Genomic DNA, 112389 nt, shown 5'->3' on the forward strand with positions numbered 1-112389 from the left:
CGCTGGCATCTCGACATGCACACGGCGATTCGCGGCTCTTATCATCCTCAGTTCGGCGTGATGCCGCACAACGAGCGCCCCTGGCCACCTGCGTTTCTTGACTGGCTGGCCGCTGCCGGGCTTGAAGCGCTGGTTTTCCATCGCGCGCCGGGCGGCACCTTTACTCACTTCAGCTGCGAACACTTCGGTGCGGCCAGCTGTACCCTCGAGCTGGGCAAAGCGCTGCCGTTTGGCGAGAACGATCTCAGCCAGTTCAGTGCAGCACAGCAGGCGCTGGCATCTTTACTCTATGGTGAAGCCATGCCCGTCACTACCGTTAAGCCGCGCCACTATCGGGTTGCGCAGCAGATCACCCGGCTGAGTGAGCACTTCACGCTCCATATGTCGCCGGAAACGCTGAACTTTACCGCCTTTCCACAGGGGACGTTACTGGCGGAAGATGGCAACACCCGCTATTACGTGCAGCAGGCACGGGAATATGTGCTGTTCCCAAACCCCAACGTAGCAGCCGGGTTGCGTGCCGGGCTGATGCTGATAGAAGAGGGCGAACAGACTCAGGCACTGCCGGTCTGATGGCTGAACTTACCAGCGCTGTTCATGGCGCTAAAAAATCGGCAGGAAAAGCGCGAGAGAGCCTTCCGCTTTCCTGTCGTAACCCTTACACTCCTCCATGATTTCTGCGAAATTCGCTGTAAATTCATAAACGTTTTCAATTCCTCACGCCTTTCTTCTTATTCTCTTCATGATTGCCCGATTTTTATCTTTTATGCTTTCACGGCTTTACTCAGGCTCTGAGTAGTTGACGTTCAGCGTCGTATGCTTGTTTCCGAAGACGCGACAGAGTGCTGTCGTCATTATCATGAATTATAAGGACACGATTATGCGCAAACTGACTTCCCTTTTACTGGCTTCTTCGCTGGCGTTTGGTGCAGCTACCGCCGTCCATGCTGCTGCAGATAACCTGACTCCACCGCCAGCAGGCAGCGAAAAAGCGCTGCATAAACCGCCAATGCGTCATGGCCCGGAGATGATGTTTAAAGGTCTGAACCTGACCGACGCGCAGAAAACGCAGATGCGTGACATCATGAAAGAGAGCCACAAAGATATGCAGCGTCCGTCGCTGGATGAGCGTCGCGCAGCCCACAGCATCATTGCCTCTGACAGCTTCGACCAGAGCAAAGCAGAAGCGCAGGCAGAAAAAATGTCCGCAAATGCGAAAGAGCATGCGCTGAAGATGCTGGAAACTCAGAACAAGCTCTATAACGTGCTGACGCCGGAACAGAAAAAACAGTACAACGCGAACTTTGAAAAGCGTCTGACTGAGAAAGGCCCGCATGATGGAAAAATGGCACCGCCAGCAGAACCGGCTGAATAACCTTAGCTAAGCCACCGGTCTGAGACCGCCGACGCTGTCCACTGAAGTAAGTGGGCAGCATCGGCGGTTTTTTTATAGCGGAAGAATCGGGTAGGCACCCGACAGAATCGGGCGGCAGAGGATTTTGTAGCCGTCGTGGTCAAAACCGCCTTTGGGCCGCTGCAGTTTTCTGGCCTCATCCATGCTGTTCACCGAACCAAGATAGAACCAGTGGTCGATGACGTGAATCTGGGTCATCTCTTTGCCTTCCTCCACCAGACCTACGGCACCCTGCCAGGGCCAGCAAAAGACCCGGACATTCTCCAGCGCTTCCAGCAGACGATCCTGATGATCGCTGACCGGCTCTTTACCGCAGCAGGCACCGGCGCAGCGGCGCAGTGCCGAACGGAAGCAGCCCCGACCCGCACTCAGCGCTTCCAGACCCAGCAGGCCATGACAGAGCTGATACTCATCCGCAAGCTGCTTCAGTCGTTCAAGCGCAGCAAAGCGACTGCGATAGAGGCCAAACAGGTTGGGAGACTGGCTGAAATCGAGATCTTTTGCGTAAACCACATTCGGTTTGCCATCGGTAATCTGTAACGAGCAGAGCTGCCGGTTTTTGCGCAGCCGCTTATTAAACAGCGGTTGCTGGGTTTTGATCATCTGCGCTTCCAGCAGCAGTGCGCCGAGATCACCTGCGGTAGGGATCCAGCTTACTCGCCGCGACTGACGCAGCATTTTCGCCTCATCAGGGGTGCGAAAATGGGACATTACCCGCGAACGCAGATTGACACTTTTACCGATGTAGAGCGGCAGTGACTCACTCTCGCCGTGAAAGGTATAGACACCAGGGTGATTCGGCAGACCTTCCAGCCATTCACGCAGGTGTTCAGGATATTGATAAATTTTATTCGCGTCGGGTTCGGGACGAAGAATGGCAGCACGTCTGGCCAAAATGAACTCCACTTACTGGTTGTCCATACAGCATAACAGGCAGGCGAAATGATCGCCAGCCGTCTGGTTAAAGACGCCGTGTCGCCAGCCAGCAGATCAGCGAACCCAGGGTAATCATCGCGACCCCCTGCCAGAAGACCAGCGGTGGCGTCAGGCTGAGCCATAGCGATCCCAGCAGGGCCGACAGCACGGGCGTGAAATACGAGGCAGTGGCCAGCAGCGTCAGGTTGCCCTGCTGAATCCCGTGGTTCCAGGCGGAGTAGGCGATAGCGGTAGAGAGTCCGACAAACAGCACCTCCAGCAGTGGAACCAGTGCAAAGGTCATCGGCGCGGCACGATCGCTAAAGACATATTTAATCCACAGCGCCATCGCGGTCAGGATAAAAAACAGCGTGACGCCGTTCGAACCCCGGGCGCAGCGGCGGGTAACGTTGTTGTAGATCGCCCAGGTCAGGGCAGCGATAAAGGCGAGTGCATAGGCGACAGGATTACGCAGCATGTTCTGCCATAACAGCGCAGGCGACCCGCTGCCGCTGCTTTTCATTACCCAGACGATCCCCAGCAGCGACAGCAGCAGTCCGGGCCAGAGCCAGACGCGGAAACGTTGCTGATTAAATGGAATAGCCAGCACGATGGTGAGGCAGGGCCAGAGATAGTTAATCATTCCCAGCTCCAGCGACTGACTGCGATCGCTGGCCAGCCCGATCGCCAGCGCCAGAGAGATTTCATAGCCCACGAAGAGGGTCCCGCCCAGCCATAAATAGATCGCAGGCATTGCGCCGGGCTTTGGCAGGCCGCGGGTCAGGCAGAGCAGGAGCGCTGTGGTGGTATAGATCAGCGCCGCGCCGCCAGTGGCACCAAAGGCTTCACTGACGCTGCGCAGCAGGCCAACGGTGGTGCTCCATAGCAGAATGGCAATAAGTCCGATGAAAGTGGCGCGCGAAACGGTGACAGGCATGCAGCGATCAACAAGGTGAGTGAGAGAAGCCTCCCTTGTCGGGGCAAAGGAGGCGTGGAATTACTTCCAGAAGTCGTCAAATACCGTGATCGGCGGGCGACGTTTGTGCTCGGTCTTCAGATACCAGCCTTCGATGATGCGGGCGTTATCAGGATTGATGGTTTTCCCTTCCAGATAATCATCGATCATCTCGTAGGTGACACCCAGCGCCACTTCATCCTGCAGGCCAGGACGATCGTCTTCCAGATCGGCAGTCGGTTTCTTCAGGTAGAGATGCTCCGGGCAGCCAAGATGCTTCAGCAGCTGTTTGCCCTGGCGCTTGTTCAGGCGGAACAGTGGGTTGATATCAGTGCCGCCATCGCCATACTTGGTGAAGAATCCGGTGACCGCTTCTGCCGCGTGGTCGGTGCCGACCACTACCCCTTTGGTCATGCCTGCGATGCTGTATTGCGCTTTCATTCGCTCGCGCGCTTTTTCATTACCGCGCACGAAGTCGGAAAGCGTAATACCGGCTTCTTTCAGCGCGCGCTCACTGGCCAGCACCGACTCTTTGATATTGACCACCAGTGAACGGTCAGGCCCGATAAACGCCAGCGCGTCCTGACAATCCTGCTCATCCGCCTGCACACCATAGGGCAGACGCACGGCAATAAAGGTGTAGTCATTATCGCCACTCTCCTGACGCAGTTCCGTAATCGCCGTTTGCGCCAGCTTGCCTGCCAGGGTTGAATCCTGGCCGCCGCTTATTCCCAGCACCAGCGTTTTCAGTCCGCTGTGACGTTTCAGGTAGGCTTTGAGAAAATCGACGCTGACGCGCACTTCCTGGTCGGCGTCGATAGCGGGTTTCACACCCAGTGCTTCAATAATTTCCTGCTGCAGTGACATGAACTTCTCCTCAGGTCAGTGGCCTGTCGGCTTAATGCGAACGTTTTAATAAAGCTAACGTGCCTTCGCCAAAACAACAAGCTTAAGCGGCAACTGATTAAGGCTTAACATTGCGAAATCAGTGAGTTTTTACCCGCGGCAGCGGTTTTTTGGCCAGCAGGCTGAACATCAGAATTGCCATCATAAAGCAGCCAAAAATGGTGGCGCACATGCTCAGTACCGAGGTACCGCCGATGCCGGTGATCGGCACGGTAACCGCGCCCAGGGTGAACATGGTGACGCCAATCACTGCGGAGGCGCTGCCCGCGCGGTGGCCCTGACTCTGCATCGCCAGTGATGAGGCGGTGGTGGCGATCACGCCATTACTGGCGATGGTAAAGAACAGTGCCACCAGCAGTAGCGCTAACGGGGCATGTAACAGCGCGGCCAGCAGCAGCAGACTGGAGGCGACAAAGGCCAGCGTCAGCCCGCCTTTCAACACCCGATACTCGCCCCAAAGTGGACAGAGGCGGGCGCTGGTTTGCGAGGCAATGATCAGACCAAATCCGTTGGCCGCAAAACAGAAGCTGAAGGCCTGAGGCGACAGGCCATAAAGCTGTTGCAGGACAAACGGTGAGGCACCGATGTAGGCGAACATGCCGGACATCATAAATCCCTGGGTCAGGCAGAAGCCCATAAAGGGGCGATGGGTTATCACCTGACCCAGCGCTGCGTAGGCGGAGAAAATCGATCCTTTACTGCGCCGTTCTTCTGGCAGCGTTTCACGCAGCTTCCAGCGTGCCAGCAGAATCAGGAGAATGGCTATGCCGCCCAACACCATAAAGATGCCGCGCCAGTTGACTATCGTCATCAGCACACCGCCCAGTACCGGTGCGCCAATCGGTGCCAGGCCGTTGACCAGCATCAGCAGCGCGAAGAAACGCGTCAGCTCATGACCGCTGTACATATCTCGCGCAATCGCCCGTGACAATACCGCACCACCTGCACCGGCCAGTCCCTCGAACAGTCGTGCCAGCAGCAGCTGGTTAATATCCTGCGCCAGTGCACAGCCCATCGAGGCGATAAACAGCAGCCCCAGTGACAGGGTCAGCGGACGCAAGCGGCCGAACTTATCGCTCATTGGACCAAACAGCAGCTGTCCAACGCCCAGACCCAACAGACCGGCGGTAAGACTTAGCTGCGCGGTTGCGGTTTCAGTGTGCAGATCCTGCGCCATTTGTGGCAGGGCAGGCAGATAGAGATCGATGCAGAGCGGGCCCAGTGCGGCCAGCAGGCCGAGCGTAATGGCGTAAACCAGGCGGTTGGCGTGTACAGGGGTCATTTATCCTCGGATTCGTCAGCGATGGGGTGAACAGAAAGCAGGTAAGTCAGTAAATTACAGAGACCCGTTACGCAGCTATCACACTGATCAACGCCCTCATAGATGATGGCCGATGAGTCTGAAAACGGGTCGTTACGGCGTGTCTGTTTTGCGGGGAAGTATACGTCTGCGTTGACAGCAAAACAGCCTTCTTTACGATATCCTGACGTTTACCATGCCACGAATTGTTACTCATAAACTTGATAAATCAGCATTTATGTTCCAGGCTTGTTTCCACATGGACAATAAATGAGGAACAACAAGATGAATAAAGTGATGGGATGTATCGCTGCGGCGCTGACGCTGGCTGCACTGTCTGGTTGTACGACTTACGATCGTGCTGAAAGCTACGTGACTAAGCCAGTTGTTAAGGATGTTAAAAAAGGTATGACCCGTGATCAGGTTCGTCAGATCGCCGGTACGCCGTCTACTGAAATCACCATGGTTCACGCGCGCGGCACCTGCCAGACTTACGTACTGGGCCAGCGCGACGGTAAAGCACAGACTTACTTCGTGAGCTACAACGATACTGGCCGTGTGATGAACTACGGCTTCCAGAGCTGTGCGGAATATGACACCGATCCGCAGGTTCAGCAGTAACACGTAGCACTCCTGAATAGCAAACGGCCCGTCGTCATGACGGGCCGTTTTTCGTTGTGGCGCGGATTACAATCCTGCCGGACGTGGCACCTCAACATAATCACCGTCTATCTGCCGCTGGTAGTAGTGGCCATCCTGCACATAAAAACGTTTACCATTAAAGTCGAGTACCCGCATTTCATTGCTGACCCGCGACCCGGCTGGCGGTTCGACCACCACATATTCATCCCCGTGACGCTGATAATAACTGCCGTTCAGCAGGTAGTAGGTCAGTCCGCCAATCAGCACCGCGGTAGCGGCTTCAGGTAAAAAACGCACCGGGCCAGGACCGCCCCAGTGGGGGCCGGGTCCGCCATGTCGACCCCATCCACCCGGGCCCCAGTCGCCAGGGTGGGCGAAAGCCAGCGCGGGCGTCAACAGCGCCAGCGTCAGAAGCGAGGCAATAATTTTTTTCATCGGATGTCCTCCTCATAAGACTGGATGCAGAATTCGCTTTTTGCCGGGCAAAGACAAGCATTAAAGCGGCGATTTTTCGCCTGTTTACCATGCTTAACGCTTTCTTAACGGCGTCGCCATCAATGGGGAGGATTATGGAGAGGCAGGGCGGAAATAACCTGGCGCGGGCGCGCCAGGTTTACAGCAGATTAACGATGCGCCAGCTCGGCGTTGTCGTCACTTTCCAGTACGCGCTTATCGGTCAGACCTAACCAGCGGCTGGTCAGGGAACCGGCGGTCATGGAACCGTTAACGTTCAGTGCCGTACGACCCATATCAATCAGCGGCTCAATGGAGATCAGCAGCGCCACCAGGGTGACAGGCAGGCCCATTGCAGGCAGAACAATCAGGGCGGCAAAGGTGGCACCACCGCCGACACCGGCCACGCCTGCGGAGCTCAGCGTCACTATCCCAACCAGGGTGGCAATCCACAGCGGATCAAACGGGTTGATTCCAACCGTTGGCGCAACCATCACGGCCAGCATGGTTGGATAGAGGCCGGCACAGCCATTCTGTCCAATTGTGGCACCAAAGGAGGCCGCGAAGCTGGCAATCGAATCAGGTACGCCCAGACGACGGGTCTGCGTCTCTACGCTCAGTGGAATGCTCGCTGCGCTGGAGCGGCTGGTGAAGGCGAAGGTGATCACCGGCCACACTTTACGGAAGAAGCGCAGCGGGTTGATGCCATTCACCGACAGCAGCAGGGCGTGAACACCAAACATGATGGCCAGACCCAGGTAAGAGGCGACCACAAAGCTGCCCAGCTTGATGATGTCCTGCAGGTTAGAACCGGCAACCACTTTGGTCATCAGCGCCAGCACACCGTAGGGGGTCAGCTTCATTACCAGACGAACCAGCTTCATAACCCACGACTGCAGCGTATCAATTGCGACCAGCACGCGCTGACCTTTCACTTCATCATCTTTCAGCAACTGCAGGGCAGCGACACCCAGGAAGGCGGCAAAGATGACGACGCTGATAATGGAGGTTGGACTGGCGCCGGTCAGATCGGCAAACGGGTTTTTCGGGATAAAGGAGAGCACCAGCTGTGGCACGCTCAGGTCAGAGACCTTGCCGACATAGTTGCTCTGGATCGCACTCAGACGCGCGGTTTCCTGCACACCCTGTACCAGACCTTCCGCGCTCAGACCAAACAGGCCGGTCACGAACACGCCAACCAGCGCCGAAATTGCGGTGGTAAACAGCAGTACACCAATGGTCAGTACGCTGATTTTCCCCAGTGACGAGGCATTATGCAGACGGGCAACCGCGCTCAGAATTGAAACGAACACCAGCGGCATCACCACCATCTGCAGCAACTGGACATAGCCATTACCGATGATGTTAAACCAGCTGATAGACTCTTTTACCACTGCGCTGTTTTCGCCGTAGATCAACTGCAAAACCAGGCCGAACAGCACGCCGATCACCAGACCGGTCAGCACTTTTTTCGACAGGCTCCAGTTCTGACGGCTGAAGCGGGAGAGTAATACCAGCAGCACCACAAAGGCCACGATATTAAGCGTAAGAGGAAGGTCCATGCTGAAACTCCAGAGTAATGCGGCTTTCCCACCCGGGAAAGCCGCATAATGTTAATCACGAATTAAGACAGCAGGAATGGTAACAGCAGGTGCAGAGGGTGCCTTATATCCAAATGGCATGGTTTATAACTTAATGGTGTTTTGTGCGGATTTATTGCGCAGTATGACTGGAAATTAATCGACTGACGCCATTTTGTAGCGTATCAAACAGCTGAGCCGGCCAGCCGTTTGCACCAAAATATGGCATGCCGACCGGGAACCACAGCGCATAGCCGACCAGTCCCAGACACAATGCCCGCTCAAGCTGGTTTCCTTTCTGACTGCGCAGAATCGGCAGGCGGAAGCGCCAGCGGCAGGGCCATAGCAGCGGAACACCGGCGGGTGTCAGCATATCGGCCACAATATGACTGAGGTAGCCCAGCGTCAGACCCTGTAGTACGTCTGCCGGTATTGGCGACGACTGGGGCAGGTTTATCTGAAAAAGCCATAAACCGGCGGCCACCGCCAGCAGGCTATGGGTAAAGCCCCGATGACCGAACGCGCGCGCAATAGGATGAGAAAGCCAGCGTAGTCGCTGTCCCAGCAAAGATTTGGGGTGGTCGATATCGGGCAACAGACATGTCAGCAGGGCTGAGGGAACAAGATGCCACCAGTCGGCCTGCGCCAGTACGGGTGTCAGCTCAGCACGCTTCGCAAAGATAGCGCTGGCAATGGCAAAAATAATGTGGCCTTCGCCCGTCATGATAGAACCTGGTTGCAAAGAAAGCTGTCGATGCATCCAGTATAGGGATTTATCCAGTAAATGAGAACATGTGACGCTGTAACGAAGCATGAATATTTTTAACAAGGCGGACAGCGATGAAACACTGCCCGCCCGTTCTGCCAGAAAGATTAACGTGCCAGCCAGCCGCCATCTACCGCCAGGGTATAGCCATTCACGTAGTCAGATGCGGAAGAGGCCAGGAAAACTACCGGCCCCATCATGTCATCAGGCACGCCCCAGCGGCCTGCCGGAATACGCCCCAGAATCTCTTCACTACGCGACTCATCATTGCGAAGCTGTTCCGTATTGTTGGTGGCCATGTAACCGGGAGCGATGGCATTGACGTTAATGCCATGTTTTGCCCACTCGTTCGCCATCAGACGGGTCAGACCCATCACGGCACTTTTCGACGCCGTATAAGAGGGCACCCGGATACCGCCCTGGAAGGAGAGCATGGAGGCGATATTGATGATCTTGCCGCCATTACCCTGCGCGATAAACTGACGGGCAACCTGCTGCGACAGGAAAAACAGGCTCTTGCTGTTAAGATTCATCACGTCATCCCAGTCCTGCTCGCTGAAATTCAGTGCGTCCTCACGGCGGATAATGCCGGCATTGTTGACCAGAATGTCAATTTTACCGGCAGCGGCCAGCGCCTGTTCAACCACTGAGGCCACCACGCTGGTCTGCATCAGATCGGCCTGCACCGGCCAGAACCGGCGACCCAGCGCCTCCACTTTACTGTGGGTATCATCCGGGCCATCACGGTTAACGCCGACGATATCACAACCCGCCTGGGCCAGGCCCAGCGCCATACCTTGCCCTAAACCGGTATTACAGCCGGTCACCAGCGCGACTTTACCTTCCAGGTTAAACGTACTCAGTACCATGGTATTTCTCCTCTGCTCAGCGCAGTTCACTGATTTTGACGTGGTCCATGTCATCAAAGACCTGATTCTCACCCACCATGCCCCAGATAAAGGTGTAACGCTGGGTGCCGACACCGGCGTGAATTGACCAGCTGGGTGAGATCACCGCCTGCTCGTTGTGTACCAGCAGATGGCGGGTTTGCTGCGGTTGCCCCATCATGTGGAAGACGGCGCACTCTTCGCTCATATCGAAGTAGAAATAGACTTCCATGCGGCGTTCGTGGGTGTGGCAGGGCATGGTGTTCCACAGGCTGCCTTCATCCAGTCTGGTTAAGCCCATGGTGAGCTGGCAGGTGGGCAACACATCCGGCACGATAAATTTGTTAATGGTGCGGCGATTGGAGGTCGCGGCATCACCCAGCGTCGCGGTTGCTGCGTCCTGCAGCGTGATTTTCTTGTCCGGGAAGGTGCTGTGTGCTGGCGCACTGTTGTAATAGAATTTGGCCGGCTGTGCAGGGTTCAGGCTGCGGAACTGCAGGTTGCGCGCACCTTTGCCGATGTAAAGCGCCTCTTCGTGACCGATCTCCCAGGCTTTACCGTCAACCTCGACCAGACCCGGGCCGCCAATGTTGATCATGCCAAGCTCGCGGCGTTCAAGAAAGTAACTGACGCCCAGCTGTTTTCCCATCTCATCACCGATAATGACTGGCTTATTAACCGGCATCACGCCGCCAATGATGATGCGGTCGATGTGGCTGTAGGTCAGGGTGTAATTGTCAGCGGAAAAAATCGTTTCAATCAGAAACTCGCGGCGCAGCGCGTCAGTGTCGAGTTGTTTAGCGTGATCGCTGTGAATGCTTTGGCGAATGTCCATCTCAGGCCTCTCTGCAGGTCAGGTTATTCATGCCCCGAATGGGGACGCTTCGGGCATCTTAGGCAGAGCGGGAGGGGAATTCAATAAAAATGAAACGTTGTTTTATTTTTTGCGGGGTAGATCAACTGGCAGGCGCAGTGGGCAAAAAAAAGCCCGCTATGCGCGGGCTGTTTATTATCCCTGCAGATGCTGCAGGCTAAGCTGTGTCAGATTGTCCAGCCGGACATCCGCCAGCGCCCAGCGCGGATCGTCACGGTGTTCAGCGGCGGGTACCACAATCGACCGCATGCGGGCCGCTTTGGTCGCGATCATGCCATTAAACGAATCTTCCAGCGTGACGCAGTTGAGCGGATCGATCGCAAGGCTGGCGGCGGCGTTGAGATAGACCTGCGGATGGGGCTTGCTGTAGGGCAGCGCTTCTGCTGAAGACAGCACATCAAAATAAGGGCGCAGATTGAAGGTTTCCAGCACCTGTTCCAGCATCTTTAGCGGCGATGCGGAGGCCAGGCCGATTTTCAGCCCATGTTCCCGGCACAGTTGCAGTGCCGTTTCCACGCCCGGCAGCAGTGGCCGCGTCTGATCCACCAGCGTCATGGCGCGCGTAATAATCCGCTCAGTGACCTCCTGCTGAGAGGGACCATGCCACGGCAGCGTTTCGTACCACATCCGCACAGTCTGATCGATACGCAGGCCAAGGGTATCGGGCATTTCACTGCGGCGTGACAGGTCAACGTCCAGCGTTGAAAAGATATCCAGCTCAGCCTGATCCCATAGCGGTTCAGAATCGATCAGTAAGCCATCCATATCAAACAGGGCAGCAAGGACAGGGCGGTGCCAGGCCATCAGCGGTCTCCTTATAAATAAAGTCGGTTTAACCATAACATCATTCTCTGCTGACGCCTGCTTCATCCTATTGACCACGCTTTATTTGGGAAATTTCTCCGTTGGCAGGTAGACTGACGGCAAATTGGATTCCAGGTTCAGGAGATATTATGACCTATCAACAGGCTGGCCGTATCGCCATCCTTAAGCGCGTGGTGGGCTGGGTGCTCTTTTTAGTGGCACTCCTGTCGACCATTATCTCAGTATTGAGCTTTATGTTTAAGCACAGCGAGAAGCAGCCAGGTATTGACGCCGTTATGCTTGATTTCGTGCATGTCATTGTCGATATGCTGCGCTTCAACACGCCGTTCCTGAACGTTTTCTGGCATAACTCGCCGGTACCGGAATTTAATGGTCAGATGAACCTGGGTTTCTGGCTGATCTACATTCTGATTTTTGTCGGACTGGCGCTGGAGTCATCAGGCGCGCGGATGGGACGGCAGGCACGTCACGTCAAAGAGGGCATTGAAGATCAGATGATTCTGGAGCAGGCAAAGGGCAGTGAAGGACGCAGCCGTCAGCAACTGGAAGAGAAGGTGCGCGTTCCTCGCCACACCATCTTCCTGCAGATTTTCCCGCTTTACGTCCTGCCAGTGGTGATTGCGATAGCCGGATATTTTGCGCTGTCGCTGCTGGGCTTTATCTGACCGTGAACGCCGTCAGGCCGGTCTGGCCTGACGGGTGCCGAGCGCATCTTCATCCAGCAACTGGCCAATGGCGAACTGCGCATCGCCAGGCCAGTGTCCGCCAAACACGTTAGCCCGATTCAGCAGATAGTAGAGCTGGTAGACCGGCAGACGCTGCGAAAAACCATCCGGTAGCGGCCACACCGCCTGATAGCCATCGTAAATCTGGCGGGGCAGGTCAGGGTACCAGCTCAGCATGGCTAAATCGCACTCACGATCACCCCAGTAACAGGCGGGATCGAACAGCCAGGGGCCACTGTCACTGCTGGCGCAGTTAGCGGGCCAGAGATCGCCATGCAGCAGCGATGGCTGCGGATGATGTGACGCAAGCACCCGCTGCACGGAGGCGATGATCAGCTCGGTATCCCCGTACTGAATCCCCTTTTCGGCCGCCAGCTGCAGCTGCCAGCCAATGCGCTGTTCGGCAAAAAAGACCGACCAGCGTCGCAGCCAGCTATTAGGCTGGGGCGTGGTGGTGATGTTGTTGTCGAAATCGAGGCCGAACTGCGTCTGTTCGCTCCACTGGTGCAGGTGCGCCAGCTGCTGACCCAGCTGATATGCACGCTGCTCATCAAGCGGCTGTGGCCTGATGTACTCCAGCAAGAGAAAGCTCTCCTCGCGATGATGACCCACACCATACACTTTTGGCACTCGAACCGTGCCGGTGCGCGCCAGCAAGGCAAGCTGGTCGGCTTCCCAGGTAAAAAGCGACAGCATCTCGCGGCTGTTACTTTTGACGAAGACATCGTGGTCACCGTAGCGAATATGCCAGGTGGGATGGATATCACCACCCGCAAGGGCGTGACGTTGAGTGATTTCGGCGTTGCCTAACTGCTCGCTTAACAGACGACTGATGGCTGACCACATAGGGCTATCCTCGTTGTTCGCTGCGTAAGTCCGATGCTGATGCCTGAATATTCACCAAAACCAGCGTGATTGCACCTTTTATTCTGGCGCGGAGGTGGCGGGGCGATGACTGGCAGTGTCCCGCAGATACTCTTCAAAGGTCATGACAGTCACATCCGGTTTCTGACCCAGTGCGTTTTCACCGGCAGCCGCAACCTGCTGTCGCAGATCCTCAGCGTCCAGCGTACTGACGATGCCATAACTGTTCGTGCCCAGTTCATGGGGATGGCCGTTTTCATCAGCCAGCGTGGTGGTGAAACCGGCGGCGGTCATCGCGCTGGTCAGCTCCAGGATGTCACTTAATCCCGACTCCTGATAATGAAAGGTCACGATATAACGGGTTAAGGCCGTATTGCTCATGAGGCACCTCCGGGAAAGAGAAACTGAACTGAGCGTAGACTATGGTGAAAATTCAGGCGAATTATGAAAGAGATGCTAAATGTCTGTCGTGACGCATAACGTAAATCAGTGTCAGGAGCCCTGCCATTGACGTAAAAATCTTTCTGCCGTTACGTCTGGCTTTTCATCTGGGCAGCACTATAATGCGCGACGTTAATAAGATGAGTCCCAATTAACATGGGTTGTCAGGGTGATTCCAGGCATTTTGTGTAAGTTAATAATTTTTTACAAAACTTACCGTAAATTGCATTGAATGCCGGGCAAAACGCTTCAGACTCTCCGTTTTTTAAACAGTCGCACGGATCACATTTAATGAAAGCCTATAACAAGCTGTCTGCTGTTCTTTTGCTCTCCGCCGGAGCGTTTTGTCACCAGGCACTGGCCGATAACGCCGTATTCACCTCAATGGATGACCCTTCCACGGCTAAGAAGCCATTTGAAGGCTCTGCTGCTGCGGGATACCTGGCGCAAACCGGTAACACCACCAGTTCATCAATGACGGCTCAGACCAATATGACCTGGTATCAGTCATCTATGGCCTACAGCTTGTGGGGTAACGCAGCGAACACCTCGTCAAATGATGAACGCTCTTCAGAGACGTACAACATCGGTGGTCGTTCACGCTATAACCTCAACTCCTATGACTACCTGTTTGGGCAGGCGAGCTGGTTAAGCGATCGTTTCAATGGTTATGATTCACGTGACGTGCTGACTGCCGGTTACGGTCGTCAGATTCTGAATGGTCCGGTGCACTCGCTGCGTGCGGAATTGGGTCCGGGTGTGCGTTATGACGATTACCACGCTGGCGGTCATCAGACCAAGGCGCTGGGCTATGGCGCAGTGAGCTATCAGTGGCAGTTGACCGACACCACCAAATTTATTCAGGGCGTATCCGTGCTGAGCAGCTTTGGTGAAGACACCACAGTGAACTCCGAAACCGGCCTGCAGGTCGCTATCAATAGCCACTTCGCGCTGAAGCTGGCTTACAACGTCACCTGGAACAACAATCCGGCTGAGTCTGCGCCAGATCGTACCGACACCAAAACCTCAATCATGCTCTCTTACGCAATGTAAGCGCATTTTAAACTGCGGCATGCCTGGCGGTCTGACACTGTGGGTCAGGCCGCTTTTTTTTGTTCGCTCCATGGCTTAGCGAAAAGGGGATGGTTTTTCTCGTCGGCGAAAACTGCTATCATCCGCTACGCACTGCAATCCTGGCGACATTCCGACAATGTGGGTCTGATATCACGCCAGGTCACTCATTTTACATTACGTTGCATGTAAGCTTTCGTGTGGCTTACCACTGCAAATAAGGACATGAAATGCCTGTAATTACGCTTCCTGATGGCAGCCAGCGCGTGTTTGACCGCCCTGTCAGTGTCATGGATATTGCGCTGGACATCGGTCCAGGTCTGGCGAAAGCCTGTATCGCTGGCCGCGTTAACGGTGAACTGGTTGATGCTGTTGATCCCATCACCGACGATGCCGCTGTCGCGATCATTACCGCAAAAGATGAAGCGGGTCTGGAAATTATCCGTCACTCCTGTGCGCACCTGTTAGGGCACGCCATTAAACAGCTGTGGCCGGATACCAAAATGGCGATTGGCCCGGTCATTGATAACGGCTTCTATTATGATGTCGACATCGATCGTACCCTGACCCAGGAAGATATCGACCTGCTGGAAAAACGCATGCATCAGTTGGCTGAAACCAACTACGATGTGGTGAAGAAAAAAGTCAGCTGGCAGGAAGCACGCGACGTCTTTGCGGCGCGCGGCGAAATCTACAAGACCACCATTCTTGATGAAAACATCAGCCATGACGATAAGCCTGGCCTGTATCATCACGAAGAATATGTCGACATGTGCCGCGGTCCGCACGTGCCGAACATGCGGTTCTGCCATCATTTTAAACTGCAGAAGATCTCCGGTGCCTACTGGCGCGGCGACAGCAGCAATAAAATGCTGCAGCGTATTTATGGCACCGCATGGGCCGACAAAAAGCAGCTGGCAGCCTATCTGCAGCGTCTGGAAGAGGCGGCGAAGCGTGACCATCGTAAGATTGGTAAGCAGCTGGATCTCTATCACATGCAGGAAGAAGCCCCCGGTATGGTCTTCTGGCATAATGACGGCTGGACCATCTTCCGCGAGCTGGAAGTGTTTGTCCGCAGCAAATTAAAAGAGTACCAGTACCAGGAAGTTAAAGGTCCGTTCATGATGGACCGTGTCCTGTGGGAAAAAACCGGGCACTGGGAAAACTATAAAGAAGCCATGTTCACCACCTCATCTGAGAACCGTGAATACTGCATCAAACCGATGAACTGTCCTGGACACGTTCAGATCTTTAATCAGGGTCTGAAATCCTACCGTGACCTGCCGCTGCGTATGGCAGAGTTTGGTAGCTGTCACCGTAATGAGCCATCAGGTGCGCTGCACGGTCTGATGCGCGTTCGCGGCTTTACCCAGGATGATGCACACGTCTTCTGTACAGAAGAGCAGGTGCGTGACGAAGTGAACAGCTGTATCCGCATGGTCTATGACATGTACAGCACCTTCGGCTTTGAAAAGATTGTGGTGAAGTTATCCACCCGTCCTGAGAAGCGCATCGGTACAGATGAGATGTGGGATCGTGCCGAGGAAGACCTGGCCGCCGCGTTGAACGAAAACAACATTGAGTTTGAGTTCCAGCCCGGCGAAGGCGCGTTCTACGGCCCTAAAATTGAGTTCACTTTGTACGATTGTCTTGATCGCGCCTGGCAGTGCGGAACAGTTCAGCTAGACTTCTCCCTGCCAAAACGCCTTGAAGCAACCTACGTAGGTGAAAACAACGACCGTCAGACGCCAGTGATGATTCACCGTGCGATTCTGGGATCGATGGAGCGCTTCATCGGTATTCTTACCGAAGAGTTCGCCGGTTTCTTCCCAACCTGGCTGGCACCGCTGCAAGTTGTGGTAATGAATATTACCGACGGACAAGCGGAATATGTTGAGTCTTTGACGCGTAAGCTGCAGAATGCTGGCATTCGTGTGAAGGCAGACTTGAGAAATGAGAAGATAGGCTTTAAAATCCGCGAGCACACACTACGTCGCGTCCCTTATATGTTGGTCTGCGGTGATAAAGAGGTGGAATCAGGCAAAGTTGCCGTTCGCACCCGCCGTGGTAAAGACCTGGGAACGATGGATGTCGATCTGTTTGTTGAGAAGTTGCAACAAGAGGTTCGCAGCCGAAATCTTCACCAATTGGAGGAATAAAGTATTAAAGGCGGAAAACGAGTACTACCGACGCGTCCGAACAAAATTAACAGTGAAATCCGCGCAACTGAAGTGCGCTTAACGGGCATGGATGGCGAGCCGATTGGCATTGTCACATTACGCGAAGCTCTGGAAAAAGCCGAGGAAGCGGGCGGCGACTTAGTCGAAATCAGCCCGAATGCCGAACCGCCGGTCTGCCGTATTATGGATTACGGCAAGTTCCTCTATGAAAAAAGCAAATCTTCTAAGGAACAGAAGAAGAAGCAAAAAGTTATTCAGGTTAAGGAAATCAAATTCCGTCCTGGAACCGATGATGGCGACTATCAGGTCAAACTACGCAACCTGATTCGCTTTCTGGAAGATGGCGATAAAGCCAAAATCACGCTCCGCTTCCGCGGTCGTGAGATGGCGCACCAGCAGATCGGTATGGAAGTGCTTAACCGCGTCCGTAAAGACCTGTGTGAAGATCTGGATTTGGCCATTGTCGAATCCTTCCCTTCGAAGATCGAAGGCCGCCAGATGATCATGGTGCTCGCTCCTAAGAAGAAACAGTAGGCTTTCAAGTAGCAATAGCCGCGCAGCGTTCGCGCCGTGCGGTTATCTGTTCGCCTGTCTGGGTCATGTTATTAACAATGCGAAGTGGATATTTTTAAAATGCCAAAGATTAAAACTGTACGTGGCGCGGCTAAGCGCTTCAAGAAGACCGCTTCTGGCGGCTTCAAGCGTAAACACGCAAACCTGCGTCATATTCTGACTAAAAAATCTACTAAGCGTAAACGTCACCTGCGCCCTAAAGGCATGGTGTCAAAAGGCGATCTGGGTCTGGTTATTGCCTGCCTGCCGTACGCATAAGTAAATTTTTTTCATTAATTCAGAATATTAAACAGGAGAGCTAAATGGCTCGTGTAAAACGTGGTGTAGTTGCTCGCGCACGTCACAAAAAAATCTTAAAACAAGCTAAAGGCTATTACGGTGCACGTTCACGTGTTTACCGTGTTGCTTTCCAGGCTGTTATCAAAGCTGGTCAGTATGCTTACCGTGACCGTCGTCAGCGTAAGCGTCAGTTCCGTCAGCTGTGGATCGCGCGTATCAACGCAGCGGCACGTCAGAACGGCATGTCTTACAGCCGTTTCATCAATGGTCTGAAAAAAGCAGCCATTGAGATCGACCGTAAGATCCTGGCCGACATCGCAGTATTCGACAAAGTGGCATTCTCTGCACTGGTCGAAAAAGCGAAATCAGCCCTGGCGTAAGTCAGATGAAAAAGGGAGCTTGCTCCCTTTTTTATTGCCTGTAACCTACGCAAAAGATTGACATTTTCGTCGCAGAGCTTTTCAATAGACCCCCTGTATCGCATGACAAGGTAACCGCAAGCATGAATGCTGCTATTTTCCGTTTCTTTTTTTACTTTAGCGCCTGACATTCGGGGGCTTTTGCGCATAAGAGAAGAAACGAAAAACCGCGCTAAAAGCCTCCCTCGTGGAGGCTTTTTTGTTTCTGGCGCTAGCATATTGGACCGGCAGGTCCCAACGAGAACTGACCAGCCTGACTGGAAAAAGAGGAAATTATGTCCCAACTCGCAGAACTGGTGGCCAGCGCCACGGCGGCCATCGACGGGGCGACGGATATCGCCGCCCTTGACGCGGTGCGCGTCGAATACCTGGGTAAGAAAGGACATCTGACACTGCAGATGACGACGTTACGCGAGCTGCCAGCAGAAGAGCGTCCTGCAGCAGGTGCGGTAATCAACGAAGCGAAGCAGCAGGTCACTGAGCGCCTGAATGCACGCAAAGATGCCCTGGAATCCGCCGTGCTGAATGCCCGTCTTGCGGAAGAGACCATTGATGTCTCGCTGCCGGGTCGCCGTATTGAGAATGGCGGTCTGCATCCGGTCACCCGCACCATGGATCGCATTGAGACTTTCTTTGGCGAGTTAGGCTTTGGCGTGGTAACAGGGCCGGAAATTGAAGATGATTATCATAACTTCGATGCGCTGAATATTCCTGCGCACCACCCGGCACGTGCCGATCACGACACCTTCTGGTTCGACGCCACGCGTCTGCTGCGTACTCAGACCTCTGGCGTGCAGATCCGCACCATGCAGGCTCAGCAGCCGCCTATCCGCATTATTGCGCCAGGCCGCGTCTACCGTAACGATTACGACCAGACTCACACGCCGATGTTCCATCAGATGGAAGGGCTGATCGTTGATAAAAACATCAGCTTTACCAACCTGAAAGGCACGCTGCACGATTTCCTGAACAACTTCTTCGAAGAAGATTTACAGATTCGTTTCCGTCCTTCTTACTTCCCGTTCACTGAGCCATCGGCAGAAGTGGATGTTATGGGTAAAAACGGCAAGTGGCTGGAAGTGCTGGGTTGCGGCATGGTGCACCCTAACGTGCTGCGCAATGTCGGCATCGATCCGGAAGTTTACTCTGGTTTCGCCTTTGGTATGGGCATGGAGCGTCTGACCATGTTGCGCTATGGCGTGACTGACCTGCGTGCTTTCTTCGAAAATGATTTACGTTTCCTCAAACAATTTAAGTAAGGGCAGGATATCCAATGAAATTCAGTGAACTCTGGTTACGCGAATGGGTAAATCCAGCCCTGGACAGCGCTGCGCTGTCTGAACAAATTACTATGGCCGGTCTGGAAGTGGACGGGGTTGAGCCGGTTGCCGGTGCGTTCCACGGCGTTGTGGTCGGTGAAGTAGTCGAGTGCGGCCAGCACCCTAATGCCGACAAGCTGCGTGTCACCAAAATCAACGTGGGCGGCGATCGCCTGCTGGATATCGTCTGTGGCGCGCCGAACTGCCGTCAGGGACTGAAAGTCGCCGTCGCGACCGTAGGCGCTGTGCTGCCAGGTGATTTCAAAATCAAAGCGGCCAAACTGCGTGGCGAGCCCTCTGAAGGAATGCTCTGCTCGTTCTCTGAGCTGGGTATTTCCGACGATCACAACGGCATCATCGAACTGCCTTCGGATGCGCCGGTTGGCACCGATATCCGCGCTTATCTGCAGCTGGACGACAACACTATCGAAATCAGCGTTACGCCTAACCGCGCCGACTGTCTGGGTCTGATCGGTATCGCCCGTGATGTTGCCGTGCTCAACGGCCTGCCGCTGAACGTACCGGAGATGCAGCCGGTCGCGGCGACGCTTAACGACACGTTCCCGATTCAGGTTGACGCGGCAGAAGCCTGCCCGCGCTATCTGGGCCGCGTCGTGAAAGGGATTAACGTTAAGGCTGCTACGCCACTGTGGATGAAAGAGAAGCTGCGTCGCTGCGGCATTCGCTCTATCGATCCGGTCGTCGATATCACCAACTACGTTCTGCTGGAGCTGGGTCAGCCGATGCACGCCTTCGACCTTGACCGTGTTGATGGCGGTATCGTGGTGCGTATGGCGAAAGAGGGCGAAAAGCTGACGCTGCTGGATGGTACGGAAGCCGCCCTGCAGAGTGATACTTTAGTGATCGCCGATCATCATAAAGCGCTGGCGATGGCCGGTATCTTTGGTGGTGAACATTCGGGTGTGAACGGCGAAACGCAGAACATCCTGTTTGAGTGTGCTTATTTCGATCCGCTCTCTATCACTGGTCGCGCTCGTCGTCACGGTCTGCATACCGACGCATCACATCGCTACGAGCGTGGCGTTGACCCGGCACTGCAACACGTTGCGCTGGAGCGTGCCACTCAGCTGCTGCTGTCTGTCTGCGGCGGTGAAGCGGGCCCGATTATCGATCAGACTCATCAGTCAGCGCTGCCTGTACCCGCCACGATCACGCTGCGTCGCGAAAAGCTGGATCGTCTGATTGGTCACGTGATTGCAGATGAGCAGGTTACCGACATTCTGACGCGTCTCGGCTGTGACGTGACTGTAGGTGAAGGGCAGTGGCAGGCCGTCGCACCGAGCTGGCGCTTCGATATGGCCATTGAAGAAGATCTGGTCGAAGAAGTGGCCCGTATTTATGGCTACAACAATATTCCTGATGTGCCGGTACAGGCGGGTCTGGTGATGACCCATCACCGTGAAGCGGATCTGTCGCTGAAACGCGCCAAAAACCTGCTGGTAGATAAAGGTTATCAGGAAGCAATTACTTATAGTTTCGTTGATCCGAAAATCCAGCAGCTGCTGCATCCAGGTGAAGAGGCGCTGCTACTGCCAAGCCCGATCTCCAGCGATATGTCGACAATGCGTCTGTCACTCTGGACCGGTCTGCTCAGTGCGGTGGTTTACAACCAGAACCGTCAGCAGAGCCGTGTACGTCTGTTTGAGAGCGGCTTACGCTTTGTGCCAGATACGCAGGCGGATTTGGGCATTCGTCAGGATCTTATGCTGGCTGGCGTCATCAGCGGCAACCGCGTTGAAGAGCACTGGGATCTGGCGCGTCAGACAGTTGACTTCTATGATTTGAAAGGCGATTTAGAGTCGCTGCTCGATTTAACCGGCAAACTGGATGAGATCAGCTTCCGGGCTGAGGCGAATCCGGGGTTGCATCCAGGACAGAGCGCGGCGATTTATTTACGTGATGAACATATCGGATTTATCGGCGTTGTTCATCCTGAGCTGGAACGTAAGCTTGATCTCAATGGCCGCACCTTAGTCTTTGAACTGCTTTGGAATAAGGTCGCAGACCGCGTCCTGCCTGACGCGCGCGAGATTTCTCGCTTCCCGGCGAACCGCCGTGATATTGCCGTTGTAGTGGCTGAAAACGTCCCTGCAGCAGATATCATTGCGGAGTGTAAGAAAGTTGGCGTAAATCAGGTAGTTGGCGTAAACTTGTTTGACGTGTACCGCGGTAAGGGCGTTTCTGAGGGCTTCAAGAGCCTCGCAATCAGCCTGATTTTGCAGGATACCAGCCGGACACTCGAAGAAGAGGAGATTGCCGCGACCGTTGGCAAATGCGTTGCGGCATTAAAAGAGCGATTCCAGGCAACCTTGAGGGATTGAACCTATGGCGCTTACAAAAGCTGAGATGTCAGAGTACCTGTTTGAGAAACTCGGGCTGAGCAAACGCGATGCCAAAGAGTTAGTAGAGCTGTTTTTCGAAGAGGTACGTCGCGCTTTGGAAAATGGAGAACAGGTCAAACTGTCTGGGTTTGGTAATTTTGATCTGCGTGACAAGAACCAGCGTCCTGGCAGAAACCCGAAAACGGGTGAAGATATTCCGATTACTGCGCGTCGCGTAGTAACGTTCCGCCCAGGACAGAAGCTGAAAAGCCGCGTAGAGAACGCTACACCCAAAGAGACTGACTGAATTTCAGCGTTTCAAAAAGGCCGCGCAAGCGGCCTTTTTTCATGGTTCCGGTAAGCAGCTTTCAGGGTTTCAGTAAGCCAGGATCCCGCTTCCCGCGCCCGTCAATGCCCACAACAGCCTGGCGCAGAGCCCCTTTCAGCCTTTCTTTTTTCACCAATCTCTCTACAATCAAATCACTGTTTTCTCAGCTAATCCCGCTTATGTCTCTGCTCGACACGTTCGCACGCCAGGCCGGTCAACGCGGCCAGAAGTGGCTGATTGCGCTCGCCCTTATGCTCGCTGCACTGCTTTGTCTCAGCCTCTGTGCTGGAGACAGCTGGATCGCGCCCTCTGCGTGGTTCAGCGATAGCGGACAGCTCTTTGTGTGGCAATTGCGGCTGCCCCGCAGTCTGGCTGTCGTCCTGGTGGGCGCGTCACTGGCGGTATGCGGCGTGGTGATGCAGGCGCTGTTTACCAATCCCCTGGCGGAGCCGGGCCTGCTCGGCGTTTCGAATGGTGCCGGTATCGGCCTGGTGCTCGGCATGCTGCTGGGCAGCGGCTCGCTGTGGAGCCTTGGGCTGGCGGCGATGGCCGGCGCGCTGATTATTACGCTAATCCTGCTGCATTTTGCTCATCGTCAGCTCTCGGTCACCCGGCTGTTGCTGACCGGCGTGGCGCTGGGGATTATCTGCAGTGCCATCATGACCTGGGCGGTTTACTTCAGCACCAGCCTCGATCTGCGTCAGCTGATGTACTGGATGATGGGGGGATTCAGCGGCATTGACTGGCGCTATGGCTGGATGATGCTGGCACTGCTGCCGGTGATGCTGGCGCTGGGGGCGACCGGGCCGATTCTCAATCTGCTGGCTCTGGGCGAGACCTCCGCCCGTCAGCTCGGGCTGTCACTCTTCTACTGGCGTAACCTGCTGGTGCTGGCCATGGGCTGGCTGGTCGGCATCAGCGTCGCGATGGCCGGCGCTATCGGCTTTGTCGGGCTGGTCATCCCGCATCTGCTGCGCCTGAGCGGCATCAGCGATCACCGCTATCTGCTGCCGGCATCGGCATTGGCGGGCGCGGCGGTGCTTCTGGCAGCCGATATCGTGGCGCGTCTGGCACTGACGTCAGCGGAGTTGCCGATAGGCGTCGTGACGGCGACACTGGGCGCGCCACTGTTTATTATTTTACTGGTGAAATCTTCGCGCTAGCTTCGGCTGGCTACTCTGTATCCACAACCGCATCCATTACAGGAAAAAGCATGAACATTTATGAGACTGAACTGGTTACGCTCGACGGGGAAAAAACCACGCTGTTAAAGTGGCAGGGCAAAGTCCTGCTGGTCGTCAACGTTGCCTCGAAATGTGGTCTGACGCCGCAATACGAAGAGCTGGAGAACCTGCAGAAAGCCTGGCAGGATCAGGGTTTCAGCGTACTCGGCTTCCCCTGCAATCAGTTTCTGGAGCAGGAACCGGGCAGCAGTGAGGAGATCAAAACCTTCTGCAGTACCACCTATGGCGTGACGTTCCCGATGTTTGCCAAAACCGAGGTTAATGGCCCGGCGCGTCATCCGCTCTATGCACAGCTGATTGCGGCCCGACCTGACGCGGTGCGTCCTGAAGGCAGCGGCTTTTACGCGCGTATGGAAAGTAAAGGACGCGCGCCGAAAGAGCAGGGCGACATCCTGTGGAACTTCGAAAAGTTCCTGATTGGCCGTGACGGCAGTGTGATCCAGCGTTTTGCACCAGACATGACGCCGGAAGATCCCATCATTCTGGAAACGATTAAACAGGCGCTGGCAAAATAGATGCTGTTGCGCCTGCAACAGGCCGCCGTCCCCGGACGGCTGCTGCCCCTGACCGGCGAACTTGCCGCCGGTCAGTTGCTTCACATTGCAGGCCCGAACGGAGCCGGTAAAAGTACCTTACTGAGTGTCATTGCGGGGCTGCAATCCGCCTCTGGCAGGGTGTTGCTGGATGAACAGCTGCTAAGTAACTGGAACGGTGCGGCACTGTCCAGGGTGCGCGGCTGGCTGCCACAGCAGCAGGCACCCCTGAGTCAGATGCCGATCTGGCACTATCTGCGTCTTCATCTTAAATCGGCGGGGCCGCAGGCCGATGCCCGTCTCAGCATGCTGCTGCAGCGGCTTCAGCTGCAGGATAAGTTATCGCGTTCACTGACCCGGCTCTCCGGCGGGGAATGGCAGCGCGTCCGGCTGGCAGCCGTCTGTGCTCAGATTGATCCTCACATCAATCCTCACGGGCGGCTGCTGATCCTTGATGAGCCGTTGACGGCGCTGGATATCGCCCAGCAAAAAGCGGTGGACGATTTGATTGCAGCGCTGTGCGCGTCGGGGATCAGCGTAATCGCCAGCAGTCACGATCTTAACCACAGCCTGCAACAGGCAGACAGGGTCTGGCTGATGGATAGCGGGCAGGTGATCGCGCAGGGCGAACCTTCAAAGGTTCTGACGCCGCAGCGCCTGACACCGCTCTACCAGATTGCATTCCGGCAGATTGAGCTTGAAGGACGCACGCTGCTGACCGTTCTGCCCTGATACTTGCTACCTGGCGGGCTTTACCGCTACATTATGCCGGTTGCAACTTCTGATAAGGACATTTGGCGATGCGCCTGGGTTTGCTGATTTTAGTTCTGCTGCTGACGGGATGCAGTCATCACGCTCCGCCGATTAATGGTCGTCTTTCCGATTCAATCACCGTGATAGCGGAACTGAACGATCAGCTCGGTCACTGGCGCGGTACCCCTTATCGTTATGGCGGCATGAGTCGTAACGGTGTTGACTGCTCCGGCTTTGTCTATCTGACCTTCCGCGATAAATTTGCACTGCAACTGCCGCGCACCACCTCAGCCCAAAGCGATATTGGCACCCGCATCAGCAAAGATGAACTGCTGCCAGGCGATCTGGTCTTTTTCAAAACCGGACGCGGTGAAAATGGCCTGCATGTGGGCATCTATGATACCGATAACGCTTTTATCCACGCCTCGACGAGTCAGGGCGTCATTCGCTCCTCACTCGACAATGTCTACTGGCGAAAAGTGTTCTGGCAGGCTCGCCGTATTTAACAGCAGGTTTGCGAAATCAGACTTAAGTCCAATTTAAAATAGAGTTAAAACAAAGGGTAAAAGTTTTATTTTAAATGAACGTTTAGCGTGAGGATTTAATAAAAAGAATAATGGCTGATTTAATTTCACTAATAACCGGTGTTTTATCACCTTTATTTGGCTTAAGCGTGATCGGCTGTTGTCAAACGGCAATGGAAGCGTAAAGAAGGTCGTCTCTTCAATGATTTGGCACTATTGCCTGCAGCTGACCATTACTATACGATATCAACATCGCCGCATATTCTGGCATTAAAATGAAAATTCATCTCTCGGCCGACTATCAGTCGGAAATCTGGTTTTATCCTGTCTGTGATGTTGACGGACGGTTGACCGCTGTCGAGCTGGTTACGCAGTTTGTGCATGAAAGTGCGCCCATCACCCTGCCACAGGATCTGCTGCTTCCCCAGCTTGACGAGTCGCAGCAGTTGCGCCTGCTGCAAAGCCAGATTGGATTGCTGGAGCAGAATCGCGGATTATTTGAAACGCATTCCGTGTCAGCCTTTATCCGTATTGATGAAGGCATGGCCCGGACGCTGCTTGCCAGTGAATTAGTCATGCGCAAAATAAAACAGCTGCCGTTCATTCTCCTGAATATCACTGAAACGTTTCCGCAACTTAAGCTGGGCAACAATAATCCGCTGCTGGCGAGCCTGCATGCTGAGTTTAATTTAGCACTTTCACATTTTGGCGCGGGCAAAACACCCTCTAATGCGGTCTACGATAATTTATTCAGCTGCATCTGTCTCGACAAAGAGTTTATTCATTCCCTGGCAAAGCGCGCATCATTCGTGCCGTTTATTCAGAGCATTATTGATAATTTCCGCACGCATTGTGACCGCCTTATTATTTGCGGCATTGACGATGAAGTGCTGTTCGAAAAAGTGAGTCAGCTGAATGGCGCTGAGTTTCAGGGTTCACTCTTCCCGGTGGTAAAATCTGATGCGCTGCATTCGCTACTCTGTGCCGACGAGCGCATGCCATCTTCTCAGCATCCTGGCTGACCTGACCTGTTAATCCCCGCCATCAGCGTTACACTAAAGGACTAACCTACGTATCGCTGAGTATCGCATGGGAGAAACAATGTCCTCAGGCAAGGCCTCTTTTGACAACACCTGGTTCCGTGAGCTTTCCGGGTGTTATACCGCGCTGAACCCCACGCCGCTGGCAGGCGGACGTCTGCTGTATCACAACGCACCGCTTGCAACCTCAATGGGGCTGGATAGTGCGCTTTTTGAGGGTCACGGTCACGATGTGTGGCACGGTGCGGCACTGCTGCCCGGCATGCAGCCGCTGGCGCAGGTCTACAGTGGCCATCAGTTTGGTGTCTGGGCGGGTCAGCTCGGTGACGGGCGCGGTATCCTGCTGGGTGAACAGCGTCTTGATGATGGCAGCAAACTTGACTGGCATCTCAAGGGTGCAGGCCTGACGCCTTATTCCCGCATGGGCGATGGTCGTGCCGTCATTCGCTCCAGCGTCCGGGAGTTTCTCGCCTCGGAAGCGCTGCACCATCTGGGCATCCCCACCACGCGCGCACTCACTCTGTCGATAGGCGATGAGCCGGTCTACCGCGAAACCACTGAACGTGGCGCGATGCTGATGCGCATTTCACCGAGCCACCTGCGTTTCGGTCATTTCGAGCATTTCTTTTACAGCCAGCAGCAGGAGAAAGTACAGCAACTGGCCGACTACGCCATTCGCCATCACTGGCCGCATCTGGAAGGAGAAGCGGACCGTTATCAACAGTGGTTTGCCGACATTGTGTTACGCACGGCTCGCCTGATTGCGCTGTGGCAGAGCGTGGGCTTTGCGCATGGCGTCATGAATACTGACAATATGTCGATCCTTGGCCTGACTATCGACTATGGCCCGTATGGTTTTCTGGATGATTATCAGCCTCACTTTATCTGTAATCACAGCGACTATCAGGGGCGCTACAGCTTTGAAAATCAGCCGATGATTGGCATGTGGAATCTTAACCGTCTGGCACATGCGCTGTCGGGGCTGCTGACCACTGAGCAGTTGCGAACGGCGCTGAGCGCCTATGAACCTGAACTGATGCGGGTCTGGGGTGAAAGGATGCGGGCAAAACTCGGCCTGCTGACACAACAGAGCAGCGACAATCAGATTCTGACCGATCTGCTGGCGCTGATGACGCAGGAGCACAGTGATTACACCCTGACGTTCAGACTGCTGAGTGAGACCCGGCAGACTGAACGTCGCTCACCGCTGCGCGACGAGTTCATCGATCGTGAGGCGTTTGATAGCTGGTATCAGCGCTACCGCAGCCGTCTGATGGACGAGCAGGTCAGCGATGCGGAGCGTCAGGCTGTGATGAAGGCGGCCAATCCGGCGGTGATTCTGCGCAACTATCTGGCACAGCAGGTAATTGAAGAGGCGGAGCGGGGCGAGCAGGGTGCGCTGGCTCGTCTGCATCAGGCGTTACAGCAACCCTTTAGCGATGAAACAGCCGCTGAGTATCGTCAGCGGCCGCCAGACTGGGGCAAAACCTTAGAGGTCAGCTGCTCCAGCTAATCGGAACTCAGAGGCGGTGCGAAACCGCCTCGGCCAGCAGGGCGAGCACCTGTTCGCTCTCCTGCCAGCCGAGGCAGGGATCGGTAATCGACTTGCCGTAAACCAGCGGTTCGCCGCTCACCACTTTCTGATTGCCTTCTTCCAGGAAGCTTTCAATCATCACACCGGCAACGGCTCGCGATCCTGATTTAATCTGCTCTGCCACCTCTGCCGCCACATCCATCTGACGACGATGCTGCTTCAGGCAGTTGCCGTGACTGAAATCGATCACCAGCTGCTGCGGCAGATTAAATGCCCCCAGACTCTCCGCGGCGGCGGCGACATCACTGGCATGATAGTTTGGCTGTTTGCCGCCTCGCAGGATCACATGACCATGCGGGTTGCCACTGGTCTGATAGATAGTCATCTGGCCCAGTTTATCCGGCGACAGGAACATGTGGCTCGCGCGTGCGGCGCGAATTGCATCTACCGCGATCTGCACGTTTCCATCAGTGCCGTTTTTAAAGCCGACCGGGCAGGAGAGGGCCGAGGCCATTTCACGATGGATCTGGCTTTCGGTGGTACGTGCGCCAATCGCGCCCCAGCTGATCAGATCGGCAATAAACTGGCCGATCACCATATCCAGAAACTCCGTGGCAGTGGGCAGGCCCAGCGCGTTGATATCAATCAGAAGCTTGCGGGCAATGCCGATGCCCCGGTTCACATCGTAGCTGCCATCCAGGTCCGGATCGGAGATTAAACCTTTCCAGCCGACAACGGTGCGTGGCTTCTCGAAGTAGGCACGCATTACAATCTCCAGCCGATCTTCATAGCGGCTGCGCAACGCGTTCAGACGCGCAGCATACTCCAGGGCCGCTTTCGGGTCGTGCAGCGAGCAGGGGCCAATCACCACTAGCAGGCGGGGATCTTCACCCGTCAATATACGGGCGATACGTTTACGGGCAGCGGTGACGTTGTCGGCAATCGCCGCGGAGACAGGATGTTCAGCCGCCAGGCTGGCGGGGGTAATCAGACTACCAATGCGTGCGGTACGCAGTTCGTCGGTTTTGTTCATGAGTATCTCGAAAAGGGTTCTTCGCAGCGGTGGAATACCGGGAAGTGATGGTGGTCACAATAAACCATTAGTCTGCGAATTCAACCCGTGATTTGATAATGAAATCAAAACCCACGGCAGCGGCGCTTTACATCTTCGATCTGATTTCCCTTCAATACATGCGGCGTGTCAGGCCCATAATGTCGAGAATTTTGGTAGCGATCTCTTCGACCGAGTAGTTGGTGCTGTTGAGATAGCGGATTTGATGGGTGCGGAACAGCGCTTCCACTTCGCCTACTTCCAGCCGGCACTGACGCATTGAGGCGTAACGGGTATTTTCCGCCCGCTCCTGCCGTATTGCTGCCAGGCGTTCCGGATCGATGGTCAGCCCGAAGAGTTTATTCTGGTGGGCGCGCAGCGCGGGCGGCAGTTTAAGATTATCCATATCGTCGGCAATAAACGGGTAGTTGGCGGCACGAATACCAAACTGCATCGCCAGATAGAGGCTGGTGGGTGTTTTGCCACAGCGCGAGACGCCTAACAGAATCACCTGCGCATCCTCCAGCCCGCGCAGCGAGATGCCGTCATCATGTGCCAGGGCGTAATCGATCGCCGCAATACGCGCGTCATATTTCCCCAGATTACTGGCGTCCAGTCCGTGGGTACGATGTGCCACTGGCGCTGGCGATAAGCCCAGTTCCTGCTGAAGAGGAGCCACCAGCGCCTGCACGATATCCTGACAAAAACCCTCACTCTGCACGATAATGTCGCGCACCTCGGGTGTGACAATGGAGAAGAACACCAGCGGCCGTACGCCGCTCTGCTGATAGAGTGCGTTAATCTGGGCTTTAACCGCCAGCGCCCGCTGGACGTTTTCCACAAATGGCAACGTCAGGCTGGTGATATTGACTGGAAACTGCGACAGCACCGCATGGCCCAGGACTTCAGCTGTAATCGCTGTACCATCGGAGATATAAAAAACGCTTCTGTCAGTTGTCATAATGAATTCTGCCTCAGCCAGGAGTGAGCCATCAGCATGCGCGATGCGACTTAATAAATCATCTCTGATTTTAATTTCTGGAATGTCTGCCCGGATTATTTGTCTGCAGTTTCATTACACTAATAAAAATGAAAAGGCGTTTCGATTCGCCGGAATTCTTTTCAACCGTGATCGGGCTACAAATAGCCCTGCGTCTGTTGCGCAACAAAACAGAATGCATAAGTGGCTGAAAATCTTCAATTTCCTGCCACATCAATCAGTTAGAGGAAAATAGCGACTTTGCGCAACAGCAAAATAATCCGCTCACAATTCCGAAACTGCGGCTGAAATTCTGCTTTAACGATTCAACAGATCGTTATTGATGGGGTGATATGCCAGGCTGGAAACAGCTCACTCTCTGTGTCCATTCATTGATAATTGATTAAGGATAAGCGCGATGTCCACTCAAGAACAGCCACTGGTGCTCTGGTATAACCAGCTTGGTATGCATGATGTTGATCGGGTAGGCGGCAAAAACGCCTCCTTAGGTGAAATGATAACGAATCTGTCGTCGCTGGGCGTTTCCGTGCCCAATGGTTTTGCGACCACGTCGTACGCCTTTAACCTGTTCCTCGATCAAAGCGGGCTGAACCAGCGAATTTATGCGCTGCTGGATGAGACAAATATTGATGATGTTGATGCGCTGGCAAAAGCGGGTAAACAGATTCGTCAGTGGGTGGTGGAAACGCCGTTTCTGCCGGAGCTGGAGTCCGCCATTCTGGACGCTTATCAGCAACTGTCTGCCGATGATGCTGACGCGTCGTTTGCCGTCCGCTCCTCTGCCACCGCCGAAGATATGCCCGACGCCTCCTTTGCCGGCCAGCAGGAAACCTTCCTGAATGTGCAGGGCATCGACGCCGTGATGGTGGCGGTCAAGCATGTCTTTGCTTCACTGTTTAACGATCGTGCTATCTCTTACCGTGTGCATCAGGGCTACGACCATCGTGGCGTGGCGCTCTCTGCGGGCATACAGCGCATGGTGCGTTCGGACCTGGCGTCGTCAGGTGTGATGTTCACCATTGATACCGAGTCCGGCTTTGATCAGGTGGTCTTCATTACTGCCGCCCTGGGACTGGGTGAGATGGTGGTGCAGGGCGCTGTTAACCCGGATGAGTTCTATGTTCACAAGCCAACGCTGGCGGCCGATCGTCCGTCTATCGTACGCCGCAACATGGGCTCAAAAAAGGTGCGCATGGTGTATGCCGATTCTCAGGCGCATGGCGAACAGGTACGCATCGAAGATGTGCCTGAGGCCGAACGCGACCGATTCTGCCTGAACGATGAGGAAGTGCAGGCGCTGGCGAAGCAGGCGGTGCTGATTGAACAACACTATCAGCGGCCGATGGATATTGAGTGGGCCAAAGATGGACATACCGGCAAGCTGTTTATTGTTCAGGCGCGTCCTGAAACCGTGCGCTCAAATGGTCAGGTAATGGAGCGTTATACGCTGCAGGGTCAGGGCAGCGTCGTCGTTGAAGGGCGAGCCATCGGTCATCGTATCGGCGCAGGCGTGGTGAAGGTCATCCACGATATCAGCGAAATGAACCGCATTGAAAAAGGCGATGTGCTGGTGACGGACATGACCGACCCGGACTGGGAACCCATCATGAAAAAGGCGTCAGCCATTGTCACTAACCGTGGCGGACGAACCTGTCATGCGGCAATCATCGCGCGTGAGCTGGGTATTCCGGCGGTAGTGGGCTGTGGCGATGCCACCGATCGGCTAAGAGAGGGCCATCAGGTTACCGTTTCCTGCGCTGAGGGCGACACAGGCTACGTTTATGATCAGCTGCTCGACTTCGACGTCACCAGTTCGCAGGTCGATTCACTGCCTGAACTGCCGCTGAAAATCATGATGAACGTGGGCAACCCCGATCGTGCTTTTGATTTTGCCTGTCTGCCGAACGAGGGTGTTGGCCTGGCGCGGCTGGAATTTATTATTAACCGAATGATTGGCGTCCACCCTAAAGCGCTGCTTGAATTTGATCAGCAGACGCCGGAACTGCAGCAGCAGATCCGTAAAATGATGAAAGGATTTGATAATCCGGTGGAGTTTTACATCGCTCGTCTGACCGAGGGAATTGCCACGCTTGGTGCAGCATTTGCACCGAAACGCGTAATTGTCCGACTTTCCGACTTTAAAACCAATGAATATGCCAACCTCGTTGGCGGTGAACGCTATGAGCCGCAGGAGGAAAACCCGATGCTGGGATTCCGTGGTGCAGGTCGCTATGTGGCGGATAACTTCCGCGACTGCTTTGCGCTGGAGTGTGAAGCGGTAAAACGCGTTCGCAACGAGATGGGCCTGACCAACGTCGAAATCATGGTTCCGTTTGTGCGTACTGTGGATCAGGCGCAGGCCGTGGTGGAAGAGCTGGCCCGTCAGGGGCTGAAGCGCGGTGAGAACGGGCTGAAGATCATCATGATGTGCGAGATCCCGTCTAATGCGCTGCTGGCAGAGCAGTTCCTGCAGCACTTTGATGGCTTCTCTATCGGCTCTAATGACATGACGCAGTTGACGCTGGGGCTGGACCGCGATTCCGGTGTCGTCTCCGCGCTGTTTGACGAGCGTAACGAAGCCGTGAAAGCGCTGCTTTCCATGGCCATCAAAGCAGCCAAAAAGCAGGGCAAATATGTTGGAATCTGTGGGCAGGGACCGTCAGACCATCAGGATTTCGCCGCATGGCTGATGGAAGAGGGCATCGATAGTCTGTCGCTGAATCCGGATACCGTAGTGGAAACGTGGGTGAGTCTGGCACAGTTAAACAAAACCGCCTGACACCGCTTGCAGAAATGATGAAAGGCCCGCACTGCGGGCCTTTTTCTGTTATAGCTGGTCAGGTTCAGGCAAAAAAAAAGCCCATCACAGGGGATGGGCAAAGACTACACACAGCAATTCTTTACGCTACTCAGGGGAATCAGGTTGTCTGAAAATCAATAGCTTGACTTCGAACATAGGAAACATGTTATTCATACCGCTGGCTGGCGTCTTTAAGAATCCTCTTATTAGTTTAAAGCCGATAATCTTTTGTCACCTTTACTTCGCCGTTTGACTTAAGAAACAGTGCAGAAAGTAATCTTTTTTAGGCCGCAAAGGTCAAATAAAGGCCAAAGATGGCTTTTTTCTTAAAAATCGCTAATGGAAAACAGAATTTATCTGATTGGTGAGAGTAGGTGCGGTTAATCATCATTAACCGCACTAATCAATGCTCAAAAGGGGGATTGGCGAAACGCGTTACTGCATCGCATCAGACGGCAGGCGGGGTTCCCTCATGATCGGCCAGCGCATCTGCCACGGCCAGCGGGTCATTATCTGGCGCTGGCGCTTCATGAACCCAGACGGAAACGAGACGGTAAGAAACAGCCAGAACTACCGGCCCGATAAACAAACCAATCATGCCGAAGGCAAACAGGCCACCTATTACGCCAGAGAGGATCAGGATCATCGGCAGATCGGCACCCATCCGGATTAACATGGGGCGCAGAACGTTATCCATTGTACCGACCACACAACTCCAGACCAGCAGCACGGTCCCCCAGGTTGTATCGCCGCTCCAGTAGAGATAGATAATGGCCGGGACCAGCACCAGCAGCGGGCCAAGCTGAACCAGACAGCAGAGGATCATCAGCACCGTTAACAGCGTGGCATAAGGAATGCCGGAGATCGCCAGACCAATACCGCCCAGCACGCCCTGCACCAGTGCCGTCACTACCACGCCAAGCGCCACGGCACGAATGGACTGTGCTGCCAGCAGCACGGCGGCATCACCGCGCCGTCCCGCCATGCGGAAAGCAAAGTGACGGATGCCCTGGGCAGCCTGTTCGCCGCGCCAGTAAAGCAGCACACTGAATAGCAACATCACGCCCAGATGGATCATAAAGCGGCCAAAATGACCGGCCTGCGCGACAAAAAAGCCGGTAGTACGGCCAATGTAGGGCTGAATTTTGGCCATGATGCCGGCACCACCGCTCGCTACCAGCGTGTCATAACTGACATAAAGCTTTTTGCCGACCATCGGCACATCCCTGAGCCACAGCAACTGCGGCATTGTATGACCCTGGGTAACCCAGGCGATAACCGGGGCACTGTTATCGATCAGGCTGCTGACCAGCAGTGCGATAGGGATGATAAACAGCAGCAGCAGCAGCATTGTCATCACGATCACCGCCAGCGAACGGCGCCCCCATAACAGTCGCTGGAATTTCAGCATCAATGGCCAGGTCGCAATCACCACCATGCTGGCCCAGGCAAAGCCCAGAATAAACGGCTGCACCACCCATAAGCAGGCGACGATCAGCAGCAGAATGAACATCAGGGTGAAGAGTATTTGCGGTAAATCCATATCCCGGTACTGGCTTTTCATCATTGACTCATAACCTCGTCTTAATCCTTCATTTCAGGGCATTCGGATGCCCGTTTTTATCATGATCTATTTGCCAGGGTTTAAACAGCGTCGCGGAGAAAGGTTTTTGTCTTTTCTGAAAAAAGGGCAGTCGCAGAAAAAATATGATAAAACGAGAAATCGCTCACGTATAAACGCAAACGTTTACAACACCTTCGGTCAGACAATCATGATCCCACAGATTTCGCAGGCACCGGGCCTCGTTCAACTGGTGCTGACGTTCCTTGAGTCGCTGAAAGAGCAGGGTTTTACCGGCGACATTGCAACCAGCTATGCCGATCGTCTTTCACTCTCCACCGATAACAGCATCTATCAATTGCTGCCCGACGCGGCGCTCTTTCCGCGTTCGACGGCGGACGTTGCGCTGCTGGCCCGTGTGGCTGGAGAAGCACGTTTTGCCAGCCTGGTGTTCACCCCGCGCGGCGGCGGCACCGGCACCAACGGTCAGTCGCTGAATCAGGGCATTGTGGTAGACATGTCGCGCTACATGAACCGCATCCTGGAAATCAATACCGATGAGGGCTGGGTACGCGTCGAAGCCGGCGTCATCAAAGATCAGCTGAATGCCTGGCTGAAGCCTTTCGGCTTTTTCTTTTCGCCTGAATTGTCCACCAGTAACCGCGCCACGCTGGGCGGCATGATCAATACCGACGCGTCGGGCCAGGGATCGCTGGTCTATGGCAAAACCTCAGACCATGTACTGGGCCTGCGCGCCGTGCTGCTGGGCGGCGATATTCTTGATACGCGGCCGATGGCCACCGCGCTGGCTGAAACGCTGGCACAGACGGCAACCCTCGAAGGCCGTATTTATCAGCAGGTGCTGACACGCTGCCGCGAGCACCGCGATCTCATTGTGGAAAAGTTTCCCAGGCTGAATCGCTTCCTGACCGGATATGACCTGCGTCATGTCTTCAGCGACGATATGCAAACCTTTGACCTGACACGTCTGCTATGTGGCGCTGAGGGCACACTGGCCTTTGTCACTGAGGCGCGTCTCGATATCACCCCGCTGCCGAAAGTGCGGCGGCTGGTGAACATTAAATATGACTCCTTCGATTCTGCCCTGCGTAACGCGCCCTTTATGGTGGAAGCGCAGGCGCTGTCAGTTGAGACCGTTGATTCCAAAGTGCTGAACCTGGCGCGGGAAGATATCGTATGGCACTCGGTACGTGAATTGATTGCTGACGTACCCGATAAAGAGATGCTGGGTCTGAACATCGTTGAGTTCGCGGGTGACAATGCCGCGCTCATCGATCAGCAGATCGAAAAACTGTGTGCCCGGCTTGATGCGCTGATGCAGCAGCAGCAGGGCGGCGTGATTGGCTATCAGTTCTGTAACGATCTGGCGGGCATTGAGCGCATCTATAACATGCGTAAAAAAGCGGTAGGTCTGCTGGGAAATGCTAAAGGCCGGGCTAAGCCGATTCCGTTTGTCGAAGATACCGCCGTTCCGCCGGAAAAACTGGCGGACTACATTGTCGAGTTTCGCGCGCTGCTCGACAGTCACGGCCTGAGCTACGGCATGTTTGGTCACGTCGATGCAGGCGTCCTGCACGTGCGTCCGGCGCTGGATATGTGCGATCCGCAGCAAGAGATGATGATGAAACAGATCTCTGACGAAGTGGTGGCGCTGACCGCGCGCTATGGCGGCCTGCTGTGGGGCGAACATGGCAAAGGGTTCCGCGCCCAGTACAGTCCGGCATTTTTCGGTGAGACGCTGTTTAATGAGTTACGTCGCATCAAAGCGGCGTTTGACCCGCTTAACCGCCTGAATCCGGGCAAAATCTGTACGCCCTTTAACAGCAACGACGAGATGATGCAGGTTGATGCGGTTAAGCGCGGAACATACGATCGGCAGATTCCGTTAACGGTCCGGGATGAATGGCGTGGATCGATGGAGTGTAACGGCAACGGGTTATGTTTCAATTTTGATGCCCGCAGCCCGATGTGTCCCTCCATGAAGATCACCCGCAACCGTATTCACTCGCCAAAAGGGCGGGCAACGCTGACGCGGGAGTGGCTGCGGCTGCTGGCCGGGCAGGGCGTTGATCCGCTGGTACTCGAAAAACAGCTGCCGGAAAACAGCCTGTCGCTACGCGGGTTGATCGCCCGTACCCGCAACAGCTGGCACGCCAGCAAAGGGGAGTATGACTTTTCACACGAGGTGAAAGAGGCGATGTCCGGCTGTCTGGCCTGTAAAGCCTGTTCCACCCAGTGTCCGATTAAAATTGACGTACCTGCTTTCCGTTCGCGCTTTCTGCAGCTCTATCACACCCGTTATCTGCGCCCGGTCAGCGATCATCTGGTGGCGGCAGTCGAAGGTTATGCGCCTCTGATGGCGAAGGCACCAAAAGTGTTCAACTTCTTCCTGCGCCAGCCGTGGGTGAAAGAGTTAAGTAAAACGCATATCGGCATGGTCGATCTGCCGCTGCTTTCGTCTCCTAACCTGAAACAGCAGCTCAGCGGCCATCCCGCCATGAACATGACGCTGGAACAGCTGGAGGGACTGACAGCCACGGAACGCGCCAGCTGTGTACTGGTGGTACAGGATCCCTTTACCAGCTTCTATGAGGCACAGCTGGTGAACGATTTTGTCAGGCTGATTGAGAAGCTGGGTTACCGCCCGGTGCTACTGCCTTTCTCGCCAAACGGTAAAGCGCAGCACGTGAAAGGCTTCCTGCAACGTTTCGCACGCACGGCAGCCCGTACCGCTGATTTTCTCAATCGGGTTGCAAAACTGGAACTGCCGATGGTCGGCGTCGATCCGGCTACCGTGCTCTGCTATCGCGATGAGTATCGTCACACGCTGGGTGAATCGCGCGGCGACTTCAACGTATTGCTGGTGCATGAATGGTTAGAGCGTGCCCTGGCAGAACGTGAGGTACAGGCCACGGGCGGGGAGTCCTGGTATCTGTTTGCACACTGCACTGAGGTAACAGCGCTGCCTTCAGCGCCCAACCAGTGGCAGGCGATTTTCTCCCGTTTTGGCGCAAAGCTGGAGAACATTAATGTAGGTTGCTGCGGCATGGCGGGCACTTATGGGCACGAAAGTCAGAACCTTGAAAACTCGCTGGGGATCTATGCGCTCTCCTGGCATCCCCAGCTTCAGCGACTGCCGCGCCAGCGCTGTCTGGCCACCGGCTATTCATGCCGCAGCCAGGTCAAGCGTGTGGAAGGCAACGGCATGCGCCATCCGCTACAGGCATTGTTAACGCTAATGTAAAAAAATTGTGCGCGACGTCACGTCGTGACTGGATTAGAATATCCAGCCTGCGTGACGCACGAAGTCACTTTGCAGCACGGCGGCTTTGTTCCACTCTCCGACCATAGCCAGTTGATGGCAGAGACGGGTCAGGGACAATCGCGCCAGTTGATAGGCCTGAAGGCGAAACAGGCGATCGCGATCGTTGTTTCCCATCTCCTGCACCAACCGGTGATGCAGTTTACCCATCGCATGCAGGTAACTCTGATCGTCACCGTTCAACTGGCAGACTTCTGCCATATCCTGGCAGGCATCGTTAAACTGACGTAGCTGATGAATCGTGCAGTCGGCCCGGTCGAGTTTTGCCTGCGCCATATAAAAGTCGACGGTGATATCACGCACCGAAAACTGGTACTCGTCGATTTTATGCTGCAGCCAGGCGGAGACAGAAAGCATTATGGCGTCACCCTCAATGTTAATGATAATAATTATCATATTCATTTGGGGCGCGATTGCAATTGCAGGAGAGAAAAATTTATCGATTTATCCTGCCTGTCGGTATAATCGGAAATAACAATCTGTTTACATCAGAGAAAGGCGTAACCTATCAATAAGCATTTTTATCAAAAATGGTTATTTCAAATAGAGTGATTTATTAATAGGTTATCACTGGCTTATTGAGACTGACTCTGTTCACACAGGATGAACGGAAGCAGCTATGCTTAATAATTGAGCGAATAAAACAGCACAAGATGATTATCCCTGCAAAACAAGAGGTTGAAGTGATTGGTCAGATCACTACCATAGGGGGATAGCCTGAAAAGGTCCGGACTCAAGAGGTATCAACATGGCATCTGTTAATACAGACTCTTTCTCACCCGACGATTTTGTCTGGAAAGGTCTGACGCTGACTGAAACCGCAGCGCAACAAATTCTCAATCTGGCGGCTCAGGACCCTGAAGTCAAGGGGCTGCGTCTGGGCGTAAAACAATCCGGCTGCGCCGGTTTTGGTTACGTCATGGATCTGGTGAAAGAACCCGTCGAAGACGATCTGCAGTTCTCATTCCACGGCGCAACGCTGTTTGTGCCGCTACAGGCGATGCCATTCGTTGATGGCACTGAACTGGATTACGTTCGCGAAGGCCTGAATCAGATTTTTAAATTCAATAACCCTAAAGCTCAGCACGCCTGCGGGTGCGGTGAGAGCTTTGGCGTCGAGTAAGTGAAATATGTCACGACACAGCGAAACATCTGACGATGTACAAATCTGGGAAGGCAAGCTCAACTACAAAGAGGGCTTCTTTACCCAACTGCAGACCGAAGAATTTGCCAACGGCATCAATGAAGATGTGGTGCGGGCGATCTCGGCTAAGCGTAACGAGCCAGAGTGGATGCTGGAGTTTCGTCTTAAAGCGTTTCGTGCCTGGCTTGAAATGGAAGAGCCGCACTGGCTGAAAGCGCACTACGAAAAACTCGACTATCAGGATTACAGCTACTACTCCGCGCCCTCGTGCGGTAACTGCGATGACACCTGCGCCTCAGAGCCGGGTGTGACGCAGGCTTCAGGCAGCGCGCCAGCCAGCGACTACCTGACGCAGGAAGTGGAGAACGCTTTTAATCAGTTGGGTGTGCCGGTGCGTGAAGGGCGGGAAGTGGCGGTTGACGCCATTTTTGACTCCGTCTCTGTGGCAACCACCTATCGCGGCAAGCTGGCGGAGCAGGGGATTATCTTCTGTTCATTCGGCGAAGCGATTCAGGAACACCCGGAGCTGGTGAAGCAATATCTCGGCACGGTAGTTCCGGCTAACGATAACTTCTTTGCCGCACTGAACTCGGCGGTGGCCTCTGACGGCACCTTCGTCTATATCCCGAAAGGGGTGCGTTGCCCGATGGAGCTGTCGACCTATTTCCGCATTAACGCAGCGAAAACCGGTCAGTTCGAGCGCACCATCCTGATTGCCGATGAAGACAGCTACGTCAGCTACATCGAAGGCTGTTCAGCCCCTGTGCGTGACAGCTATCAGCTGCATGCCGCCGTGGTGGAAGTGATCATCCATAAAAATGCTGAAGTGAAATATTCGACCGTTCAGAACTGGTTCCCTGGCGGCGAAGGCGAGGGCGGTATCCTCAACTTCGTGACCAAGCGTGCGCTGTGTGAAGGTGACCACAGCAAGATGTCCTGGACCCAGTCTGAAACCGGTTCAGCGATCACCTGGAAATACCCGAGCTGCATTCTGCGCGGGGATTATTCGGTGGGTGAGTTCTACTCGGTGGCACTGACCAGCGGTCGTCAGCAGGCCGATACCGGCACCAAGATGATCCACATTGGTAAAAACACCAAATCGACCATTATCTCCAAAGGGATTTCGGCCGGTAAAAGTCAGAACACCTATCGCGGCCTGGTAAAAATCATGCCAACTGCCACCAATGCCCGTAACTTTACGCAGTGTGACTCAATGCTGATCGGCCCTGATTGCGGCGCACATACGTTCCCGTATGTCGAAACCCGCAACAATACTGCCCAGCTTGAGCATGAAGCCACGACTTCACGTATCGGCGAAGACCAGATGTTCTACTGTCTGCAGCGCGGTATCAGTGAAGAAGACGCCATCTCGATGATCGTGAACGGCTTCTGTAAAGACGTATTCTCGGAGCTGCCACTGGAATTTGCTGTGGAAGCCCAGAAATTGTTAGCCATCAGCCTTGAGCACAGTGTGGGCTGATGCCGTCACACGCCTTGCCGGAAGCAATGTGAAGGAATAAGAATGTTAAGCATTAAAGATTTGCAGGTCAGTGTTGAAGATAAAGCCATTCTGCGTGGCCTGAATCTCGAAATTAAACCGGGCGAAGTGCATGCCATCATGGGGCCGAACGGCTCAGGTAAAAGCACGCTGTCAGCCACGCTGGCAGGCCGCGAAGATTATGAAGTCACTGGCGGTTCAGTCAGCTTCAAAGGTAAAGATCTGCTGGAGCTGGCCCCTGAAGAGCGTGCCGGTGAAGGCATTTTTATGGCGTTCCAGTATCCGGTAGAGATTCCGGGCGTCAGCAACCAGTTTTTCCTGCAAACCTCGGTTAATGCGGTGCGCAAATATCGTCAGCAGGACGAGCTGGATCGCTTCGATTTCCAGGACTTCATTGAAGAAAAAATTCAGCTGCTGAAGATGCCGGAAGATCTGCTGACCCGTTCAGTGAACGTTGGCTTCTCAGGTGGTGAGAAGAAACGTAACGACATCCTGCAGATGGCGGCGCTTGAACCTGAGCTTTGCATCCTGGATGAGACTGACTCCGGTCTGGATATTGATGCCCTTAAAATCGTGGCTAATGGCGTGAACAGCCTGCGTGACGAGAAGCGTGCCTTTATCATCGTCACTCACTACCAGCGTATTCTGGACTACATTAAGCCAGACTTCGTTCATGTTCTGTATCAGGGCAAAATCGTGAAATCTGGCGACTTCTCGCTGGTGAAACAGCTGGAGGAGCAAGGTTATGGCTGGCTTACCGACGAAGAGTGATTCTGCGCTGCAACAGTGGCATCACCTGTTTGAATCACGTGGCGACGTGCGTTCTCTGCAGGCACAGCAGCACTGGCAGCAACTGATGCGGGTTGGCCTGCCAACCCGCAAGCATGAAAACTGGAAGTACACGCCGCTGGATACGCTACTGTCCCAGCAGTTCGTGCTGCCCGATGCGCCGCAGACCCTGAGTGCTGAACAGGTTGATGCACTGGCCCTGCCGCTGGATGCGATCCGTCTGGTGTATGTCGACGGTCAGTTCCAGCCCGCCTTCAGCAGCCGCGACGTCGAACTGTTTGAGATCCAGCACAGCGTGGCCGCCGAGCGCCGTCCGCTGCCTGCAGCGGTTCAGCCGGAAGTCTTCCTGCACCTGACCGAGAGTCTGGCAGAAGCGGTGACGACACTGCGTCTGGCACGCGGTAAAGCCGCAGCCCGTCCGGTCTACCTGCTGCATATCACCAGCGGCCAGCAGACGGGCATGAACACAGTTCACTATCGTCATCACCTGCAGCTGGAAGAGAGTGCCGAGGCGGAAGTCATTGAGCACTACGTTTCACTGGATGAGCGCGCCCATTTCACCGGCACGCGCTTTACCTTTGCGATTGGTGACAATGCGAAACTGACTCACACCAAGCTGGCCTTTGAAAGCAGCGCCAGCTACCACTTTGCGCATAACGATCTGGTGATTGGTAACGATGGCCAGGTCAGCAGTACCAGCTTCCTGCTGGGTGCGGGCCTGTCGCGTCACAATACCAGTACTCAGCTGAATGGCGAAAATACCACGCTGGCAATTAACAGCCTGGTTCTGCCGGTGAAACAGGAAGTGGCGGATACCCGTACTTACCTGGAGCACAACAAAGGCCACTGTGTCAGCCGCCAGATGCATAAAACCATCGTGCGTGACAAAGGGCGTGCGGTGTTTAACGGTCATATCAAAGTGGCGCAGCATGCTTTGAAGACCGACGGGCAGATGACCAATAATAACCTGTTGCTGGGCAAGCTTTCTGAAGTCGATACCAAACCGCAGCTCGAAATTTACGCGGATGACGTTAAATGCAGCCACGGTGCTACCATTGGTCGTATTGATGATGAGCAGATGTTCTATCTGCGTTCTCGCGGTATTGAGCAGGATGCGGCACAGACCATGATTATTCATGCGTTTGCAGCTGAACTCACCGAAACACTGGAAAATGAGGTGATGCGTCAGGCCGTGCTGCAGCGTATCGCGCAACGTTTTCCCGGAGGCGACATATGATGAACTTCGATCTCGAACGCGTCAGGGCTGATTTTCCTATCCTGAAGCGTGAGGTCAACGGTCATCCGCTGGCCTATCTTGACAGTGCGGCCAGCGCACAGCGTCCACTCTCGGTGATTAACGCCGAGAGTCATTTCTATCAGCACGGCTATGCGGCCGTGCATCGTGGTATCCATACGCTGAGCCAGCAGGCGACCAGTGATATGGAGAACGTGCGCGATCAGGCTGCCCGTTTCATTAACGCCGGCTCACAGGAAGAGATTATCTTCGTTAAAGGCACCACCGAAGGCATCAACCTGGTGGCGAATACCTGGGGCAGCAGTAACCTCAGGTCTGGCGACAACCTCATCATCACGGAGATGGAGCATCACGCCAATATCGTGCCGTGGCAGATGCTGGCACAGCGTACCGGTGCAGAAGTGCGTGTTCTGCCATTAAATGACAACGGTGAGCTGGCGCTGGAGCAGCTGGCGGGGCTGATAGACAGCCGCACGCGCCTGCTGGCGGTCACGCACGTTTCTAACGTGCTCGGCACCGTTAACCCGGTTAAAGCCATCGTGGCCCAGGCAAAAGCCGCTGGCGTGATTACGCTGGTGGATGGCGCGCAGGCCGTGATGCATGACAAAGTGGATGTGCAGGATATCGGCTGCGACTTCTACGTCTTCTCCAGCCATAAACTCTATGGTCCGAATGGCGTCGGTATTCTCTATGGGCGCAAAGCACTGCTGGATGAGATGCCACCGTGGGAAGGCGGCGGTTCGATGATCGGTCAGGTTCTGCTGCCCACCGGCACCACCTGGAACAGTGCGCCGTGGCGTTTTGAAGCAGGTACACCGAACACCGGCGGCATTATCGGCTTTGGCGCGGCGATGGCCTATGTGCAGGCGCTGGGACTGGATACCATTCATCAGCGTGAGACGGCATTGATGAATTACGCGCTCGATAAGCTGGGCACCGTTCCGGATATTCAGATCTATGGCCCGCAGTCTCGTGCCGGTGTTATTGCCTTTAACCTGGGCAAACATCATGCTTTCGATGTCGGCAGTTTCCTGGATCAATACGGTATTGCCATCCGCACCGGACATCACTGTGCGATGCCACTGATGCAGCACTACAATGTCCCGGCGATGTGCCGTGCTTCCTTCACCTTCTATAACAGTGAAGAGGAAGTGGATCGTCTGGCTGCTGGTTTGGCACGCATTCATCGTCTGCTGGGCGGCTGAACAGTTTTAACGGAGTCACTGATGGCAAATTTGCCTGAAAAAGAGAAACTGGTTCGCAACTTCAACCGTTGCGCTAACTGGGAAGAGAAGTACCTCTACATTATCGAACTGGGTTCAAAGCTTCCGGAATCTTCTGAAACGTTACACCAGCCGGAAAACGCGATTTCGGGTTGCCAGAGTCAGGTGTGGATTAGAATGACCCCGCAGGCCGATGGTTCCATCGCATTTGAAGGTGACAGTGACGCTGCTATTGTTAAAGGTTTGATTGCTATTGTATTTAGTCTCTATCAGAACCTGCCACCCGCTGAAATTCTGGCGCTGGATGTGCGCCACTGGTTTGGCGAACTGGCACTGGTGCAGCACCTGACGCCCACCCGATCGCAGGGGCTGGAGGCGATGATTCGGTCTATTCGCCATACCGCTCAGAACCTCAGCTAAGTTACACTCGACAGACGCCATCCGGCGTCTGTTTTTTTATCTGACGAGAAAATTGCATGAAACCTGCTTTACGTTTAGCCGGTGCATTGCTGCTGACCTGCTTTGGGCTCTCTGCACCCGCATTCGCCACCGAATACCCGCTGCCACCGCCTGACAGTCGCCTGATTGGCGAAAACGTTCTGACTCAGGTTCCTGATGATAAACAACCACTGGAAGCCATTGCAGCCCGCTACCAGGTCGGGCTGCTGGGCATGCTGGAGGCGAATCCCGGCACCGATCCCTGGCTGCCCAAAGCGGGTACCCAACTGACGGTACCGCTGCAGATGATCCTGCCCGACACGCCACGCGAAGGGATTGTGGTGAATCTGGCCGAGCTGCGTCTCTACTACTATCCCAAAGGGGAAGATAAGGTTATCGTCTATCCCATCGGCATTGGCCAATTGGGTGCGGCAACGCCGGTCATGGTGACCCAGATCAGCCAGAAAATCCCGAATCCGACCTGGACCCCCACGGCTAACATTCGCAAGCGCTACGCCAGAGAGGGCATTACATTGCCTGGCGTGGTACCAGCCGGACCGGATAATCCAATGGGACAGTTCGCCATGCGTCTGGCACGGGGTACCGGCCAGTATCTGATCCACGGCACCAATGCGAAGTTTGGCATCGGCATGCGGGTCAGTTCAGGCTGTATCCGTCTGCGTTCAGAGGATATAGAAGCGCTGTTCAACGCCGTCCCCAAAGGCACGCGTGTTCAGATCATCAATCAGCCGGTTAAGTACGCGGTGGAGCCGGATGGAAAACGCTACGTGGAAGTGCATCAGCCGCTGTCGCGTAACGATAAAGACGATCCACAGACCATGCCCATTGCGATTGGCAGTGACCTGAAGAAATTCATGAAGAGTGCTAAGAGTGATAGCGCGCTGATTAAAGCCAGCTTAACGCGACGCTCAGGCATGCCTGTACTGGTCAGCAGTGGCGAGCCGGTGCAAAGTGATACCGTGCCGCCTGCGGGGCTGGAGAGTGCATCTGTGGGGGCTGATAGCCCGGTGACACAGGCTGAGGGTAACGCGGTTCAACCCTGACTGGATAAGTGTCTGTGGAGGGCACTGAATTCGGAGCAAAAAAAATGGCGCCATAAAGGCGCCATTTTTAAACCAGAACTCTTACTTACGGTAAGAGTGAGCCTGGTTGTCCAGACGCTGGTTAGCGCGAGCTGCGTCATCTTTAGCAGCCTGAACGTCTGAACGCACTGCGTTCACGTCGTTGCTCAGCTGGTCAACTTTAGCGTTCAGAGTCTGAACGTCTGAAGACAGCTGGTCGATTTTAGCGTTGCTTGAGCAACCAGCCAGCATAGTTGAAGCCAGAACTACCGCGCCCAGTACCAGTTTAGTACGATTCATTATTTATACCCTCTAGATTGAGTTAATCTCCATGTAGCGTTACAAGTATTACACAAAGCTTTTTAAGTTGAGAATAAATTTTTGATGAGAAGATGCTTAAATTTGATCGTTCGCTCAAAGAAGCAGCGAATCCCAGAATATGATAAAAAAATTTAGCGAAAACAGAGAGATTTAATCGGGTTAACCTTAATATTAAGAGTATTTGAATAGTTATTTTCGATTGGAATTTTCCGGGATTTGGTTTAAGTAGAAATAAAAAAAGCGCCTCATTAAGGCGCTTTAAAATAATGGCAAAAAAGAGTTTTACAGTACGTGTACAGAGGCGGTGTTGGTAGTTCCGCTTGGTACTAATGCACCTGACACCAGCACCACAACATCACCTTTCTGTCCATAACCACTTTCCAGCGCGGCTTCTTTACCCAGACGATAGAAATCATCGGTTGAGGCGATTTCAGTGACCAGACGGGTCTCAATCCCTTTGCTCAGGATCAGCTGACGTGCGGTGGTCTGATTGGTGGTCAGTGCCAGAATGGTGGCGTTCGGGAAATATTTACGTACGGCTTTAGCAGACTTACCACCTTCGGTCGCGACCACAATCAGTGGCGCTTCCAGCTTCTCAGCCGTCTCTACCGCACCACGGCAGACTGCTTCAGTGATACGCAGCTTGCGGGTATCGTTCTGGCTGTCGATGCGTGACTTCATGACGCGGTCGGTACGCTCACAGATGGTCGCCATGATGGTGACCGACTCCAGCGGATAACGACCCTTAGCGCTCTCACCGGACAGCATGACTGCATCGGTACCGTCGAGGATGGCGTTCGCTACGTCACCGGCTTCTGCACGGGTAGGGCGCGGGTTCTTGATCATGGAATCAAGCATCTGCGTCGCGGTGATAACAACTTTGCGTGCTTTATTACATTTTTTGATCATCATCTTCTGCGCGAAGATCACTTCTTCGACCGGGATCTCAACACCCAGGTCACCACGCGCAACCATGATGCCGTCTGACGCTTCGAGAATTTCGTCGAAGTTATTCAGGCCTTCCTGGTTTTCGATTTTAGAGATGATCTGGATATGCTCGCCGCCGTGCTGTTTCAGGTGCTCACGAATTTCCAGGACGTCTGAACGCTTGCGGATGAAAGAGGCGGCGACAAAATCTACGCCCTGCTCACAACCAAAAATCAGGTCGCGCTTGTCTTTTTCAGCCAGAGCAGGCAGCTGGATGGAGACGCCCGGCAGGTTAACGCCTTTGTTCTCACCAAGATCGCCATTGTTCAGGACTTTGCACACGACGGTATTTTCAGTGACTTCGGTCACTTCCATGCCAATCAGTCCATCGTCGACCAGCACGGTGTTACCAATTTTCAGGTCGGCTGTGAAACCCGGGTAGGTCACCGCAACGCGTTCGCTGTTGCCGATCACACTCTGGTCGGTAGTGAAGGTAAAGGTCTGGCCAGCTTTTAGCACCGCATCGTTGCCGCCTTCCAGCTTCATGGTGCGGATTTCAGGGCCTTTGGTGTCCAGCAGGATAGCCGCCTGACGACCGGTTTTTTGCATGACGGCACGCATATTAGTTATGCGTTGACCATGCTCAGCGTAGTCGCCGTGAGAGAAGTTAAGACGCATAACATTCATGCCCGCTTCAAGCAGTTGAGTCAGCATCTCTTCGGATTCGGTTTTCGGGCCGATTGTACAAACGATTTTAGTCTTTTTCATGACGGATTTTCTGTAAGTTGTGATGGATGAATAAGGGCGAAATCCGATGGCAGCGCATCGAAGTGAAAATTCTGATTGAGACTGAAATGGGCAGTACTGAGTAAGAATAGGTGACGAAGGCCAGGCGTGCAGGGAAGTTGTGTGGTTACGGTTGGTAACCACCACGCTGTTGTTGCGCAAATCATTTGAGTTATCGCAGTAAGCACGTGATCGCTGAAACCTTTCAAGTAAGCAACGCGGGACAGTATAGACGCTAAGTATGCGAAAACCAATCAAAAAGCAGAGGGGGGAGCGATGCAGATCAATAAAAGGGAGAGTTGCGCAAGCTGAAGAAATTCTGAAAGTGGTGCGCTCTAATGGACTCGAACCATCGACCCCCACCATGTCAAGGTGGTGCTCTAACCAACTGAGCTAAGAGCGCATACTGAATATTGGTGCGTCCGAGTGGACTCGAACCACCGACCCCCACCATGTCAAGGTGGTGCTCTAACCAACTGAGCTACGGACGCACTTGGTGCGCTCTAATGGACTCGAACCATCGACCCCCACCATGTCAAGGTGGTGCTCTAACCAACTGAGCTAAGAGCGCAACATGCTGTCAGGGCGACAGCGGGGACGAATATTAACGGCAGCGCAGAAGCCTGGCAAGGGGAAAATAGTTTTTTCGCCATGACTGAGCAGCAACTGTGCTAACCGTCGTTTTTTTCGTCATCGCGGGCCATAATTAACCCGCTTTTACGGTTATCGCGCCGCGCGCGCCAGAATGATTTCCGCAGGTGACCGCTGTAAGCGTCTGATGCGCCAGATCATCATGACTGCCGCCGAGGTCAGACCGATAATAAAGCCGCACCAGAAGCCTGCTGGCCCCATCCGGGGCACCAGCCAGTCAGTCAGCGCCAGCAGATACCCGGCGGGCAGTCCCAGCAGCCAGTAAGCGATAAAGGTAATAAAGAAAATGGACCTTGTGTCTTTATACCCACGCAGGATCCCGCTGCCAATCACCTGTATCGAGTCCGAGAACTGATAAATCGCTGCCAGCAGCATCAACTGCGCCGCCAGTGTGACCACTTCAGGGTTGTCGTTATAGAGCAGGGCAATCTGGTGACGAAACGTCACGGTAAAAATCGCGGTCAGCGCTGCCATGCTGATGCCCACACCCTGAGCGGTCCAGGCGGCGACTTTTGCCTGCTCGGTAGAACCCTGACCCAGACGATAGCCGACGCGGATGGTGGTTGCGACGCCCAGCGACAGCGGTAATACAAACATCAGTGAACTGAAGTTCAGCGCGATCTGGTGACCGGCCACATTCACGATCCCCAGTGGTGAAACCAGCAGGGCCACAACGGCAAATAGCGTGACCTCAAAGAACAGCGCCAGTGCCACCGGCAATCCCAGCGTCATGAGACGGCTCAGAATCGGACGCGAAGGCGGCGACCAGTGGCTCTCCATACGGATATCGCGCATGCTGCCCATCCGGCGCACCCAGAAGCGCATGCAGATAAACATCACCCAGTAGACCGATGCCGTTGCCACGCCGCAGCCGACACCGCCCAACGCGGGCATGCCGAAGTGGCCGTAGATAAAGACATAGTTCAGCGGGATGTTAAACATCAGGCCCAGAAAGCCCAGCACCATGCCGGGTTTGGTTTTCGACAGCCCCTCGCACTGATTACGCAGCACCTGAAAGAAGAGATAGCCTGGCGCGCCGAACAGCAGGGCATGCAGATAGCCCTCGGCTTTAAGCGCCAGCGCGGGATCGATGTCATGCATCGCCCGGATAAGATAACCGGCGTGCCACAGCAGCACCATAATCAGCAGTGAGACAAAAAAGGCGAGCCAGTAGCCCTGGCGGATCTGTTCGCCGATGCGTTCGCGGCGGCCTGAACCGTTGAGTTGCGCAACGGTGGGCGTCAATGCAAGCAGAAGACCATGACCAAACAGGATGGCCGGAAGCCAGACAGAGGTGCCGACAGCAACGGCGGCCATATCCGTGGCGCTGACTGCGCCGGCCATAATGGTATCCACAAATCCCATTGCGGTTTGGGCCACCTGAGCAAGGATGACCGGAATCGCAAGGGCCAGCAATTGACGCGCTTCTGTTAAATACTTCTGCACGTTAACACCTGACTTATTAAATGAATTAAAAGGGCAGAAAAGCCCTTGGGAATAGCGCGAACCAGTGTAACCGGGGTAACAGAATTCGCCAATCTTTGTCACACAATGCGTTTTGCCACAGATTACAGAGGCGGCGCGGGCTGAATTCTAACAGCCTACCGGAGCTGTGATAAACTAGCGTAAACTTCGCAGAGGCAAAGACTATGTTTACCGGTATTGTGCAGGGCACCGCAGAAATCGTGTCCATTGAAGAAAAAGAACTGTTTCGTACCCACACTGTCCGACTGCCGGAAGAGCTCTTACCGGGCCTGGCGCTGGGCGCATCTGTTGCCCATAACGGTTGCTGTTTAACCGTAACGGCCATTGAAGGCGATTGCGTCAGTTTTGATTTAATTAAAGAGACGCTGCGGGTCACTAACCTTGGCGATTTACGTCAGGGCGATGTGGTTAATATTGAGCGTGCAGCGAAATTCAGCGATGAAATAGGCGGTCATCTGATGTCAGGTCATATTATGACCACCGCTGAAATCTGCAAGATTATCCAGTCAGAACACAATCGCGAAGTCTGGTTTAAAATCCAGGATCCAATGCAGATGAAATATATCCTGCATAAAGGTTTTGTCGGTATCGACGGCATCAGCCTGACGGTAGGCGATGTGACAAAGACTAAATTCTGTGTCTATCTGATCCCGGAAACGCTGGAGCGCACCACTCTGGGCGCGAAGACGTTTGGCGACCGGGTCAATATTGAGATCGATCCGCACACGCAGGCAATCGTAGAGACCGTTGAGCGGGTGTTAGCACAGCGCGATGCCGCGGCGGCAATGAGCATGCTGACCGGCCATCCAGCCTCCGAGAATGAATAAAAGGCGTGTAAGCGCTGCAGGCAGCCAAATCGGTTTTAATCTGTCAGCATTATAAAAGTTCAGGGCGCAGGGAATCAGGTCAGAAGAGGAAAGCGTCTCGCGCTATGGACAAAAACGCCAGGCGTTTTTGAACAACGCAACGTGTTGGCCCGTTAACGGGCGCACCTCAGGGATGAGGTGCATAATCGCGCGGGCCGAACATGTCAGGGATGACGGGTTTTGCGACTTTCCAATCTGACCCCGTTTCGTGCGCAACGCTCCCTGTTAAAGCAAAACAGACCTTTCTTTTCAGGTCTTCGGCCGGGAAAGCGCCTTCGTAATTACCAGCTTTTATACTCCCTATCGCGCCACCCGTAATCCACCCTCAACACCGCGGCTGAACACAATCTGCCACAGCTGAATATCGCGCGCCCGGAAGGCACCGGCACAGGCATTGAGATAATAGGAGAACATTCGCTTAAAGCGTTCGCCATAGTTGTCGGCCAGCGCCGGCCAGGCCTGCAAAAAGCGCTCATGCCAGGCCATCAACGTTTTGTCGTAATCGGCCCCGAAGTTATGCCAGTCTTCCAGAATAAAATGCGGCTCGCTGGCATCCGCCACGTGACGCACTGAAGGCAGGCAGCCGTTAGGGAAGATATATTTGTCAATCCAGGGATCGACGCTCATATCGGTTTTAATCGCGCCAATGGTGTGAAGAAGGAAAATACCGTCAGGTTTTAAATTACGATCAACCACATCAAAATAGGTGGCGTAATTCTTTGGCCCGACATGCTCGAACATGCCTACTGAAACGATGCGATCAAACTGCTCATTCAGATCGCGATAATCCTGCAACAGAATCGTGACATCTAATCCGCTACAGCGCTGCTGCGCCAGTTTCTGTTGTTCGGCGGAAATCGTCACGCCATGCACTTTAACGCCATAATGACATGCGGCAAATTCCGCGAGTCCGCCCCAGCCACAGCCGATATCCAGCAGCGACATTCCCGGTTCCAGCGCTAATTTACGGCAAATCATATCCAGCTTGGCTTCCTGCGCCGTCGCCAGGGTCGTGGCCTCTTTCCAGTAGCCACAGGAATATTGCATATAGGGGTCAAGCATCAGTGAAAAGAGATCGTTACCCAGGTCGTAATGCTCTTTACCGACAATCCAGGCCCGCTTTTTCGACTGCAGATTGGTTAAGCGGGCAGCGGCGATGCGCAGCGTATCTTTAAAGTGATGCGGGAGTTGCTGATCGAGTTTATGTTTAAGCACCTGATGGAAGAAAATATCCAGCCGGTCGCACTCCCACCACCCATCCATGTAGCTCTCACCGAGCCCAAGCGATCCTTCCTGCAGAACGCGCTTAAAAAAGCCGGGATGATTAATATGAATATCCCAGGGACGTGAACCATTAATTTCAATATCCGCTTTTTCCAGCATTTCGTGGACGATGCGATACCAATGGTTTTCTTCAGGGCTCACTGCTTCTGCATAAGATGAACTCATAGCTTTTCCACCACCTGTCCAATCTGAACCTGAACAAAGAGTAGTCAATTTTGTCAGGCATTGAGAAACGGTACGGATGATTCCGCACACCGGTTGACTGTGTGATACAGAGGACTGGAATAGCCTGCAGCAGGTCGGTCAGGCTAAGAATAACGCGCGCGAATACCGTCCCGGCAACAGGGTGCCAATCAGATTATTACGTTAGTATATTATTGATTTATTACAGGTTTGTTGACCCGAATGAGTATATTCTCACGCGGGTCAATATTCAATGACTTATTGTTAGGATGCTAACGAAAAAGTCAATGTGTCACTGGTTATCCTGGCAGGCAGGTTGCGGAGAGGCAACAACAGATTGTGCGCTTGCGGTACGCTGCATGGCGTAACCGAGTAGCGCCAGCAGAATCGTTACCGTCATTATCAGCGTAGTGGTAAACAGCGCCTGGGTTAATCCGGCAGAGACTGCCAGGCTTGCAGCGAAGCAGAGTCCGAGTTGTAAGGTGTTCTGCAATGCGGCCGCTTTACCGGTGGCGTGCGGGAAGGGCGTCAGCGCACTGGAAACCACAATCGGATAAATTGCGCCGTTAGCCAGCGCCATCCCACAGAACGGCACCATCAGGCTCACCAGCGTACTGTTGCCTGCAAGTGCAACAGCAAACAGCGCCAGAATGCTCAGGCTGTAGACGCCTAACAGCCAGGGGAGCAGCTGTGCGCCGTTAAAGCGGTTGAGCAGGGCGCGACAGCCAAATCCACCGATTAAAAAGGCGAGGGTCTGGGGTACATAACTCAGGCCGATATCGGCGGGCGAGAGACCCAGATCCGCCAGAATGAACGGCGATCCGGTCAGCCAGGCAAAGAAGCTGGCAGAACAGGCAGAGTAGATCAGCACGTTGCCGCTGTAGACCCGGGATTTCAGCAGGGTGAGAAAGCCGGGCTGTGCTCCTTTTTCGCGTGCTTCCGGGCGTACTGTGGGCAGACGCAGGGTGGTCAGAATCAACGCCACCGCAATCAGTGTCAGCACCAGAAAAATCGAACGCCAGTGGAAGTGACCGATCAGCCAGGCACCCAGCAACGGGGCCAGCGCCGGGGAGAGCGCAACCAGCGGCATAATCGTTGCAAAGACTTTGTTGGCGCGCGCGGCGGGGTAGCGATCCACCACCAATGCCTGCCAGCTCACGGCGGCAGCACAGACGCCAATGGCCTGCACAAAGCGCAGCGCCAGCATCAGAGTAATATCATTCACCCACAGCATGCCCGCACAGCCGACGCCAAACAGGGTCAGTCCGGCCAGCAGCACCGGCTTACGGCCGATGCGGTCGGAGAGCGGTCCCCAGAAAAGCTGACCCACGGCAAAGCCTCCCAGAAAGAGGCTCATACTGGCGCTAATCAGGCCGGGCGAGGTATTAAAGGTGTGCTGCATCGCACCAAAGGCGGGCAGATACATGTCAGTGGCTAAAAATCCGAGCATGCTCAGCAGGGCAAGATAGGGCATAAATCCTTTATTCGACAGCATCTCATTCTCATTTTTGCAGGATAAACGCGGCAGAGTGTAAAAGGTGCGTTTGCCGCTGTGAAACGGTAATATTTGCCGGTTGCTGTTAAAATTTTTGAAGGCAGATTATGTGGTCAGAATATGCATTAGAGGTCGTTGACGCGGTTGCCCGAGGGGGCAGCTTCAGCGCAGCCGCGCAGGAGCTGCATCGGGTACCTTCTGCCATCAGCTATACAGTGCGTCAGCTGGAAAACTGGCTGGCGGTGCCGCTGTTCGAACGCCAGCATCGTGAAGTGGTGCTGACGCCAGCAGGCGAACATTTTGTCCGGGAAGGGCGCAGCGTCATCAAAAAAATGCTTGCTACACGGCGGCAGTGTCAGCAGCTGGCCAATGGCTGGCGCGGGCAGCTCAGCATTGCCGTTGACCGTATCGCCAAACCTCAGCGCACCCGGCAGCTGGTCAAAGATTTCTATCGCCACTTCCCCGATATGGAGCTGATCATCAGCTATGAAGTTTTTAATGGTGTCTGGGATGCGCTGGCCGATGGCCGGGTAGAAGTTGCGATTGGGGCCACCCAGGCAATTCCGGTGGGCGGACGGTTTGCGTTTCGCGATATGGGTACGCTCAACTGGCGCTGCGTGGTCGCGCCCGATCATCCGCTGACGCAGGCGAGCCAGATAGATGACGACACGCTGCGTAGCTGGCCGTCCCTGGTGCTGGAAGATACATCACGCGCACTGCCGCGTCGTATGACATGGACGCTGGATAACCAGCGCAGGCTGGTGGTGCCGGAGTGGCAAACCGGACTGGAATGCGTGCAGGCGGGCTTGTGCGTGGCGATGGTGCCGGGGCATCTGGCCAGGCCACTGCTCGACAGTGGCGAGCTGGTGGAGCTAACGCTTCCGGTAGCATTTCCGGACAGCCCCTGCTGCGTTAGCTGGGCCGAGGATCGCGCATCACCGGCGACAGGCTGGTTGCTCAGCTATCTGGGTGATGCGCAAACGCTTAATCAGGAGTGGTTAAGCGAGGATTAGCGGCGATAGTCGCGGAACGGACCATCGGTCACTGAACGGCGCTCAATCAGCGTCGGATGGACTTCAATCGTTTGTGACACTTCGCGCTTACTGGTGATGCGGTCGAGCAGCATATCCAGCGCCTTCTCACCCAACTGGGCTTTAGGCTGATGCACCGTGGTCAGGGCAGGGGCGAAATAGCGTGCGTTGCGCACATTGTCATAACCGATTACCGAAATATCCTGCGGCACGCGCAGACCCATCTCGTCGGCGGCGCAAATGGCCCCCATCGCCATGATGTCGCCGCCGCAGAAGACGGCGGTCGGGCGCTGCTTTTGCGACAGGATCTGCTGCATCGCCTGATAACCCGACTCTGGCTCAAAGTCACCCTGCACAATCCATTCCGCGCGCGGCTGAATTCCCGCTTCTTCCAGTGCCTTCAGGAAACCGGCATGGCGTCCGCCGCCGGTATTGCGCTCCATCTGACCCGGAATGGCACCGATATCGCGGTGTCCGCGTTCAATCAGATAGCGTCCCGCCAGATAGCCGCCCTGGAAGGCATTATCGAGAACCGTATCGGTAAAGTCGGCGCGCGATTCGCCCCAGTCCATCACCACCATCGGGATATTGCGGTTCTCTTCCAGCATCTGCAGCAGATCGTCCGGATACTCAGAGCACATCACCAGCAGGCCATCGACACGCTTCTGCGCCATCATGCTGAGGTAGGCGCGCTGTTTTTGCAGGTCGTTATGCGCATTACCCAGAATCAGCGTATAGCCTTTATCAAAACAGTGATTTTCAACCGCCTCAATAATTTCAGCGAAATAGGGCGCTTCGCTGGAGGTGGCAAGCAGACCCAGCGTCTTGGTGTGGTTTACTTTCAGACTGCGTGCTACAGCGCTCGGCGAGTAGTGCAATTCTTTAATTGCCTGCCAGACCGCCTCGCGCGTCTCTTCAGCGACAAAGCGGGTTTTATTGATGACGTGCGAAACGGTGGTCGTTGAGACGCCAGCGCGTTTCGCCACATCTTTAATTGTTGCCATGAAAATCGGACTCCAGTGCTTACCTAACTCTATGATAAGCGTAATGTTAAACGTTTGCGTCTGCTCAGGGTTTTTTCCGCAAAAATGCGGCTTTTCTGGCCGGTAAACAGGCTTCTGGCGGAGAAAAAACGCCTCAAAAGATGCGCAAACGGAATCAGGGTTGCACGCGTTGCGCAACAAAGGCGAGATTCTAACAAGGCTGAACGGATAAAACGAGATTTTTACCGGACCCTGTGGGAAAATGCCATATCCCTACAAAGTGTGTGACTAAGGAGCAAACAATGAGTACCGATCTTAAACTGGCGTTAATGACCACTGTCGGCTGTCTGCTGATGATTGTGGCTTTCAGTTTTACCGCCATTCTGCACTAATAAAAAAAGCCGGGATAATCCCGGCTTTTTTCGGACTGTAGTGCTGCTCAGCGAATGGTTTTCGGCGTCATCACCCGACGGGCACCAATATAGTGGCGCTGCCAGTAATCTTCGCCTAATGCACTGATCTGAATATCTTTGCCGGTACGTGGCGACTGAATAAACTTGCCATCGCCCAGGTAAACGCCGACGTGGTCCGCCGTACCGCGACCGTTAATGCGGAAGAAGACCAGATCGCCTTTCTCCAGCGATTCACGCTTAATCGGTGCTGCGTCACGCAGGTGATACATCTCGTTAGCGGTACGCGGGATCTTAAACTTCACCAGATCTTTATAGGCATACCAGACCAGACCGCTGCAATCGAAACCAGTATGTGGTGAGGTGCCGCCCCACTGATACGGTTTACCCAGCTGTCCCATCAGCTTCGTCATCGCGGTTTCTCGCGCTTTCTGGTAGCGCTGACGGTGTGATTTGCTCATTTTAATCGTGCCAGGTTCGCTGGTGGTGACCTCAGCGGTTTTCAGCAGGCGCTGATGACCATAGCGTTTTTTTTCTTTATTTTTTTCTTTGCTTTTGCTGATACGGGCGGTTTTAAGCGAGGTCTTCTTAGCAGGCGTCTGTTTAGCAGTGAGTTCGACTTTTTTCTGTTTTTTCGTTTTGAGTTTTTGAACAGGGCTGAGGCGAGTTTTTTTGGTCACCGTTTTTACCTGGCGACGCTTGCGGCGCTCATCATCGCGCGCACTCTTTTTTTCTGCTTTATGCGTACTGACGTTCACCGGCGTGTGCGGGGAAGCAGCAGCGACGTTGAAAAACAGTTGCGCAAAGGCCAGCATGAAAAGCGTAATGATTAAACGCATAGTCCGTTGATTAGTTAAGTTGTCAGGGCCACTACGCACCGCGACAAAGTTGAGATTAATCTGATCCAGGATCAGTGCCCAGGCCATTCTAGTCCAGTTCTTTTAAAAACTGTAATGCCTTTTAATATTAATCTTTGCAACCCATGCAATCGCGCTGAAAATGAACATTTTCAGCATCTTATCTCAACGAAATTATTACGAATTATTAAACTGTTACCAGCTGTTAATAATCAGGCATTCAGGCGTCCCGAGGCGGAACTTAACAATGATGGCGATTTAATCGGACAGCGGTAAAATCTCGTTTTCAGTCACGCTGCGAAGTCGCTACAATAAACAAACACGAAGTAACGAATTAAGGAAGGCAATTATGAGTACTGTAGAAAAAATTCAGCGCCAGATCGCAGAAAACCCGATCCTGCTGTACATGAAAGGTTCCCCGAAACTGCCAAGCTGCGGTTTCTCTGCACAGGCGGTGCAGGCGCTGTCAGCCTGCGGTGAGCGTTTTGCTTACGTGGATATTCTGCAGAACCCGGACATTCGTGCCGAGATGCCGAAATTCGCTAACTGGCCGACCTTTCCGCAGCTGTGGGTCGATGGTGAGCTGGTTGGTGGATGCGATATCATCGTTGAGATGTTACAACGTGGTGAGCTGCAGACACTGATCAAAGAGACTGCAGAAAAGTTTAAAGAAGCAGAATAAAAAAAGGCCGACATCATGTCGGCCTTTTTCATTGTGGCATCCCTTATGCGGAGGCGCAGGCGTCTGCGTCGCCCTCGGCGAAGGGCAGTGGCCAGCCGCCTAACCGTTTCCAGCGGTTTACCAGCTCGCAGAACAGTGTCGCTGTCTGCTGAGTGTCATAGAGCGCAGAATGCGCCTGCGTACTGTCAAACTCCATTCCCGCCGCAATACAGGCTTTCGCCAGCACCGTCTGACCCAGCACCAGTCCGCTCAGGGCCGCAGTATCAAAGGTGGCAAACGGGTGAAACGGGTTGCGCTTCAGGCTGGCACGTTCTGCTGCCGCCGACATGAAATTCAGATCAAACGTGGCATTGTGCGCCACCATAATGGCGCGATTGCAGCCGCTGTCTTTAATGCCCTTGCGGACCATTTTGAAAATGGCATGCAGTGCTTCATATTCACTGACTGCGCCGCGCAGCGGATTACTCGGATCGATACCGGTAAAGGCCAGCGCTTCCGGATGCAAAAGCGAGCCGACAAAGGGTTCGACGTTGAAATGCAGCGTCTGATCAATCTGAATCCATCCCTCTTCATCCATTTTCAGCGTGATAGCGGCAATCTCCAGTAACGCATCGGTTTGCGCATTGAAACCCGCGGTTTCAACGTCGATCACCACCGGATAGAAGCCACGGAAACGTTGATTGAGTGCATTAGGGGAATTCGATTCAGACATCAGGATCTCGTTGCAGAAAAAGGGCAGCGCGTATTATGGCAAAAAACAGGGCCGGGTGCAGCAGATGAAGCGCAGAGAAGGGGATTCAGCCCACCTGATCAGGCAGGCTGAGAGGCAGGTTTAGTTGCCCAGGCCGTTACCGGCATCTTTGTTTTCGATCAGTTCGATTTTGTAGCCATCGGGATCTTCAACAAAGGCAATAATGGTGGAGCCGCCTTTGACCGGGCCCGCTTCACGGGTCACATTGCCGCCATCTTTGCGGATACGTTCGCAGGCTGCTGCTGCGTCATCGACGCCCAGCGCGATATGACCATAAGCATTACCGAGGTCATATTTATCAACGCCCCAGTTGTAGGTCAGCTCGATCACCGCACCTTCGCTTTCGTCGGTGTAGCCCACGAATGCCAGGGTATATTTATATTCGGTGTTTTCACTCTGACGCAGCACGCGCATGCCCAGCACACGGGTGTAGAAATCGATTGAACGTTGCAGATCGCCAACGCGCAGCATGGTATGAAGTAAACGCATAACATCCTCTTTTAAATAAAACGCCATCGCCGGATGACCCAGGCGCTAAGTATAGCGACGAAAATCGCCATTGAATAATGGCTGCCGTCATCGTCCCGGACGGCAGCCCAAACAGATTACAGCGTCGGGTAGTCGATATAACCTTCCGCGCCGCCGCCGTAGAAGCTTTCCGGACGCTGTGGGTTGAGTGGGGCATCCTGCTGGAGACGCTCAACCAGATCCGGGTTAGCAATGTAATCACGACCAAACGCAACCGCATCGATTAGACCGCGACCAATCAGATCATCTGCTTTCTCAACGGTGTAGGCACCGGCACCAATGATGGCACCCGGGAAGAGATCACGCACTTTCTGACGGAATGCGTCGGTGTAAGGCTGACCACCGGCCCAGTCTGGCTCTGAGAGATGCAGATAGGCGATGTTGCGTTTTGCCAGCTCGCCGATGTACCACAGCGCCGCTTCTTCTTCGTCCGGACCGTTGTCCAGATTCTGGAAGCTGCCGATAGGCGAGACGCGGATACCAATACGATCGGCTGACCAGTTAGCGATCACCGCATCGACCACTTCCAGCGCAAAGCGACCGCGTTTTTCGATGCTGCCGCCATATTCGTCAGTACGCTGGTTTGAACCCGGCGCCAGGAACTGATGCATCAGATAGCCATGTGCGGAGTGCAGCTCAAGCAGGTCGAAGTCTGCTTCACGTGCGTTCGCCGCAGCCTGACCAAAATCGGCTACGATCTGTTGGATCTCAGGCACGGTCAGTTCGCGCGGTACAGACGTGTCTTCGCGATAGACGCTGCCATCTTCAGCACGCAGTGACGTACGCGTACCCGCAGCAATGGCTGATGGCGCGACCGGTGCTTTGCCTTCCGGCTGCACGCTGTTATGCGAGATACGGCCGGTGTGCCATAACTGTACTGCGGTGTGACCGCCCGCCTGATGGACACCTTCGTTAATCACTTTCCATGCGGCAATCTGTGGCTGAGTATGCAGGCCTGGCGCACCGGCATAGCCTTTTGCCTGGAAAGAAATCTGGGTTGCTTCGGTGATGATCAGACCGGCGCTGGCGCGCTGACGGTAATACTCCGCCATCATCGGGGTAGGGATGTCGCCTGGCTCAATGCTGCGCAGACGGGTCAGCGGTGCCATAAATACGCGGTTTGGGACGGTAATTGCGCCAACTTTCAGCGGATGAAACAGCTGGGTACTCGCCATAATAGCTCCTGATTAGTAGACCAGTCGTCTACAAACACGTTTTTTAAAAATCAGTGGCTTTTAAGCCACTGTTCGATGGTACTCAGTGCCAGACGCAGTGGCTGCGCCTCGCGGGAAATTTTGCTCTGCAGGCTGGCGCCCAGCCACAGCAGCGACAGCAACTCAGCCATCTGCGCGGGGGGCTGCGGCAGGCTCAGCGACTCCTGCTGCTCTGCGGCAATCAGCGTCCGGGCATAAAGCGCGGTAATCTTTGCTGCACCCTGCTGCAGTGCATCACGCATCGGCTCAGAGAGATCGCACACCTCAGCAGAAACTTTCACGCCCAGACAACCAACGATGTGACCCTGCTGCACAAACAGCTCAACGGCAGCACGAAAATGGTTAAGCAGACGTTCACGCGGCGTGCCGTCTGTCTGGTTGAGCTGTAACTCCACATCCTGCAGGTAACGCACAAAGTAGCGTTCCAGTAACGCCACACCAAACGCTTCTTTAGATCGGAAGTAATAGTAGAAGGACCCTTTCGGCACCGCTGCCTGAGTCAGCAGTTCACTAAGGCCCATTCCGGTAAAGCCGCGTTGCAGACAGAGCTGTTCACCTGTCTGGAGCAGGTGTTCGCGGGTTTCATTGCGTTGTAGCGTCTTATTCATGGCAGAGAGAGTAGTAGACCGGTTGGTCTAATGCAACGCGGCACCGGGCATTTGGCACAGAGTGTTCATGCACCCGCTAAAGAAAAGGATAATTCTGACGGGGCATGGCTTAATTCCTGCGCAACCAGGCTACGCTTTTTACTGGACTGTTTATTCTGTGAATCCGGAGTCATGGTGGCCGAGCAGCTTGAGTTTTTCCCGGTTCCCAGCCCCTGTCGCGACATCTGCCAGACGGATGCGCGCGGCTACTGCCTGGGATGTTTACGCAGCCGCGATGAGCGGTTCAACTGGCTGCGCTTCAGCGATGCGCAAAAGCGGGAGGTCATTCGTCTCTGTCAGCAGCGTCGTCTGCGCCTGCAGCGGCAGCAGAAAGGTGAGGAGCCACCTGAGCCACAACAGCCGGAGTTATTCTGACGACTTTCCGCTTTCCGTTATACTCTCTGACACATTAATTACAGCCAACGCGCAACAGGGAGAACGCCATGTTAGAACCGCAGGCCATCGCTTTACAGGGCCCCGATTTTTCACCGCTGGTTATGGGGTACTGGCGTCTGATGGAGTGGGGCATGTCGCCGCAGGAGCGGGTTGCGTTTATTGAGCACCATCTGAGGCTCGGCATTACTACCGTTGATCATGCGGACATTTACGGCGACTACCAATGTGAGGCGGCTTTTGGTGAGGCGCTGAAGCTGGCTCCCGGACTGCGCGATCAGCTTCAGATTGTGACCAAGTGCGGCATCGCTACCCGCGCCCGGCCTGAACATCAGATTGGGCACTACATTACCGACAAAAATCATATCCTGCAGAGTGCTGAAAACTCACTGCGTCATTTCCATACCGATCGTCTTGACCTGCTGCTGATCCATCGCCCCGATCCGCTGATGTCGGCCGATGAAGTGGCCGAAGCCTTTATGGCACTTCATCAAAGCGGCAAAGTGCTGCATTTTGGCGTCTCGAATTTCACGCCATCCCAGTTTTCACTGCTGCAATCCCGTTTGCCGTTCTCGCTGGTCACGAATCAGCTGGAGATTTCACCCGTCCAGCAAAGCGTGCTGCTGGATGGTTCGCTGGATCAGTGCCAGCAACTGCGCATTCGTCCGATGGCCTGGTCCTGTCTCGGCGGCGGACGCCTGTTTAACGATCCTCACTTCCAGCCACTGCGTAATGAACTGGAGGTGGTGCGGCAGGAAACCGGTGCGACCAGTCTGGAACAGGTGGTTTATGCCTGGATACTGATGCTGCCGTCGCAACCGCTGCCCATCATTGGTTCAGGCAAAGCGGCGCGGGTCAGCGAAGCCGCCGGGTCACTGAATTTGTCCCTGTCCCGGCAGCAGTGGTTCCGTATTCGAAAAGCGGCGCTGGGATTTGATGTGCCCTGAAGCGTAAAACTGCGTCAATCTTCGGCAAAATAGTGCAACAGCGGCCAGACTTATCTCAAACCCTGGGATACAAATGGAGTCACCATGAAAATGAAAGCAGTTGCGCTTTTTGCCCTAATTGCCTGCGGCTCAGCACAGGCTGCCAGCGAGCAGGTAACAATCCATCAGGTTACCGCTGAAGGAACAGGAAAATCGCTGGGCACCGTTAAGATTGACGAGACCCAGTATGGTCTGCAGTTTACGCCGGAACTGCAGGGACTGAAGCCGGGCATTCACGGTTTTCATGTCCATGCTAAAGGCAGCTGTGAGCCAGGCGAATCTGAAGGCAAAGTGGTCGCTGCCGGTGCGGCAGGCGGTCACCTTGATCCGGCTAACAGCGGCAAACATCTGGGGCCCTATGCTGAAGGGCATCTGGGCGACCTGCCCGCGATTTATGTCGATGAGAAAGGCAACGCCTCCTATCCGGTACTGGCACCACGGCTGAAGTCGTTGAAAGAGATCAAGGGTAAAGCGCTGATGGTGCATGCTGGCGGGGATAATCATGCCGATCATCCTGCCCCGCTGGGCGGCGGCGGAGCGCGTTATGCCTGCGGCGTTATCTGAATTTCCGGGCGGCAGGCGATAGCCGCCCTTTTTTATCCCGCCTGTTTATGAATTGTTATACCATCCCTGACATTTCCCCCCTATGATATTGATTCAGGTAAGAAAGCGTGATGGGGAAAGGAGCAGGAAAATGAAATTCAAGGGCGCATTACTGCTGTGTCTGCTGCTGGTGGGATGCGATAAACCCAATGATACGCAACTGGTCACTGAAACCGGACGGGAGCTTCAGCGCACCATTGATACCAGTCCGATGCGGGTCACCTGTGAAAAGATTGCTAAAGGTCGTGAATGGCTCAGCCGCCACATGGTGCGCAAGCTGGAAGCGCAGGGATGCGATCAGGTCTTTCGCAGCGCAACTGAAACCAATTTTACTGACACCACGATCTATCGCCGCACCATGACTATGGTGTGCGGTGGCATTCATGGTCAGAGTTTCACCGGCACTGAACTGACACGCCGTTTTATCTTTTCACCTGATGAGAAAGCGCTGGTGATTGAACCGATGACCGAGATGGATAAAACCCGTTTTGAGGGCCATAAAACGCTGCAACAGCTGCAGGATGATTTTAACCGGCAACAGCAGCAGTATTGCCAGTAATCACTCCGGCACAGCCTGCTTCAGCTGTGCCAGTGAACAGCGTAACCGCCAGATAATCCCCGCCAGTTCGCTGGCCTCGTTGTTTTTCAGGGCCAGTAACGCGGTAATCGTCGCTTCCAGTTCCGTCAGCATCTGATCCAGCGAAATGTGCCGTACGCCGCGGCTGCTGATAATCTGCTGCAAATTCTGCAGGCTGTTATCGCGAAACGCCATCAGCGTTGCCGAACCGGCGCGCCATTCACGCAGCTGCCAGACGATATGCGAGCAGTTAAGCAGCACCACTCCCCAGCGCAGTAACCAGACACGCGCCTGCTCATCCCGGCTGTGACTGAGCTGGCTGATGCGATGGTAAATCTGCGATTCAAAGCGGCTCTCGCTGAGCCGTGGCCGTTGCCGCAGTTGATCGAGAAATGCCAGCCGCAGCGCCCGGATATGCCGCCGGCTGCGTCGCGCATCGGAGCTGGGCCGCAAAATCTGAAACGCCAGCCAGGCGAGCAGCACTCCGCAGACTTTGGCGATGTTATCGTTAAAAAAGTCCTGATAATCCCAGGTGGGCGGATTAGTCACCGCGATAAACGAGCCCATAAAGACGATGAACTGTCCCCACATCCCGGCGCGCTGTTTCTGCTGCAGTTTGAAGAGTTGCAGCGTCACCAGCAGCGGAAACAGAAACAGTAAAAACGGCCATAGCTGACCGATCTGCACCATCAGGCCAAACTTCATCACAAAACTAAATGCAAACAGCCACAGCAGCGTTTTCAGCAGCAGCGTGACGCTGCCGCCGGGTGAAGGGGCAGAGGCATAGAGCACGCAGGCAATAGCGGTCAGGGTAAGCGCCGAGGCCCCGGAAGACCATTGCGTATTAATCCAGAAGGCGCAGCCCAGTACAATCGCACAGAAGGTGCGCAGGGCGCTCCAGCCCGCTTCGGCACTGTCACTGTCACGCGCCAGCGCCGGAACCGGCGGCGGCTGAAAGCGGGTATCGGCATCGGCGCGATCCAGCAGGCGGATCCAGCGCAGCACGTTGAGGTACATCCAGCAGAAGTAGCGCAGCCGCTGACAAAAGGCGCGCTGCCGGTAGTCCCCCTCTGCCGCAGGCGTCACGCTACGCAGGATTTGCGCCAGACGATATTTATCACACGCCGGTTTCGCCAGCTCCGCCAGCAGTTGCTGCAGCGCCTCAAACAGCGCCTCTGGCGCGTCGGGCCAGTTCAGCAACATGCGGCGCAGGCTGGAGAGCACGCTGGTGAGTCGCAACTGCTGGTGCAGCACATAGTTCAGGACGTTGTTCTGTCGGCGAAAGCGGTAGTGGCTCCAGAACGCCTGAATCCGCAGCAGGTTCATGGTCAGGATCTGGCTGATGACGTTTTCATGTGCGGTGCGAATGGTGTCGCTGGTCGAGGGCTGCAGCAGTAACACCGCATGTTCCAGCAATCGCGCATGCATCTGTTTCAGGGAGGTAATCAGCGTTTCGCCATCGGAGGTGCTCGGCAGCACCATCATCATCAATCCAGCGCAAAGAATACCGGAGATCACCTCACAAACGCGTGCCTGGGCGATCGTCCATAGTGAGGTGATATCAGTGATATTGACGCTGCTGAAGGCGATAATAGCGGCGGTGTAGCCCGCCAGCGAAAAGGCGTAGGCAACGTTGTTCTGGTAGTGGTTTGCAATGCCAGTGCACAACGCCAGCCAGCCGGCAATCGCAAAGGTAAACAGCCAGGGTTCATTCAGGGTATGTCCGGCAATCAGCAGCGCGGCGCTCGCCCCAAGCAGACTGCCAACGATGCGGCCAAGACTTTTACTGATTGCGCCGCCAACGGTAGGAAAGCTGATTACCGCAGCAGAAGTCATTGCCCAGTAAGGTTCATCAAGATCCAGGCCATAGGCGATGCTCAGCGCCAGACACATCGCGATAGCATTCCGCAACGCATAGCGCCACTGACCGGCATTCGCCTTAATCCAGGGCAGTTGATCCCAGGCCAGCCACTGAACATTCATGGCTGGATGGTGATGGTGCAGCTGGTGCCTGCCACCAGATTGGCATCAACCGGTAGCGTATCGAGACGAATGCGCACCGGCACCCGCTGCGCCAGCCGTACCCAGGGCACATTGGGTTTGATATCGGGCACCAGGCCGCTGTCAGTCTCAATGCTCTGGTCATAGATAGCGCGGCCAATGCTGTCCACCTGGCCCTGCAGCTGCATGCCATTACTGTAAAGCACCACCTGCGCCGCCGCGCCTGTGTGAATATGGCGCAGCTTGGTCTCTTCGAAATAGCCTAAGACGTAGTAAGAGTGGCTGTCGACCAGCGCAAACAGGGGCGATCCCGCTGTCGCATAGTTGCCGGGACGAAGTGTCAGATTCGTGATCCAGCCATCAGTCGGTGCAGTAAGCGTCGTTTGCTGCAGATTCCAGCGCGCCCGCTCCAGCTCCGCCTGCGCGGCTTTGGCACTGGCGGCGGCGGCTTCCGCGCTTAAGCGTGCCGCATCAAGATCCTCGGCGGAGATGATGTTGCGCGGCAGGCTGCTGCGCCGGTGATATTCGTGCTGCGCTTTCGCCAGGTCCGCCTGCGCTTTGCTGAGCTGAGCGGCAGCGTTGTCGAGCGCAATCTGCCATGGCACCGGGTCCAGCGTTAACAGCAGCTGGCCCTGATGCACGAACTGATTGTCTTTGACTTTTAGTTGCGTAATCCGGCCCGACACCTGGGGCGTGATATCCACCAGCTCCGCCCGTACTTTCCCGTCACGCGTCCAGGGCGACTGCATGTAGTAGTTCCACAGCCAGCCAGCAGCCAGCAGCGCCAGCGCAAACACAATCAGCGTTGAGAAATATTTTACCGCGTTAAATTTCATATCGATTATCCGTGACCGATGAGCCAGAGTGCGGCGGTAACGCACAGCACAAACAGAGAGAGATCAAACAGGGTGGGATGCCAGACATCGCCGGAGTAGATCCAGCCGCGCACCAGCGGGTGAATCAGCAGCCAGAAAAAGAAGCCGAGCAGTACCGCTTTAAATATCGGCGGGAAAAAAAGCGAGGCGCCCACGACCAGATCGGTTAGCGGTTTCGCACCTGAAAAAGCAGGAGTGAGCACGTGATAACATCCTTCGTTAACCCAAACGGCAGACTGAACGCGCTGCCGCGTAATCGTAGCCTGGTCCGGGATTTGTAATTTGTCCTGTAAACTCGCAGAATAGTGTAAAATCTGGCTTGATAGCTAGCAAGCTAATTATAAGGAGATGAAATGGATACGCCCCTCGGAACGGATTTATCTCGCCTGGTGCGCATCTGGCGCGCGTTGATTGATCAGCGGCTCAAGCCGCTTGAGCTGACTCAGACTCACTGGGTGACGTTGCATAATATTCATCAACTGCCGCCCGAACAGTCGCAGATTCAGTTAGCCAAGGCGATTGGTATTGAACAGCCTTCTCTGGTGCGGACGCTGGATCAGCTGGAAGAGAAAGGACTGATTACCCGGTCGACCTGCGCCAACGATCGTCGTGCCAAGCGCATTAAGCTCACGCAGCAGGCTGAGCCGATTATCGAACAGGTTGAGAGTGTGATTGATGAGACGCGGGATGACATTCTGTCCGGCATCAGTCGGGAAGAGATCAGTCAGATGGTGACGCTGATCGCCCGGCTTGAGAAAAACATTCTCGAACTTCAGCACAAAGAGAAATAAAAAAACCGACGCCTGCGCGTCGGTTTTTTGTTTTGCAGCCTTAGCGAGGTGAAACCGTCACCTGGCTGCCGTTGGACGCCATCGCTACACGCTGGCCAACGGAGTAACGTGAGGCAGCCTGCTTCTGAACCACCATGATGGTGTTGCCATCATCCTTGCGGATTTCCAGCTCAACGCCATCGGCTTTATTGACTGCGCCCTGTACGCCCTGGCCTGCTACGCCGCCCAGCACCGCACCACCGGCTGTCGCCAGGCTACGTCCGGTACCGCCACCAATGGTGTTACCCAGGAAGCCACCCAGTACCGCACCACCGATTGCACCGATGACGTTGCTCTCATCACCGCCCTGGATTTTCACCGGACGCACAGAGACCAGAGTACCGTACGACACGCTCTGCACCTGCTTCGCTTCACTGGCACTGTAGGTATCACCCGACAGCGTACTGGTATTGCTACAACCTGCCAGCATCGCACCGGCCAGAGCGACCACAATTACACGCTTAATCATTTGAAACTCCTTTAGTCGAGAAGGCGCCACGTTTATCGCTGTATCCTGCACACAGTATAAGACACAAAACTGGCAAATTAATCCCTGTCCGAATAAAACACGGTTGGACGAAGCATAGACTATGTAAGATCAACAATAATTCAATCGTCGTTTAAAAATAGTCCCGTAACGTAACTGGTTAGCACGATCGGATAAAAAGAATTTAATCATAGAATTAGCGATCATTATTTGTCAGGCTAGCCGCAGATGAATCGCACTTCCCGCCGGAAGTAAGGAATGGTTATGAAATCAGGACGCTATATCGGGGTAATGTCAGGCACCAGCCTGGATGGCGTGGATGTGGTGCTGGCCGCCATTGATGGGAATATGGTGGCGCAGCAGGCGAGTTACTGCCATCCGATGCCATCTGCACAGCGTCAGGCCATTCTGGGGATTTGCCAGGGACAATCCCTGACGCTGTCACAGCTCGGTCAGCTTGATACCCGCCTCGGCCAGCTGTTTGCAGAAGCCGTGGTGACATTAATGAAGCGCGAGTCGCTGGATGCCAGCGATATCACGGCGATTGGCTGTCATGGTCAGACCGTCTGGCATGAGCCCCAGAGTGACGCGCCGAATACGCTGCAGATTGGTGACAATAACCAGATTGTCGCGGCAACCGGCGTCACCGTGGTGGGCGATTTCCGCCGTCGTGATATGGCGCTGGGCGGGCAGGGCGCGCCGCTGGTGCCCGCTTTTCATCAGGCGCTGCTGATGGATGCCACGGAACGCCGCATGGTGCTGAATATTGGTGGCATCGCCAATCTCTCGCTGCTGATCCCGGGACAGGCGGTACGCGGCTTCGATACCGGTCCCGGCAATATGCTGCTGGACGCCTGGATCTGGCGGAATCAGGGACAGCCGTATGACAAAGATGCGCAGTGGGCGCGCAGCGGCTCGGTGATCCCGGCACTGCTGGAGGCGCTGTTACGTGAACCCTGGTTTGCGTTGCCGCCGCCGAAGAGTACCGGGCGCGAACACTTCAACCTGGGCTGGCTGGAGCAGCATCTGCGCTATTTCCCGGGTCAGGCACCGCAGGATGTGCAGGCCACGCTGGTGGAGCTGACCGCCATCACCATCACACAGCAGGTGTTACTCAATGATGGCTGCGATCGTCTGCTGGTGTGCGGCGGCGGCAGTCGCAATCCACTGCTGATGGCGCGGCTGGCGGCGCACCTTCCCGGAACGGAAGTGGCGACCACCGATGCGGCGGGTATCAGTGGTGATGACATGGAAGCGCTGGCGTTTGCCTGGCTGGCATTTCGCACGCTCTCCGGCCTGCCGGGCAATCTGCCTGCGGTGACAGGCGCACGGGAGAAAAGCGTAATTGGCGCAATCTATCCGGCTAACGCTCTCTATCGACGCTAAGCAGGAGTACGGGGGCAAGTTCTGCCCCCTGATGTTACAGGCGGCCGTCAGGCGGCGCCGGAGAGATGCGTCAGATTACGAACCCCGGTGATCACCGTGGCAACCATGGTTTCACGTCGGGTAATCACCTCAACCTGATAAAACCGGCTGCGGTAGGCGATGGAATAGATGATGGGATGGTACTTATTACCTTCTCCGTAGCGGGCGTAGTGCGCTTCGAGCGCACGGGTCGCTGCCAGGATATGGGAGGGTTCTTTATCACCGCGGATGATTTGCTTCATTCAGTTCCTCAAATGCTGTCCCTGGAGTCACGTCGCACGTAATGGCGCGTAGCGCTGGCCTAACACTGAACATCTGACTGCTAAACATTTAATCACTGATGGGGGTTATGACTGACTGTGACGCAGGAAGATGACAGAAAGATGATCCTCCGGCGCTGTTAATTATTTAGCAGCAGCCGGATGATCCAGCAAGGCAGGGAAGCGTAAATTCATCCAAATCGCAGGGGTTAAATCAGCTCCGGCCAGGCGACGGCCGCAACGCCATTCAGTTCAGGCCTAGAGAACAGGAAGCCCTGAAACTGGGTCACGCCCGCGGCTTCAAGCCACATCCACTCTTCCGGTTGTTCTATGCCTTCGGCGATAACGCCAATCTCCAGTGAGGCGCAGCATTTCAGAATGGCATGAATGATTGCCTGTTTGGGCCCACTTTTATGCACGTCAGAGATGATGGCGCGGTCGATCTTAATCTTGTCGGGCTGAATGCGGGTCAGCAGCGACAGCCCGGCAAAACCGGCACCGAAATCATCCAGCGCCAGGCTGATGCCGGCTGCTTTCAGCTGCCTGATGGCGGCTTCAAATGCCTCCGGCTGCGAGATGATTTCATTCTCGGTAAACTCAACCATGACCTGCTCTGGCACCAGTCCCTGGGCCGCAATCTCATTCAGCAAAAAGGGGACGGCGTCGGGCACTTCCACCAGGGTCATCGGCAACAGATTAATCGACAGGGTCATCCCCTTAATCTCCAGCTTCTTCGCCTGAGCAAAGGCGATCTTTTTTGACCGAAGATCGACCTGATAAAGCTCTTCGCGTGTCAGTCGGGCAAAATAGTCGAGCGGCGATTCTCCCTGCGGACCGCGCAGCAGTGCTTCCAGCGAAACGATCTCGCAGGCGAAGGGATCAATAATAGGCTGAAACGCAAAGCTGACTTCATTCGTAGCCACCAGCGCCGCATCGCCTTCGCGCTGCTCTGTCTCGTTACGAATAAACGTCCAGCCGCTGGCGGCAGGGATCTCGAAATAGTTCTCTTTTTCGCGCGCTTCAACAAAGGTGCGCAGGAACTGCAGTGCGCGATCGGCATAGGTCATCTGATATTTCGTGGTGCATTTTTCCAGCACTGACTCCAGCACGGTTTCCTGATCGTGGAGCCGCAGATCGAAGAGCTCCATACCAACATGACCAAAACGTCGCGCCGGGGCGTAATCGCGCAGCAGTTCGACCAGATTATGGTGGCGCGGATCCTGGCAAATCCGGCTATAGACCGCCTTTACTGCCGCCTCCGGACCCTCCAGAAGCTGGAAAAAATGCGTGCCATTGAAAAGTAAAATTCCGGTGACATTGGACGATTTGTTGATTTTATTTGCTTTCCGCGCCAAATCATTCAGGGTCTCGAGCTGCACATTTTCAGTGAGGTGGCTGCGATAGATGATTGTCGACAACATAAAGGTTTCCCGACTTTTTTATTTTTTTGTTAAGGCACTTTACCAGAAGCTTCTCCTGGGGAAAACGAGGGCCAGTATGACTTTCTTATTCTTACGCTATTATTTTAATCAACTGGCGGCGTGGTATCGCCGGTTCCCAAAGAACGTTGCATGAAAACGGTATCCAGCCAGCGGCCCTGTTTGAAACCCACCGAACGCAGGATGCCTGTCATCTCAAAACCTGCTGCCTGATGCACGGCAATCGACCCCTGGTTCTCGCTGTCGCCCACGTTGGCGATCATCTGACGAAACCCTGCCTGCTCAGCCCAGGCAATGGCATGCTCTAACAGACGTGAGCCGGCACCACGCTTCTGAAAGCCGGGATCGATATAAATCGAGTCTTCCAGCGTATGCCGGTAGGCGTAGCGCGGGCGATAAGGTGCCAGATAGCAAAATCCACGTACGTCGCCGTCGCTGACAGCAATGAACCACGGCAGCCCTGCCTGTTGAATCTTACGCATTCGCTCGCCCATCTCTGCAGCGTCAGGGGGCACGGTCTCAAATGAGCCGGTGCCGTTAAGGACATGCCAGGCGTAGATCTGCTGAATCGCCGGGATATGGCGTTCATCTGCATCAAAAATTTCCATCATGGGGTTTTGCCCTTATCGTCTGCACCTGTTGGAAAACAACGGTATAGCGGGCGCTCATAGCGCGCAATGTAATTCTCGTGCGCATTAGCAATTTTATTATGGGCGCTTCCTCCAGGACTATTCCTGGCGAAAAAGAGAGACTCATTCCTGCCGGTTGAGTCCCGCTACTGAATGGCGGTTAAGCCTATTCTGAAAACAGCGTTAGCCGGATGATTCATGCCGTGGTTAAGGCTATTATCTGTGCCGTTCCGATAGGGTTAATAATTCACGGGAGGCGCAGCGTGATGCGATTTGTTGATTTTCTGAATAGTAAGCAGGGGCTGCGTGCAGCACGAAATCACTGCTTCGAATTAAATGGGGTTGTGCTGGGCCATTTCACAGCGTTATTCCTGCAGGATAATCAGATTATTTTCACCAAAGATGGTAAGCAGTGTGCGGTGCCATATTATCTGGGGCCCGATGAAGATTTGCTTCAGCAGAAGGTCAATCCACGAATTAAAAATATCCGCGCGATCTGAAAAGCGTCGGTGCTGCCTTTATCCGTTTAATTATAAAGTGACATGGTTATTCCTGATGAACCGTACAGTTCTGTTTTACGCTGTCTGGCAAATAATATAACCAGTTAACTCCCCGGCTTTATGCTGCTTTTAATTATTAACGTCTTATTTATCTGATGCGTTACTATTCTGCGACGGTGTAATAAACAGCAGGAGCAGGGCACTGAGTGCAAACAGCGTTAATGCCGTAATGGCACCCAGCGCGGCGTAAAGCTGACCAAACAGCAGCGATCCTGCGACCTGACCAGCTGCCAGCATAAAAAAAAGGATACCGACGCCTGTCGCGGGCTCTTCAGCTGTGGCCTGTGCTCCCCACACCAGCAACACGCCCGACAGCGTGACGTAACCTGCGCCGCAGCAGGCCACCGCAATCAGTAAACCGGCAGATTCACCGTGACTGAAGGCCAGAACCAGCAGTGGCAATGCCATTCCGCACAATGACAGCCGGTAAACCGCGTTCAGCCCGATACGGGCAGCGACCGGGCCGGTTGCGGCACCCACAATGCCTGCACCTCCGGCAACCAGCCAGAGTAAACGGGCGGTCTCTGCATCAACGCCGACATGCTGGCGCAGCAGCGCCGACCCAAAGCTCCACCAGGCCGCACTGACAAGACCCGACATCAACGCTATGCCCATCAGCCGCCGCATCGCGCGACGGTAAAGACGCTGGTACCAGCGGGTGACGCGGGTGACGCGGGCGGCGCGACCAGCCCCATGAACCGACAGCACGCGCATCACCGGCAGCAGACAGGCCAGTGACAGCAGGGCGAACAGCAGGCAGGCGGCCCGCCATCCGCCAGGCAGCACGCTCAGGATCACCACGGTCAGAATGATACCTGCGCTGGTGCCGGCGTTGATCAGGGTATTGATGCGCGGCTGATCGGCAACCGCAATCCGGTTACTGACTGCCGCGGCCAGAGCGGGCGATGCAAGCCCTGAACTCAATCCTGCAACAAACAGTCCTGTCGCCAGCAGTAGTGGTGAGGAGGCACAGGCGAGCAGCAGCAGCCCTGATGCTGCACTCAGGGCCGCCAGCAGCGCGGTCTGTCGGGCACCATAGCGGTCTGCCAGTGCGGCTGCGGTGAGAATAGTGAGGCAGTAGGCCACAAAGCTGCAGGCTGACAATAATCCCGCCTGCTGCGGGCTGAACGGAATATCTGCTGAAATCGAAGGCAGCATTAACCCCCACGAGAAGCGCGCCATGCCGTAAGTCACAGCAATCAGGCTAAAGCCTGTCAGCGCCAGCGTGGCGGGTGACCTCATCAGACCGCACCACTCTGCAATAACTGGCTGGCGACCTGTTCCGCCTGCCGCACAGCGTCAGGACCGGTAATCAGCGCTGTGGTAATCGCCCCCTCAAAGAGTATCCAGATGGCATCACTCAGCTGCTGATTAACGCCGCCGCGCAGATGCGTCACGCATTGCGTAATGTAAGCACGCATCGTGGCGCGAAAGGTCAGTGCCTGCGATGCCAGCTCACTATCCCGCTCGGCATACTCTCCCCAGGCTTTCAGAAAGAAGCAGCCACGCGCGCCGTTTACTACCGTCCACTCATTCAGCACTGCAAACAGATGCGCGATTGCCTCAGGCTGTTGCGCTGGCAACAGTTCCGCCATAAAGCGCTGCTCGCGGGCGTCAAGCACCGCGGCGGTAAGTGCTTCGCGAGAGGCGAAATGATGATAAAGCGTGCGTGTTGAGACGCCCGCTTCGCGACAGAGTTGATCGGTACTGGTGGCGTGGAAGCCATGGGTATAGAAGAGCCGCTCGGCGGCCTGAAGAATATCGTCTCTCTTTTTCATTCCTTAAAAGTAAACCGATCGTTTTACTTTTTCAAGCCAGTTACGGTTAATTACTCCCGCCGGTATTGATAAACCCCTGACTCTGCCTGTATCAGCGCTTCGCTAAAAGAGAGGCGCTCTGCCGCTTTCACACTTTTTCAGCCTCAGTTTATCAATACTCATAAGTACCCCTGCGGCGAGTAATATCGTTTGTTGTGGCTCTAATCATAACGGCCGTGACATATCAGGCTGGTTATAGTGAAATTTCAAATAAATTACTGTTTTATAACGATTATTAGGGTTGCTGGCTTTTTATTGATGCATTAGAACCCTAAATGAAAGCGGGGCTGTAAAGCGGGGCGGGAAGTTTAAGCGCGCTGAATGACTGAAGCGATAATCGTGGCTGAAAAGGGCATATTCTCAAAGTCGGTTTGAGTGACGCAATAAAGTGGTTTTAGGGATAATTCTCAGTTAGTTTAATAAAGCTTCAGATTACAAATAAAAACTCTTACGAATTTTGGTTCGTTTTTTACGATACATACAGCAACTATCAGGATGACTACCATGCTCAAAGCCAGCTATTATTATCTGTGCCCGCGTCCCATGGGTGGATGGATTTTACACAAAGAAGGTTGCGTAAATCTGTCAAAGAACGATAAACGCGTTTTTATTGGTTCGCTTTATACCCGACAGCAGGCGCTGGCGGTGGCGAAAGTCCATCACGCTAATGCCATATTGTGTAATGCCTGTCTGAGCACCTTTATTTGCCCGACCACAACCAGCACGGCAATTAAACCGGCCCGGGCGGCAACGCCAACCCGCCACACGCCAAAACATTGATTGCTGAAATTAAATGGCAGCAGTAAAAGAGAATAAAAGGAATTAGCAGGGCGGGGCGTTCAGAATAAAAAAGGCAGCGTAATACGCTGCCCTGATACTTATGCCTGCTTAGGCTGGCCATTTGAGGCGGTAATTCCGCCATCAACCGGCAGATTGACGCCGGTAATATAACTGGCTTCATCGCTGGCAATAAAGAGAATCGCACGAGCAATATCATCCGCTTCACCGGCACGGCGCAGCGGAATACGATCGTAAAAACGCTCCAGCAGTTCCTGATCCTGTTTGGCATCTTCGGTGAGATCGGTAAAGGTGAATCCGGGACAGATAGCATTGACCCGCACGCCATCCGCACCGTAATCCATCGCCAGCGCACGGGTGAAGTTGGTAATCGCCCCTTTAGCTGCGTTGTAGATGCTCATACCCCAGTCGCCGCCTAAGCCGGAAACGGAGGAAATGTTGACGACGTTACCTTTGCTCTTCAGCAGCGCTGGCATGAAGTAGTGAACACCGTGGAAAACGCCGTCGAGGTCAGTTTTCATCAGGGTTTTCCATGCGTCGAGGTCGACTTCATGGATGCGACCCTGAACGATAACGCCCGCATTATTTACCAGCACATCTACACGGCCATACTTCTTCAGCACCGTTTCTGACAGCTGTTTAACCTGTTCGGCTTCTGAGACGTCGCAGGCAGCCACCAGATGATCGCCCGCCGTCATTTCGGCCAGCGTCTCTTCCAGTTTCTGTCGGGTGCGTCCTACCAGCACCACGGATGCCCCTTCTTCAGCAAAGCGCTTTGCGCTGGCTTCGCCAATGCCGGATCCGGCACCTGTCACAACCACAACCTTCTGTGTAAATCTGGACATTATGCCTCCTTATCAGCATCAATTCTTACTGTTAACAACCGGTTAAGCCTGGCAACGATCTGCAAAAAAACAAGCGCAGCGCGAAATGCGCTGCGCCTGATGCCTGATTTTTAACCTGTTCAGTGACTAGGGACGTCTGAACAGGGCAAAGCTGCGTCCTTCCAGCTCGAAATCCTTCTCTTTGGTGATCACCAGTCCCCGCTTTGTCACGTCGCTGGTGGTCAGCTCCAGCACCCAGCCGCCTTCGCCAAACTGTGGAATGCGGAAGGGCACATTGCCTTCGAACGGATTAAGCAGCATCAGGACGTCATGCCAGATGCCTTCCTCGGTCTGCAGATCCGGCCGGCCGATATAGACGCCCAGCGTTGAGCCTTCATCCCACTGCTCACTCTGCTGGAAGCCGCCACCGGCGTTAAACCACTTGATATCCATGCCGTCGCGCCAGTTTTCACGGCGCAGCAACGGTTGCTGAGCACGCAATGTCAGGATCTGACGGGTGAACTCGCGCAGCGCCTCGGCAGATTCCGGCAGGTTATCCCAGTGTACCCAGGAGATTTCGCTGTCCTGGCAGTAGCCGTTGTTGTTGCCCATCTGGCTGCGGCCAAACTCGTCGCCTGCCAGCAGCATCGGCGTGCCGTGGGAGAAGATCAGCGTGGCGAGGAAGTTGCGTTTCTGTCGCTCGCGCACCGCGTTAATGCCTTCGTCATCGGTCGGGCCTTCAACGCCATAGTTGTAAGAGCGGTTGTCGTTGTGGCCATCGTTGTTGTCTTCACCATTCTCATCGTTATGTTTGTCGTTGTACGACACCAGATCGTTTAGCGTGAAGCCGTCGTGCGCGGTGATAAAGTTGACGCTGGCCCATGGACGCCGACCATGCTGATCGTAGAGATCGCCGGAACCCAGCAGGCGGGCAGCAAAGTCTGTGGAGACGTTGTTGCCTTTCCAGTAGTCACGCACCGTATCGCGATACTGATCGTTCCATTCTGCCCAGCCTGGCGGGAAGCTGCCCACCTGATAGCCGCCCGGACCGATATCCCAGGGTTCACCAATCAGCTTTTTCTGCGACAGGATCGGGTCCTGCATGATGGCATCGAAGAAGCCGCCGCGCGGGTCAAAACCATCCGGTTCGCGCCCCAGAATCGTACCGAGGTCGAAACGGAAACCGTCGATATGCATCGACTCAGACCAGTAGCGCAGTGAATCGAGCACCATCTGCAGCACACGCGGATGCGAGGTGTTCACGGTGTTGCCGGTGCCGGTGTCGTTGATGTAGTAACGATGCTGGTCGGGCATCGTACGATAATAGGAGAAGTTATCGATGCCTTTAAATGATAGCGTCGGCCCCAGTTCATTGCCCTCGGCGGTGTGGTTGTAGACCACGTCGAGGATGACCTCAATACCGGCATCATGGAAGGCACGCACCATGTCACGGAAGCCCTGAATGCCGCGCGGCCCGAAGTAGCGGGTCGCGGGCGCAAAGAAGCCCAGCGTGTTGTAGCCCCAGAAGTTTTTCAGCCCCTTATCCAGCAGGTGCTGATCGTCCGGGAACCAGTGCACCGGCAGCAGTTCGACCGAGGTAATGCCTAAGCTTTTGATGTAGTCAACGGTCGATTTGTGGCTCATGCCGTCAAAGGTGCCGCGCATTTCAGGTGGCAGTGCGGTGTTGAGCTGCGTAAAGCCTTTCACGTGGGTTTCATAGATGACGGTTTTCGGCCACGGCACATTCGGGCGGTTTTTATCCTGCCAGTCGAATTCATCAGGGTCGATCACCCGGCACTTTGGCGTAAACGGCGCGCTGTCGCGGGTGTCGAACGTCAGATCTTTATCGTCATGGTAGAGATCGTACGCGAAGTGCGCCTCGTTCCAGGCGATGTCGCCCGCCAGTTCACGGGCGTACGGGTCGAGCAGCAACTTGTTCGGGTTAAAGCGGTGACCATTTTCCGGGTCATAAGGGCCATAGACGCGATAGCCATAGAGCGCGCCGGGCTTCAGACCTGGAATGTAGCCGTGCCACACTTCATGGGTATATTCCGGTAGCTCCAGCCGGGCAATTTCCGTTTTGCCGCTGGGATCGTACAGACAGAGTTCAACCCGCTCGGCGTGGGCGCTGAACAGGGCGAAGTTCACGCCCTGGCCATCAAAATTGGCCCCCAGCAAATGGCTGTAACCCGCCGTAATTTCAAAACGCTGACTGTTTGACATTTATGCCTCGTTATTCAATGAACAGATTGACGCGTAATAAACAAATTCTTTCTGACTTCACTGTGCCACCAGCACGGCGCACCACTGTGACGCCAGTGCGGTAAGCGGCAGCGGGTCGCCTGCATTGAGGGTTTTACCGCTCAGCACATCCTGATAGCCGCGCTGACCGAGTGCCGCGGGCAGGGCGATATGCGTATCAGCCCAGCGCGCCTCAGACGGCTGATCGAGATTCTCCGGCAATGCGTTAAAAACCCGGCGTGAGACAATCACGATGACCGCCTGATCCTCATGGGTGCGGGCAAAGGCGAGCACGTTATCCTGCTGCGCGCCCTCTGCGGACAGCGGCAGGTAGTCACCGTGGCGGAACAGCGCAGGCTGCTGCTGACGCAGCGTTAACAGCTTTACAATCGCCTGCTGATTGACCTGACCGCGCAGCCAGTGCGTCTCACTGTCATCGTGCTGTGGCGCGTTAAGCATCGCCGCCAGCGCATCAAAGTCGGGTTCGCGGCGGTTATCGGGATCAACCAGGCTGAAGTCCAGCGCCTCGCTGCCCTGATAAATATCGGGTACGCCAGGTGCGGTCAGTTTTACAACGGTCTGGGTAAGGCTGTTGACCAGTCCGGCGCGCATAAAGGGTTGCAGCGACTGACAGAAATCAGTCAGGAAGGTGCTGTTGCCGGGCGCAAGCAGATGACGGGCATAGCTCAGCACCGCCTCTTCATAGTCATCGTTATTGTCGGCCCAGTCGGTGCGCAGTTTGGCTTCACGCATCGCTTTCTCAACATAGACCACAAAGCGGGCTTCCAGCGCCGCCAGACCTTCCGCATCCTGCGGCTGCAGGGTGGTCGGCCAGACGCCGGCCAGCGCTTCATACAGCATCCACTCAACCGCCGGTTCCGGTGCCGGGCCATCTTTCAGGCGTACGACGTGATCCCTGTTCATCTCCCGCCAGCGGCTCACGCACGCCGCCCAGCGCTGTGGCGCTTCGGTCAGGGTATAGAGCCGCGCACGGGCATCTTCACCGCGCTTGGTGTCGTGCGTTGAGGTGCCCGACAGCGCATCGGGTTGATGTTCGCGCCGCGCCTGCATTTCCGCATGGAATTGATCCAGCGAGAAGTGGCGCGCCAGCGGCTCAGCGCCGACTTCATTCAGCGCCAGCGCCATATGCTGGCGGAAGAAGAGGGTGTCCTCGACGGATTTCGCCATCAGCGGACCAGTCAGCTGCTGGAAGCGGGTGCGGAACTGCGTGGCATCGTCACGAGCCGTGTCGCCCACCTCTGCACGCAGAATGCGGGTCAGGAAGTCGAGCGCCTGTGTGTCGGGCGCGTGTGCACTGGCTTTGACCTGGCTGACCACCTGGTCCAGCAGCGCGGTATCGGCTGGCGTCAGGCCTTCCGGCGTGCCATAGGTGCGGTAAACCGGGAACGCGACCAGCAGCTCACGCAGGGCATTTTTCAGCTCTGCTTCCGGCTGAGTCGTGCCTTCTGCCTCAACAATCTTCAGTGCCAGTTGCAGTAAGCGGTTAAATTCGCCAGCAAAGTTGCGGTTGGCCATCAGCAGCTTAGCGGCACGCAGCTCCGCTTTCATGTCGACGGTTTTGCCAATCACGGCCTGATAGGCTTTACGCAGTCCGCTCAGGCGATCGCTGTCGACCAGCAGATTAGCGAGTGCAGCCATAAACTCATAACCGGTGGTGCCGGAGACCGGCCACTCGTCCGGCAACTGTTCATTGTCACCAAGAATTTTTTCCACGGTGAGATAGCAGTCGGGACCGGCAGCCTGGCGTAACTGCTCCAGATAGCCGCGCGGATCGGCCAGACCATCCACGTGGTCGACGCGCAATCCCTGCACCGCGCCGCTGTGGACCAGTTCGAGGATCAGCTGATGAGCGGCATCAAAGACGGCCTTGTCTTCCACGCGCACGCCGACCAGACCGGTCACTTCAAAGAAGCGACGGTAGGAGAGATCGTTGGGTGCGTCGCGCCATGACATCAGTCGCCACGGCTGCTGGTCGTGCAGCTCGGCGATCTCTGCGGCATCGCGCAGGGCGAGTACCGCCTCTTCACGATCCTGCCAGGTCTCAGGTTTCAGCGGATAGAAATTGTCAAAGTAGGCCAGCGCCGGTTTACCGGTCTGCGGATCGCGCTGCACGCTGATATCACCGTTTTCCAGCACCGCCTCAAACGTGTCACCGAGGAACGGCAGCGTCAGGCGGCGTGACCAGTCGATATCGAAATAAGTGGCATAGCGACTCTGTTGGCCATGCTCAATGACGTCGCGCCACCACGGGTTCTCCAGCGAGGCGGCCATATGGTTAGGCACGATGTCGAGGATCAGCTCCAGCCCGGCCGCTTTCAGCGCGGCCACCATGCGGTCAAAACCTTCCCGGCCGCCAATCGACGGCTCAATCTGGTTAACGTCGGTCACGTCATAGCCGTGGGTTGATTCAGCGGTAGCGCTGAAGATCGGCGAGGCATAAAGATGGCTGATGCCCAGCTGTTTCAGGTAGGGCACCAACGCCGCCGCACGGTCAAAGGTCATGCCATTGCGGAACTGGATGCGGTACGTTGCGGTTGGAATAGTCATTCTGCTTCTCTCTTAGCCAGACGCACCACGATAGCGTTGGGAATCAGTTCGGTTGCGGTCTGCGGCCAGGCAAACAGCGTTTCACCCGGCAAATCCGGGATTGGCTGCGTGCTGTCGCCAACGTTCAGCGCCAGTGATAGCGTGCCCAGCGGGAAGTCCCAGCGCACCGCCAGGAAATCGTCTGCTGTTTTCACTATCTGCCCGGCATCACCACCAGCGGTCTGTAGCAGCGGCACAATATGTTCCTGACGCAGCGCCAGCAGATGACGCGTCAGCGCCAGCCACTGCTGACCTTCAGGCGTTTCTGTACGCGGCCAGTCGAGTTTCGACTGTTCAAAGGTGGTGATATCGTTAGGATCCGGCACGGTTTCGCCGTGACCGGCATGGCCTTCAAACTCGCGGGCGCGACCTTCACGCACCGCTTTAGCCAGATCGCCGTGGAAATCGGTGAAGAACAGGAACGGTCGGGTTTCGCCATACTCTTCGCCCATAAACAGCAGCGGAATGTGTGGCGAGACCAGCAGCATGGCCAGCAGCACCTGCGTCCGCTCTGCACCCGCCAGCGAGACCAGCCTTTCGCCCTGCGCACGGTTGCCCGTCTGGTCATGGTTCTGGATGAAGTCGACAAAGGCGACCGGCGGCTGACTGCTGCTCTTCACGCCGCGCGGCTCACCCGACTGCTTTGAGATTTCGCCCTGATAGACAAAGCCTTCTGCCAGCGCCCGCGCCACCCGCAGTGCCGGCTGTTCAGCGAAATCCTGGTAATAGGCGTGAGTTTCACCGGTTGCCAGCACATGTACGGCGTTGTGGAAGTCATCGTTCCATTCGCCGGTAAACAGCGGAGCGTCTCCGTTTTCGTCGCGCGGATGCAGGAAAGTGACGTTGCGGCAATCTTCCGTGGTGAGATGAATGGGGCGATCGGTGATGGTGGCGCGGATGCGCTCGGCAATCTCAACCAGCACATGCTTTTCGCTCGGGTCATCAATCTGATCGATGGCATCAAAGCGCAGGCCATCCAGATTAAACTCCTGCAGCCAGTAGAGCGGTGCTTCCACGATATAGCGGCGTACTGCATCAACGTCATAGGCGATACCGGCGCCCCACGGCGTCTGCCGCTCTTTATGGAAGAAGTCTGGCGCGAGCAGCGGAAGATAGTTGCCCTCCGGGCCAAAGTGGTTCAGCACGATATCCAGCACCACCGACAGGCCGTGACCGTGCGCCGCATCGATAAAAGCTTTGAAATCATCGGGTGATCCGTAGGCGGCATGCGGTGCATAGAGCAGCACGCCATCGTAGCCCCAGCCGCGATTACCGCCAAACTGCGACACCGGCAGCACTTCAATCATGGTGATGCCGGTCTCAGCCAGCACTGGCAGTTTCTCAATCGCCGCCCGGAAGGTGCCTTCCTGGGTAAAGGTGCCGATGTGCAATTCATAGACCACTGACTCTGTCCATGGACGACCCTTCCAGCCCATGTTCTGCCACTGATACGCGTCAGGATCGATCACCAGTGAGGGACCGTTGACCTCCGCTTTCTGGGCGCGGGCGGCGGGATCGGGCACTGCCGTGCCATCTGCCAGCACAAAATCATATTCGGCATTCGCCGCCACACCGGCGACCTGGGCTTCAAACCAGCCGTCAGCCTGCGGTGTCATCTCAATGTCTTGACCGGCGAGACGCAGCGTCACGCGTTGCTGACCGGTTGCCCAGAGGCGGAAACGCACCTCGTCACTGGCAACCCGTTCAGCGCCCCAACTTTTAGAAAAAGATTTGGATTCCATTCAGTTGCCTCATTTAGCCTGGAATTACGCGATGGTGACCATCGCGCGAATAGGATGTCGATGACGCAAGCGTCAAAAAATCGTAAAGCTATCAGTGAGACCCGGATGCCAGGTGGGCTGGCGCGCCTCTTCAGCCAGGAAGCTGGACTGGTATTCAGCGTGGTGCGTCGGGAAGGGAAAAGTGAGACCGCTTCCACGCGGCATACAGAGAGTAATCATAGACTAAGATGTTGCAGTCGCAGGGCGGCAGGCGGTTCAGGCGCATTAATTTGCGTTAATTGCCTGGAATCGGCCTCTGACAGGGGGAAATCATGGAAGGCAGGTTCAGAAAACCCTGCCGGATGGCGCGGATTCGCTATAAGCTTAAGCGCGAGCGCGCCGGTCACGCTGGAGGACCTGCGACACTGAACATATCAAAAGGATATTACGTGAGGAAACGCGTTCTGTTAGTCACGCTGCTGCTACTGATTTCCGCCTGTTCTAACCGGGTCGGGCACCGGCTGGACAGCCGTAATCTGCAGCAAATTCATGCCGGTCAGACGACTAAAGCCCAGTTGATCGCGCTGTTTGGTCAGCCTGACAGTGAGACGCCTTATCCGGACGGTCAGCGGTTGCTGAAGTGGACCTACAGCGAGGCGCGCACGCTGAACACCACCGAGGGGCAGACGCTGACCGTGCAGATGAAAAATGACAAAGTGCTGAACTATGCGCTGAGTAAGAGCTAATGACCTGAGCCTCAGTGAGCTGCTGTGGCGGTGCGGGACTGCCCCAGCAGGTCACCGGTTACGGCATGCCGTTTGGCTCTGCATCCCCGCTGACGGGACGCGGCTGCGCCAGACGGGCGAAATCAGACCCTGCCGGATGCTGGTAAATCTGTAGCTCAAAGTGGCGGGCCATGGCAAAAATATACTCAAAAATCGCCGCCTGGGTATTTTCATAATCGGCCCAGAAAATGGATGAGGTGAAGCAGTAGATCTCCACCGGCAACCCATCCGGCGACGGTTTCAGTGGCCGTACCACGATATACATCTCTTTCTTAATATCATCACGCTGCGCCAGCCAGGCGGTCAGGAATTTACGGAACACCATCAGGTTAGTGATGCCGTTCTCCATAAACCAGCGGTCGCCAACGGCGCTGATATCCCGTCCATCCAGCAGCTCAGTAATTGATTCGCTGGCGATGCGGATCTGGCTCATCGCCTGCAGCATCTCCTGATTTACAAAAGTGATCGATTTCTGATCAAGATAAAAGCTGCGCATGATGCGGCGTGCGCCCGAGGAGAACATCGCCTGCCAGTTGGTGTAGGTTTCGGTCAGGAAGTTCTTGGTCGGAATGCGCGAAATGGTGTTATCCCAGTTGCGGATGGTGATGGTATGCAGCGCAATATCGATCACCTCGCCGCTGATATTTCTGTCCGGCATCTCAATCCAGTCACCCAGTTGCAGGACATCGTTGGAAGAGAGCTGGATATTCGCCACCAGCGACAGCAGCGTATGCTGGAAGATCAGCATCAGCACCGCGGCGACCGCACCCAGCGAGGAGATGATAATCGCGGGCGACTTGTTGGACATAATCGCCAGAATCATGATCGCGGCAATAATATGCACCAGGATTTTGCCAATCTGGATATAGCCCTTGATCGAGTGATTCTTGCGCTTCGATTTGCGTGAGTAGGAGTTGTTAACAATCTCCAGCACTTCGTTGAAGAAGATCGAGAGATAGACAAAAAACAGGATGCCGCAGATGGTCTGAATCGCCACTTTCAGGTTTTCAGGCAGGCCCGGCATAAATTGCAGGAAATTGTAGACCACAATCACCGGCACAAAATTTGACAGCTTCTGAGAGAGGCGGACATCTTTATCCAGCGGAACGTCTTTTTTATGACCGCTGAAAAAGACCTTCCTGATCACTTTGACGATGAAAAATTTGCAGATCAGGTGAGTGACCATCCCGGCCATAATCAGCAGCAGCAGGCTGAAGCCGATCGACAGCACCCGGTTTCCCTCAATAAAACTCATCAGACTCTGAATGTAATGCATGTTAACCACGTGCGAAAAATGTAAGGGGCGAATTCAACCACAGCATGGGGTTGCTTGTTAAGCGCGGAATGCGTTCAGGCTCCGTCGCCCCCTTTTTTCAGTGCAGTACGACGGGCTGGCTGCATCCGGCGTGTTGCGGAGAGCAAGCTTCTCAGCGACTGTGCTCAGATAAATGCCTCGCTGGCCGATAACAACTTTATCTTCTCTGATATGAGTCTGCGGACATGCTTAAAAATCTTAAAATAACTCACGGTATTCTGGCGGTGCTTGCCGTCTTTATTACGTTACTGACCCTGACCGGATTTCTGTTCTACAACGGCGTATCCAAAGCCGACAAAAACTTTGTGGCGGCCGAGCAGTTGACGCTGCAGCAGCAGCACCTGAGTGATGCCGTAAAAACCCTGATAAAAACCCGCGTCACCATCAACCGCGTGGCGATCCGCTTCCTGAAAAATCAGCAGGACCCAAAATCCCTTGCGGCGATGGCTGCGCTGCTAACACAGGCAGGTCAGTCAGCGGAAAAAGCGGATGCAGACTTTAAAGCGTGGCAGGCGATGCCGCGTAAAGCAGGACAGGGCGAAGCCCAGTCAACGCAGGTTCAGACTGCCTATCAGCAGATGCGTGACACCATGCTGGCCTCCATTACCTTTCTGAAGCAGGGCAACTACCCGGCGTATGGCAATCTCGAAGCACAGGCGGCGCAGGACCAGCTCGACACGGCCTATGAAGCCTGGCGTGCGGTGAACATCCAGCTCATGAAAGATACCTCTCTGCACAACCAGCGCAGCCTGACCGACGCGCTCTGGGCGCTGCTGACTATCGGCCTGATTACGGCTGTGATTGGTGTGGCAGTCTGGATGGGACTGCAGAAGCTGCTGATTAACCCGCTGGCCAGGCTGACCGCGCATATGCGCGCTATCTCGGCCGGTGATTTAACCTCTGATATTCAGCACGAGGGCCGCAACGAGATGGGCCAGCTGATTCAGGAGCTGCAGCAGATGCGCGATGCGCTGGTGGTCACCATTACCTCGGTCGATGACGCCACCCGCTCGATCTTCACGGGTGCAGCGGAGATTTCCGCCGGCAGCACCGATCTCTCCTCGCGTACCGAACAGCAGGCAGCCGCGCTGGAACAGACTGCCGCCAGCATGGAGCAGCTTACCTCGACGGTGAAACTCAACGCAGACAATGCGCAGCAGGCGACCACGGTGTCGAAAGAGGCATCAGCTACGGCTCTGCAGGGCGGTGAGACCGTTGCCCGGGTGATCGCCAACATGGATCAGATCAGCGAAAGCTCGAATCAGATCGCCGGTATTATCGCCATTATCGACAGTATCGCCTTCCAGACCAATATTCTGGCGCTGAACGCCGCCGTTGAAGCCGCGCGTGCCGGTGAGCAGGGTCGTGGATTTGCAGTGGTAGCGGGTGAAGTGCGCTCGCTGGCCGGACGCAGCGCCAGCGCCGCGCAGGAAATTCGCGGACTGATCGACCGCTCAGCTGAGCGCATCAAAACCGGTGCCGGCCATGCTGCGCAGGCGGGCGTCGCGATGGAGAGCATCGTGACGTCGGTGAGTCGCGTCACGCAGCTGATCGAAGAGATCGCCGCCTCCTCGACGGAACAGACCCGTGGCATTGAGCAGGTCTGCAAAGCGGTCTCGGAAATGGATGGCGTGACGCAGCAGAACGCCGCGCTGGTGGAGGAATCCGCCACTGCCGCCGCCTCACTGGAAGAGCAGGCGAGCTACCTGCGTAAAACGGTATCGGTATTCAAAACCGGCACGCTGCATACGGCGTTCTCTGCCGCACCGGTAGCGAAGGCGATTGTTGTGCCAAAACGTCAGCCTGTCGCTGTGATGGATAATGAGAACTGGCAGACCTTCTGATAATGGAACGTCTGACGGATCACCGCACATGCGACAGTGCTCCGGTTTTCAGCATAAAAAAACCGCCCCTGGAGGCGGTTTTTATTCACTCAACGCATCAGGCCGGGACGGACTGTGCCTTCTGGCTGCGCGACCAGACGCGGTGCGCTTTCATCGCCTGCGTGAACTCTGACATCAGCGCGCTCTCCGCCGAGTCGCCCTGCACAATACCTTCTTCCTGATCCGCATCTTCCAGACCGAACTGCGCTTTAAAGCGACGCGCGTTACCCACCAGACCAATCACCTTAAGGTGCTTGTAGGCTTCCAGCAGGAAATAACGGGCATCGCCGCTTAACAGCAGGGCATCGATATTGCCATCCGGTACGATGACCGCATCAAAGGTCAGAGAAGGCAGGCCGGCAAAGGTGGCATCAACCGGCAACACAGAGCCGTCATCCGCGCGCACCTGACCCATATGCGGCGCCAGCAGTTTGGCATGCACACCTTCCGCTTTCAGCGCCTGCAAAATCGCCAGCACATCAGCGGCTTTTACACCATCGCTCAGCAGCAGCGCCACCTGACGACCTTTAATCTCACCATCCGGGATAGCGTAAAGGCTCAGGCTGTCATCTTTGGTCAGGCCGTTCACCGCAGCCGGTGGCTGGAGATTGAGCTGCTCATCAGTCAGGGCAAGTCCGAGGTTATCCGCCACGCCCTGCGCCAGTCTGGTATCAATGCGTGCCAGATGATCGACCACACGCTCACGAATATAGGCGCGCGCCACTTTACTCAGCTCAAACGAGTAAGCACCGATGATGTGCTGCTGCTCGACTTCAGTCTGGCTGTTCCAGAACAGGCGCGGCTGGGAATAATATTCGCCGAATGACGGGCTGCGCTCGCGCACTTTGTGGCCCTCAACCCGCTCCTGATAGCTTTCGAAGCCGCCGCCTGTTGCAGCAGGTGGGGTTTCGCGCGGCCAGTTGTCGTTGATTGAGTTCGGCTCGTAGTTTGCCGGATTGGTGTCGATATCCTGACGATGCATGCCCTGACGCTGGAAGTTATGGTACGGGCAGGTCGGTCGGTTGATCGGGATCTCATGGAAGTTCGGTCCGCCCAGACGACTGATCTGCGTGTCGGTATAGGAGAAGAGGCGACCCTGCAGCAGCGGATCGTTGGAGAAATCCAGACCCGGCACGATATGGCCAGGGTGGAACGCCACCTGCTCGGTTTCGGCAAAGAAGTTGTCCGGGTTACGGTTCAGCACCATCTTGCCGACAATTTCCACCGGCACCAGTGCTTCCGGGATCAGCTTGGTGGCATCCAGAATATCGAAGTCGAATTTGAACTCATCTTCTTCCGGGATCAGCTGCAGGCCCAGCTCATATTCCGGGAAATCACCCGCTTCAATCGCTTCCCACAGATCGCGGCGATGGAAATCGGGATCGCGACCGGTCAGTTTCTGCGACTCGTCCCACAACAGCGAGGCTTTACCCGCCACCGGCTTCCAGTGGAAACGGACAAAGGTCGCTTTGCCTTCGGCGTTAATCAGGCGGAAGGTGTGGATACCGAAGCCTTCCATGGTGCGATAGCTGCGCGGAATGCCGCGGTCAGACATCGCCCAGATGACGTTATGCATGGTTTCCGGCTGCAGAGAGACGTAGTCCCAGAAGGTGTCATGGGCGCTCTGGCCCTGCGGGATTTCGTTGTGTGGCTCTGGCTTCACGGCATGCACAAAGTCAGGGAATTTGTGCGCATCCTGAATGAAGAATACCGGCGTGTTGTTGCCGACCAGGTCAAAGACACCCTCTTCGGTGTAGAACTTGGCGGCGAAACCGCGAATATCACGCACGGTATCAGCCGATCCGGCACCGCCCTGAACCGTAGAGAAACGCACGAAAACCGGCGTGGTCTGCTCGGGATCGCTGAGGAACTGCGCTTTGGTCAGATCTTTCAGGGAGCGGTAAGGCTGAAAATAGCCATGTGCGGCAGAGCCACGGGCGTGCACGATGCGCTCCGGGATACGCTCATGGTCAAAGTGCGTGATCTTCTCACGCATAATAAAGTCTTCCAGCAGCGTCGGACCGCGCGAACCGGCACGCAGTGAGTTTTGATCGTTGGCGATGCGTGTGCCCTGGTTGGTTGTAAGGGCGCGGTCGGTGCCGTTTTTACGGCTGGCTTCAAGCTGGTCAAGTTTGGCGTTGTGCGTCTGTGGTGCTTTCAGGCTGCCTGGGGCGGTAGGCTGCTTGCCTGGCGGGGTCGGTTCGGCTGGGGGCTGATGCGAACCATCTTTCGGTGCCAGCGATCCCAGACCCGGCTCTGATGATTCCGGGCCGGTGGTCGGTGCGCGTTCGCTCAGGGGTTTCTTCTCAGTTTCTTTCGACATTAATTCATGCTCCAGCTGGTATTTTACGTTCGGCGACACTAAATATAGAACAACCTGAACAATGCTGAGGTTAATTCGGCCATTTAACTGTAGTGACAGCGCCTTTTTCATCCGACAGCAAAACCGGGCTTATCGCTGACTGCTGATTATCGCTTCGCTTATTTACACCTTGTGCCGTCTGGCTTAGCGGCCTGCCAGCTCGCGCCTGCTGTGCTGGCAACGCGCTTTACAACCCCGTCAGATTGCTCTGCGACAGGAGAAGGCTATGCACCAGAAGATGACTCTGATCATTAAAAAAATTAATAGGGCGACAGGCAGATTTAGGTTGAATTGTGAAATGTTATATCATAACATTTCATCCTGTTACATGAATCGGGGATCGGGCTTTGAAAAATCATGCAGGTAAATGGATAGGAATCGCAGGCACGCTGTTAATCAGTCAGCAGGCGCTGGCACATGGTACGCATGCCCATGGAAAACCGCTGTCAGCGATGGAGCAGAAGGCGGCTGAAGGCATCTTCGCTGACAGCGATGTAAAAGATCGTCCGCTCTCTGACTGGGACGGAATCTGGCAGTCGGTCTATCCGCTGCTGAAAAGTGGCGAGCTGGACCCGGTCTGGCAGAAGAAAGCCCAGCAGGACAACAGTAAAACGGCAGAACAGTACAAGGCCTATTATCGCAAAGGCTACGCCACCGACGTCGATACCATTGGCATCGAAAATGGCGTGATGGAGTTCCATGTCGGCGATAAGATCAGCGCCTGCCACTATCACTATTCAGGGCACAAAATCCTGACCTACACGTCCGGGAAGAAAGGGGTGCGCTATCTGTTCGAGTGTCAGGACGCCAGCAGCACCGCCCCGAAATATGTGCAGTTCAGCGATCACACCATCGGGCCGCGTAAGTCCGCCCATTTCCATATTTTTATGGGTAACGCCTCTCAGCAGGCCCTGCTGGCGGAGATGGACAACTGGCCAACCTATTACCCTTACCAGATGTCGAACGCACAGGTGCTGGATGAGATGCTGCACCACTGAGTGCCGGGGCGGGGGCTGATGGCGTGCTGGTCAGGGCGGGTTTTCATTATTACCTTTCGCCGCCTTTATCCCACCCACACCGGGCGGCGTGAGGCAGGGATGCCGCGCACCACCCGCTGATATGACTCCTCAACCAGCTGCTGAATCAGGCCTGGCGACAGGCCGTCGCCGGGATAAACCGTAATCCAGTGGCGCTTATTCATATGGTAACCGGCGGTAATCGAGGGATAGATCACCCGGTGCAGCTCCGCCTGTTGCGGTTCGCATTTCAGGGTGATAATCGGCACGCCCCGCAGTTCGGTCAGCAGTAAAAACACTTTCCCACACACTTTAAAAACCTGATGTTCCGGCCCGAACGGATAGCCCGATTCGGCGGCGGGCAGCCGTTCAGCTGCGTCGATAGCGATACGCTGGATCGCGTGACCCTGCATAGTCTCTCTCCCTGTCATTATTCACTCTGCCTCTGTGGCCCGCGACTGGCTGGTCGCCAGAGGCCTGTTACACTTCTGATAAGCATCAATCAGGAGCAGTCATGAAATTAGGCTTTGCATGTAAGTATCTCAATAGCGACGGCAAACAGTTTTTCCCGTTTCGCGCGACTACCCGTAAACGATTTCTGAGTTTACCGCACGCTGAACGTCACCAGCTGGTTCATGAGATCACCGTTACCAATCTCAATAATCTCTACCTGACGCTTGAGCATCTGGCCACGTTACCCGCGCCGCTGCGAATGATGCGTATCGGCAGCGATCTGCTGCCGCTTTATACGGTGCCCGAAGCGACGCCGTTGTTTGCGGAATTCCTGCCTGAACTCTACCCGCTGTTTGCCCGCTGTGGTGAGCTGGCGCGGGCGCATGACATCCGGCTCTCATTCCATCCGGGCCAATATACCGTGCTGGCTTCCGACAATCCCGATGTCGTGGTGCGAGCCCTGGAAGATGTGGAGTATCACACGCTCTGCGCCTGTCTGATGGGCTACGGCAAAACCTTCCAGGATTTTAAAATCAACATTCATATGAATGGTAAGGCGGGATTCGACGGCTTTAAACACTCATTTAATCAGCTCAGCCCGGAAGCGCGACTGATGCTGACGGTGGAGAATGATGAGATTTCCTGCTCGCTGGATGATGTGCTGCAGGCGGCACCCCTCTGTCCGGTCGTGCTGGATATCCACCATCACTGGGTAAAAGAGAGTGAGTTTATTCAGCCGGATGATGCGCGCGTTGCCAGAGTAATCGACTCATGGCGCGGCGTACGGCCGGTGCTGCACTATTCGATTTCGCAGGAGGGGATTATTCCGCAGGCGGGCTGGCCCGATCAGCAGCAGCTGGGCGTAAGCAAAAGCAAACTGCGGGCGCACTCCGACTTCTTTTTCAATCCGACGCTGAATGGCTGGGCGCTGTCGTTCCACGCTTTCGACATCATGTGCGAAGTGAAAATGAAGAATCTGGCGCGGGAGCCGCTTTATCAGTGGGGAATAACGCAGAAGCTGATAGAGAATCCCCTGGCCGAAGCGACCAGGGAATCGGCAAACGTTAAATAATCGCCACGCCGCCTGTGACGGCGATGGTCGCCCCGGAAATGTAGCTGGCTTCATCACTGGCCAGCATCACATAGGTTGGCGCCAGCTCAGCAGGCTGACCGGCACGTTGCAGCGGCACTTCACTGCCAAAGGTCTTCACCTGTTCAACCGGCATGGTCGACGGGATCAGCGGTGTCCAGATGGGGCCGGGCGCAACCGCATTGGCTCGGATGCCTTTTTCCGCCAGCAAGGCGGCCAGGCCACCGGAGAAGTTAACGATGGCGGCTTTGGTGGCGGAGTAGGCGAGCAGTTTCGGTTTCGGCTGGTCAGCATTGATCGAAGCCGTATTAATGATCGACCCGCCTGCAGGCATATGTTTTGTGGCCGCTTTAGTGATGTAAAACATCGCGTACAGGTTAGTCTTCATCGTCCGATCAAACTCGTCGTCGCTGATCGCATCCAGCGAGTCGCGCGTCATCTGATACGCCGCGTTATTCACCACAATGTTAATCTCACCAAAGGCTTCAACGGCTTTATCAACCAGCGCGTTGCAGTGTGACGCATCGGTAATGTCGCCGGGCACCAGGACAGCTTTCTGACCGGCGGCCTCAACCAGTCGGGCGGTATCCTGCGCATCCTCATGCTCATCAAGATAAGAGATCAGCACGTCAGCACCTTCCCGGGCAAAAGCAATCGCCACGGCCCGGCCAATGCCGGAATCGCCGCCGGTAATAATCGCTTTTTTACCCGCCAGACGGCCTGAACCCTGATAACTCTCTTCACCATGATCGGGCTGTGGCTGCATCGCGGCGGTGCTGCCAGGCCACGTCTGCTGCTGCTCTGTGAATGGGGGTTGTGGACGCTGAGTGGATGACATGACTTCTCCTCCGTAAAAAATGGAAAAACCTGTCAGGGCATTGGTCCCTGACAGGCGGGTAATTATGGTTTCGGTGGCGTAACGCCATCAATCTGCTCTGACTGTGCACCGGAGCCGGGACGGGCATTGCCCAGCAGCGGCTCATCACCCAGAATCTCGGGCTGCTGCTTCGCGCTGAACTGCCCATGACCATCGTAAGCCGGGCCACTGCTCCAGCGACCTTCCGGCAGCGGTTTGTCCAGTGAGGTATTCAGGCAGTAGTACGAGTGCTCCTGCGCCTCATGTTCCTGCGGGAAGCTGTTCGGGATCGGCAGCGATGCGTTCAGGCCACCCATCTCTTCGATCACCGCCAGCCACTGCTGCTGGTGCATCGTGTCACGGGCGATCAGGAAGGAGAGGAAGTCCTTCATCCCTTTGTCTTCGGTCATGTTGTAGAGCCGGGTAGCCAGTACGCGGCCGGTGGCTTCTGCAGTGACGTTAGCCAGCATATCTGCCGCCACGTTGCCGGAGGCGTAGATGTGGCTCATGTCGAACGGCATGCCGTTGGCATTCACCGGCATCGCAGCCAGACCGGAAGAGAGGATATGGCGTGGGTTCATGCCACCCAGAATGGCATTAACCACCGGGTCTTTGGCTGACGCTTCCTGGTAAGAGAGCGGTGCGCCTTCAAGGTTCAGCGCCACGGCGTAGCCCAGCATTTCGATATGGCTCAGCTCTTCGGTGGCGGTGGAGATCAGCAGATCCCGAATCCGCACATCACCCCGCGCGCCCATCGCCTGGAAAAAGTATTGCATCGCTACACGAATCTCACCTTCGACGCCGCCGATGGCCTGCTGTAACAGCATGGCAAACTCTGGATCGGGCTTCTCTACACGAACCGGGAATTGAAGTTTTGATGAATGATGAAACATGATTATTTTCCTCGTCTGTGTTTGCAGTAGATGCAGAAAAAGCCTGGACACAGATATCGGATAAATAAAGCGAACCGAGAGCAATTAATCGCAATTTAAGGTGAAATAAGCGGCAAAAACGGTAAATAGTAGAGCTATATCTGGTCCGGCAGGGCAGGCAGTACGGGAGGTGAATATAGAAGCGGGTGATGCAGTGCAGCAGAAATAAAAAAGCCCCTTTAAAAGGGGCCGATTCCGTAGTGGAAAAGCATCCGTGCTAATTCGCGTTCCGTCATGACAGACACAGGTTTTTAGCTTTCGCTGGTGGCCGTTGCACGCTGCAGAACATGTTCAAGAGCCTGACGGTAAATATCCTGCTTAACCATGTCGCGCTCGCTCTCCAGGCGGTGAATCAGACCCAGCACAATGTCTTTATCGGAGACATGGGCTTTGGCTCGCGCAAGTTCAGCATGAACTGCGGCGATCACCTGTTTTTCTGTGGTCAGCGCTGTACCAGAGTTCATGAAGTAATCAGAAATCTGAGACTCTGTATTCATCGTTGTTTGCATGTCAGGCCTCATAAGAAATTGGGAAGGAATGCGTTGATTCAGATCCGGTAACCGGCTGACGCAAAAAAATTGCATCTGAAGGTGGAAATCCACAACACCTTCAGATGCGGTGCAAAGCACGCTCGTTACAAGTGATTTAACATCACGAGGTAAAGTTATACAAAAATGGCAAAGTTGTACAATAAAATTTGACAAAAGATCACTGGTCAGATGTGTTGAGGGAGAGATGGCACACAGGACAAAGCGAGGCTTTCACTCTTTATGTTATATTATTCAGTGAATTAACAGGGATTTCCCATAAGATGATAACGTCTGCTGGTGAGTGCCAGCTATTTTTCTGCCGTCCTGTAAAACGATACAATAGCCGTTCAGGCAGACATTTTTGCAAAAAACCTGTACAGCCCGTACAGGTTTTTTTGCGCAGGAAAAGCGGACAACGCAACACAGCTGCTGCAATCCTGTCCGCCTGACAGGTCATGCCACATAATTCACTTCCCACGCCTGATGCAGAAGGCTAAGGTTGAGCCCTTATTCATCACAAGGAAATGATCATGGTTCACGACTATTTTGCGATTCCGCCTGCGGGCGTGACGCAGGAACAACATAAACGTTCAGTGGCTGTGGCAGCGGCGCTGTCAGTGGCAAAGGAATCCGTCAGCGCTTCAACGTCAGCAACCGGTTCAAAAGCCTCCTGGGACCTGCAGGCCGTGGCGAATGAAATTGGTAATCTGGCCGATGCGATTCAGGATGCGCTGGAGAGTGATAGCCAGGCTTAAAGGCTAATCCGCAGCGTCTCAGACGGCTGCCGGGACGGGGCAGGGGATGGCAGTGTTCAGGAGCCGGTAACGTCCGGTGAGCGGACGCTGCCGGAGAGTCCTATTCCATCGTGGGTGGCTCATATTTAATATACTGACGCAGGGCGTCATGGATTGCCTGATTATTGCCTTCCTCCAGACCACGTTCGGCATATTCTTTCGCCAGCGCGGCCAGCACATCGTCAAATTTCCCTTTGTAGTTGAGATTATTGAGCGCAATTTGCTGACCGAGTATCGCTTTTAATACCGTGGTCTCAACCGTTAACTGCGCAACGGCTTCTTCCAGATGTTTAATTCTATCGTCGTCTGTCATAACCCCTCCATGCCTTAAAAAAGGCAGAATAACCAGCCCGCTCTGAATATTCAAACCTCGGCGAATGCCACAGAGACGTTGTCAGATTTTCCTTAAGTAAAAATAATCAGCGGGTGAATTTATAAGATTAGTTACTGAAAGAAAAAAACGCTGATATTCCCGTGCTGCGGCAAAAGTAACCCGTTTCCGCTTACTCTCACAGCAGTGAGAAAAAAGAGGATTAAAAAAGTGTATTACCATCAACTCCTTTGCTTAAAAATGTTCCGTGTCACTTGATTAAAAGGGGGATTAGCTATTACTGTATTTATATACAGTAATCTGAGCAAGGAGTGAAATTGTGGAATTCATTAAACCTGCGGACATTCGCGCCGTTATGCCTTTACCGCTTTATATCGAACGTGTGCCGTGCGGATTTCCCTCCCCGGCGCAGGATTATGTCGAACAACGTATCGATCTCAATGCGCTGATGGTGCAGCATCCCAGTGCCACCTATTTTGTCCGCGTCAGCGGCGAGTCGATGATTGAGGCGGGCATTAACGATGGTGATATGCTGGTGGTCGACAGCTCGCTCACCGCCTCACACGGCGATATCGTGGTGGCCGCCGTCGATGGTGAATTTACCGTTAAACGTCTTCAGCTTCATCCCTGCCTGCAACTGATGCCGATGAACACCAAATTTAAACCGATCGCTATCCAGACCGAAGATGCGCTGGAAGTGTTTGGTGTTGTGACCTTTGTTATTAAATCGACGCACTGACCATGTTCGCGCTGGTCGATGTGAACTGCTTTTATGCATCGTGCGAAACCGTTTTCCGGCCCGATCTGAAAGGCAAACCGGTGGTGGTGCTGTCGAATAACGACGGCTGTGTGATTGCGCGCAGCGCCGAGGCAAAAAAAGCCGGCATTAAAATGGGTGCACCCTATTTTAAAATGCGTGAAGAGCTGACGCGTCATGCGGTACAGGTCTTCAGCTCAAATTACGCGCTCTATGCCGACATGAGTGAGCGGGTGATGACCATCCTCGAAGAGATGGCTCCCTCGGTGGAGATCTACTCGATCGACGAGGCGTTTATGGATCTTACCGGCGTGCAGAACTGCATGGCGCTGGAGACCTTTGGCCGGCAGGTTAAAGAACGGATCCGCAAAGAGACCCATCTGACCGTCGGCGTCGGCATTGCACAGACCAAAACGCTGGCTAAGCTGGCGAATTTTGCGGCCAAAAAGTGGAGCAAAACCGGCGGCATTGTCGATCTGTCGGACCCCGAACGACAGAAAAAGCTGCTGGCGCTGATTGATGTGGCTGACGTCTGGGGCGTAGGGCACCGGATCGGCAAACGGCTCAACGCCATGGGCGTTATGACGGCGAAAGATCTGGCCGATCAAAGCACCGAATCCATTCGCAAACAGTTCAGCGTGGTGATGGAGCGTACCGTCAGAGAACTGCGTGGCGAATCCTGCCTGGAACTGGAGTCAGTGACACCGGATAAGCAGCAAATCATGTGTTCCCGTTCGTTTGGCAGCCGCATCTCCGATTATGACCAGATGCGTGAAGCCGTCTGTGCCTATGCTGAGCGTGCGGCAGAGAAGCTACGCCGCGGTAACCAGTATTGCCGTCAGGTGGGGGTCTTTGTGCGTACCAGCCCGCATGCTACGGATGAACCCTTTTATGGTAATCAGTCTACCGGCCAGTTGGTCATCCCGACACAGGACACGCGCGATATTGTCGGCGTTGCGATGGCGTGTCTGGATAACATCTGGATTGAGGGGCATCGCTATATCAAGGCGGGCATCGTGCTGGGGGATTTTTTCAGTCAGGGCGTGGCCCAGCTTGATCTGTTTGACGAGCATCAGCCGCGCCGCAACAGCCAGGAGCTGATGCAGCTGATTGATAAAATTAATAAAATCGGCAGCGGAAAACTCTGGTTTGCCGGGCAGGGGATCAACAAGGCCTGGGCAATGAAGCGCGAGATGCTGTCACCTGCCTATACCACGCGGGTAACGGATTTGCCGGTGGCGGCGGTTAAGTAGGCGCGGGTCCGGCTTCCTCTGTTGCTGACGTAGCAGCTGTTATACGCTTTTTTATCACGCGATTAAAGTGACAGGAAGTGATGCTTTGCCTGGCCCGATGAGTAGTTTTTCATCGGGCATTTTAAAAAAATAACCACGTAAATATAGTGGGTTTCAGAGCGTTTGAAGCCAGAGTCATGCTCTGGCCTGCAATACAATTCACAGCAATCATTCAATCCCGCCACCATGACGACGATGAGATTTATGTGGTCGACGGCAACAGCACTATAAAAACCCGACTCTTTTTATGTTTTGCTGACAATGAGCACCACGCCAGCCTGCTTATTAAGCAGTCTATGTTATGGCTGATTAAAATAAACACGCAGCAACGGGCAGATCGCCGCAAAGAGACCGCGTTATTATCTGAGTAAATCGTGACCGGTTTGCTCTGTAACCTCTGCCGGGTTGCAGGGTACAACCGGTTACTCCCCTTGATCATCAGGCGACAGAAACGGACAGGCGTCAGTGTCAGGCCGCTATCTATACTTGTTACCCATGCCTGGGATAGAATCCGGGCTGATTCTGACAGGAACGTCCTTACCAGACCGGTAACAATGATCATGACAGCGACAGCGCAAAAAAACAAAGAGCGGGGACGTCCCAGAGAGTTCGATATTGAACAGGCTCTGGATCAAGCCATGATCGTTTTCCGACAAAAAGGGTATCACGCCACATCAATAAGCGATCTGGGTGAGGCGATGAACCTCTCTGCAGGCAGCATCTACAAGGCCTTTAAAGATAAGCGCTCGCTCTTTCTGCAGGTGTTTGAACGTTATCTGTTGCTCAGAAATACCGAGCTGCGCCGTCGTCTGGCACCCTGTGTCAGCGGACGGGAAAAAATAACCGAGCTATTGCAGTTCTATCTTGACTCGGCGCGCGCCATCGAAGGGCGGCGCGGCTGTCTGGTCGTTGCCAGCGCCATTGCGCTGCAGACGATGGATCAGGCGCTGGGGCAGCGCATTGATGAGGTGGTTCAGCGTAATCAGCGCTTCCTGGTCTCGCTGCTGGAGCTGGGGCAACGGGATGGCTCAATCGATAACACACTGGACAGTGAAGCGGCAGCCGGTTTAATCCTCTGCATGGCATACGGTATGCGGGTTGCAGGCAAGGTCAGCGATGTGACCAACGAACAGCAGACGCTGGCGCTGGCATTGAAAGTGCTGGGGTAATCATTACGGGGAGGGGCATCAGTATACCGGCATTTCCCCGCCCACGTTTTTCGGACAGAAAAAGTCTGCAGTGCGCTTTTCCCGACGCTGTTTATGTGCCAGGCTTTTACGCTTTATTCTGTAGCGTAGAAAATTAAGGCCTGCTTCGTGAAAACCTCAATCTTACTGACACTCGTCGCCGCTATTGGCTGCTCTGTCTTTGCTGCACAGGGGGGATTTGAAACCCGCGCAGTGAAACATCCGCTGCAACAGCAGGTGACGGAAAGCGGAGAGCCCTGACGCGCTGACAGAAGTCGCTGGCAGAGAGCGTCCGCTGCTTAACGGCCAAACAGCAGGCTGATGAGGGCACGGTAATGACGCTCCTCTTCCTGCGTGGACGCTGTCTCCAGCCGACGGAGAAGTTTGGTGCAGATCGATTTACGGTTTACGTTCCCGCCTGCATGCAGAATTTCCACCACCACCTGACCCAGCGTTTCCTGCTGTGAGGGCAGGCTTGCCGCATTAAAATAACGGGCAATATCGTCTGCCGTCCGCGGCAGTCTCTGGTTCGGGTACATGGATAATTTCCTGTGAGGTGATGGAAAAACGATCGGCTTGCGCCGAAGTTATACAAAAAAATCGAATCTGTATAGCTATTTCAGCGCAGGACCGGTGGTTTTCGTGCGATCTGCATAGCTTCTGGCGATAAACAGAAAAAATGCAAAAACTGGCGTGATGCCGCGGAGTGGTGAGTGGCACCAGGCGAGGCCTGGCACCCTGAACCGACAGGACATTCTTTAGCACATTAGCGGTAATCTTTAAGGTAAACCGGCGCCTGTCCGGTTTCAACCAGCCAGTTTAATTCGGCGCGGTCGCGCGTTGAGGCCTCGATAAAGCCTTTAAGCCAGTTGCGTGTATCAGCAATCTGCGCGACGCGCTCATCGCTGCGTTCGTTTTCAGCCATTTCAGCCAGCTGGCGAATCAGTGATACCAGCGTGATCTCCTGCTCTTCAAACGCCAGATTAATGGCGGCTTCACCAAGAATGATATGACCGATTGTTTTATCATGGTAAACCATCAGCGACCTCCTGATTGAATAACGATATGAATAGTCTAGTTAAAGGTCATCCGGACTAAAAGATCGGAAACCGCCGATAAACACAGTTGAAATGATTAAAAAATAAAATGAACCTTTAAGCGAAGCGATAAGCCTCTAATAAAAAAGAATAAAAACAGAGTTCTGTTTTACGGGTAAAAGAGCTTGAGCTATTAAGCTGGTTAAAAAGGGTAGGGGTTGCCTGAAATTCAGATAAGTAATAAGCAGGTGAATCACGATTACTGTCATGTTGACTGCCATATTATGGCTATAACATAACGGATATTTCTGATTCGAATCGGCAGGTGGCGGGAAGCTTCGTTCGTACCACATGTTGCGCTAAGCACAGGAAAAAATAAAGCCGCCTACGGGCGGCTTTATTAAATGAACGATAGTGCCCGGTTTATTTCTTCGGTACTTCAGAAACCGCTTTAACGTCCGCTTTATTAATCTGTTGCTTCACGCCATTGGCGTCGGTGTAGGCCAGCAGACCGGCATCTGACTCAGAAGGCTTGCCATCACTAATAATGGTACGTCCATCATTAGTCTGAATCGCATAACTGGTACGGGTGCAGCCGGTTAATACGGTCATACCAATCAATGCGGCGAGAGGTAAAATCAGCGCTTTTTTCATCTTATTCACCTTATATTAGTTGTCGAGTTCACTCATATTACTGATCTCATTGCGATTGATCTGCTCAGTTTTTCCTGTCTGAGCATCGCGATAAGAAACCAGGCCAGTATCTGAATCGATCTGCGGTTTACCATCAGTGACAATGGTACGGCCATCAGTGGTCTTAATTGACTGATTCGAGGCGCAGCCTGCAAGCGTACCTAAAGAAAGCGCCAGCAAAGCAATGGCTGACAGGGATTTCATTTTCATTTTTTTTAACTCCATGAAGTATAACCAGACGTTTACAGCATAGACGGCTTTATAGAGTTTGCTGACCCTGTCACGTTTCGCTGCCGGTTTTTTAGACAAAAAAGGGGGGTGTAGCGATTATTCACGGGAATGACGGTGGGGAATAGCATTTATTGCAAATGTGCACGGCTGTTTATGCCGTTTCAGCAGAGGCATTACATGGCCTGAATAAAAGTGAGGTCAGGGTGGAAAATAAGCACGGCAGCCGGAGCAGATATTCTTCGTTAAAGCCAGCGTCGCCATAGGAGTAATCGTCTGCACCAGCGTTAACGGCTGCTTATATCCGCTGGCCCGATACCCTGATGACTATCGGGCCAGTGAAGAAGGGGATCAAAGAATGGAGTCTTCGCCGGCTTTGGCTGCCGCTTTTTCCGCTTTCATGGCGCTGACCGGATCGGATGCGCTCAGCCAGCGATCAAATTTCTGGTAGGTGTCGATAAAGGTTTTAAAGTAGCTGCTGGCGACGGTGGCATTCTCTTTGTGGTTCATAAACGCCACAGCCAGCTTAAATGCATCTTCGTTATCAAATTTCATATTTGTTTTCCTCGCTTAAGATCTATAGAGCGTAGCCTGAGAACGCGGTCTGTGCATTCAGACAACCGCCTGAAAATGCGGAATAATTCAGGCGGCATGACAGCATCCACCAGATTGGCGCGGATTCCCACTTACTTCGCGCAAAATCCTTCTTATAATGCCAGCTTCACTCGTGAAGGAGACCCGCTTATGTTGAAAGGATTGACCGTTGCCGCGGTGCTGTTGCTGTCCGGCTGTAGTCTGATGCATAAACAGCCACCGTTGCCGCAGACCCTGCATTATCGCTGTGGAACCCTGCCCCTGACCGTGACACTGGATGAGGCGAACGAGCAGGTGAGCTTCATCATGGATGGCCAGCCCCTGACGCTGAAGCAGACGGTATCGGCTTCCGGCGCACGCTATAGCGACAACACCTATGTGTTCTGGTCCAAAGGAAACGGCGCATTTATCGAACGTAACGATAAAATCGTCGTGAACGATTGTGAGCTGCAACCTGCCAGCTGACTCTTTATCTGAATAGGCGAGCATTATGAGCGACAGCGAAACGCTACACACCATTGCCCATCTGCGGCGTGAATATACCCGCGGCGGATTGCGTCGTAAGGATCTGCCGGATGATCCGATTGCGCTGTTTGAACAGTGGCTGAGCCAGGCGTGTGAAGCAAAACTGCCCGATCCCACGGCAATGACCGTGGCCACCGTGGATGAGCAGGGCCAGCCGTGGCAGCGTATCGTGCTGCTGAAGCACTTCGATGCGCAGGGCATGGTGTTTTACACCAATCTTGGCAGCCGCAAGGCGCTGCAGCTGGCGCACAATCCACGTATCTCCCTGCACTTCCCGTGGCACTACCTGGAGCGTCAGGTGATGGTGCTGGGCGAAGTGGAGAAACTGTCGCCGCTGGAGGTGCTGAAATATTTCCACAGCCGCCCGCGCGACAGTCAGATTGGAGCCTGGGTGTCGAAGCAGTCGAGCCGTATTTCGGCCCGTGGCATTCTGGAAGGGAAGTTTCTGGAACTGAAACAGAAGTTCCAGCAGGGTGATGTGCCGCTGCCCAGCTTCTGGGGTGGATACCGCGTGAAATTTCACACAGTGGAGTTCTGGCAGGGCGGCGAACATCGCCTGCACGATCGTTTCATCTATCAGCGCGATCACGATGGCTGGAAAATCGACCGTCTGGCACCCTGAATCTGCATGATTTCCCCCTATCAGCGCTGGCACAGAAGGCGTCAGCGCTTTATGCTATAGCCCTCATTTTTTTCGATTCCGCAACTCAGCGGAAAGCTGTGTACCAGCATAGGTGCAGTCTGATCAATTTGGAGTCAGTAATGACCAGCAGTAACCTGATACAACAATTGCAGGAGAGGGGCCTTATCGCCCAGGTGACGGATGAAGACGCGTTAACAGAGAAACTGGCGCAGGGGCCAATTTCGCTCTATTGCGGCTTTGACCCCACTGCTGACAGCTTGCATTTGGGCCATCTGGTACCGCTGCTCTGCCTGAAGCGTTTTCAGGATGCCGGCCATCAGCCGGTGGCACTGGTCGGGGGTGCAACCGGCCTGATTGGCGACCCGAGCTTCAAAGCCGCAGAGCGTAAACTTAATACCAGCGACACCGTCAACGAATGGGTTGAGAAGATCCGCCAGCAGGTGGCGCCATTCCTCGACTTCGATTGCGGCAGCAACAGCGCAATCGCCGCCAACAACTACGACTGGTTTGGCAGCATGAACGTGCTGACCTTCCTGCGTGACATCGGTAAACACTTCTCCGTTAACCAGATGATCAATAAAGAAGCGGTGAAGCAGCGTCTGAACCGTGACGATCAGGGCATCTCCTTTACCGAATTCTCTTACAATCTGCTGCAGGGCTATGATTTCGCCTGCCTGAACGAGCGTCACGGCGTATCGTTGCAGATTGGCGGTTCCGATCAGTGGGGTAACATCACCTCCGGTATCGACCTGACCCGTCGTCTGCATCAGAACCAGGTCTTTGGTCTGACCGTTCCGCTGATCACCAAGTCTGACGGCACCAAATTCGGTAAAACGGAAGGCGGCGCAGTCTGGCTCGATGCGAAGAAAACCAGCCCGTACAAGTTCTATCAGTTCTGGATCAACACCGCTGACGCCGATGTCTATCGCTTCCTGAAGTTCTTCACCTTCCTGAGCATTGAAGAGATCAACGCGCTGGAAGAGGAGGACAAAAACAGCGGCACCGCGCCACGTGCGCAGTATGTGCTGGCTGAGCTGGTAACGCGTCTGGTGCATGGCGAAGCGGGTCTGTCGGCGGCAAAACGCATCACGGCCAGCCTCTTCTCTGGCTCCGTGAGCGACATGACCGAAGCCGATTTTGAACAGCTGGCGCAGGATGGTATGCCCACTATCGTACTGGGCGCTGACGACGATCTGCAGCAGGCGCTGGTGAAAGCCGAGCTGGTGCCGTCTCGCGGTCAGGCACGCACCATGATCGGCTCCAATGCCGTTTCTCTGAATGGTGAAAAGCAGTCTGACGCGGAATACCGCTTCAGCGACAGCGACAAACTGTTTAACCGCTTTACGCTGCTGCGTCGCGGTAAGAAACATTACTGCCTGATTAACTGGCAGTAAGATTTCAGGGCCGGTTTCCGGCCCTTTTTTATGGCAAGGCAGGACAGGGCAAACAAGTGAAAAATATTTTAGCGATTCAGTCGCATGTTGTTTTTGGTCACGCCGGTAATGCGGCGGCTGAGTTTCCGATGCGCCGTCTGGGAGCAAACGTCTGGCCGCTGAACACCGTGCAGTTTTCCAACCATACGCAATATGGTCACTGGACCGGCACGGTGATGCCTGCCACGCATTTAACTGACATCGTTAAAGGCATCGCAGATATTGACCGTCTGAAGACCTGCGACGCGGTGCTGAGCGGCTATCTGGGTTCGGCAGAGCAGGGTGAGCAGATTCTGCAGATTGTTCAGCAGGTCAAAGCGGCTAATCCAGATGCCTGGTACTTCTGCGATCCGGTGATGGGTCATCCCGAGAAAGGCTGCATCGTGGCACCCGGCGTGGCGGAGTTTCACTGTAAAATGGCGATGCCGGCCAGCGACATCATCGCCCCGAACCTGCTTGAGCTGGAGATGCTGAGCGAACGCACTGTCACCGACGTCGACGCGGCAGTCGACGCTGCGCGGGCGCTGATTGCCCAGGGACCACGCGTGGTGCTGGTGAAGCATCTGGCGCGCGCCGGTCGTCGCAGCGATCGCTTTGAGATGCTGCTGGTGACGGCGGAAGACGCCTGGCACATCAGCCGTCCGCTGGTCGATTTCGGTGTGCGTCAGCCGGTCGGCGTAGGCGATCTTACCAGCGGTCTGCTGCTGGTGAATCTGCTGCACGGCAAATCATTGCAGGATGCGCTGGAGCACGTCACTGCGGCGGTCTATGAGGTGATGCTGAAAACCCATCAAATGGGCGAGTATGAGCTGCAGCTGGTGGCGGCCCAGGATGCCATCGCCAGTCCAACGCAGCACTTCACGGCCGAAAAGCTGTAATGCATCAGGGCCGGTTGACCGGCCCTGTTCACTCAGGCTAAGCCTTCCGCTTTCAGCGCCGCCTGCACCGCAGGACGTTCCGCAACACGATCAAACCACGCCTCCAGCGCCGTAAAGCCGGACAAATCCAGTCCCAGCGCTTTTGCCCAGCGCGTCACCACAAACAGATAGGCATCCGCCACGCTGAAATGCAGCCCCATCAGCCACTGTTTGTCACGCAGTGACGCATCGACATAGCGGAATTTCGCTTCCAGCTGACTGCGCGTCTGCGCTTTCACCTCATCGGAGTAACCCGGGCGAAACAGCGGCCCGAAGCTTTTGTGCAGCTCACTGCCGATGTAGCTGAGCCACTCCACGGTGTGATAACGCGTCAGGCTGCCGACCGGTGCCAGCAGATGACGATCGGGCTTGAGATCTGCCAGGTACTGCACAATGGCAACGCCTTCCGTCAGCACGGTGCCGTCGCTGAGCAGCAGCGCGGGCACCTGACCTTTAGGGTTAATCTGGCGGAAATCATCGCCCCGTTCAGTGCGTTTTGTGGCCAGATCAACGTTCACCTGAGTGAAATCGAGACCGCATTCGCGCATGACAATATGGGGAGAAAGAGAGCAGGCTCCTGCTTTGCAAAACAGTTTCATGACCATGTACTCCTTGTTGCAATGGGATCACAGCATAGTAAAGGCTCAGGGTGGAATTACCAGTGATAAGGATCAGGGATCGATGAGGGGAAAGGGTCAGCAATAAAAAAAGCCGGGCAGAGCCCGGCTGATTCGTATCACGGCAGCGATGACGCCTGCACGTTATTTTTTCGCGTCAGGATCCTGCGCCATGCGGTTCAGCATCGGCGCCGTAATCAGCATCAGCAGGGCGATCACCGCCGTCACGATACCAATCTGCTGGAATACGCGGCTGTAGGTCGCCAGCGAAATCAGTGGATCGGTAACGTTTTCCGGCACCGCCATCAGGTTGGCCACTTTACCGGCAATGACCGCCGCGCCTGCGGTGGTCAGGAACCAGGAGCCCATGATAAAGCCCATCAGACGCTGAGGCACCAGCTGTGCCACCATCGCCAGGCCGAGGCCGGAGATCATCAGCTCACCGATACTCTGCAATGCATAGCTCAGGATCAGCCAGTTAACAGAAACGATACCGGCATCGCTGGCGAACTTCGCGCCCACCGGCAGCACCAGGAACGCCGCGGAGCAGAGCACCATACCAAAGGCAAACTTGTGCGGCATAGGCAGCTTATCGCCCAGCTTGTTGTAGAGCGCCGCCAGCAGCGGACTGGCCAGCATGATCCAGAACGGGTTCAGCGCCTGGAACTGCTCGGGCGCAAAGGTAATGCCGAGAATCGTGTGCTCAACGTTGCGGATAGCAAAGAAGTTGAGTGACGTTGGCATCTGCATGTAGAGCACGAAGAAGAGAATCGCTTCGACCATCAGCAGGAAGGCCACAATCATTTTACGACGCGCCGCGCCCTGCAGTGCAAAGGCTTCTTTAGCAAACACCAGCACGATACCCAGCGCAATGACCGCCAGCACCAGGCGTGCAATGACCTGATGATGCAGCATCCAGTTCGCCAGCGCGATTAGCACCACGACGCCAACCAGGGTCATCAGCAGTTTTCCAACCTGCAACGGTGCAAAGTCCGGCTTAGAACCGTAATCCTTGACCATGCGTTTACAGAACAGGAAGTTAAACAGGGTGATGATCAGACCGATAACGCACAGTGAGAAGGCAACGCTATAACCATATTTCGCCGCTAACCACGGGGTGAGCATCATCGAAAACAGTGAACCGATGTTGATCGACATATAGAACATGGTGAAGGCACCATCGATACGCGGATCATCTTTTTCGTAGCAGGTGGAGAGCAGAGAAGAGGGGTTCGCCTTGAACAGGCCGCTGCCCACGGCGATCGTTGCCATACCGATATAGACGATGCTGACGTTATGACCAGAGAATGCCACCAGCGCATAACCCAGCGCCAGCACCAGCACGCCCAGCACAATCACACGTTTGGTGCCCAGCACTTTATCGCCGAGCCAGCCGCCAATGGCGACAAGTCCATAAACCAGCGCGCTGAATGAAGAGAACAGGGTGATGGAGTCTGATTCAGACAATCCCAGTTGCTTCACCAGGTAAACCGCCATAATGGCCTGCAGGCCATAGAAGCCAAAACGTTCCCATAACTCAATCGAGAAGATTAAGTAGAACGCCTTCGGCTGTTTAAACGCATTGAGACTGACAGCCTCATCAGTGTGTTTGTTTGCAGTTGACACATGTACCTCAGTTTTTTCATACCCTGTTTCGGGACAGCAATTAAGTCCGCGTCATGTGAATTTTTCATGCGCGAGATTGTTATTAGAAGGGAAAAGCGGCGACTAATTTGGCTGATTACGGGCGGCAGGGCAAGAATTTTCTGACAACCTGCCTGAGCTGATAATCCAGAGTTAAAAACCTTATAACAAACTGTTGATCAGGTTTTAATATTGATGGAAAAGAGTATATCAGTATAAATCAACTGAATGCGAGTGAGGCGCTGGATGAATTTAACATTAACTGCTAATGAAGAGTAATTCAGATGAAACGTTTGCCGCAGATTTTATCAGCAGCATTTACAGGAGGTTTCAGGCCATTATTCAGGCAATGTGACGAAAAAGTAAACGTTAACGTGTCTCATCTGGCGGCAAAGCATACAATTGCTGATCGAGAGCACAAACCAGCGATTTAATTCAGAAAGCAAAAGAAGAAACCGATTGCGTTGCTGCGCAGGAAAGCTAAAAAGCCTGTCGGCAGCATAAACCTGCAAAAAAGTTTCCGCTGAAGAAAAGAGAAGCAGACTGTGATGAAGGCATGATGCTCCCTGTACTGAGTGGCAGCATTATGACGCGACTGTCAGGCCGCTCGACTTGAAGTTAACATTCCTGTAACTTCTCCATTTCTCCGGAAAGGATCATTCCAATGTCGTCTCCCCTGCGCTTATCTCTGGCTGGTGACTACCGCGCGGATGCGGTTGCCCATCAGGCCATTCCTCTTGCTATTGAACGTGCTGCCCGCTGGCTGAACATAGCGGTTGAAGCTGAATGGGTTGCCAGCGAAAAACTCGCTGAATCCGATCTCAGACGCAGTGACGCAGTCTGGGTGGTGCCGGGCAGTCCCTATCATAATGATGAGGCCGTTTTCGATACCATTCGCTGGGCGCGGGAAAACGGAAAGCCTTTCCTGGGCTCCTGTGGGGGATTCCAGTATGCGGTCATCGAGTATGCACGCAATGTACTGGGCTGGCACGATGCCAGTCATGCCGAAACCGACACCGGTGGGCGCATGGTCATAACCCCGCTGAGCTGCTCGCTGGTGGAACAGCGCGGCGCGGTCAGATTCGAACCTGGTTCGGGTATTGCTACGGCCTACGGCACGCTGGAAAGCGATGAAGGCTATCACTGTAACTTTGGCGTCAACCCCGAATTCAGTGCGGCGCTGGGTGATAACACCCTGCGTATTACCGCCTGGGATGAAGCAGGTGACGTACGCGGTGTGGAGCTGCCAGATCATCCTTTCTTCGTCGCGACGCTGTTCCAGTCAGAGCGCGCGGCACTACAGGAGAAAGAGTCTCCCCTGGTCATTGCCTGGATGCAGGCGGCGCTGGCACAACGTTAAACGCGGCCATCCTGTGACACTGTCACAGGATGGCCGTCATCAGCGCAGCAACGCCGGGCGTTTGGCGTTAAACGACCAGTTATCAATCAGAAACTGCATGCCCAGCGCATCGTTACGATTTTTATCCGGCAGCGAATTGTAGAGTGCATGTGCCGCTTCGACTCGTTCCATATTCAGGGTAATACCCAGCCCTGGCCCCTCTGGCAGTTCCAGATGCCCATCCCGAATCTGCGGCGCATGCTGCGTCAGCTGTTGTCCATCCTGCCAGATCCAGTGTGTATCAAAGGCCGTCAGGCGACCGCCGGGTGCAGCCGCCCCCAGATGCGCCACCATCGCCAGTGAGACATCAAAATGGTTGTTTGAATGGCAGCCGGTGGTCAGCCCCCACTCCTGACAGAGCTGTGCCACGGTATGCGCATTGCGCATCGTCCAGAAGTGCGGATCGGCCAGCGGAATATCAATAGCATTGAGCTGTAACGCATGCTGCAACTGTCGCCAGTCATTGGCGATCATATTGGTGGCGACCGGAATACCGGTGGCCCGTTTAAACTCGGCCAGCGTTTCCCGGCCGGAGTAGCCCTGCTCTGCGCCACAGGGATCTTCCAGATAGGGAATGCGGCCCGCCAGCTGTTTACCATAATAAATGGCTTCGTCCAGCGACCAGCTGGCGTTAGGGTCGACCGTGACACGAGCCTGCGGAAAACGCGCCAGCAGGGCATTAACCGTCTCGACCTCCACTTCACCGTGGTGTACGCCGCCCTTGAGTTTGAAGTCGCGGAAGCCATAGCGTTCCGCTGCGGCCTCAGCCAGCCGCACGACGCCTTGCGCATCCATTGCTTTTTCATGGCGCAGTTGCAGCCAGGCATCACCGCCGGCCTGGCCTGCCTGATAGTTCATACTGGTCAGGTTGCGGTCGGCGATATAGAACAGATAGCCGAGCACCGGCACCCGATCGCGCTGCCTGCCGCTGGCAAGTAATTCGGCAACCGGCAGATTCAGGTGCTGGCCCATCAGATCAAGCAGCGCGGCTTCAATCGCTGCGGTGGCGTTGTAGAACTTCTCCGGGTTCATCTGCGGAATGTGGATGTCATCGGTGTGCGCGGTCTGCTGATGTCGTGCATCACTCGCAAACAGCGTGGCGATCGTCGCATTCAGCCGCAGCAACTCGCTGCCCTCAATCTGCGGTCGAAAACGTGCCAGCAGCGCCAGCGTCGAAGCGTGACAGGGACTTTCGCCAACGCCGGTACGGCCAGCGGAATCGGTCAGGATTACCAGGATGCGGGTAAAGTAGCAGTTATGCGCGCCACCAACGTTCAGCAGCATGCTGTCATACCCGGCGACCGGCACCACACGCATTGTTTTAATGACTGGACTGTCTGACATGGTGATTCTCCATAGGATCAAGGGAAGGCGGGGATGGCCTGCGGCGCAGCAGCAGCCACAACCCGGTCAGCAGCGAGACGCTGGTCAGGGCATAGAGGCCGCCGGTAGTGGAGCCGGTTTTCATCTCCAGATAGCCAAACACCGTCGGTGCGAAAAAACCGCCAAGATTGCCAACAGAATTCACCAGCGCAATACCCGGCGCGACAATCGAGGCGGGCAGTTCTCCCTGCGGCATCGGCCAGAAAAAGGTGGCGCTGACTTTTGAGCCGATGCAGGCCACGATCATCGCCAGGAAGCCAAACCACGGGGAACCTAACGTCGCCATAAAAGTGCCGCAGGCCGCGACCAGCATGGCGACGCCCAGCGCTTTATCGAGTCTGTCACGGTGGCGATCTGAAAAGCGGCTCAGCAGGTTGATGGCGATAATGGCGCACAGCCAGGGCACGGCGGTGAGAATGCCGATACCAAAACTGCTGAAGCCCTGAATGCGCTGAATAATCTGCGGCAGCCAGAACACCAGCGTGTAACCGGTCATGGTCATGGTGAAGAAGATTGCGCAGAAGAACAACAGGCTGCGATTGCGTAACAGCGACATTTTTCCCGGCTCACGATTAAGCGCGTCACGCTGCGCCTCTTCACTATCCAGTTGCTGCACCAGCGCCTGTTTCTCCGCGTCACTCAGCCAGCGCGCATCAGCAGGACGCGACACCAGTACCCAGGCGGCGAGGATCCCGATCAGTACCGAGGCACCACCTTCGAGAAACATCACCCATTTCCAGCCCGCTATTCCCAGAAAATTATGCATCATCAGGATAGCGCCTGTGATCGGCCCGGAGAAGAGGAAGGCGCCAGCCGTGGCGCTCAGGACCATTGCAGTGGCCCGACCGCGCCAGGCATTGGGCACCCACTGACGGAAATAGAACAGCACGCCGGGAAAGAAGCCCGCTTCGGCGACGCCCAGTAAGAAGCGCAGCAGGTAAAATTGAATGGGTGAGGTGACGAATCCGGTCAGGACCACCACGAATCCCCAGGTAATCATGATGCGTGTCAGCCAGACGCGTGCGCCAAATCGCTTCATCATCAGATTGCTCGGCACTTCAAACAGCGCATAACCAATGAAAAAGAGGCCCGCACCCAGACCAAAGGCGGCGGCGCTGATCCCGGCATCGGTGCGCAGCTCGGCTTTAATAAAGCCAATGTTGGCGCGGTCGATCTGATTAATGATCAGCATCACCACCAGCATTGGGATGATATGGGTGAAGAATTTTTTGATGGCGGAGGCGATCAGCTCATCGTGCTGCGGGGATAAGGCGCTATCCATCGTTCTTCCTCATGAGAAACGTAAAGAAGAGCAAAGTGTAGGGTACTGAAAAGGCGGGCTCTATGGGCATCCGCCCAGGACCGGATGGGCGTCCGGCCTGGGTGGCTGTGTTATCAAGATGTTACTGGAAAGGTGAGGCGAAGCGGCTGAGCAAAACTGTGGCAGCGATCAACGTTGTGTGTGTCAGTCGGCCACGCGGAATATGCCGACAGTACAGGATGCGCCAGCAGCGGTCAGACTTCAGCCGCTAAACTGACGGCGCTGCGCAATCTCTTCAGCGCGCAGCAGCAGCGCCTGCAAATCATCTTCGTCAATATCCAGCAGTTCGCCGCCCTGTAAAGCCTGATGCAGATCGGCACGCGTGAGCGGGACCGGCATGGCAACCGGCTCGGGTTTAACTTCCTGAGGCGCCAGCGGATGGGGGTAGCGACGACCGGCCAGATTATTTAACAGCAGGGCCAGCAGAGCCAGCGTCAGTGAGTTAAGCAGAATCGGCGTCAGGACAAAGTGATAACCCAGCTGCTGCACTGAAGGCCCGCCCAGAATAGCGGTCAGCGCCACTGCGCCGCCGGGCGGATGCAGACAGCGCAGCTGGAACATCAGCAGGATCGCCACACAGGCCGCGACACCGCAGGCGATGGCCGGATCGGGAATCAGCTGGCTGACAGTGACGCCTGCCAGCGCGGACAGGCTGTTGCCGCCGACGATTGCCCACGGCTGCGCCAGCGGACTGGCAGGCAAACCAAAGAGCAGGACTGCTGATGCGCCAACCGGGGCGACAAACCAGAGGTTCAGCTCGCCCAGCATCCAGTGGCTCAGCAGACTGGTCAGCACCAGGCCAATGCCCGCACCCAGTCCGGCGATCACCACATGTTTTTTACTGACTGCCAGCGGATGCGGCCAGAGGCGTGCCAGAAGCAGGCGCAGAGGAGGCCTTCCAGCAGAAGGGCTTTTCTTCATTACGTTACTCACCGTGTCATAACTTTTTCTTATCATCAGGGGCGGCGATTTTCCATCATCAACATCAATGTAACAACCCGACAAACTGTGCCGGTATTCAGGCGCGTCGGAAAGCGTGGTGAAAAGGCGGATCGCGCAGGAGAGGTCATGCAGCGGGCACAGCAAGATAATAAAAAACCCGCCGCAGCGGGTCAGTTATCAAATCACTCGACTTTGTCGGGGTACTCGCAGAGATCTTCAATCAGGCAGGCGCCGCAGCGCGGTTTACGTGCCACGCAGGTGTAGCGGCCGTGCAGTATCAGCCAGTGGTGACAGTCAACCTTATAGGCTGCCGGAACTACCTTCAGCAGCTTCTGCTCGACCTCTTCCACATTCTTACCCGGCGCAAATTTTGTCCGATTGCTGACGCGAAAAATATGGGTATCAACGGCGATCGTCGGCCAGCCAAAGGCGGTATTGAGCACCACATTGGCGGTTTTACGGCCAACACCGGGCAGGGCTTCCAGCGCTGCACGATCTTCCGGCACTTCGCCGTTGTGCTGCTCCAGCAGAATGCGGCAGGTCTTAATCACATTCTCCGCTTTGCTGTTAAACAGGCCGATGGTTTTGATGTATTCCTTTACGCCATCCACGCCCAGCGCCAGCATCGCGGCAGGCGTATTCGCCACCGGATAGAGCTTCGCGGTGGCTTTGTTCACGCTGACATCGGTCGCCTGCGCCGAGAGCAGCACCGCAATCAGTAGCTCAAACGGCGTGCTGAAGTTCAGCTCGGTGGTCGGATGCGGATTGTTCTGCTGCAGCCGGTGGAGGATTTCGGTGCGTTTGGTCTGATTCACACCGCTTTCCCGGCTACGCCCTGAGGGGCCGCGGTTTCAGCCGCCTGAGCACGCAGCGCTGCACGCTGTTTCATCTTCTGATCGATCAGGTACTTGGCCGCCAGCATCATGCCCAGGCCGATAAACGCGCCAGGCGGCAGCATGGCCAGCAGCATCGGCGAGTCGAAATGCACCACTTCGATACGCAGCGATTTTGCCCACGGGCCAAGCAGCTGGTCGGCACCGTTAAACAGCGTGCCGCTGCCGATGATTTCGCGCAGCGAACCCAGCACCACCATGGCGCAGGTTGCGCCCATACCGATGGCGAAGCCATCCAGCGCCGAGAGCGGGATGCTGCTTTTAGAGGCGACGGCTTCAGCACGGCCCACCACGATGCAGTTGGTCACGATCAGCGGGATAAAAATTCCCAGCGACTGATAGAGACCGTAGGCATAGGCGTTGATCAGCATCTGCACGCAGCTCACCACCGAAGCGATGATCATCACATAAATCGGAATACGGATTTCCGACGGCACCCAGCGGCGCGAGGCGGAAATGAAACTGTTGGTCAGGGTCAGCACCAGCGTGGTAGCCAGACCTAAACCCAGCGCGTTCGTCGCCGTCGCCGTTACCGCCAGCAGCGGGCAGAGGCCCAGCAACTGTACCAGTGCTGAGTTATTCTTCCACAATCCACCAACCAGCAGACTTTTAGCTTCACTCATTTGTGTCTCCACATGCCGGTAACGAAGAGAGTCTCTCCGGAAGCGTTTTCATCAATAGCGCGGTGCGTTTCGTCGCATTGACCACCGCGCGTGGGGTAATGGTGGCGCCAGTAAATTGATCGAAATCGCCGCCATCTTTTTTAACTGCAAAAGCTTTATCCGCCGGACCCTGCACCACTTTGCCATTAAAGCTGTTGATCCAGTCAGAGATGCGCAGTTCGATCTTATCGCCAAGGCCAGGCGTTTCATGGTGTTCAATCACCCGCACGCCCAGTACTTTACCCTGGAAATCGGCACCGACCAGCATCTGTATCGCACCAGAATAGCCGTCAGGTGCGGTTGTCTCCAGTGCAGCCGCGACCGGCTGGCCCCCTTTACGTGCCAGGAAGAGATGATGCGGCGCATTGTTGCCCAGCGCTGCATCCGTGACAACGTAACAATCCTGCTGAATGTTGTTGTCATACAGCTCAACCGGCACCACCTGGTCCAGCAAACTTTTCTGCTGTAACTGGGTCTGATGCTCCACCGTTGGTTTGGTGACCGTATTCACCACCGCGGTAGCGGCCGTGGTAATCGCGGCGAAAATCGCCAGCGTGACGCCATTTTTACGAATCGTCTCCAGCATCGCTTAATCCTTCTGATGGCCGTAAACGCGCGGCTGGGTGTAGTAATCGATGAGCGGCACGCAGATGTTGGCAAGCAGAACCGCAAACGCCACGCCATCGGGATAGCCGCCAAAGCTGCGGATCAGCCAGACCAGCAGTCCAATCAGCGCGCCATACACCAGGCGGCCACGGTTAGTCGTTGAGGCGGTCACCGGGTCGGTGGCAATAAAGAACGCGCCCAGCATGGTGGCACCGGAGAAAAGGT

At 54.9% G+C, this 112389-nt stretch carries 115 protein-coding genes, 3 tRNA genes, 1 other RNA gene and 1 other annotated feature (2 of these 120 cut by a window edge); of the genes, 54 read left to right on the forward strand and 65 right to left on the reverse strand.

Features of this window, described 5'->3' with window-relative positions:
* Together astE and spy are read left to right on the forward strand one after the other, a co-directional pair.
* Positions 1–573, forward strand: partial view of a succinylglutamate desuccinylase gene (astE, locus tag AC6I8J_RS08165; RefSeq protein WP_161735866.1) — the 3' portion only. 423 nt of this gene lie to the left of the window's left edge; 573 of the gene's 996 nt are visible here — the last part of the coding sequence; its start codon lies beyond the left edge, outside the window; its stop codon occupies positions 571–573.
* A gap of 307 nt (positions 574–880) precedes the next feature.
* The gene (gene spy, locus AC6I8J_RS08170) at positions 881–1375 is read left to right on the forward strand and encodes an ATP-independent periplasmic protein-refolding chaperone Spy (protein WP_161735856.1); all 495 of its coding nucleotides are present in this window, start codon (positions 881–883) and stop codon (positions 1373–1375) included.
* 72 nt (positions 1376–1447) lie between these two features.
* Here spy and cho read toward each other — a convergent pair whose 3' ends face one another.
* The 4 genes from cho to AC6I8J_RS08190 form a co-directional block, all read right to left on the reverse strand.
* A complete protein-coding gene (cho, locus tag AC6I8J_RS08175; protein ID WP_161735854.1) occupies positions 1448–2308 on the reverse strand; it encodes an excinuclease Cho in 861 nt (286 codons plus the stop codon).
* A 67-nt stretch (positions 2309–2375) separates the two neighbouring features.
* Positions 2376–3266 carry an aromatic amino acid DMT transporter YddG gene (yddG, locus tag AC6I8J_RS08180; RefSeq protein ID WP_497825248.1) on the reverse strand — a complete coding sequence of 297 codons (891 nt, stop codon included), beginning with the start codon at positions 3264–3266 and terminating at the stop codon, positions 2376–2378.
* Positions 3267–3326: 60 nt separating this feature from the next.
* Positions 3327–4151 (reverse strand): NAD(+) synthase, encoded by an 825-nt coding sequence (nadE, locus tag AC6I8J_RS08185; RefSeq protein WP_222924118.1) that lies wholly within the window; start codon positions 4149–4151, stop codon positions 3327–3329.
* Between the two features lie 118 nt (positions 4152–4269).
* Positions 4270–5472 carry a multidrug effflux MFS transporter gene (locus AC6I8J_RS08190; protein WP_497825249.1) on the reverse strand — a complete coding sequence of 401 codons (1203 nt, stop codon included), beginning with the start codon at positions 5470–5472 and terminating at the stop codon, positions 4270–4272.
* Positions 5473–5775: 303 nt separating this feature from the next.
* On the opposite strand from AC6I8J_RS08190, the gene osmE reads away from it, so the two are divergent.
* Positions 5776–6111: an osmotically-inducible lipoprotein OsmE gene (osmE, locus tag AC6I8J_RS08195; protein ID WP_010245718.1), complete on the forward strand. Its 336-nt coding sequence runs from the start codon at positions 5776–5778 to the stop codon at positions 6109–6111.
* Between the two features lie 66 nt (positions 6112–6177).
* On the opposite strand, the gene AC6I8J_RS08200 is transcribed toward osmE, so the two are convergent.
* The 6 genes from AC6I8J_RS08200 to hxpB all read right to left on the reverse strand — a co-directional run bounded on the left by AC6I8J_RS08200 (position 6178) and on the right by hxpB (position 11496).
* Positions 6178–6567: a DUF6515 family protein gene (locus tag AC6I8J_RS08200; RefSeq protein ID WP_222924116.1), complete on the reverse strand. Its 390-nt coding sequence runs from the start codon at positions 6565–6567 to the stop codon at positions 6178–6180.
* Positions 6568–6755: 188 nt separating this feature from the next.
* Entirely contained in the window at positions 6756–8147 is a 1392-nt protein-coding gene (locus AC6I8J_RS08205) for an L-cystine transporter (RefSeq protein WP_161735845.1), read from the reverse strand.
* Positions 8148–8298: 151 nt separating this feature from the next.
* The gene (locus AC6I8J_RS08210) at positions 8299–8889 is read right to left on the reverse strand and encodes a metal-dependent hydrolase (protein ID WP_161735843.1); all 591 of its coding nucleotides are present in this window, start codon (positions 8887–8889) and stop codon (positions 8299–8301) included.
* Positions 8890–9038: 149 nt separating this feature from the next.
* Complete coding sequence (kduD, locus tag AC6I8J_RS08215; RefSeq protein ID WP_187484101.1) at positions 9039–9800, reverse strand: 2-dehydro-3-deoxy-D-gluconate 5-dehydrogenase KduD; 762 nt, start codon at positions 9798–9800, stop codon at positions 9039–9041.
* A 16-nt stretch (positions 9801–9816) separates the two neighbouring features.
* On the reverse strand, positions 9817–10653 hold the full coding sequence (kduI, locus tag AC6I8J_RS08220; RefSeq protein WP_161735841.1) for a 5-dehydro-4-deoxy-D-glucuronate isomerase: 837 nt from the start codon (positions 10651–10653) through the stop codon (positions 9817–9819).
* 174 nt (positions 10654–10827) lie between these two features.
* Positions 10828–11496 carry a hexitol phosphatase HxpB gene (gene hxpB, locus AC6I8J_RS08225; RefSeq protein ID WP_497825250.1) on the reverse strand — a complete coding sequence of 223 codons (669 nt, stop codon included), beginning with the start codon at positions 11494–11496 and terminating at the stop codon, positions 10828–10830.
* A gap of 149 nt (positions 11497–11645) precedes the next feature.
* Between hxpB and AC6I8J_RS08230 the strand changes: the two genes are divergently transcribed.
* Entirely contained in the window at positions 11646–12182 is a 537-nt protein-coding gene (locus AC6I8J_RS08230; RefSeq protein ID WP_013357676.1) for a YniB family protein, read from the forward strand.
* A gap of 12 nt (positions 12183–12194) precedes the next feature.
* Here AC6I8J_RS08230 and AC6I8J_RS08235 read toward each other — a convergent pair whose 3' ends face one another.
* Both AC6I8J_RS08235 and ghoS read right to left on the reverse strand, forming a co-directional pair.
* Entirely contained in the window at positions 12195–13088 is an 894-nt protein-coding gene (locus AC6I8J_RS08235) for a fructosamine kinase family protein (RefSeq protein WP_222924114.1), read from the reverse strand.
* Positions 13089–13166: 78 nt separating this feature from the next.
* Positions 13167–13487: a type V toxin-antitoxin system endoribonuclease antitoxin GhoS gene (gene ghoS, locus AC6I8J_RS08240; protein WP_222924113.1), complete on the reverse strand. Its 321-nt coding sequence runs from the start codon at positions 13485–13487 to the stop codon at positions 13167–13169.
* A gap of 351 nt (positions 13488–13838) precedes the next feature.
* Here ghoS and AC6I8J_RS08245 point away from each other — a divergent pair, with 351 nt between their 5' ends.
* The 15 genes from AC6I8J_RS08245 (at position 13839) to AC6I8J_RS08315 (ending at position 27665) form a co-directional block, all read left to right on the forward strand.
* Positions 13839–14600: a DUF481 domain-containing protein gene (locus AC6I8J_RS08245; protein ID WP_161735834.1), complete on the forward strand. Its 762-nt coding sequence runs from the start codon at positions 13839–13841 to the stop codon at positions 14598–14600.
* A gap of 248 nt (positions 14601–14848) precedes the next feature.
* Positions 14849–16777: a threonine--tRNA ligase gene (gene thrS, locus AC6I8J_RS08250; RefSeq protein WP_161735832.1), complete on the forward strand. Its 1929-nt coding sequence runs from the start codon at positions 14849–14851 to the stop codon at positions 16775–16777.
* Positions 16778–16780: 3 nt separating this feature from the next.
* Entirely contained in the window at positions 16781–17332 is a 552-nt protein-coding gene (gene infC / locus AC6I8J_RS08255; RefSeq protein ID WP_033732471.1) for a translation initiation factor IF-3, read from the forward strand.
* Between the two features lie 99 nt (positions 17333–17431).
* On the forward strand, positions 17432–17629 hold the full coding sequence (gene rpmI / locus AC6I8J_RS08260; protein ID WP_004157374.1) for a 50S ribosomal protein L35: 198 nt from the start codon (positions 17432–17434) through the stop codon (positions 17627–17629).
* 44 nt (positions 17630–17673) lie between these two features.
* Positions 17674–18030: a 50S ribosomal protein L20 gene (rplT, locus tag AC6I8J_RS08265; protein ID WP_003853267.1), complete on the forward strand. Its 357-nt coding sequence runs from the start codon at positions 17674–17676 to the stop codon at positions 18028–18030.
* 117 nt (positions 18031–18147) lie between these two features.
* Positions 18148–18273: a sequence feature (Phe leader region), on the forward strand.
* Positions 18153–18197, forward strand: coding sequence for a pheST operon leader peptide PheM (gene pheM, locus AC6I8J_RS08270; protein WP_106120997.1), 45 nt, complete (start codon positions 18153–18155; stop codon positions 18195–18197). It overlaps the preceding feature by 45 nt.
* A gap of 71 nt (positions 18274–18344) precedes the next feature.
* Entirely contained in the window at positions 18345–19328 is a 984-nt protein-coding gene (gene pheS, locus AC6I8J_RS08275; protein WP_161735830.1) for a phenylalanine--tRNA ligase subunit alpha, read from the forward strand.
* Positions 19329–19342: 14 nt separating this feature from the next.
* Entirely contained in the window at positions 19343–21730 is a 2388-nt protein-coding gene (gene pheT, locus AC6I8J_RS08280; RefSeq protein ID WP_161735828.1) for a phenylalanine--tRNA ligase subunit beta, read from the forward strand.
* Between the two features lie 4 nt (positions 21731–21734).
* Complete coding sequence (gene ihfA / locus AC6I8J_RS08285) at positions 21735–22037, forward strand: integration host factor subunit alpha (protein ID WP_003853259.1); 303 nt, start codon at positions 21735–21737, stop codon at positions 22035–22037.
* Between the two features lie 200 nt (positions 22038–22237).
* A complete protein-coding gene (btuC, locus tag AC6I8J_RS08290) occupies positions 22238–23221 on the forward strand; it encodes a vitamin B12 ABC transporter permease BtuC (protein ID WP_260058072.1) in 984 nt (327 codons plus the stop codon).
* A 50-nt stretch (positions 23222–23271) separates the two neighbouring features.
* On the forward strand, positions 23272–23817 hold the full coding sequence (locus AC6I8J_RS08295) for a glutathione peroxidase (RefSeq protein ID WP_222924111.1): 546 nt from the start codon (positions 23272–23274) through the stop codon (positions 23815–23817).
* Positions 23818–24567 (forward strand): vitamin B12 ABC transporter ATP-binding protein BtuD, encoded by a 750-nt coding sequence (btuD, locus tag AC6I8J_RS08300; protein ID WP_253421741.1) that lies wholly within the window; start codon positions 23818–23820, stop codon positions 24565–24567.
* 68 nt (positions 24568–24635) lie between these two features.
* Positions 24636–25094, forward strand: coding sequence for a C40 family peptidase (locus AC6I8J_RS08305; protein ID WP_013357687.1), 459 nt, complete (start codon positions 24636–24638; stop codon positions 25092–25094).
* Positions 25095–25387: 293 nt separating this feature from the next.
* Positions 25388–26134, forward strand: a complete 747-nt coding sequence (locus tag AC6I8J_RS08310; protein ID WP_253421744.1) for an EAL domain-containing protein — start codon at positions 25388–25390, stop codon at positions 26132–26134.
* A 79-nt stretch (positions 26135–26213) separates the two neighbouring features.
* On the forward strand, positions 26214–27665 hold the full coding sequence (locus AC6I8J_RS08315; protein ID WP_253421746.1) for a protein adenylyltransferase SelO: 1452 nt from the start codon (positions 26214–26216) through the stop codon (positions 27663–27665).
* 7 nt (positions 27666–27672) lie between these two features.
* Here AC6I8J_RS08315 and AC6I8J_RS08320 read toward each other — a convergent pair whose 3' ends face one another.
* Positions 27673–28719, reverse strand: a complete 1047-nt coding sequence (locus AC6I8J_RS08320; RefSeq protein ID WP_161735818.1) for a 3-deoxy-7-phosphoheptulonate synthase — start codon at positions 28717–28719, stop codon at positions 27673–27675.
* A 151-nt stretch (positions 28720–28870) separates the two neighbouring features.
* Positions 28871–29698 carry a posphoenolpyruvate synthetase regulatory kinase/phosphorylase PpsR gene (gene ppsR, locus AC6I8J_RS08325; protein ID WP_013357691.1) on the reverse strand — a complete coding sequence of 276 codons (828 nt, stop codon included), beginning with the start codon at positions 29696–29698 and terminating at the stop codon, positions 28871–28873.
* A 436-nt stretch (positions 29699–30134) separates the two neighbouring features.
* On the opposite strand from ppsR, the gene ppsA reads away from it, so the two are divergent.
* Positions 30135–32516 carry a phosphoenolpyruvate synthase gene (gene ppsA, locus AC6I8J_RS08330; protein WP_161735816.1) on the forward strand — a complete coding sequence of 794 codons (2382 nt, stop codon included), beginning with the start codon at positions 30135–30137 and terminating at the stop codon, positions 32514–32516.
* A 69-nt stretch (positions 32517–32585) separates the two neighbouring features.
* Here ppsA and rprA read toward each other — a convergent pair.
* Together rprA and ydiK are read right to left on the reverse strand one after the other, a co-directional pair.
* Positions 32586–32693: antisense sRNA RprA (gene rprA, locus AC6I8J_RS08335), an RNA gene on the reverse strand.
* 292 nt (positions 32694–32985) lie between these two features.
* Positions 32986–34104, reverse strand: coding sequence for an AI-2E family transporter YdiK (gene ydiK / locus AC6I8J_RS08340; protein WP_371876300.1), 1119 nt, complete (start codon positions 34102–34104; stop codon positions 32986–32988).
* Positions 34105–34309: 205 nt separating this feature from the next.
* Between ydiK and ydiJ the strand changes: the two genes are divergently transcribed.
* Positions 34310–37363 (forward strand): D-2-hydroxyglutarate dehydrogenase YdiJ, encoded by a 3054-nt coding sequence (ydiJ, locus tag AC6I8J_RS08345; RefSeq protein ID WP_497825251.1) that lies wholly within the window; start codon positions 34310–34312, stop codon positions 37361–37363.
* A gap of 33 nt (positions 37364–37396) precedes the next feature.
* Here the strand turns inward: ydiJ and AC6I8J_RS08350 are convergent, their stop codons facing one another.
* Positions 37397–37801, reverse strand: coding sequence for a hypothetical protein (locus tag AC6I8J_RS08350; protein WP_161736479.1), 405 nt, complete (start codon positions 37799–37801; stop codon positions 37397–37399).
* 388 nt (positions 37802–38189) lie between these two features.
* On the opposite strand from AC6I8J_RS08350, the gene sufA reads away from it, so the two are divergent.
* From sufA to AC6I8J_RS08385, 7 genes are read left to right on the forward strand one after another with little or no spacing between them, the layout of a single operon-like run.
* A complete protein-coding gene (gene sufA, locus AC6I8J_RS08355; protein WP_003853229.1) occupies positions 38190–38564 on the forward strand; it encodes a Fe-S cluster assembly scaffold SufA in 375 nt (124 codons plus the stop codon).
* A gap of 7 nt (positions 38565–38571) precedes the next feature.
* The gene (gene sufB / locus AC6I8J_RS08360) at positions 38572–40065 is read left to right on the forward strand and encodes a Fe-S cluster assembly protein SufB (RefSeq protein ID WP_013357696.1); all 1494 of its coding nucleotides are present in this window, start codon (positions 38572–38574) and stop codon (positions 40063–40065) included.
* Between the two features lie 42 nt (positions 40066–40107).
* Complete coding sequence (gene sufC, locus AC6I8J_RS08365) at positions 40108–40854, forward strand: Fe-S cluster assembly ATPase SufC (protein WP_161736468.1); 747 nt, start codon at positions 40108–40110, stop codon at positions 40852–40854.
* The gene (gene sufD, locus AC6I8J_RS08370; protein WP_161736469.1) at positions 40829–42109 is read left to right on the forward strand and encodes a Fe-S cluster assembly protein SufD; all 1281 of its coding nucleotides are present in this window, start codon (positions 40829–40831) and stop codon (positions 42107–42109) included. The genes sufC and sufD overlap by 26 nt, the downstream gene beginning before the upstream one ends.
* Positions 42109–43332 carry a cysteine desulfurase SufS gene (gene sufS, locus AC6I8J_RS08375; RefSeq protein WP_161736480.1) on the forward strand — a complete coding sequence of 408 codons (1224 nt, stop codon included), beginning with the start codon at positions 42109–42111 and terminating at the stop codon, positions 43330–43332. Before sufD ends, sufS begins: the two co-directional genes overlap by 1 nt.
* A 21-nt stretch (positions 43333–43353) precedes the next feature.
* Positions 43354–43770, forward strand: coding sequence for a cysteine desulfuration protein SufE (gene sufE / locus AC6I8J_RS08380; RefSeq protein WP_161736470.1), 417 nt, complete (start codon positions 43354–43356; stop codon positions 43768–43770).
* A gap of 56 nt (positions 43771–43826) precedes the next feature.
* Positions 43827–44852 (forward strand): L,D-transpeptidase family protein, encoded by a 1026-nt coding sequence (locus AC6I8J_RS08385; protein ID WP_161736471.1) that lies wholly within the window; start codon positions 43827–43829, stop codon positions 44850–44852.
* An 81-nt stretch (positions 44853–44933) separates the two neighbouring features.
* Here AC6I8J_RS08385 and AC6I8J_RS08390 read toward each other — a convergent pair whose 3' ends face one another.
* The 6 genes from AC6I8J_RS08390 to AC6I8J_RS08415 all read right to left on the reverse strand — a co-directional run bounded on the left by AC6I8J_RS08390 (position 44934) and on the right by AC6I8J_RS08415 (position 49001).
* Positions 44934–45170: a major outer membrane lipoprotein gene (locus AC6I8J_RS08390; protein ID WP_003853216.1), complete on the reverse strand. Its 237-nt coding sequence runs from the start codon at positions 45168–45170 to the stop codon at positions 44934–44936.
* 303 nt (positions 45171–45473) lie between these two features.
* Positions 45474–46886, reverse strand: a complete 1413-nt coding sequence (gene pykF, locus AC6I8J_RS08395) for a pyruvate kinase PykF (protein ID WP_161736472.1) — start codon at positions 46884–46886, stop codon at positions 45474–45476.
* Positions 46887–47230: 344 nt separating this feature from the next.
* Positions 47231–47307 (reverse strand) — tRNA-Val (locus tag AC6I8J_RS08400).
* Between the two features lie 11 nt (positions 47308–47318).
* A tRNA-Val gene (locus tag AC6I8J_RS08405) sits at positions 47319–47395 on the reverse strand.
* A gap of 3 nt (positions 47396–47398) precedes the next feature.
* Positions 47399–47475 (reverse strand) — tRNA-Val (locus AC6I8J_RS08410).
* Between the two features lie 152 nt (positions 47476–47627).
* Positions 47628–49001, reverse strand: coding sequence for an MATE family efflux transporter (locus AC6I8J_RS08415; protein WP_161736473.1), 1374 nt, complete (start codon positions 48999–49001; stop codon positions 47628–47630).
* 203 nt (positions 49002–49204) lie between these two features.
* Here AC6I8J_RS08415 and AC6I8J_RS08420 point away from each other — a divergent pair, with 203 nt between their 5' ends.
* On the forward strand, positions 49205–49867 hold the full coding sequence (locus AC6I8J_RS08420) for a riboflavin synthase subunit alpha (RefSeq protein WP_497825252.1): 663 nt from the start codon (positions 49205–49207) through the stop codon (positions 49865–49867).
* 339 nt (positions 49868–50206) lie between these two features.
* Here the strand turns inward: AC6I8J_RS08420 and cfa are convergent, their stop codons facing one another.
* A complete protein-coding gene (gene cfa, locus AC6I8J_RS08425) occupies positions 50207–51355 on the reverse strand; it encodes a cyclopropane fatty acyl phospholipid synthase (RefSeq protein ID WP_497825253.1) in 1149 nt (382 codons plus the stop codon).
* Between the two features lie 310 nt (positions 51356–51665).
* A complete protein-coding gene (gene punC, locus AC6I8J_RS08430; protein WP_161736476.1) occupies positions 51666–52868 on the reverse strand; it encodes a purine nucleoside transporter PunC in 1203 nt (400 codons plus the stop codon).
* 107 nt (positions 52869–52975) lie between these two features.
* On the opposite strand from punC, the gene punR reads away from it, so the two are divergent.
* On the forward strand, positions 52976–53881 hold the full coding sequence (gene punR / locus AC6I8J_RS08435; protein WP_161736477.1) for a DNA-binding transcriptional activator PunR: 906 nt from the start codon (positions 52976–52978) through the stop codon (positions 53879–53881).
* On the opposite strand, the gene purR is transcribed toward punR, so the two are convergent.
* A complete protein-coding gene (gene purR / locus AC6I8J_RS08440) occupies positions 53878–54903 on the reverse strand; it encodes an HTH-type transcriptional repressor PurR (protein ID WP_253421755.1) in 1026 nt (341 codons plus the stop codon). The genes punR and purR overlap by 4 nt on opposite strands.
* A 281-nt stretch (positions 54904–55184) precedes the next feature.
* Here purR and cydH point away from each other — a divergent pair, with 281 nt between their 5' ends.
* Positions 55185–55274 carry a cytochrome bd-I oxidase subunit CydH gene (gene cydH / locus AC6I8J_RS08445; protein ID WP_095707274.1) on the forward strand — a complete coding sequence of 30 codons (90 nt, stop codon included), beginning with the start codon at positions 55185–55187 and terminating at the stop codon, positions 55272–55274.
* Positions 55275–55321: 47 nt separating this feature from the next.
* Here the strand turns inward: cydH and AC6I8J_RS08450 are convergent, their stop codons facing one another.
* Positions 55322–56131, reverse strand: coding sequence for a C40 family peptidase (locus AC6I8J_RS08450; RefSeq protein WP_161736478.1), 810 nt, complete (start codon positions 56129–56131; stop codon positions 55322–55324).
* Positions 56132–56495: 364 nt separating this feature from the next.
* On the opposite strand from AC6I8J_RS08450, the gene AC6I8J_RS08455 reads away from it, so the two are divergent.
* The gene (locus AC6I8J_RS08455) at positions 56496–56831 is read left to right on the forward strand and encodes a Grx4 family monothiol glutaredoxin (RefSeq protein WP_170933470.1); all 336 of its coding nucleotides are present in this window, start codon (positions 56496–56498) and stop codon (positions 56829–56831) included.
* Positions 56832–56874: 43 nt separating this feature from the next.
* On the opposite strand, the gene rnt is transcribed toward AC6I8J_RS08455, so the two are convergent.
* The 4 genes from rnt to AC6I8J_RS08475 all read right to left on the reverse strand — a co-directional run bounded on the left by rnt (position 56875) and on the right by AC6I8J_RS08475 (position 59932).
* On the reverse strand, positions 56875–57543 hold the full coding sequence (gene rnt / locus AC6I8J_RS08460) for a ribonuclease T (RefSeq protein ID WP_161732548.1): 669 nt from the start codon (positions 57541–57543) through the stop codon (positions 56875–56877).
* A 120-nt stretch (positions 57544–57663) separates the two neighbouring features.
* The gene (gene gloA / locus AC6I8J_RS08465) at positions 57664–58071 is read right to left on the reverse strand and encodes a lactoylglutathione lyase (protein ID WP_008926200.1); all 408 of its coding nucleotides are present in this window, start codon (positions 58069–58071) and stop codon (positions 57664–57666) included.
* 116 nt (positions 58072–58187) lie between these two features.
* Positions 58188–59285, reverse strand: a complete 1098-nt coding sequence (locus AC6I8J_RS08470; RefSeq protein ID WP_497825254.1) for an alkene reductase — start codon at positions 59283–59285, stop codon at positions 58188–58190.
* Positions 59286–59335: 50 nt separating this feature from the next.
* Positions 59336–59932 (reverse strand): TetR/AcrR family transcriptional regulator, encoded by a 597-nt coding sequence (locus tag AC6I8J_RS08475; RefSeq protein ID WP_222924102.1) that lies wholly within the window; start codon positions 59930–59932, stop codon positions 59336–59338.
* 174 nt (positions 59933–60106) lie between these two features.
* Between AC6I8J_RS08475 and AC6I8J_RS08480 the strand changes: the two genes are divergently transcribed.
* The 4 genes from AC6I8J_RS08480 (at position 60107) to AC6I8J_RS08495 (ending at position 62512) form a co-directional block, all read left to right on the forward strand.
* Positions 60107–60346: a DUF1289 domain-containing protein gene (locus AC6I8J_RS08480; RefSeq protein WP_497825636.1), complete on the forward strand. Its 240-nt coding sequence runs from the start codon at positions 60107–60109 to the stop codon at positions 60344–60346.
* A gap of 68 nt (positions 60347–60414) precedes the next feature.
* Positions 60415–61311 (forward strand): aldo/keto reductase, encoded by an 897-nt coding sequence (locus AC6I8J_RS08485; protein WP_285085807.1) that lies wholly within the window; start codon positions 60415–60417, stop codon positions 61309–61311.
* An 84-nt stretch (positions 61312–61395) separates the two neighbouring features.
* A complete protein-coding gene (sodC, locus tag AC6I8J_RS08490; RefSeq protein WP_161732540.1) occupies positions 61396–61914 on the forward strand; it encodes a superoxide dismutase family protein in 519 nt (172 codons plus the stop codon).
* Positions 61915–62044: 130 nt separating this feature from the next.
* The gene (locus AC6I8J_RS08495) at positions 62045–62512 is read left to right on the forward strand and encodes a hypothetical protein (RefSeq protein ID WP_161732538.1); all 468 of its coding nucleotides are present in this window, start codon (positions 62045–62047) and stop codon (positions 62510–62512) included.
* On the opposite strand, the gene AC6I8J_RS08500 is transcribed toward AC6I8J_RS08495, so the two are convergent.
* Genes AC6I8J_RS08500 through AC6I8J_RS08510 form a run of 3 tightly spaced genes read right to left on the reverse strand, consistent with a single transcriptional unit; the run spans position 62513 to position 65609 of the window.
* Positions 62513–64513, reverse strand: coding sequence for an FUSC family protein (locus tag AC6I8J_RS08500; protein ID WP_161732536.1), 2001 nt, complete (start codon positions 64511–64513; stop codon positions 62513–62515).
* Positions 64510–65367 (reverse strand): efflux RND transporter periplasmic adaptor subunit, encoded by an 858-nt coding sequence (locus tag AC6I8J_RS08505; protein WP_222924100.1) that lies wholly within the window; start codon positions 65365–65367, stop codon positions 64510–64512. Before AC6I8J_RS08505 ends, AC6I8J_RS08500 begins: the two co-directional genes overlap by 4 nt.
* A gap of 5 nt (positions 65368–65372) precedes the next feature.
* Positions 65373–65609, reverse strand: a complete 237-nt coding sequence (locus tag AC6I8J_RS08510; RefSeq protein ID WP_013357721.1) for a DUF1656 domain-containing protein — start codon at positions 65607–65609, stop codon at positions 65373–65375.
* A 150-nt stretch (positions 65610–65759) separates the two neighbouring features.
* Here AC6I8J_RS08510 and slyA point away from each other — a divergent pair, with 150 nt between their 5' ends.
* On the forward strand, positions 65760–66197 hold the full coding sequence (slyA, locus tag AC6I8J_RS08515) for a transcriptional regulator SlyA (protein ID WP_010245551.1): 438 nt from the start codon (positions 65760–65762) through the stop codon (positions 66195–66197).
* A gap of 40 nt (positions 66198–66237) precedes the next feature.
* Here the strand turns inward: slyA and slyB are convergent, their stop codons facing one another.
* Positions 66238–66705, reverse strand: coding sequence for an outer membrane lipoprotein SlyB (slyB, locus tag AC6I8J_RS08520; RefSeq protein ID WP_161732532.1), 468 nt, complete (start codon positions 66703–66705; stop codon positions 66238–66240).
* A 282-nt stretch (positions 66706–66987) separates the two neighbouring features.
* Between slyB and anmK the strand changes: the two genes are divergently transcribed.
* Positions 66988–68109 (forward strand): anhydro-N-acetylmuramic acid kinase, encoded by a 1122-nt coding sequence (gene anmK, locus AC6I8J_RS08525; protein ID WP_497825637.1) that lies wholly within the window; start codon positions 66988–66990, stop codon positions 68107–68109.
* Between the two features lie 47 nt (positions 68110–68156).
* Here the strand turns inward: anmK and AC6I8J_RS08530 are convergent, their stop codons facing one another.
* The 3 genes from AC6I8J_RS08530 to AC6I8J_RS08540 all read right to left on the reverse strand — a co-directional run bounded on the left by AC6I8J_RS08530 (position 68157) and on the right by AC6I8J_RS08540 (position 70455).
* Complete coding sequence (locus tag AC6I8J_RS08530) at positions 68157–68390, reverse strand: DUF4060 family protein (protein ID WP_013357724.1); 234 nt, start codon at positions 68388–68390, stop codon at positions 68157–68159.
* A gap of 227 nt (positions 68391–68617) precedes the next feature.
* Positions 68618–69829 (reverse strand): diguanylate phosphodiesterase, encoded by a 1212-nt coding sequence (locus AC6I8J_RS08535; RefSeq protein ID WP_497825255.1) that lies wholly within the window; start codon positions 69827–69829, stop codon positions 68618–68620.
* A gap of 104 nt (positions 69830–69933) precedes the next feature.
* Positions 69934–70455: a GNAT family N-acetyltransferase gene (locus AC6I8J_RS08540; RefSeq protein WP_161732561.1), complete on the reverse strand. Its 522-nt coding sequence runs from the start codon at positions 70453–70455 to the stop codon at positions 69934–69936.
* Between the two features lie 224 nt (positions 70456–70679).
* On the opposite strand from AC6I8J_RS08540, the gene AC6I8J_RS08545 reads away from it, so the two are divergent.
* Positions 70680–70976, forward strand: a complete 297-nt coding sequence (locus AC6I8J_RS08545) for a hypothetical protein (protein WP_237566675.1) — start codon at positions 70680–70682, stop codon at positions 70974–70976.
* 144 nt (positions 70977–71120) lie between these two features.
* Here the strand turns inward: AC6I8J_RS08545 and AC6I8J_RS08550 are convergent, their stop codons facing one another.
* Both AC6I8J_RS08550 and AC6I8J_RS08555 read right to left on the reverse strand, forming a co-directional pair.
* Positions 71121–72278 carry an MFS transporter gene (locus tag AC6I8J_RS08550; protein WP_497825256.1) on the reverse strand — a complete coding sequence of 386 codons (1158 nt, stop codon included), beginning with the start codon at positions 72276–72278 and terminating at the stop codon, positions 71121–71123.
* On the reverse strand, positions 72278–72814 hold the full coding sequence (locus tag AC6I8J_RS08555) for a TetR/AcrR family transcriptional regulator (protein ID WP_222924097.1): 537 nt from the start codon (positions 72812–72814) through the stop codon (positions 72278–72280). Before AC6I8J_RS08555 ends, AC6I8J_RS08550 begins: the two co-directional genes overlap by 1 nt.
* Positions 72815–73357: 543 nt before the next feature.
* On the opposite strand from AC6I8J_RS08555, the gene AC6I8J_RS08560 reads away from it, so the two are divergent.
* Complete coding sequence (locus AC6I8J_RS08560; RefSeq protein WP_033732518.1) at positions 73358–73633, forward strand: hypothetical protein; 276 nt, start codon at positions 73358–73360, stop codon at positions 73631–73633.
* Positions 73634–73731: 98 nt separating this feature from the next.
* On the opposite strand, the gene budC is transcribed toward AC6I8J_RS08560, so the two are convergent.
* The 4 genes from budC to treZ all read right to left on the reverse strand — a co-directional run bounded on the left by budC (position 73732) and on the right by treZ (position 81065).
* Positions 73732–74496, reverse strand: a complete 765-nt coding sequence (gene budC, locus AC6I8J_RS08565) for a meso-2,3-butanediol dehydrogenase (RefSeq protein ID WP_150038030.1) — start codon at positions 74494–74496, stop codon at positions 73732–73734.
* Positions 74497–74622: 126 nt separating this feature from the next.
* The gene (gene glgX / locus AC6I8J_RS08570) at positions 74623–76698 is read right to left on the reverse strand and encodes a glycogen debranching protein GlgX (protein ID WP_161732524.1); all 2076 of its coding nucleotides are present in this window, start codon (positions 76696–76698) and stop codon (positions 74623–74625) included.
* Between the two features lie 57 nt (positions 76699–76755).
* On the reverse strand, positions 76756–79284 hold the full coding sequence (gene treY, locus AC6I8J_RS08575) for a malto-oligosyltrehalose synthase (RefSeq protein WP_497825257.1): 2529 nt from the start codon (positions 79282–79284) through the stop codon (positions 76756–76758).
* Complete coding sequence (treZ, locus tag AC6I8J_RS08580; protein WP_497825258.1) at positions 79281–81065, reverse strand: malto-oligosyltrehalose trehalohydrolase; 1785 nt, start codon at positions 81063–81065, stop codon at positions 79281–79283. The genes treY and treZ overlap by 4 nt, the downstream gene beginning before the upstream one ends.
* A 428-nt stretch (positions 81066–81493) precedes the next feature.
* Here treZ and AC6I8J_RS08585 point away from each other — a divergent pair, with 428 nt between their 5' ends.
* Positions 81494–81790: a hypothetical protein gene (locus AC6I8J_RS08585; RefSeq protein ID WP_161732518.1), complete on the forward strand. Its 297-nt coding sequence runs from the start codon at positions 81494–81496 to the stop codon at positions 81788–81790.
* A 58-nt stretch (positions 81791–81848) separates the two neighbouring features.
* On the opposite strand, the gene AC6I8J_RS08590 is transcribed toward AC6I8J_RS08585, so the two are convergent.
* Complete coding sequence (locus tag AC6I8J_RS08590; RefSeq protein WP_161732516.1) at positions 81849–83105, reverse strand: mechanosensitive ion channel family protein; 1257 nt, start codon at positions 83103–83105, stop codon at positions 81849–81851.
* A 224-nt stretch (positions 83106–83329) separates the two neighbouring features.
* On the opposite strand from AC6I8J_RS08590, the gene AC6I8J_RS08595 reads away from it, so the two are divergent.
* A complete protein-coding gene (locus tag AC6I8J_RS08595; RefSeq protein ID WP_222924092.1) occupies positions 83330–84988 on the forward strand; it encodes a methyl-accepting chemotaxis protein in 1659 nt (552 codons plus the stop codon).
* A gap of 97 nt (positions 84989–85085) precedes the next feature.
* Here AC6I8J_RS08595 and katE read toward each other — a convergent pair whose 3' ends face one another.
* Entirely contained in the window at positions 85086–87350 is a 2265-nt protein-coding gene (gene katE, locus AC6I8J_RS08600) for a catalase HPII (RefSeq protein ID WP_253421774.1), read from the reverse strand.
* A 386-nt stretch (positions 87351–87736) separates the two neighbouring features.
* On the opposite strand from katE, the gene zinT reads away from it, so the two are divergent.
* On the forward strand, positions 87737–88387 hold the full coding sequence (zinT, locus tag AC6I8J_RS08605; RefSeq protein WP_222924090.1) for a metal-binding protein ZinT: 651 nt from the start codon (positions 87737–87739) through the stop codon (positions 88385–88387).
* A gap of 65 nt (positions 88388–88452) precedes the next feature.
* Here the strand turns inward: zinT and AC6I8J_RS08610 are convergent, their stop codons facing one another.
* Positions 88453–88818 carry an MmcQ/YjbR family DNA-binding protein gene (locus AC6I8J_RS08610; RefSeq protein WP_150012898.1) on the reverse strand — a complete coding sequence of 122 codons (366 nt, stop codon included), beginning with the start codon at positions 88816–88818 and terminating at the stop codon, positions 88453–88455.
* A gap of 101 nt (positions 88819–88919) precedes the next feature.
* Between AC6I8J_RS08610 and AC6I8J_RS08615 the strand changes: the two genes are divergently transcribed.
* On the forward strand, positions 88920–89930 hold the full coding sequence (locus AC6I8J_RS08615) for an apurinic/apyrimidinic endonuclease family protein (protein ID WP_222924089.1): 1011 nt from the start codon (positions 88920–88922) through the stop codon (positions 89928–89930).
* Here the strand turns inward: AC6I8J_RS08615 and AC6I8J_RS08620 are convergent.
* The 3 genes from AC6I8J_RS08620 to AC6I8J_RS08630 form a co-directional block, all read right to left on the reverse strand.
* The gene (locus tag AC6I8J_RS08620) at positions 89923–90786 is read right to left on the reverse strand and encodes a glucose 1-dehydrogenase (protein WP_161732503.1); all 864 of its coding nucleotides are present in this window, start codon (positions 90784–90786) and stop codon (positions 89923–89925) included. The genes AC6I8J_RS08615 and AC6I8J_RS08620 overlap by 8 nt on opposite strands.
* A gap of 62 nt (positions 90787–90848) precedes the next feature.
* Positions 90849–91697 (reverse strand): manganese catalase family protein, encoded by an 849-nt coding sequence (locus AC6I8J_RS08625; protein ID WP_161732501.1) that lies wholly within the window; start codon positions 91695–91697, stop codon positions 90849–90851.
* Between the two features lie 290 nt (positions 91698–91987).
* Positions 91988–92245, reverse strand: coding sequence for a biofilm development regulator YmgB/AriR family protein (locus AC6I8J_RS08630; protein ID WP_161732559.1), 258 nt, complete (start codon positions 92243–92245; stop codon positions 91988–91990).
* Positions 92246–92796: 551 nt separating this feature from the next.
* On the opposite strand from AC6I8J_RS08630, the gene AC6I8J_RS08635 reads away from it, so the two are divergent.
* Positions 92797–93021 (forward strand): hypothetical protein, encoded by a 225-nt coding sequence (locus AC6I8J_RS08635; RefSeq protein ID WP_033732545.1) that lies wholly within the window; start codon positions 92797–92799, stop codon positions 93019–93021.
* A 100-nt stretch (positions 93022–93121) separates the two neighbouring features.
* Here the strand turns inward: AC6I8J_RS08635 and AC6I8J_RS08640 are convergent, their stop codons facing one another.
* On the reverse strand, positions 93122–93373 hold the full coding sequence (locus AC6I8J_RS08640) for a hypothetical protein (RefSeq protein WP_161732499.1): 252 nt from the start codon (positions 93371–93373) through the stop codon (positions 93122–93124).
* Positions 93374–93710: 337 nt separating this feature from the next.
* Between AC6I8J_RS08640 and umuD the strand changes: the two genes are divergently transcribed.
* The 4 genes from umuD (at position 93711) to AC6I8J_RS08660 (ending at position 96888) form a co-directional block, all read left to right on the forward strand.
* Complete coding sequence (gene umuD, locus AC6I8J_RS08645; protein ID WP_013357748.1) at positions 93711–94130, forward strand: translesion error-prone DNA polymerase V autoproteolytic subunit; 420 nt, start codon at positions 93711–93713, stop codon at positions 94128–94130.
* A 2-nt stretch (positions 94131–94132) separates the two neighbouring features.
* Positions 94133–95401, forward strand: a complete 1269-nt coding sequence (umuC, locus tag AC6I8J_RS08650; RefSeq protein ID WP_161732497.1) for a translesion error-prone DNA polymerase V subunit UmuC — start codon at positions 94133–94135, stop codon at positions 95399–95401.
* 593 nt (positions 95402–95994) lie between these two features.
* Positions 95995–96609, forward strand: a complete 615-nt coding sequence (locus tag AC6I8J_RS08655; protein WP_497825259.1) for a TetR/AcrR family transcriptional regulator — start codon at positions 95995–95997, stop codon at positions 96607–96609.
* A gap of 147 nt (positions 96610–96756) precedes the next feature.
* Positions 96757–96888, forward strand: coding sequence for a hypothetical protein (locus AC6I8J_RS08660; protein ID WP_260058131.1), 132 nt, complete (start codon positions 96757–96759; stop codon positions 96886–96888).
* A 38-nt stretch (positions 96889–96926) separates the two neighbouring features.
* Here the strand turns inward: AC6I8J_RS08660 and ycgZ are convergent, their stop codons facing one another.
* The 5 genes from ycgZ to AC6I8J_RS08685 form a co-directional block, all read right to left on the reverse strand.
* Positions 96927–97166, reverse strand: a complete 240-nt coding sequence (gene ycgZ / locus AC6I8J_RS08665) for a regulatory protein YcgZ (RefSeq protein ID WP_161732493.1) — start codon at positions 97164–97166, stop codon at positions 96927–96929.
* Between the two features lie 227 nt (positions 97167–97393).
* The gene (locus AC6I8J_RS08670) at positions 97394–97666 is read right to left on the reverse strand and encodes a hypothetical protein (protein WP_260058134.1); all 273 of its coding nucleotides are present in this window, start codon (positions 97664–97666) and stop codon (positions 97394–97396) included.
* 421 nt (positions 97667–98087) lie between these two features.
* Entirely contained in the window at positions 98088–98318 is a 231-nt protein-coding gene (locus AC6I8J_RS08675; RefSeq protein WP_010245445.1) for a YgdI/YgdR family lipoprotein, read from the reverse strand.
* A 15-nt stretch (positions 98319–98333) separates the two neighbouring features.
* Complete coding sequence (locus AC6I8J_RS08680; RefSeq protein WP_010245442.1) at positions 98334–98567, reverse strand: YgdI/YgdR family lipoprotein; 234 nt, start codon at positions 98565–98567, stop codon at positions 98334–98336.
* Between the two features lie 369 nt (positions 98568–98936).
* Entirely contained in the window at positions 98937–99140 is a 204-nt protein-coding gene (locus AC6I8J_RS08685; RefSeq protein ID WP_061062381.1) for a hypothetical protein, read from the reverse strand.
* A gap of 189 nt (positions 99141–99329) precedes the next feature.
* On the opposite strand from AC6I8J_RS08685, the gene AC6I8J_RS08690 reads away from it, so the two are divergent.
* The 4 genes from AC6I8J_RS08690 (at position 99330) to pdxY (ending at position 102658) form a co-directional block, all read left to right on the forward strand.
* A complete protein-coding gene (locus tag AC6I8J_RS08690; protein ID WP_161732489.1) occupies positions 99330–99644 on the forward strand; it encodes an MliC family protein in 315 nt (104 codons plus the stop codon).
* A 25-nt stretch (positions 99645–99669) separates the two neighbouring features.
* Positions 99670–100326, forward strand: a complete 657-nt coding sequence (pdxH, locus tag AC6I8J_RS08695; protein WP_253421794.1) for a pyridoxamine 5'-phosphate oxidase — start codon at positions 99670–99672, stop codon at positions 100324–100326.
* Between the two features lie 140 nt (positions 100327–100466).
* Positions 100467–101741 (forward strand): tyrosine--tRNA ligase, encoded by a 1275-nt coding sequence (gene tyrS / locus AC6I8J_RS08700; RefSeq protein ID WP_161732485.1) that lies wholly within the window; start codon positions 100467–100469, stop codon positions 101739–101741.
* A 56-nt stretch (positions 101742–101797) separates the two neighbouring features.
* A complete protein-coding gene (gene pdxY / locus AC6I8J_RS08705) occupies positions 101798–102658 on the forward strand; it encodes a pyridoxal kinase PdxY (RefSeq protein ID WP_161732483.1) in 861 nt (286 codons plus the stop codon).
* 32 nt (positions 102659–102690) lie between these two features.
* Here the strand turns inward: pdxY and gstA are convergent, their stop codons facing one another.
* Together gstA and dtpA are read right to left on the reverse strand one after the other, a co-directional pair.
* Complete coding sequence (gene gstA / locus AC6I8J_RS08710) at positions 102691–103296, reverse strand: glutathione transferase GstA (RefSeq protein WP_222924085.1); 606 nt, start codon at positions 103294–103296, stop codon at positions 102691–102693.
* A 162-nt stretch (positions 103297–103458) separates the two neighbouring features.
* A complete protein-coding gene (gene dtpA / locus AC6I8J_RS08715) occupies positions 103459–104940 on the reverse strand; it encodes a dipeptide/tripeptide permease DtpA (protein WP_253421800.1) in 1482 nt (493 codons plus the stop codon).
* A 682-nt stretch (positions 104941–105622) separates the two neighbouring features.
* Here dtpA and AC6I8J_RS08720 point away from each other — a divergent pair.
* Positions 105623–106318, forward strand: coding sequence for a CTP synthase C-terminal region-related (seleno)protein (locus tag AC6I8J_RS08720; protein WP_497825260.1), 696 nt, complete (start codon positions 105623–105625; stop codon positions 106316–106318).
* 39 nt (positions 106319–106357) lie between these two features.
* Here the strand turns inward: AC6I8J_RS08720 and AC6I8J_RS08725 are convergent, their stop codons facing one another.
* The 7 genes from AC6I8J_RS08725 to rsxD all read right to left on the reverse strand — a co-directional run.
* A complete protein-coding gene (locus AC6I8J_RS08725) occupies positions 106358–107701 on the reverse strand; it encodes an enolase C-terminal domain-like protein (protein ID WP_497825261.1) in 1344 nt (447 codons plus the stop codon).
* Complete coding sequence (locus AC6I8J_RS08730; protein ID WP_161732472.1) at positions 107679–109022, reverse strand: MFS transporter; 1344 nt, start codon at positions 109020–109022, stop codon at positions 107679–107681. The genes AC6I8J_RS08725 and AC6I8J_RS08730 overlap by 23 nt, the downstream gene beginning before the upstream one ends.
* Before the next feature lie 240 nt (positions 109023–109262).
* Positions 109263–109982: an HPP family protein gene (locus AC6I8J_RS08735; RefSeq protein ID WP_497825262.1), complete on the reverse strand. Its 720-nt coding sequence runs from the start codon at positions 109980–109982 to the stop codon at positions 109263–109265.
* 203 nt (positions 109983–110185) lie between these two features.
* Positions 110186–110818 (reverse strand): endonuclease III, encoded by a 633-nt coding sequence (nth, locus tag AC6I8J_RS08740; RefSeq protein ID WP_161732468.1) that lies wholly within the window; start codon positions 110816–110818, stop codon positions 110186–110188.
* On the reverse strand, positions 110815–111519 hold the full coding sequence (locus AC6I8J_RS08745) for an electron transport complex subunit E (RefSeq protein ID WP_161732466.1): 705 nt from the start codon (positions 111517–111519) through the stop codon (positions 110815–110817). The genes nth and AC6I8J_RS08745 overlap by 4 nt, the downstream gene beginning before the upstream one ends.
* Positions 111512–112144: an electron transport complex subunit RsxG gene (rsxG, locus tag AC6I8J_RS08750; RefSeq protein ID WP_161732464.1), complete on the reverse strand. Its 633-nt coding sequence runs from the start codon at positions 112142–112144 to the stop codon at positions 111512–111514. Before rsxG ends, AC6I8J_RS08745 begins: the two co-directional genes overlap by 8 nt.
* 3 nt (positions 112145–112147) lie before the next feature.
* Positions 112148–112389 carry the end of an electron transport complex subunit RsxD gene (rsxD, locus tag AC6I8J_RS08755; RefSeq protein ID WP_222924080.1) on the reverse strand. Its footprint extends 817 nt past the window's final position, so only the last 242 of its 1059 coding nucleotides appear in the window; the start codon falls outside the window, past its right edge; the stop codon is at positions 112148–112150.

This window comes from Pantoea sp. X-Soil-ISGK-355 (genome assembly GCF_059730805.1).

Bases quoted from the DNA above. Each gene is read 5' to 3' on its own strand.
- sufA (WP_003853229.1), top strand. From the start codon at position 38,190: ATGGCATCTGTTAATACAGACTCTTTCTCACCCGACGATTTTGTCTGG.
- AC6I8J_RS08685 (WP_061062381.1), bottom strand. From the start codon at position 99,140: ATGAAATTTGATAACGAAGATGCATTTAAGCTGGCTGTGGCGTTTATG.
- AC6I8J_RS08200 (WP_222924116.1), bottom strand. From the start codon at position 6,567: ATGAAAAAAATTATTGCCTCGCTTCTGACGCTGGCGCTGTTGACGCCC.
- glgX (WP_161732524.1), bottom strand. From the start codon at position 76,698: ATGTCAAACAGTCAGCGTTTTGAAATTACGGCGGGTTACAGCCATTTG.
- AC6I8J_RS08485 (WP_285085807.1), top strand. From the start codon at position 60,415: ATGTTAGAACCGCAGGCCATCGCTTTACAGGGCCCCGATTTTTCACCG.
- AC6I8J_RS08620 (WP_161732503.1), bottom strand. From the start codon at position 90,786: ATGTCATCCACTCAGCGTCCACAACCCCCATTCACAGAGCAGCAGCAG.
- AC6I8J_RS08655 (WP_497825259.1), top strand. From the start codon at position 95,995: ATGATCATGACAGCGACAGCGCAAAAAAACAAAGAGCGGGGACGTCCC.
- AC6I8J_RS08680 (WP_010245442.1), bottom strand. From the start codon at position 98,567: ATGAAAATGAAATCCCTGTCAGCCATTGCTTTGCTGGCGCTTTCTTTA.
- cfa (WP_497825253.1), bottom strand. From the start codon at position 51,355: ATGAGTTCATCTTATGCAGAAGCAGTGAGCCCTGAAGAAAACCATTGG.
- AC6I8J_RS08305 (WP_013357687.1), top strand. From the start codon at position 24,636: ATGCGCCTGGGTTTGCTGATTTTAGTTCTGCTGCTGACGGGATGCAGT.
- AC6I8J_RS08725 (WP_497825261.1), bottom strand. From the start codon at position 107,701: ATGTCAGACAGTCCAGTCATTAAAACAATGCGTGTGGTGCCGGTCGCC.
- gstA (WP_222924085.1), bottom strand. From the start codon at position 103,296: ATGAAACTGTTTTGCAAAGCAGGAGCCTGCTCTCTTTCTCCCCATATT.
- sufC (WP_161736468.1), top strand. From the start codon at position 40,108: ATGTTAAGCATTAAAGATTTGCAGGTCAGTGTTGAAGATAAAGCCATT.
- pykF (WP_161736472.1), bottom strand. From the start codon at position 46,886: ATGAAAAAGACTAAAATCGTTTGTACAATCGGCCCGAAAACCGAATCC.
- yddG (WP_497825248.1), bottom strand. From the start codon at position 3,266: ATGCCTGTCACCGTTTCGCGCGCCACTTTCATCGGACTTATTGCCATT.
- AC6I8J_RS08535 (WP_497825255.1), bottom strand. From the start codon at position 69,829: ATGTTGTCGACAATCATCTATCGCAGCCACCTCACTGAAAATGTGCAG.
- AC6I8J_RS08615 (WP_222924089.1), top strand. From the start codon at position 88,920: ATGAAATTAGGCTTTGCATGTAAGTATCTCAATAGCGACGGCAAACAG.
- AC6I8J_RS08235 (WP_222924114.1), bottom strand. From the start codon at position 13,088: ATGTGGTCAGCCATCAGTCGTCTGTTAAGCGAGCAGTTAGGCAACGCC.
- AC6I8J_RS08500 (WP_161732536.1), bottom strand. From the start codon at position 64,513: ATGAATGTTCAGTGGCTGGCCTGGGATCAACTGCCCTGGATTAAGGCG.
- AC6I8J_RS08450 (WP_161736478.1), bottom strand. From the start codon at position 56,131: ATGCGTTTAATCATTACGCTTTTCATGCTGGCCTTTGCGCAACTGTTT.
- anmK (WP_497825637.1), top strand. From the start codon at position 66,988: ATGAAATCAGGACGCTATATCGGGGTAATGTCAGGCACCAGCCTGGAT.
- slyB (WP_161732532.1), bottom strand. From the start codon at position 66,705: ATGATTAAGCGTGTAATTGTGGTCGCTCTGGCCGGTGCGATGCTGGCA.
- AC6I8J_RS08320 (WP_161735818.1), bottom strand. From the start codon at position 28,719: ATGAACAAAACCGACGAACTGCGTACCGCACGCATTGGTAGTCTGATT.
- AC6I8J_RS08315 (WP_253421746.1), top strand. From the start codon at position 26,214: ATGTCCTCAGGCAAGGCCTCTTTTGACAACACCTGGTTCCGTGAGCTT.
- punR (WP_161736477.1), top strand. From the start codon at position 52,976: ATGTGGTCAGAATATGCATTAGAGGTCGTTGACGCGGTTGCCCGAGGG.
- sufS (WP_161736480.1), top strand. From the start codon at position 42,109: ATGAACTTCGATCTCGAACGCGTCAGGGCTGATTTTCCTATCCTGAAG.
- AC6I8J_RS08505 (WP_222924100.1), bottom strand. From the start codon at position 65,367: ATGAAATTTAACGCGGTAAAATATTTCTCAACGCTGATTGTGTTTGCG.
- AC6I8J_RS08420 (WP_497825252.1), top strand. From the start codon at position 49,205: ATGTTTACCGGTATTGTGCAGGGCACCGCAGAAATCGTGTCCATTGAA.
- btuD (WP_253421741.1), top strand. From the start codon at position 23,818: ATGCTGTTGCGCCTGCAACAGGCCGCCGTCCCCGGACGGCTGCTGCCC.
- AC6I8J_RS08670 (WP_260058134.1), bottom strand. From the start codon at position 97,666: ATGGTTTACCATGATAAAACAATCGGTCATATCATTCTTGGTGAAGCC.
- slyA (WP_010245551.1), top strand. From the start codon at position 65,760: ATGGATACGCCCCTCGGAACGGATTTATCTCGCCTGGTGCGCATCTGG.
- tyrS (WP_161732485.1), top strand. From the start codon at position 100,467: ATGACCAGCAGTAACCTGATACAACAATTGCAGGAGAGGGGCCTTATC.
- AC6I8J_RS08560 (WP_033732518.1), top strand. From the start codon at position 73,358: ATGCTCAAAGCCAGCTATTATTATCTGTGCCCGCGTCCCATGGGTGGA.
- treY (WP_497825257.1), bottom strand. From the start codon at position 79,284: ATGACTATTCCAACCGCAACGTACCGCATCCAGTTCCGCAATGGCATG.
- AC6I8J_RS08295 (WP_222924111.1), top strand. From the start codon at position 23,272: ATGAACATTTATGAGACTGAACTGGTTACGCTCGACGGGGAAAAAACC.
- AC6I8J_RS08625 (WP_161732501.1), bottom strand. From the start codon at position 91,697: ATGTTTCATCATTCATCAAAACTTCAATTCCCGGTTCGTGTAGAGAAG.
- sufB (WP_013357696.1), top strand. From the start codon at position 38,572: ATGTCACGACACAGCGAAACATCTGACGATGTACAAATCTGGGAAGGC.
- rplT (WP_003853267.1), top strand. From the start codon at position 17,674: ATGGCTCGTGTAAAACGTGGTGTAGTTGCTCGCGCACGTCACAAAAAA.
- AC6I8J_RS08595 (WP_222924092.1), top strand. From the start codon at position 83,330: ATGCTTAAAAATCTTAAAATAACTCACGGTATTCTGGCGGTGCTTGCC.
- AC6I8J_RS08530 (WP_013357724.1), bottom strand. From the start codon at position 68,390: ATGAAGCAAATCATCCGCGGTGATAAAGAACCCTCCCATATCCTGGCA.
- AC6I8J_RS08590 (WP_161732516.1), bottom strand. From the start codon at position 83,105: ATGCATTACATTCAGAGTCTGATGAGTTTTATTGAGGGAAACCGGGTG.
- AC6I8J_RS08610 (WP_150012898.1), bottom strand. From the start codon at position 88,818: ATGCAGGGTCACGCGATCCAGCGTATCGCTATCGACGCAGCTGAACGG.
- gloA (WP_008926200.1), bottom strand. From the start codon at position 58,071: ATGCGTTTACTTCATACCATGCTGCGCGTTGGCGATCTGCAACGTTCA.
- AC6I8J_RS08390 (WP_003853216.1), bottom strand. From the start codon at position 45,170: ATGAATCGTACTAAACTGGTACTGGGCGCGGTAGTTCTGGCTTCAACT.
- ppsA (WP_161735816.1), top strand. From the start codon at position 30,135: ATGTCCACTCAAGAACAGCCACTGGTGCTCTGGTATAACCAGCTTGGT.
- AC6I8J_RS08190 (WP_497825249.1), bottom strand. From the start codon at position 5,472: ATGACCCCTGTACACGCCAACCGCCTGGTTTACGCCATTACGCTCGGC.
- ycgZ (WP_161732493.1), bottom strand. From the start codon at position 97,166: ATGTACCCGAACCAGAGACTGCCGCGGACGGCAGACGATATTGCCCGT.
- thrS (WP_161735832.1), top strand. From the start codon at position 14,849: ATGCCTGTAATTACGCTTCCTGATGGCAGCCAGCGCGTGTTTGACCGC.
- cydH (WP_095707274.1), top strand. From the start codon at position 55,185: ATGAGTACCGATCTTAAACTGGCGTTAATGACCACTGTCGGCTGTCTG.
- AC6I8J_RS08675 (WP_010245445.1), bottom strand. From the start codon at position 98,318: ATGAAAAAAGCGCTGATTTTACCTCTCGCCGCATTGATTGGTATGACC.
- ydiJ (WP_497825251.1), top strand. From the start codon at position 34,310: ATGATCCCACAGATTTCGCAGGCACCGGGCCTCGTTCAACTGGTGCTG.
- treZ (WP_497825258.1), bottom strand. From the start codon at position 81,065: ATGGAATCCAAATCTTTTTCTAAAAGTTGGGGCGCTGAACGGGTTGCC.
- btuC (WP_260058072.1), top strand. From the start codon at position 22,238: ATGTCTCTGCTCGACACGTTCGCACGCCAGGCCGGTCAACGCGGCCAG.
- rnt (WP_161732548.1), bottom strand. From the start codon at position 57,543: ATGTCTGAATCGAATTCCCCTAATGCACTCAATCAACGTTTCCGTGGC.
- rpmI (WP_004157374.1), top strand. From the start codon at position 17,432: ATGCCAAAGATTAAAACTGTACGTGGCGCGGCTAAGCGCTTCAAGAAG.
- sufD (WP_161736469.1), top strand. From the start codon at position 40,829: ATGGCTGGCTTACCGACGAAGAGTGATTCTGCGCTGCAACAGTGGCAT.
- AC6I8J_RS08310 (WP_253421744.1), top strand. From the start codon at position 25,388: ATGAAAATTCATCTCTCGGCCGACTATCAGTCGGAAATCTGGTTTTAT.
- AC6I8J_RS08630 (WP_161732559.1), bottom strand. From the start codon at position 92,245: ATGCAAACAACGATGAATACAGAGTCTCAGATTTCTGATTACTTCATG.
- pdxH (WP_253421794.1), top strand. From the start codon at position 99,670: ATGAGCGACAGCGAAACGCTACACACCATTGCCCATCTGCGGCGTGAA.
- kduI (WP_161735841.1), bottom strand. From the start codon at position 10,653: ATGGACATTCGCCAAAGCATTCACAGCGATCACGCTAAACAACTCGAC.
- budC (WP_150038030.1), bottom strand. From the start codon at position 74,496: ATGTCCAGATTTACACAGAAGGTTGTGGTTGTGACAGGTGCCGGATCC.
- punC (WP_161736476.1), bottom strand. From the start codon at position 52,868: ATGCTGTCGAATAAAGGATTTATGCCCTATCTTGCCCTGCTGAGCATG.
- sodC (WP_161732540.1), top strand. From the start codon at position 61,396: ATGAAAATGAAAGCAGTTGCGCTTTTTGCCCTAATTGCCTGCGGCTCA.
- AC6I8J_RS08245 (WP_161735834.1), top strand. From the start codon at position 13,839: ATGAAAGCCTATAACAAGCTGTCTGCTGTTCTTTTGCTCTCCGCCGGA.
- AC6I8J_RS08205 (WP_161735845.1), bottom strand. From the start codon at position 8,147: ATGGACCTTCCTCTTACGCTTAATATCGTGGCCTTTGTGGTGCTGCTG.
- AC6I8J_RS08640 (WP_161732499.1), bottom strand. From the start codon at position 93,373: ATGACAGACGACGATAGAATTAAACATCTGGAAGAAGCCGTTGCGCAG.
- nadE (WP_222924118.1), bottom strand. From the start codon at position 4,151: ATGTCACTGCAGCAGGAAATTATTGAAGCACTGGGTGTGAAACCCGCT.
- spy (WP_161735856.1), top strand. From the start codon at position 881: ATGCGCAAACTGACTTCCCTTTTACTGGCTTCTTCGCTGGCGTTTGGT.
- AC6I8J_RS08475 (WP_222924102.1), bottom strand. From the start codon at position 59,932: ATGAATAAGACGCTACAACGCAATGAAACCCGCGAACACCTGCTCCAG.
- AC6I8J_RS08745 (WP_161732466.1), bottom strand. From the start codon at position 111,519: ATGAGTGAAGCTAAAAGTCTGCTGGTTGGTGGATTGTGGAAGAATAAC.
- AC6I8J_RS08635 (WP_033732545.1), top strand. From the start codon at position 92,797: ATGGTTCACGACTATTTTGCGATTCCGCCTGCGGGCGTGACGCAGGAA.
- ppsR (WP_013357691.1), bottom strand. From the start codon at position 29,698: ATGACAACTGACAGAAGCGTTTTTTATATCTCCGATGGTACAGCGATT.
- AC6I8J_RS08470 (WP_497825254.1), bottom strand. From the start codon at position 59,285: ATGGCGAGTACCCAGCTGTTTCATCCGCTGAAAGTTGGCGCAATTACC.
- ihfA (WP_003853259.1), top strand. From the start codon at position 21,735: ATGGCGCTTACAAAAGCTGAGATGTCAGAGTACCTGTTTGAGAAACTC.
- rsxG (WP_161732464.1), bottom strand. From the start codon at position 112,144: ATGCTGGAGACGATTCGTAAAAATGGCGTCACGCTGGCGATTTTCGCC.
- ydiK (WP_371876300.1), bottom strand. From the start codon at position 34,104: ATGATGAAAAGCCAGTACCGGGATATGGATTTACCGCAAATACTCTTC.
- kduD (WP_187484101.1), bottom strand. From the start codon at position 9,800: ATGGTACTGAGTACGTTTAACCTGGAAGGTAAAGTCGCGCTGGTGACC.
- hxpB (WP_497825250.1), bottom strand. From the start codon at position 11,496: ATGGCCTGGCACCGCCCTGTCCTTGCTGCCCTGTTTGATATGGATGGC.
- AC6I8J_RS08540 (WP_161732561.1), bottom strand. From the start codon at position 70,455: ATGGAAATTTTTGATGCAGATGAACGCCATATCCCGGCGATTCAGCAG.
- pheT (WP_161735828.1), top strand. From the start codon at position 19,343: ATGAAATTCAGTGAACTCTGGTTACGCGAATGGGTAAATCCAGCCCTG.
- ghoS (WP_222924113.1), bottom strand. From the start codon at position 13,487: ATGAGCAATACGGCCTTAACCCGTTATATCGTGACCTTTCATTATCAG.
- AC6I8J_RS08730 (WP_161732472.1), bottom strand. From the start codon at position 109,022: ATGGATAGCGCCTTATCCCCGCAGCACGATGAGCTGATCGCCTCCGCC.
- AC6I8J_RS08230 (WP_013357676.1), top strand. From the start codon at position 11,646: ATGACCTATCAACAGGCTGGCCGTATCGCCATCCTTAAGCGCGTGGTG.
- AC6I8J_RS08690 (WP_161732489.1), top strand. From the start codon at position 99,330: ATGTTGAAAGGATTGACCGTTGCCGCGGTGCTGTTGCTGTCCGGCTGT.
- AC6I8J_RS08385 (WP_161736471.1), top strand. From the start codon at position 43,827: ATGAAACCTGCTTTACGTTTAGCCGGTGCATTGCTGCTGACCTGCTTT.
- sufE (WP_161736470.1), top strand. From the start codon at position 43,354: ATGGCAAATTTGCCTGAAAAAGAGAAACTGGTTCGCAACTTCAACCGT.
- katE (WP_253421774.1), bottom strand. From the start codon at position 87,350: ATGTCGAAAGAAACTGAGAAGAAACCCCTGAGCGAACGCGCACCGACC.
- AC6I8J_RS08495 (WP_161732538.1), top strand. From the start codon at position 62,045: ATGAAATTCAAGGGCGCATTACTGCTGTGTCTGCTGCTGGTGGGATGC.
- AC6I8J_RS08735 (WP_497825262.1), bottom strand. From the start codon at position 109,982: ATGAAGAAAAGCCCTTCTGCTGGAAGGCCTCCTCTGCGCCTGCTTCTG.
- AC6I8J_RS08210 (WP_161735843.1), bottom strand. From the start codon at position 8,889: ATGACGGGCGAAGGCCACATTATTTTTGCCATTGCCAGCGCTATCTTT.
- AC6I8J_RS08555 (WP_222924097.1), bottom strand. From the start codon at position 72,814: ATGAAAAAGAGAGACGATATTCTTCAGGCCGCCGAGCGGCTCTTCTAT.
- umuC (WP_161732497.1), top strand. From the start codon at position 94,133: ATGTTCGCGCTGGTCGATGTGAACTGCTTTTATGCATCGTGCGAAACC.
- osmE (WP_010245718.1), top strand. From the start codon at position 5,776: ATGAATAAAGTGATGGGATGTATCGCTGCGGCGCTGACGCTGGCTGCA.
- pheS (WP_161735830.1), top strand. From the start codon at position 18,345: ATGTCCCAACTCGCAGAACTGGTGGCCAGCGCCACGGCGGCCATCGAC.
- AC6I8J_RS08720 (WP_497825260.1), top strand. From the start codon at position 105,623: ATGTCGTCTCCCCTGCGCTTATCTCTGGCTGGTGACTACCGCGCGGAT.
- AC6I8J_RS08550 (WP_497825256.1), bottom strand. From the start codon at position 72,278: ATGAGGTCACCCGCCACGCTGGCGCTGACAGGCTTTAGCCTGATTGCT.
- purR (WP_253421755.1), bottom strand. From the start codon at position 54,903: ATGGCAACAATTAAAGATGTGGCGAAACGCGCTGGCGTCTCAACGACC.